This window comes from Streptomyces sp. NPDC057002, from assembly GCF_042673825.1.
Taxonomy (GTDB): domain Bacteria; phylum Actinomycetota; class Actinomycetes; order Streptomycetales; family Streptomycetaceae; genus Streptomyces.
On the sequence record NZ_JBHURZ010000001.1, the window covers coordinates 1,030,248 to 1,141,362 of the forward strand.

Here is a 111,115-nt window from a genome sequence, read left to right on the forward strand (position 1 = left end):
GCGTCTCCCCCTCCTGGAGAGCCTGGACGCAGAGGTCGTACACCGCTCCTTCCACACAGCCCCCGGAGACCGAGCCGATGACCGTGCCGTCGGCGCAGACGGCCATGGCGGCGCCGGGAGGGCGCGGGGCGCTGCCGCCGACGGCGACGACCGTGGCGACGGCGAACTCCCGGCCCTCCTCGATCCACTCGTGCAGGGGCCCGGCCAGGTCAAGCATCGCCGCCCGCCAGCAGGACACGGTCGGGCCGGATCGGCAGGTTCCGGTGACGTACGCCGGTCGCGTGCCACACGGCGTTGGCGACCGCCGCCGCGGCACCCACGATGCCGATCTCGCCGATGCCCTTGATGCCGACCGGATCGTCCGGGTCGGGGTCGTCGACCCAGTCGGCCTCGATGTGCGGCACGTCGGCGTGCGCGGCGACGTGGTAGCCCGCGAGGTCGGCGCCGTAGAGGCCGCCGCTTGCCCGGTCCCGTACGGCCTCCTCGTGCAGGGCCATGGAGATGCCCCAGATCATGCCGCCGACGAACTGGTTGCGGGCGGTGAGCGGGTTGACGATCCGGCCTGCCGCGAAGATGCCCAGCATCCGGCGGACGCGGACCTCGCCGGTGGCCGGGTCGACGGCGACCTCGGCGAACTGCGCCCCGAAGGAGTGCCGCTCCTTCTGGGCGAGGGCGCCGATGGCCTCGGTCGTGTCCGACCGTACGGTGATGCCCTCCGGCGGGATGTCGGCGCCCGGTGCGAGACTCCGGCGCAGTTCGTCGGCGGCGGCCGCGACGGCCCAGGCCCAGGAGCGGGTGCCCATCGAGCCGCCGGCGATCATCGCCGGGCCGAAGTCGCTGTTCGCGATGCGTACCCGGACGCGGTCCGTCGCCACGTCCAGGGCATCGGCGGCGACCAGCGTGAGCGCGGTCCTGGCGCCGGTGCCGATGTCCGCGGCGTTGATCCGCACCGTGAAGGTGCCGTCCGCCTCCGCGGTGACGGCGGCCGTGGAGGGCATGGCTCCGGCGGGGAAGGAAGCGGCGGCGGTGCCCGTGCCGAGCAGCCAGCGCCCGTCGCGGCGCATCCCTGGCCGTGGGTCCCGGTCCGCCCAGCCGAACCGGCGGGCGCCCTCCCGGAAGCAGGCGATCAGGTTGCGGCTGCCGAACGGCAGCCCGGACACCGGGCCCACCTCGGGCTCGTTGCGTACGCGCAGCTCGATCGGGTCGAGGCCGCACCGCTCGGCGAGTTCGTCGAGCGCCGACTCCAGCGCGAACGAGCCCGGAGCCTCGCCCGGTGCGCGCATCCACGTCGGGGTCGGTACATCGAGCCCGACGATCCGGCTGGCCGTGTGGTGGGCGTCGGCGGCGTACATCGACCGGCCCGCCGCGGCGCTCGGCTCGACGAACTCGTGCACGGCCGAGGTGAGGTTCAGGGACCGGTGCTCCAGCGCCCGCAGCCGCCCGTCCGGGTCCGCGCCGAGCCTGACCCGCTGGGCCGTGGGGCTGCGGTACCCGGCGAGCGAGAACATCTGCCGGCGGGTCATGACGACCCGGACCGGGCGCTGCACAACGGTCGCGGCCATCACCGCGCCCACCTGGTGCGCACGCACACCCTTGCTGCCGAAGCCGCCGCCGACGTGCTCGGACCGCACCCGCACGGAGGCCGGGTCGAGCGAGAACAGGTTGGCCAGCTCGCCGGCGACCCAGGTGGTGCCCTGGTTGGAGTCGACGACCTCGAGCCGGCCGCCCTCCCACCGGGCCGTCGCCGCGTGCGGCTCCATCGGGTTGTGGTGTTCCTCCGGAGTGGTGTACTCCGCGTCCAGCACGACGGCGGACGCCGCGAGCTCGGCCTCCAGGTCGCCCTTCTCGACGACGCCCGGCATATGGCCGTCGAGCGCGTACGCCTCGCTCTCCCGCTCGGCGGAGAACGCGACGTCGTGCGGCTCCTGGTCGTAGTCGACCTGGAGGGACTCGGCGGCCTCCCGGGCCTGCTCGGACGTCTCGGCGACGACCAGCGCCACCGGCCAGCCCCGGTGGGCCACCCGGTCGTGCTGGAAGAGGGCGATGCTCGGGTCCGGGGACATGCCCATCAGCCCGACGTAGTCGGTGTCGACGCGCGGGGCGTTCTCGTGATGGAGCACGGCGAGGACACCGGGCATCCCGAGCACGGCCTCGGTGTCCATGGCGCGGATGCGGCCGCGGGCGACGGTGGACAGCACCAGCCAGCCGTGGGCGAGTTCGGCGAACGGGATCTCGCCGGCGTAGCGGGCGGCCCCGGTGACCTTGTCGCGGCCTTCCACGCGGGTGTGCGAGGAACCGACGGAGCCCCTGGTGGCGGTGGTCATCGGGTGGCCTCCTCGGCGAGTTCGCTCAGCACGGCGACGACGAGGTTGCGCATCAGGGTCACCTTGTATCCGTTGTGGGGCAGGGGCCTGGCGGCGGCCAGTTCGAGCTCCGCCGCGGCCGCGAAGGTATCGGCGCCGGCGGGTGCGCCGAGCAGGACGCCCTCGGCCGCGCGGGCCCGCCAGGGGCGGGAGGCGACGGCCCCGAAGGCCAGGCGCACGTCGTGCACGACGCCGTCCCGGACGTCGAGCGCGGCGGCGATCGAGCCGATGGCGAAGGCGTACGAGGCGCGCTCGCGGACCTTGCGGTAGCGGGAGCGCGCCGCGACCGGGGCGGGCGGCAGGGTGACGCCGGTGATCAGCGCGCCCGGCGGCAGGGCGGTCTCCAGATGCGGGGTCTCCCCCACCGGCAGATAGAAGTCGGCGAGCGGCAGCTCCCCCGGCCCGTTGGCCGTCTCGTACGACACGGTCGCGTCGAAGGCGGCCAGGGCCACGCCCATGTCGGAGGGGTGGGTGGCCACGCAGTGGCCGGAGGCGCCGAGGACGGCGTGGTTGTGGTGCTCGCCCTCGATCGCGGGGCAGCCGCTGCCGGGGCTGCGCTTGTTGCAGGGGGCGGTGACGTCGGCGAAGTAGCCGCAGCGGGTGCGCTGGAGCAGATTGCCGCCGACGGTGGCCATGTTGCGCAGCTGCCCGGAGGCTCCGGCCAGCACGGCCTGTGCCAACGCCGGGTAACGGCGCCGGACTTCGGGGTGTGCCGCGAGGTCGCTGTTGGTGACGGTCGCCCCGATGCGCAGTCCGCCGTCCTCGGTGGGCTCGACGCGGTTCAGGGGCAGTTCGCGTACGTCGACGAGGAGGGCGGGCCGTTCGACGCCGGTCTTCATCAGGTCGACCAGGTTGGTGCCGCCGCCCAGGAAGCGGGCTTCCCGGTCGCCGTCGAGCAGCTCCACGGCGCCGGAGACGTCGTAGGCCCGCTGGTAGCCGAACTCCCTCATGCCGCCGCCCCCTTGGACTCGGCGGCCCGGGCCACGGCCTGGACGATCGAGACGTAGGCGCCGCAGCGGCAGAGGTTGCCGCTCATGCGCTCCCGTATCTCCTCCGGCGTCAGAGGTGGTGGTCCCGCCTCGGGCCGTACGTCGTCGGTGGCCGCGCTCGGCCAGCCGGCCGCGTGCTCCTCGATCACCGCGATGGCCGAACAGATCTGTCCCGGCGTGCAGTAGCCGCACTGGTAGCCGTCCAGCTCGAGGAACGCCTGCTGCACGGGGTGCAGTCGGTCGCCCTCGGCCACGCCTTCGATGGTGGTGATCTCGCGCCCTTCGGCCGCCACGGCCAGTTGCAGACAGGAGACGCTCCGGCGGCCGTCGACCAGGACGGTGCACGCACCGCACTGGCCCTGATCACAGCCTTTTTTGGTACCGGTCATGTCGAGTCGTTCGCGCAGGGCGTCGAGCAGCGTGGTGCGGTGGTCGACGGTCAGCGTGTACTTCTCGCCGTTGACGGACAGGGTGAGGTCGCTGGACGTCGATGGGGGCATGGAAGCCTTCTCTCTCAGGTCGCGAGGCCAGGAGGCGGGGGCGCTGCGGGTGGCCGTGCCGGTTCGTGACGGGGCAGGATGCGGGGTGGGTCGGCCGGCGCGCGGCCGTCGCGGGCTGTCCGCGCGGACGGCACACCGATACGATGGAGCAAGCGGACAGTTGTCCGTTACCCCGGAAACGTAACGGACAATTGTCCGCTTAACAAGGGCCGAGTTTCGGCCATGGATCGCGAGGAGGGCGAGTGCGGCAGAAGAAGGACGCTCCCCTGCGCTCGGACGCGCAGCGCAATCGGGAGCGCATCCTGGAAGTGGCACTGGCCGAACTGACGCGTTCGGCGGACGCGCCGCTGAGCTCGATCGCCAAGAAGGCGTGCGTCGGGCAGGGGACCTTCTACCGCCACTTCCCCAGCCGTGAGGCACTCGTCCTGGAGATCTACCGCCACGAGATGCAGCAGGTCGCCGACTCCGCCGAACTGCTGCTCGAGAGCCGGGAGCCGGACCGGGCGCTGCGCGAGTGGATGGACCGGCTCGCGCGGTTCGCCATGGCCAAGGCGGGCCTGGCCGACGCCATCCGCCAGGCCACCAGCGCACCGGGGCAGCCCGCGAAGCCGGGACACACCCCGGTGACGGAGGCGGCCGAACTGCTGCTGCGCGCCGCCGAGCAGGCCGGCACCATCCGCCCGGGGATCACCGCGGACGATCTCTTCCTCACGATCGGCGGCCTCTGGACGATCGACCCCCACACCGACTGGCAACCGCGCGCCACCCGGCTGCTGGACCTCGTCATGGACGCGCTGCGGGTGGGGGCGCCGGGGCGGTGAGCAGGCCTTCGGCCCCTGACGACGGCCGAGGGATGAGCTGAGGGCAGTGCGCGCGGGTGGCACACCCGCAGGCGACCGCCGATGGGCGAGCCGCGGCGGGAAACCCCGGCCTGCGCCCCGACCGACGCTCCCGGCCACAGCCGATGCCCGCGCCGCAGGCGGGGCGCGCGGGCGTTGTCTGCGGGCAATCGCCGTGGAGGCGCCGCAGCGGGTGCGCCGGGGCACAGGCGGCTCCCGGGCCGCGGGCGGGGCATGCGCTGCGGCCGGGGGCCGTCTCAGCGGACGGTGGCCCAGGGGTAGGACGATGCCGCGCTGCGGGCGGCGGGTTCAGGCGACCGCCGTAGGAGCCAGTTCGCGCAGTTCCTGGAGGGCCGCGGCGACCGCCGGGCGGGCGTGGCCGCCGCCTCGGGTGCAGGTCAGGAGCTTGCGGTGGGGGTTTCCTGTGCAGCGGACCCGGGTGATCGGGAGGTGCGGGGTCAGGTGGGCCAGGCGCGGGACGAGGGCGACGCCGAGCCGGTGGGCGACGAGGTGGGCGGCGACGTTCCAGTCCAGGGCGTGGTGGACGACGTCGGGGGTGAATCCCGCCGCGCCGCAGGCGGACAGGACATGCGGGCGGCAGGGGCTCTCCTCCACCGGCGCGATCCATGTCTCGCGTGCCGCCTCGGCGAGGTCGACCCGGGCCCGCCCGGCGAGCCGGTGTCCCTCGGGGACGACCAGGTCGAACGGGTCGTCCAGCAGCGGCCGCTGGTCGAACCGCGTGTCGCTCAGCGGCGGGTTGAGCGGGGTGGCCTCGACGATCGCCAGGTCGGTCTCCCCCTCGAAGAGCAGGTCGAAGCTCTCCGGGACACCCACCTCGGCGATCCGCACGGACAGCCGCGGATGCCGCTCGCCCAGCCGGGCCGCCATCGGGGCCAGCAGCACCGAGATGGCCACGGGGAAACCGGTCACGCGCAGCACCCCGGAGGGCGCTCCGTGATCGGCCCGTAGATCGAGTTCGGCCAGGTCCCAGCGGGCCTGGATGGCGTCGGCGTGCGCCAGCAGGCTCTCGGCTGCCGGAGTGAGGCGCACCCCACGCCCCTGGGGCTCCAGCAGATCGACGTCCAGGTCGCGGGCGAGCTGCCGGATCTGCTGGGAGGCGGCGGACGGAGTGAAGTGCAGGGCCCGGGCGGCCGCGGTGACCGTGCCGTAGTGGGAGACGGCCCTGAGGACGTGCAGCCTGCGCAGGTCAATCATGCAGTCCACGCTTCACAATGGCGTGCACAAAGTCAACCTGGACGTGTACGGAGATCTCGACGCACCCTGGCTGTGTCGCGACGGTCAACCAGCCACGACGTACGAGGAGTCAGTCATGACCAGCACCAACGCCACGGCCTGCCCGCACTGCGGCTGGCCGGACGGGGGCGAGCCGTTCCAGGTGCTGTCGCGGCACACCACCGCGACGGGCCGCACGGAGTGGACGCGCTGCGGGTGCGGCTCGCTGCAGGTCCGGGTCGTCGACGGCTTCGGGACGCGCGTCGTCTCCCGCAGCGGGCCGGCCTCCGGGGCCGCTGCGGCGCGGTCGGGCAGCGCGAGCCGCTGAGCGCTCAGGCCCTGTGCCCCGCCAGCCGCTCACCCAGCGGGCTGCGCCGGTAGAGCACCCGGCGGCCGTCGCGGGCCCGGGTGACCAGGCCCGTCGCGTGCAGGACACGCAGATGCTGGGACACGGCGCCCGGGGTCACTCCCAGGCGCCGGGCCAGTTCCACCGTCGGGAGCGGCTCGGCCAGCAGCCGCAGCAGCGTGGTGCGGGGCGCGCCGAGCAGGGCCGTGAGGGCCGGGGCGTCCGGTTCGGGTTCCGGCTCCCACAGGGTCGCGGCACCCCGGCTCGGGTAGGCGAGCATCGGCGGTTCCACGGCGCTGACCGGGGGCGCCGGCTGATGCGCGAACAGCGAGGGCACCAGGCGCAGGCCCCGCCCCGAGCCGTCCACGTGGTGGCGTCCGCGCATCCGGTCGACGCGCAGGACACCGTCGTCCCAGCGCAGGTTGCGGTGCAGATCGGCGAAGAGCAGCCGGGCGCCGCCGGTGGCCAGCTGCCGTGCCCGGTGGGTGATGTCGGACTCCAGGACGAGCCGCATCCGGGGCCAGGACGGCAGCAGCGCCGACTCCCAGTAGCGGCGCAGGAGGTCGCACAACTCCTCCAGCAGCTCCGCGACCGGCGCGTCACCGGGCGCGGTGACCGCCCGCAGCACGTCGGGCAGGGGCCGGGGCGCATGAGCGGCGAGCAGGTCGCGGCGTACGGCCTCCGGTGGTGTGGCGCGTACGACGGTGAGCTGCTCGTCGAGGGTGGGCGCGAAGGACGTCGGCCTCGGGGTCAGGAAGTCGGGCAGGGCCAGGGTGTCCCCCACCAGGGCGGCCAGCAGCCGGGCGTCGGCCGCGTCGAGCCCCTGGAGCACGGAGGCGCGCCACCGCACGTGCAGCGGATAGAGGGCGGGGGCGCGCAGGGCACGCAGGCTGCCCATCACCTCGCGCAGGGGCGAGATCGCGAAGCGGGTGTCGGCGAGGTCCTCGACGCCGAGCCGGAAGCTGATCATTGAGGCCCCCGCTAAATCCTTTGGCAACCACCCTGCCGTGGCGTGGACTTCGGCCCATGACGGATCACGACCACCGGCAGCGTACAGCGCACCAGGGCGCGAGCCCCCGGCTGATCCTGGTGCTGGCACTGGTCTGCGGCGCGGCCGTGGGCAACGTCTACTTCCCGCAGGCCGTCAGCCCGTTGGTGGCGTCCGGTCTGCGTGTCTCGCCCGACGCGGCCGCCGCCGTCGTCACCGCGACCCAGTTCGGCTACGCGGCCGGGATCTGGCTGCTCCTCCCGCTCGGCGACCGCTTCCCGTACCGCCCGCTGCTGGTCACTCTCCTCACGGTCACCGGGCTGGGGCTGCTCGCCGCGAGCGCCGCGCCGGGGCTGGGGCCGCTGGTGGGGGCCAGTGCCCTGGTGGGTGTGACGACGGTGGTGGCGCCGCTGGCCGGGCCGCTCGCCGCCCAGCTCGTGCCGAAGGAGCGGCTCGGTGTCACCGGCGGCACGCTGCTGAGCGGTTCCCTCGCGGGCATGCTGCTGTCGCGCACCGTCGGCGGTGCCCTCGGCGACTGGCTGGGCTGGCGGGCGCCGTACGTCCTGGCCGCCGTGCTGTCCCTGGCGGTGGCGGCCCTGGCGGCCCGCCTCCTGCCGCGGACGGTCCCGCCCTCCGCCCAGCGCTACCCGGCGCTCCTGGCCGAGCCGCTGCGACTGCTGCGCACGGAAGCCCTGCTGCGCCGCTCCTGCCTCTACCAGGCCCTGGTGTTCGCCGGCTTCTCCGCCGTATGGACGGGGGTGGCCCCGCTGCTCACGGGTCCGGTGTACGGCAGGGGCGCGGGGGCGGTGGGGCTGCTCGCCCTGGTCAACGCGGTGACCATGGTGTGCACGCCGGTCGCGGGCCGCCAGGTCGACCGGCACGGACCGGACGCGGTCAACCGGGTGTGCTTCCTGCTGGTGGGGGTCTCGGCCACGGTGCTGGCGCTGGGCGGTCTCGGTGGGGCGGTGGGCGTGACAGCCCTGGTCGTGGGCACGCTGCTGCTCGACGTCGGCATGCAGTCCGGGATGGTGGCCAACCAGGTGCGGATCCAGACACTGCGGGCCGAGGTGCGCAGCCGGCTCACCACCGCGTACATGACCTGCGCGTATCTTGGTGGCGCCGTCGGCTCGTGGCTGGGCATGCGTGCGTACGGCCGCTTCGGGTGGCCGGGGGTGTGCGTGCTGGTCGCCGCGCTCACCGCGGTCGCCCTCACCCGTCACCTGTGTGCCACCGGACGCCGGAGCGCCACCCGCCGTACGGCGGGCAGGTTCCGCCGCTCGGCGGCGCCCGCGACCGGGAGGGCGGGGACGACCATGGCAGCCCGAGCCGCCGTGACCTCGCGTGAGGAGACGCCATGACCCATGTTCCGCCGCCGTTCGACCCGGAACTCGCCGGAGCCCTGGAGCTGATCAAGGACATGATCAGCCCGGGTCTCACGCTGGACCAGATCCCCGAGGTGCGCCAGGGCCCGGGCATCGAGCTGCTCGCCGAGCTGGACCTGACGATGGGCGGGACGTTCGAGGTGGAGGACCGGCAGGTGCCCGGTCCGCAGGGCGAGCCCGACATCTCGCTGCTGATCTGCCGGCCGGCCGCTCCGGCGACCGCCGGGGCGCGGCCCGTCATCTACCACGTGCACGGCGGCGGCATGGTCATCGGGAACAACCGGGTCGGGGTCGACGTCCCGCTGGCGTGGGCGCAGGCGCTGGACGCGGTCGTGGTGTCCGTGGAGTACCGGCTGGCGCCGGAGCATCCGCATCCGGCGCCGGTCGAGGACGTGTACGCCGGGCTGCTGTGGACGGCCGACCACGCCGCCGAGCTCGGCGCCGACCCCGAGCGGATCGTCATCGCGGGCGCGAGTGCGGGCGGCGGGCTGTGCGCGGCGCTGGCCCTGCTCAGCCGGGACCGCAAGGGGCCGCAGCCCATCGGCCAGGTCCTGATGTGCCCGATGCTCGACGACCGCAACGACACGCCCTCGACGTACCAGATGGCGGGCCTCGGGGTGTGGGACCGCACCGCCAACGAGACCGGCTGGACGGCGCTGCTGGGTTCGCGGCGGGGCGGGCCCGAGGTACCGGCGTACGCGGCGCCGGCCCGTGCGGAGGATCTGACCGGGTTGCCCCCGGCCTTCCTCGACGTGGGCTCGGCGGAGACCTTCCGCGACGAGGTCGTCGCCTATGCCTCGCGCATCTGGCAGGCCGGTGGCGTGGCCGAGCTGCACGTATGGCCGGGCGGCTTCCATGGCTTCGACGGTTTCGCACCCCAGGCGGCGCTGTCCCAGTCGGCCAGGGCGGCGCATGTGAACTGGCTGCGGCGGCTTCTGAACGGGTGAGGGCAGGGCTTCTCGCGTGACCGGGCAGCCGCATGGCGCACCATAGGCCTATGAAAGAGCTGGCCGGACGCCTGACCGCGCTCGACCCGGATGCCGGTGCGGCGGTCCGGGTCATCGCCTACTTCGACCGCCTGGCCGAGTCCAGGGCCGGTGTCGAGGCACTCGTACGCGGCGCCGCCGTCCTCTCCGGCTGCCCGGCCCGCCTGGTGGATCCCGAGCGCCGCGTCCACGTCCGTGTCCAGCCCGACGGCACACGCCAGGACACCGACACCCCAGCGAACCCCACCTGGCCCTCCGCCCGACTGACCCCGAACGGACCGGCGATCCTGTGGCTGGAACGGGGCGGGGCGGAAGGGGACGAGGGTGCCGGGGGCGGGCCCGGCGTGTTCGTCGAGGAGCAGGCCGGGACCACTCCCGGCGTGGCCGTCGCAGAGCGCGCCGGGGCGACGCCCAGCCGAGTCGTCGCGGAGCAGGTCGGGGCCGTACCCGGGGTGATCGTCGCGGAAGCCGCCGGAGTGACACCCGGCAAGGACGAGGCGCAACAGACCGAGGCCGCACCCGGCGCGCCCGCCGCCGAACACCCGGGGGCGACACCCACCCAGACCGCCGCCCGACAGGCCCGGTCCCAACCCGACACCATCGACACGGACCAGGCCGGGAACACCCCCAGCGCGCCCGCCGCCGAACACACCGCGGCCACACCCGGCAAGGGCGTCGCAGAGCGCGCCGGAGCCCAGCCCGGCGTGGTCGTGGCGGGAGCCGCCGTGCCCGGGACCAGTGTTGTCGACGCGGTGATACTCGAGCGCGCCTCCGTTGCCCTGCGGCTCGTACTCGACCGTACTCGGGGTCGGGCCCCGGCCGATGACCCGGCGTTGGTCGAGACCCTTCTCGATGCCACGGCCCCGGAGCAGGCGCGCCTGTACAGCGCCCGGCGGCTCGGCCTGGACCCCACGGCACCGGCGCGGGTCCTCGCCCCGCTGAACGGCCGGCCTCGGGTCGTACCCGCCGGGACGGGGAGCGCGGGCGTCGCCAAGTCCCGCCCGGATCCCCCGGACGCCCGCCTCGGGATCGGGCCCGCCGTGCCCGTGCTCGAACTGCCCCGGTCATGGGCGGCGGCCCGTACCGCCCTGCGGTTCACCGCCGAGGGCACCCCGCAGGACCCCGGACCGCGGGTCGTGCACGCCGATGAGCTGGGCGGGATCGCCCTGCTCGCCGACCTCGTCGTACCGGGCGCCGAGCCGCCGCCCGACGTCCGTGCCCTGGAGGCGGCCGCTGCGACCACACCCTGGTTGCCGGCCACCCTGCACGCGGTCGCGTCCACGGCGAGCCTGCGGGCGGCCGCCGCCGAGATCAACGTCCACCACTCCACGCTCCAGGACCGGCTGACACACGCGGAACACCTGCTCGGCTGGCCGCTGCGCACCCCGCAGGGCCGCCTCCGGCTCCAGCTGGCCCTGGCCATGCGCCACCTGGCCCGCCCATAGCCGACCGGCCGCGCGGGCACCACCCCGTCGTGATACGACCCGTCGTGATCCAGATCGCGCCCATGGCCCGTGCCACGGCCGGTCGCCCGGGAGAGACTGTCCGGGCGCCGTCCGTACGAGGTTCAGGAGCATGAGGCATGAGCGTGCAGCGCTATCCCCTGTCCGGGGTCACGGTGGTCAGTGTGGAGCAGGCCGTGGCCGCGCCCTACGCCACCCGGCAGCTCGCCGACCTCGGCGCCCGTGTGATCAAGGTGGAGCGGCCGGGCGGCGGCGACTTCGCCCGCCGTTATGACACGACCGTGCACGGCCTCTCCAGCTATTTCGTGTGGCTCAACCGCTCCAAGGAGTCCCTCACCCTGGACCTCAAGGACCCACGCGGCCGCGAGATCCTGCACGACCTCCTCGACGGCGCCGACGTGTTCGTGCAGAACCTCGCGCCGGGCGCCGCCGCCCGGCTCGGCCTGGACCCGGCCACCGTCACCGGCCACCGCCCCGGCCTCATCCCCTGCACGATCTCCGGCTACGGCACGACCGGCCCCTGGGCCGACCGCAAGGCCTACGACCTGCTCGTGCAGTGCCAGACCGGGCTGGTGTCCCTGACGGGAACCCCCGAGGGGACCGCCCGGACCGGGATCTCCGTGGCCGACATCGCCGCCGGCATGTACGCCTACAGCGGCGTCCTCACCGCCCTGTACACCCGCGCCACCACCGGCGAGGCCCATCCGGTGGAGGTCTCCCTGTTCGAGGCGCTCGCGGAGTGGATGGGCCAGCCCGCCTACTACACCCGGCACGGCGGCACCCAGCCCCCGCGCCTGGGCACCCGGCACGCCACCATCGCGCCGTACGGGACGTACCCGGCCGCCGACGGCAAGGAGGTGCTGTTCTCCATCCAGAACGAGCGGGAGTGGGCGGCCCTGTGCGGGGAGTTCCTCGGCCGGCCGGAGCTGATCGACGATCCCCGCTTCGCCACCGCCTCCGACCGCGTCGCCCACCGTGAGGAGCTCGACGCCGTCGTCGCAGGCCGCTTCGCCCGCTCCGGCTCCGACGAGATCCTCAAGGACCTGGAGCGCATCGGCATCGCCTGCGCCGGGGTCAACGACGTCGCCGCGTTCCTGGACCACCCGGTGCTGGCCGGCCGCGGCCGCTGGACCGAGGTCGCGGTGCCGGGCGCCACCGTCGAGGCCCTGCTCCCGCCCGCCGACCTCACGGGCCTGCCCGCGCGCATGGACCCCGTACCGGCGGCCGGCGAGCACACCGAGGCGATCCTCACCGAGCTGGGCCGCACCGGCGACGAGGTGGCGGCACTGCGCGCGGACGGCGTCGTCTGACGGCGGGCCGCCCCGGCCCTCGGCGGAGCCCTAGTGGGACCCGGCAGCCCGCCGCGCCTCCTCCGCAGCCGCCTCGGCCTCCTGCTTCTTCGAGGCCCGCAGGCTGGTGATCGTCGTGACGGTGAGGACCAGCACGATGAAGCCCAGCGAGAAGGGGATGCTGATCTCGGGCACATGGACGCCCGACTCGTGCAGGGCGTGCAGCACCAGCTTCACTCCGATGAAGCCGAGGATGATCGACAGCCCGTACGAGAGGTGCACCAGCTTCTTCAGCAGGCCGCCGATGAGGAAGTACAGCTGGCGCAGGCCCATCAGGGCGAAGGCGTTCGCGGTGAACACGATGTACGGGTCCTGGGTGAGGCCGTAGATCGCGGGGATGGAGTCGAGGGCGAACAGCACGTCGGTGGAGCCGATCGCGAGCATCACGACCAGCATCGGGGTCATGATCCGCTTGCCGTTCTCGGTGATGAACAGCTTCGTGCCGTGGTAGCGGTCGGCCACCCCGAAGCGCTGCTCCGCCATCTTCAGCAGCTTGTTCTCCTGGTACTCCTCCTCGTGCTGGTCCTTGCGCGCGTCCTGGACCAGCTTCCAGGCGGTCCAGATCAGGAAGGCGCCGAAGATGTAGAACACCCAGGAGAAGGCGGAGATGATCGCCGCGCCGGCCGCGATGAAGACGGCCCGCAGCACCAGGGCCATCAGCACACCGACCATCAGCACCCGCTGCTGGTACTGCGAGGGCACCGCGAACTTCCCCATGATCAGGACGAACACGAAGAGGTTGTCCACGCTGAGTGACTTCTCGGTGATGTACCCGGCGAAGAACTCACCGGTGGGCCCGCTCCCACCGAAGTACCAGAGCCCCAGCCCGAACAGCACGGCCAGGACGATCCACACCACCGTCCACGTCCCGGCTTCCTTGATCGACACGTCGTGGGGCTTGCGGCCGACGAAGAAGTCGACGGCGACGAGCACGCACAGGGCCGCCACGGTCAGCAGCCATACGGATAGCGAGACGTTCACTGTTGCTCCTGGTGCAGGTGTGGGGATGGGACATCGTTGTCCGCAGTGGCCGATTTCCGCCACACCCGCCAGGTGAACAATTGGTCAAAGCTGCACGTGGAGCGCTTCCAGGACATCCTGGTCCGTCAGCTGGTCGAAGTTCTCGTACCAGAGGCCCACGGCCATGAACGCGGCCGGCTGGTGGAGGCAGATCACCTCGTCGGCCTCGGCCCGCATCAGCTCGGCCGCCTCCGGCGAGCACACCGGCGCGGCCAGCACCAGCCGTGCGGGCTCCTGACGGCGTACGGAGCGCAGGGCGGCGCGGGCCGTGGAACCGGTCGCCAGGCCGTCGTCGACGACGATCACCGTCCGTCCGCGCAGGTCGGGAGCGGGGCGGCCCTGCCGGTACAGCCGCTCGCGGCGGCGCAGTTCCTGGCGCTCCCGCTCGATGACGGGCGCGAGGGCGGCCACGCCGAGGCCCAGGTGGCGCAGGGCGTCCTCGTCGAGGAGCGGCACCTCGTCCCCGGCCATCGCGCCGACTCCGTACTCCTCTTGGAAGGGCGCCCCGATCTTCCGTACGACGAGCACGTCGAGCGGGGCGTCCAGCGCCGCCGCGACCTCGCTCGCCACCGCGACCCCGCCGCGGGGCAGGGCGAGGACGAGCGGACGGGGCAGAGCCCCCTCGTGCTGCCGGGCGCGCAGCTTCTCGGCCAGTTCGCGGCCTGCCTGCCGGCGATCGCGGAACCGCATGACGGTCACCTCTGCTTCCCGCACGGAGAGGGCCCTCGGCCGGCCCGGCCTCCGCGTACCCCCTGCCCGGTGGACAACGCACCGGCGGCCGGGTCCGGCCGGTGTCAGCCCGCCGTGGTGGTCAGCCGTTCGTCACACCACTGCCGGGCCGCCTCGGTGACGCGGTCCAGCGTGCCCGGTTCCTCGAACAGATGGGTGGCGCCGGGCACCACATGGAGGGTGTGCGGGGACTGCAGCCGCCGGGCCGCTTCCTCGTTGAGCCGCAGCACGTGCTGGTCCCGGCCGCCCACGATGAGCAGCACCGGGGCCCGGACGGCGGCCAGTGCGTCGCCCGCCAGGTCGGGCCTGCCGCCGCGCGAGACGACCGCCGTCACCCGGCCGGGCCGTTCGGCGGCGGCGACCAGGGCGGCGCCCGCGCCGGTGCTGGCCCCGAACAGGACGACGGGCAGGCTCCGGGTGCCGTACCACTGCTCCAGCCAGTCGATGGCGCCGACCAGCCGGCGTCCCAGCAGGGAGATGTCGAAGCGGAGTTCGGCGGTGCGCAGGTCCTGCCGTTCCTCCTCCTCGGTGAGCAGGTCGATCAGCAGGGTGCCGAGTCCGGCGGTGCGCAGGCCGGCGGCGACCTCGCGGTTGCGGGGGCTGTGCCGGGAGCTGCCGCTTCCGTGCGCGAACAGCACGACCGCGCGGGCGTCCGGCGGCAGGTTCAGATCACCGGTGAGCGCGGCGCCGCCGGCGGGCACGGTGACCGTCTGGGTGATCATCGGAGGTCTCCTCTTCCCCGGTTCCCTGGTGGTCCTGCCGTCCGCCTACCCACCCCGCGGCAGGCGTCCCGCCTGCGGCATGGCGCGATCTGTGGGATGCGTGTCGTTGACGCCATGACCCGGGCGGGCGGAGCGTGGAAGCGTGACTCCGCGAGTGACTCCACGCCGTATCGTCTTCGTCGTCTTCGACGGCTTCCAGCCGCTCGATCTCACCGGCCCGCACGAGGTGTTCCACAGCGCGGGTGACTACGCCTGCGAGATCGTGGCGTCCCGGCCGGGGCCGGTCAGGTCGGGCAGCGGGCTGCTCGTGCACGCCGCGCACGGTGTGGCGGACCTCGACCCGGCCGGGACGGACACCCTGGTGGTGGTCGGCGGCCAGGGGGTCGACCGGGCCAGGGAGGACGCGGCGCTGGTCTCCTGGATCGAGGCCGCCGCGGCCGGTGCCCGGCGCGTCGCCTCGGTGTGCAGCGGGGTGTTCCTGCTGGCGGCCGCGGGGCTGCTGGACGGGCGGCGGGTCACCACGCACTGGGCCCGGGAGGAGCAGCTGGCCCGGGAGCATCCCGAGGCGCGCGTGGACTGCGACCCGATCTTCGTCCGGGACCGGCGGGTGTGGACCTCGGCCGGGGTGACCTCGGGTATGGATCTGGCGCTCGCCCTGGTGGAGGAGGACCTGGGCCGGGACGTCGCGCACGCGGTGGCCCGCCGGCTGGTGCTGTTCCTGCGCCGCCCGGGCGGCCAGTCGCAGTTCAGCGTGGCGCTCTGGTCGCGGCAGCCTGCGACGGACCCGGTGCGGGCCGCCGTCGGCGCGATCCACGCCGATCCGGGGGCCCGGCACGACATCGCCGCCCTCGCCGCGCATGCCGGGCTGAGCCCGCGTCACCTCCAGCGCCGCTTCACCTCCGAGCTGGGCGTGCCGCCCGCCACGTATGTCGAGGGGGTGCGCGTCGAGGCCGCCCAGCGCGCGCTCACCGAGGGCGACGAACCGGTCGAGGCCATCGCCCGCCGCTGCGGCTTCGCCACGGCGGAGACCCTGCGCCGCACGTTCCACCGCCGGCTCGGCGTCGCGCCGTCGGACTACCGCGCACGGTTCCGCTCCACCACGGGGCCCGCCGCGGCCCACCACGTCCCAGAGGAAGGGGAAACCGTATGACTGCTTACGGACTGCTGGTCTTCGAGGAAGCCGAGGAACTCGACTTCGTGGGGCCCTGGGAGGTCTTCAACGTCTCCGCCCGACTGCGCGACGGCGCCGACACGGCCGTGCTGATCGCCGAGCATCCCGGCCCGGTGCGCTGCAACAAGGGCCTGCGCGTGCTGCCCGACCACACCCTGGACGACCATCCGCCCCTGGACGTGCTGCATGTGCCGGGCGGGCGGGGCGCGCGTGAGGTCCAGCTGCACAACCAGGTGGTGATCGACTGGATCGGGAGGACGGCGGAGCGGGCCGCCTGGGTGCACGGCGTGTGCACCGGCACCTTCCTGCTGCACGCGGCCGGTCCCGCCCGCGGACGCCGGGTGGCCACCCACTGGAGCCAGGAGGACACCCTCGAGGCTCGGGGCCAGGTGACGGTCGTCCGGGACGTCCGCTATGTCGTGGACGGCAACCTGGTCACCAGCCAGGGCGTCTCGGCCGGCATCGACAGCGCGCTGTGGCTCGTGGGCCGGCTGCACGGCCGGGACCACGCGCGGGCCGTGCGCCGCTACATCCAGTACGACCCGGCTCCGCCGTACCTCGCGGACGAGCCTCTCTGACGGCTGCGGCGGCTTGCGCCGCATGGGTGCGCCGGTGTCGGGCAAGCGCAGTTCATGGGCGGTGACACGAGCGACGGCGGGCAGGGACGGCAGCCGGGCGAGTGCGGGCACCGGGCGGTGCCGCACCCGGGTGACGTCCGGATCGAGGCGTGGGCGGCGTGCCGGGAGCACTGTCTGGCGGAGGCCGTGCTGGCGTTGGTGGAGTGCTTCGCGGACGTCTCCGGGGTGCGGGCCACCGCCGTGGACCGGGTGCGGCTGGCCGAGGCCAGCGACGACGATCTGCTGGCCACGCTGCTGGACGAGGTCATCTTCCGGTGGGAGGAGTACGGCCAGGTGCCCGTGGACGTGGAGGCGGACGAGGCCGACGGCGGCCTGGACGTGCGGCTGGCGGTCATCGGGCTCGCGGACGTGGAGATCACCGGGTCGGTCCCGACGGCGGTGGCGTGGGAGGAGCTGCGGATCGGGCCGGATCCGTACGGGTGGTCGTGTGCGGTGAGGGTCGACGCCTGAGAGGCCCGAGCGGTCGTCCTACCGTGGAGGTGTGGGCGGCGGCATCGTGACGCTGTTCCTGTGCGGTGACGTGATGCTCGGGCGCGGCGTGGACCAGATCCTGGCGCATCCCTGCGATCCGGCACTGCGGGAGGCGTACGTCGACGACGCGCGGTCCTACGTCCGGCTGACGGAGTCGGCGCACGGCCCGGTGCCCGCGCCCGTCCCGCCCTCCTGGCCGTGGGGCGAGGCGCTGCGCGTGCTGGACGAGTCCGCGCCGGACGCCCGGATCGTGAACCTGGAGACGTCGGTGACGAGCGGCGACACGTTCGCGCCGGACAAGGAGATCCACTACCGGATGCACCCGGCCAACCTGCCCGCCCTGGCCGTGGCCCGGCCCGACGTGACCGTCCTGGCCAACAACCACGTCCTGGACTTCGGCCGCCCGGGCCTGCTGGAGACGCTGGACGCGTCGGCCCGGGCGGGTCTGCGGACGGCGGGTGCGGGGCGTGCCGCGCACGAGGCGTACGCACCCGCCGTGGTTCCCCTCCCGGGTGGCCGTCGGCTGCGGGTGTTCGCCCTCGGGGCGCGGTCCAGCGGGATCCCGTCCGGCTGGGCGGCGACGGCGGAGGTGCCGGGGGTGGCGTACGTGCCCGCGCTCTCGCCCACCGCGGCCGACGCCGTGGTGCGGCACGTCCGGCGGGCCGGACAGGCCGGTGATCTCACCGTGGTGTCCGTGCACTGGGGTTCGAACTGGGGCTTCCACGTGCCCCGGGAGCAGGTCCGTTTCGCGCGCGCCCTGGTGGACGGCGGTGTCGACGTCGTGCACGGGCACTCCTCGCACCACCCGCGCCCGCTGGAGGTGTACCGGGACCGGCTGATCCTCTACGGCTGCGGCGACTTCGTCGACGACTACGAGGGCATCTCCGGCTACGAGGAGTACCGCGACGACCTGCGGCTCGCGTTCCTCGTCTCGGTCGAGGCGGACAGCGGACGGCTGGCCGGGCTGCGCATGGTGCCGCTGCGGGCGCGGCGGATGCGGCTGGAGCACGCGTCCCGGGCGGACCGTGCCTGGCTGCGGACGACGCTCGACCGGATGAGCCGCGGGGTGCGCGTGACGCTGGAGCCCGACGGATCGCTGGCGCTGGCGAGCGGATGATCCGGTGGCCGCTCAGCCGGCCGGACGATCGGCCCCGCACCGCATGTCCGGGTCCCGCGGGGGTACCCCGGGCCATATGACCGGCATCGAACTCAGCAGTAACGCGTTCAACGACCATTCCTTCATCGCGCGCCGGTACTCGTACGAGGGACCGAACGTATCCCCGCCCCTGGCCTGGAGCGGCGTACCGGACGACGCGGCCGAGCTGCTCCTGCTCTGCGAGGATCCCGACGCCCCCTCGGGCACCTTCGCGCACTGGGTCGTGGTCGGCATCGACCCGCACAGCGACGGCGTCGAGGCCGGGCACTGCCCGCCGGGCGGTACGGAGCTCGTCAACAGCTACGGGCAGGAGGGCTGGGGCGGCCCGCATCCCCCGCCGGGTGACGACGCCCATCACTACTTCTTCCGGCTGTACGCCCTGTCCGAACCGTGCGTCCTGCCCGACGCGCCCGGCGCGGACCGGGTGCACCAGGAGGTCGAGCGGCACCGGCTCGCGGACGGGACGCTGGTGGGGCTGTACCAGCGCTGACCCGCTGAGGCACAACGGTTGGTTGTGGCTCGGGTGACGGACGGTTGTTTGCTCGCCCGGCCCGGTCCTCGCTTGGATGGCTCCCGGTCAACACCGGGTTGTCCGCGGGAACGGGGAGTGTGCGCCGGGTATGGCGGACAGGCGGTCGCTGGGGAGGCGGTTCGGGTGGCTGTGGGGTGCCTACGCGGTCAGCACGGCCGGCACATGGCTCGCGTTCGACTCGTTCGCCCTGATCGCGGTTCTCGTGCTGCACGCCGGGCCGGCGCAGGTGGCGCTGCTGGCCGCGGCGGGACCGGCGGTCGGCGCGGTGGTGTCGGTGCCGCTCGGGCCGTGGGTGGAGGTCCGCCGCAAACGGCCGGTGATGATCGCGACGGACCTGGTCCGGTGCGTGGTCCTGCTGAGCGTCCCCGTGGCGTTCGCGCTGGGCCGGCTGAGCTTCGGTCAGTTGCTGCTGGTGTCGGTGGCCGTCGCGGCGGCCGACATCACCTTCAACGCGGCGGCCGGGGCGTTTCTGAAGGACTTGGTGCCCCGGCGGGACCTGCTCGTCGCGAACGGCCGGTTCGAGGCGACTAACTGGACCGCGAGCATGGTCGGGCCGCCGCTGGGCGGGGCCGCGATCGGACTGTTCGGCCCGGTGACGAGCGTGGTCGCGAACGCGGTGAGCTACCTGCTCTCGGCGCTCGGAATCGGGGCGATCGGCGCCGGCGAGAAACCCCCTGCCCGGTCACTGTCCGCCGAGACCCGGCCCCGGGCGGGCGACCTGCTGGACGGCTGGCGGTACATCCTGGCCGATCCGGTCCTGCGCCCGCTGTTCTTCAACACGATCCTCTTCAACGCCCTGGTCATGGCGGCCTCGCCACCGCTCCTGGTCCTGATGGTCGATCACCTGCGCTTCGCCCCCTGGCAGTACGCCCTCGCCTTCGCGGTGCCCTGCACCGGCGGCCTGCTCGGCTCCCGGCTGGCGCCAAGGCTCGTCGAACGGTTCGGCCGGCACCGGGTCCTGCGCACGGCCGGGGTGCTGCGGGCGGGCTGGTCGCTCGGACTGGCCTTCGTCGGCCCCGGCGCGGCCGGGCTGGCGCTGGTCATGGTGGTCGAGTTCGGGCTGATCACCTGCTGCGCCGTGTTCAACCCGGTGTTCGCCACATACCGCCTCGACCGCACCCCCGCGGGCCGGGTCACCCGCACCCTGTCCGCATGGTCGGCCACCGGCAAGGCCACCCTCGCGGCCGTGACCGCACTCTGGGGCCTGGTGGCATCCCTGACCGGCCCCCGCCCGGCCCTGGCCCTCGCCGGAGCCCTCCTCCTCACCACCCCGCTCTTGCTTCCCCGCCGCGACCACGCAGCGGACATCGACCCCGGGCCGGTTCCTCTGGCAGTTGAGCCGGACCGCAGCTGAACGGCCCGCTCAACTCCGGTCGCCGGTGTCCCGAGCCGGTGTGAAGGTGGCGAACAGACACGCCTCCCCGGGTTCCGGTGGCCGGGTCCAGGACCGGGTGGTGAAGGTGTGCAGCAGGCCCCGGGTGAGTGCGAAGCGCGGGAGCCGTGTGCCGAACTCGACCGCGACGGCCGACAGAGCCAGGCGCTGGGCCTCCTCCCAGGGTCGGACCTCGCCGGTGGTCGCGTCCGTGCCCGGGCCGAAGAACCGGTCGGGGTCCAGAGCGGCCGGTACCGCTCCGCTCCGGTGGATCGTGGTGCCCTGGACGGTGAAGGCGTACTTCTCCTCACCGTCCTCGCCCAGGGACAGGTGGAACAGTCCGCGGGGCTCGCTCCAGACGACCACCGCGCGGGTGCCGCGGGACGCCGCGCCCGCCGGTGAGCGGAACGTCTGCTCATGGAAGTGACCCGGCTCCGCGTCGAAGGCGAAGCTCCAGCCGGATCCGGCTCTCCCGACAGCGGCCAGGGCGCGGTCCTCCCACGGTGCGGCGGACCGGCCGTTCCCGTGTCGGCCCAGCCGCGCCCGCCACAGCTTCATCGGCTGGTTCAGGGCAGCCGTGTCATCGGCGAGCCTGCTGGGCAATTCGGCCGGTTCCAGACCCTCCACGAGCACGAACCGGTACCCGCGTCCGGTCAGGCTCGGCTCCGCCTCCGTCAGCCATGCCAGGCCCGGCGGATCGGCGTCGAATGCCGGCGACGGCGTCGTACCCGTCTCCCCTCCCCTGGGCGTGGCCAACAGCTCCCGTCCTCGGTCGGCAGTGAGCAGCGGACCCAGGAGCGGATCGGCGAGCAGGCCGACCGGTGCGAGATGATCCGGTCCGAGTGGCCGCCAGTTGGGGAGCGCGGCCCGCAGAGTGTGCCACGCGGTATCCGTCTCGCCCCACCGTGCCTGCTCGCGTGCCTCGTCCACGGCTCGGCCGAAGGGCCCTTCGGCGGTGTAGCGGAAGGTGCCCTGCCGCACCCGCTGGAGGATCTCGTCAGCGGTTCCGCGCACGGCCTCGGAAACCGTGCGTAGGTGGAACTCCCACCCCGCGTCGTCGCGCACATGCTGGTCCGCGAGCACGGGCAGTACCTCCGGTGCGTACAGCGGATCGGCCTTGAGCCGGCCGAAGTCGACGAGGTAGGGGTCCCCCAGCGGTTGACGTATCTGGTCGCGCAGCGGCTTGGCGCGCGGTCTGCCGTACTCCTCCGCCTCCGCAAGCGCTGCGCTCGCCTGCTCGTGGTGCCCGCGCAGCGCGTCCAGCCGGGCGTTGTCCACCGCCCTGTCCAGATCCCGTGTCGTGCCGTTGACGAACTCCTCACCCAGGCGGTTCGCCCTCAGCATGTGGAACTGGCGGTGCATCGCCTCCATGAAAGCCCGGAAGGACCTATGACGTTGGGGATACTCGCCGCTCCAGGTGGCGTATTCGTACACAGCCCATTCGCCGTCGTCGCCCACGTCCCCCGGGTCCATCAGGACGTACGTGGCATCGGACTCCACGTCGAGTTGCAGGGCACGCTCCCACATCCCTGCGAGCAGCACCTCCTCCGGCGTGGAGTCCTCGTCCAGCTCCTCCTTGAACCACTCGGCGAAACCGGACACGTCCGCGTGCCGGCGGATGTCCTCGGTGCCGGCGAGCCGCCAGACGAACCCGCCCGCGTGCCGCCACCCGTCGGTCACCTGGAGGAACGCCCGGTAGGACGGCGGCAGTCGAAGGCCCAGCCGCTCCTCCAGGGACGCGATCCGCGCACTCGGCGCCGGAGCGAACCCCAGCCATCCGGCCCGCCGGGCTTCCTCGTCCGGCTCGCCTCGCGAGTCGTCCGGGCGCAACGCGTCCGCCCACTCCTCGCTCCACCGGACGAGGAAGGGCCGCCAGTCGAACATCGCATCCGTCATGACCGCGATGCTGTCAGCCGCCACTGACAACCCCCTCGCCCAAGGGCAGGCTCAGACCGCCCCGGGCACGTCCTCCGTGACGCCGTTCAACGGGGAGGCCGGGTCGGTGCCGTAGGGGCGGGTGATGATTTCCAGGCCGTGGCCCGCGGGGTCGAGGAAGTAGACGCCTCGGCCGCCGTCGTGGCGGTTGATGCGGCGGGGCTGGTTGCCGTGCGGGTCGGCCTGGATGGGGATCCGGGCCTCGATGAGACGGGTGAGGGCCTCGTCGAACTCTTCCTCGGAGACGAGGAACGCGTAGTGCTGCATGGGAATGTCGGCGTCGATGGTGAGAAAGTCCAGCGTGACGCCGTTGGCGGTCGTCACCGGCAGGAACACTCCGGCCGGTGCCCCGACCTCGAGTCCCAGGATCTCCGCGAGAAAACGAGCGGACTTCTCCCGGTCACGGGACAGGACGATGGTGTGATTGAACTCGACTGACACTGGTCAATGCCTCCACGGGCATCTCCGCGGCGCCTCCATGCCTCACCCGGCCGGTGACCGGCACGCGATGCCGCGGCGTGGATCGTAGACAGAGGGAGTGAGGCGCGTCGAGCGGTTTTCGGCCGCATCCGGCAGGGTGGCCGAACGCCCCCCGATTCCGCGAAGTCCCTGCCGTCCCGGGCAACCCTGACAATTGTCAGGGACCATGTCGCCCCGGGTCTCCCTACATTACTGAGCGTCGGCCACGAGCCGCACCGCTGCACATCAGTTCAGGGGGAACTCGACATGTCCACTCGCATCTTCGCCAGGGCCGCGCTCGTCGGCGCCGGGGCGCTCGCGCTGCTCGGCCCGCTCACCGCGGGAACCGCCGCGGCGTCGGCCGCCGGCCAGGAGGGCGTTGTCCGCGTCAAGGCGGCGCCCTACGCGGTCGTGCCGTACGAGAACATCAACGTCCGCTACGGGCCGGGCACTTCCTACGGAAAGATCACCACCAGCCCTGCGGGGCAGCCCCTCGGCGCCTACTGCTGGACCCGTGGCGAGCGCATCACCGACAACGGCTACAGCAACGACGTCTGGGTGAAGCTCCTCGAGGGCTACGTCAGCGCCGTGTACCTCAAGGGCAACGAGTACGGCGACCTGCCGGCCTCGGCGCGCTGCTGACCCACATCATGACCACTCCCGACCACACCATCGTCCTACGGGGGACAGACACATGAAGCGACTGATCAGCCGTACCGCCATGGGCCTCGCCGCGGCCGCGCTCACCGTCGGCGCGCTCGCCAGTACCGCCCAGGCGGCCCCGGCCGCCGCCGCGAACAACGGCGACCCGACCCTCACCGACGTCTACATCTGGGCCACCGACGTCAACCTGCGCCAGCAGCCGACCACCGAATCCCCGCGTCTCGCGGTCCGTTCGAAGTGGTGGGCGGACGCCGTGTGCCAGACGCAGGGCCAGACGGTGCACGACCCGGCCGTGGGCACCAACAACTGGTGGACCGCCGTCATGGAGTTCTCGGGCAGTGACATCGCCTGGGTGAACAACCTGTACATCCGGGGCGGCGAGAAGATCGCCGGAGTCCCGGACTGCTGACGCGCCATCGCTCCACACGCCTGCGGCGGGCCACCGGGAGACCGGTGACCCGCCGCAGGCTCCTGCCGGTCAGCAGTAGCCCATCGGGCCCATGTCCGTGTAGTAGACGTAGTCGACCTTGACCCAGCCGGTGACATTGCCCCGGTGGGCCGTCAGGTAGATCCAGTGGCCGTCGCCGTTCCAGCAGTGCGCGGTGAACGTCTCGCGGAAGTACCCCTGGCCGTGGATCGTGCCGTCCACGGGCCTGCTGCGGATGTTGACGCCGTCACCGAGGAAGTAGCCGCCCCGGGACTGCACCCGCTGCGTGGAGGTGTCCGAAGCGGGCGCCTGCTCCTGGGCGTTGGCGGTGACGGGCGACAGCATCAGGGCCGCGCCCGCCAGGGCGAGACACGCGGCGCGCCGGATGTGTCTGCGCATGACTGACTCCTTCTTGTCGTCCTGTGTGGTGTGGGTGCGGCTCAGAATCAGCCGGTTCAGAACCAGCCGGCTCAGAACCAGCCGGTCGAGGTCAGGTCGTGGCCGTCGCAGGAGAGCAGCGCGCGCGAGACGCGGCCGTTGAGGTTGTTGCCCATCTGCGTGTAGGCGTAGTTGATGCCGGAGTCGACGGTCTCGGAGACCCATCCGTCGACCCGTCCCGCGCCGCTGTTGGAGCGCTGCAGCACGGCCGCGCAGCCGGGCCGGGAACTCTCGATCCGGGCGAAGGAACCGCACTTGTCGGAATAGAAGTACTTCAGGGCCATGCCTTCGGCGTACTTGGTGGCCCCGATCTGCCGGAACGAGCCCGAGCAGAAGGAGGTGGTGGGGTACTGCCCCTCCATCCCGTAGGCCCCGTAGTTGCCGCCCGAGTACGGCGCGGCCTGGGCGGAGGTGGGGAGGAGCGCCATCACCGCGGCGGCGCCCCCGGCGGCCAGCAGTGTCCTGAGCGATCGGCGGCTCATGAGCCCTCTTTCGTTGTGGTTCGGGTGGTCTGGTCGTGACCGTAAGGGCCGTCACCACATCTACGACACCTGACACTTATCAGGGTCGAACCCCCAGGTCGTCTCGTTGCGGGGGCTCCCTGACATACGTCAGGACCGCCCGCACCTCGCCTCCTCCTAATGTGGCGGCGCGGGGGCAGGTCCCCGCCGACACTCGGGCGACCATGAAGGGCAACCATGCGCACACTCCTGCGCGGCGCCGCCGCGCTCGCGACCGTCGTCACGATCGTGTCGCTCCCGGGCGGCGCGACGGCGGTTCCCCGGCCGGCCACGGCCGTCGAGGCCGGCCGCGGGGCCGCGGCCGTCCAGATCCCGGACGGCGTCACCGCCGGGGTCGCGGTCTTCGACCGCCGCACCGGCACCTTCACCGAGCAGGTCAACGAGAGCGCCCGGTTCCGGTCCGCGTCGGTCGTCAAACTGCTGCTGGCCCTGGACTTCCTGTGGGACCGAGGGCCCGACTACACCATCCCCGAGGCCGACCGGGCCCGGCTGGAGCCGATGCTGCGCAGCAGTTGGGACGATGCCGCGGACCACTACTGGTCGAACTACGGCGGCTCGGCGATCATCGACCGGATGTCCGCCCGGCTCGGCCTGCGCGACACCGCGCCACCGCCCGCCGAGTACGAGGGCTACTGGGGCTACACCGCCCTGTCGGCCCGCGACACCGTGACGATCTACCGCTACCTCCTGGACAAGGCGCCCGCGCCCGTCCGTGACTTCGTCATGGACAATCTGCGCCGCTCCACGCGCTGCGCCTCGGACCGTTTCGACCAGCACTTCGGGGTCGCCGGGTCGTTCGAGCGGCCCTGGGCGGTGAAGCAGGGCTGGTCCGGGGCCTACGCGAAGGGGACGTGCGGTCCGTCGGGTACGACCGCCTCGGCGGCGGCCCCGGCTCCCGCCGCGAAGGCCGCCGCGGCCGTGGACCTCACGCGTCCCGCGCTGCACACCACCGGCACGGTGGGCGCGGACGACCGGGCGATCGTGGCCGTGCTGACGCTGCATCCGGTCGGGACGTCGTACGGGAAGGCCTACACCGACCTCGGCCGGCTGACCCGCTCGCTGAACGTGCCGGGCGGGGTGCGGCCCTCCGGGACGTGGTTCGGCACCTGGGGCGAGTTCGTGAACGTCCGCAAGGGTCCGGCCACGGGCGATGCCCGGGTCACCCAGCTCCCGGCCGGGGTCGAGGTGCTGGTGGGCTGTCAGGTCCGGGGCCAGGTGGTCAGCGTGCCGCCCTACACCAACGAGTGGTGGGCCTACTTGCCCCAGTACGGGGGCTACATCTCCAACATCTACGTCAGCTCGCCGGACAACCGGCTGCCGAACGTCCCGGAGTGCGGCTCGGCGCGGCCGTGACGGGAACGGGGGACGAGCGGGGGGCGGGGCCCTGACGGGTCCGGCCCACCGCTCGCGTATGCCGGGGGTCAGCGCTCGTAGGCTTCGAGATAGCGCAGCACCTTGTCCACGTGCGGCCGTACCCGAGGCGGCACGCCGCCCTCCTCGATGACCGTGCGGTCGCTGGTGCGGTAGCCGGCCGCGACCAGCGCGGGAAGGTCCTTCTTCGGCAGCCCGGCCTGTTTGAAGCGCTGGTCCAGCCAGCAGACGTACAGGCTCATCGTGGCGATCGCGTCCGGCGGCGACATGTGGTCCTTGTCGCCGTCACCGTCCCCGTCCACCGCCCAGGCGCGGAACACCGACGGGGTCCACATGGCGATGCCGTACTCCTCGCTCTCCGGGCGGGACGCGTTGGTGTCGAAGCCGCTCTCCGCCTTGATCAGCGCGGCGAGCAGGACGGGCGTGATCTCCTCGTCGGTGCAGCGGTGGGCGGCGCGGGCGATGACGGGGCGCAGCGCCTCGGGTACGTCGGAGTCCGCGGGTATCTCACCCGGCACCGGTCTTCGCGCGTCGGTCGCGGCGGCGGAGACACCGTTGTCACGGTCGTCGTCCCGGGTGCCGACACCTCCGCCGAGCAGGGCCACCCCGGCGACCGCTCCGGCGGTCAGGACGACGACCCCGGCCGCGAGGGCCGGCACCAGGCGTCGCCGGCGGCGGTTCGGAGTGCCGGTGATGTCCTCGACCCGGGCGGCGATGTCGCGCGCGGTGTGCGGGAGACGGGTGGTGTGGTCCGGTGCCAGGCAGTCGGCGATCAGCCGGCGCGTGTCGTCGGCGAGGCCGGCGTCGAGCCGCAGGGGTGCGGTGCCGCGTGCGTAGGTCTGGGCGGCGAGCGAGCGGGCCCGGGCCGTCGCGCCCGCGAAGGGGTGGAGTCCGCCGGTGAGCACCTGGTGGGCGAGGACGCCGTAGGCCCAGATGTCGGCGGTGGGCCGGACGACGGCGCCCTGGGTGCCGGTGCGCTGGGACCACCACTCGGGCGGCAGATGGTCGAGGGTGCCGAGCGGGGGCAGATGGGCGTGGGTGCCGTCGAGTTCGGTGGCCAGCCCGAAGTCGGCCAGCCACACCTGCCCGCCCGGCCCCAGCAGGACGTTGGCGGGTTTGAGGTCGCCGTGCACCCAGCCGGCGTCGTGCATATGGGCCAGTCCGGAGGCGACTCCGCGCAGGACGCGTTCGGCGCCGTCGATCGGCCGGCCGTTCCCGGCGGCGTCCAGTACGTCCTTCAGGCTCGCCTCGGCACGGTCCATCACCAGCGCGATCGCACCGTCCAGGGCGGGCAGTTCCGGGGCCTCGACGGTGCACACGGCGTGGGTCCGGACGAGGTGCGGATGGTCGGCCTCGGCGCTGAAGCGGACCTCGCGTGCCACGAGTTCGCCGAGCGCGGCGCGCTGGCCGGGGCCCAGGGCACCGGTCGGCAGCACCTTCACCGCCACGGGCGTGCCGTCGGCGACCGCACGGGCCTCGTACACGGTCCCCCAGCCGCCGGAGCCGATGACCGCGCCGAGTTCCCAGCCGTCGATCCGGAAGCCTTCGGGGAGGCGGGGGCGAGGCACCTCCAGGTCGTCGTCCCGGAGATCCTGGGGATCCTGGGCGTCGGGTGTCGTCATGCGCCGGCCTCCTGCGGGGCGAGGCGGCCGGCACTGCGGGGCGGCAGCAGGCCGAGGTGCTCTTCGCGCACCAGGCCGAAGCGCAGGGCGACCGAGGCGAGCCGGGTGCGCTTGGCGCCGGTGCGGCCGCCGTCGGCTCCGGCCGTGCTCTCCTCGCCGAGATCCAGGCGCAGTTTGGCGAAGGCGAGGTAGTCGATGTGGTAGTTGACCGCGGAGCGGGTCAGATCCCGGCAGGACTCCAGTGGCCGCAGCCGCTCCACGATCTGCCCGACGCCGGGCAGCGCCGAGTCGGAGGGATCGCGCAGCCGGGGCTCGCACAGGGCCACCAGGACGAGGAAGTACTTGGACGTGGGGTCCAGGGCGAAGGGGTGGACGGTCTGTTCCCCGCCGCCCGGCGAGGACCGCTCGCCGAGGTAGGCGTGCTGGGGTGCGAACACCTTGAAGGCGGCGTTGCCGGACAGGGCCGGGAGCACCACTCGGGAGAACTCGAAGGGCACGGGCGCGCCGAGGCGCCCGGGGGCGACGGTGAGGTACTCGCCGGCTCCCTCCAGGTTCTCCACGACGTACGACACGCTGCGGCTGAAGTTGGACAGCCGCCAGTAGTCCCCGGCCGCCTCGAGCTGCCCGGCGCGGCGGGAGACTCCGGGGTCGGTCAGGCTGATGCGCACCCCGGTGCCGCCGGGCGTGCCGCGCCCGAAGTCGGCGATGTCCCCGGGCCCCAGGTGGATCAGTTCGGGACTGCCCGTCCCGTCCCCGTCCCACTGTGCGGGACCGGGCAACTGCACGATGATCGTTTCCACAACGGATTCCCCCGATGCTGACGCCCCCGATTTGGTCGCGAGGATTGTACGGGCGGATTCCGGTTGCGCAGCACCGGCGGGGCCGTCTCAGCGGGCGGATTCCGGACGTCGCGCGACGAACACGAACTCCTTCCCCGGCCGGTCGGGCGCGTCGCGTACGTCCTCCACCACGAAGCCCTGCGCGACGAGTTCGGTCTCGACCTCCCGCCGCTCACGGAAGCGCAGCGTCGACTCCGAGGTCAGCACCTGTCCGTCCACGGCGAACCGATAGACCTGGCGGAACGTCACCAACGGACCGGACACGTCGAGCAGTTCGACCCAGCACTCGATGATGCCGACACCGGGGACGTCCGTCACGGCATACGTCGCCTCGCGATTCCATGCCTCCCAGGCACGGCGAGCCGGTATCCGCGTCTCGAAGACCAGCCGACCTCCCGGCCGTAGAGCCGCCCGGGCCCCTCGCAGGAACGCGTGCCAGTCCTCGGTGTCGGTGATCGCCTGGGCCGCGTTGCCCGTCATCGTCGCGAGGTCGGCGGTCAGGGGCGGCAGGGTCGTCGCATCGCCGTGGATCCACCGCACCCGCTCGCCGCCCGGCTTGCCGCGGGCCACGTCGAGGGACGCCCCGGCGGGATCGACGCCGACGACCTGGAGACCGCGTGCGGACAGCAGCAGCGCGAACACGCCCGTCCCGCAGCCGATGTCGAGCACCTGACGCGCCCCGAACTGCTGCGCCATGCGCAGATACGGGTCGAGGTCGCCGCGGTCGGGGTCGAGCGGGTCGTAGACCGCGGCGAGCCGCGGATGCCGGAAGCACTCGTCAGCCATGCGCCCGAAGGTACGAAGAGCGGGGCGCGGCGGCCACCGGATTTCGGCGGCCGCCCTCTCGGCACTCAGCCCAGGCAGATGACGAGCAGGCAGAGCTCCTTGGACTTCGAGTCGTCCGAGTTCGAGCCCGAGCCCGAGTCCGAGGGAGAGGTCGGCGTGGGGCTGGCCGCCGGCGGGGGTGTCGTGGGGTCCGCGGGCTGCTGCGTGTCCGCACCGGTGTTGCCCGCGGGCGGCGTCGTCCGGTCGGTGCCCTTCGACGTGGAGGCACCGGCGTTGCCGGTGACCGTGTCGACGGTGCTCGGGACGGTGGTCCGCTGCCGCGGGGTCGTCAGCGGCAGCTCGCGGGGCGTGGCGGCCGCGTCCGTCCGCGGGTCCGCCGGCGTGGTGCGGGGAGCGGCGGTCCGGGGCTGCTCGCGATGCGGGGCCTTGCCGGTCCCGGGCGCCGTGGGCGTGGAACGCGGGGTGTCGCGCTGGGTCGACGTCGGTTCGGTGTAGGTCGGCGCCTCTCCCCCGGCACCGCCCATGGTCGTGTCCTCCGGCGCCGTGGCCGCCTGGACGCCGGGCGTCGAGTCCCCCTTCATGGCGGCGACGGTCAGACCGCCCCCGACGAGCGCGACGGCGGTCGCCATCACGGCCCGGCGCTGGTTCTTCTTCCAGCGGGCCAGCTGACGACGCCGGGCCGCCCGCCCCTGCTGCGGCTGCGGGACCTGGTAGTCGTCGGCCGCGGCGGTGCCGGCGCTCCCGTGGCCATCGGACGGGACCGTGGCCGGGATCTCCTGGCCACCGGTCGGGTCCGTCGCCGGGATCCCATGACCACCGGTCGGGTCCGTCGCCGGGATCCCATGACCACCGGTCGGGTCCGTCGCCGAAGTCTCGCGGACTCCGAACGGCCCGGTGTACGCGAGGGGGAGCTCCCGTGTGCGGGCCCGGTTCTCGTCCCACACGGTCCGGTCGTCCCACACGTTCCCGTCACGCCACGCGGGCGGCGCGGAGGGGTCTATGTCCGGGGCGTAGGCGCCGCACCCCGGGCAGACCAAGGCGCCGTTGAGGTGCCGACGGCACGAGGAGCAGTAGTCCATGTGTGGTCTTCCCGATCTGACTGGTGGAATCGAGCCGTAACGCTAACGAGACTTTGGAAGGGCCGTGTGCAGCCCGTGTGACACCCCTGCGCAGATCCTCTGCACTTCGCGTGCGGCATAAGTGACCCGTGAGTAAAGCCGGAAGCGGCTGGGCACACTCGGGCACCCGCCGCCGGGACTTCCGGCCGGGCCGGCCCCACGGACCGGATTCTCGCTCGCGCTCTCCACATCTCGCCCGAATTTCCCGGGAGTTGGCGCACAACCCTTTGGAACCCCTGCGGGTCACACCATGCAGGAGCAACCACCTCGAAGAGTTGCAAGGGGGAAATATGAGATTCATCCGTTCCGTCCTGGCCGCGTCCGCCGTCGCCGCGCTGTCGGCAGGGACCATGACCGCCCTGGCGTCGCCCGCCTCCGCCGCGCCCAACACCACCCCGCAGAAGGTCTGCGGCAGCGGCTACAAGACCGTGAACTCGGCGGCCGTCGGCACGCTCGGCACGATCTACCTCACGTACAACGCGTCCAACGGACACAACTGCGTCACGACCATCCGCAACAACCCGGGCACCGCCGTGGACATGTCCGCGTATGTCTGGGTCCCCGACACCGAGGAAGGTGACTCGGACGCGGGGCTCTTCAAGTCGTACGCCGGACCGACCTACGTCCGAGGCAAGGGCCTCTGCGTCGACTGGGGCGGCAACATCGCCAACGTGTACGTCCAGGTGGTCGGCTCCAACTGCGGCTCCCTCAAGGAACACCGGACCACGTTCACCCGCTGACCCCCCTCCAGCCGGGTCACCACTCCCCCGCCGCGCGTTCGCGGGGGACCGTGGTGGCCCGGTTCTTCACGTGGGGCTCAGGCCCGTGACGTGAGGATGCTGAGCGCGTTGGCGGCCACGATGGCCGCGATGGCCGCCGGCTCGGTCCAGCCCAGGTTCTGGCCGAGGACGATCCAGCCGACCACGGCGGCCAGCACGGGGTTGACGCTCATGAAGAGCCCGAAGACCCGGGCCGGGACGCGGCGCAGGGTGAGGAGGTCCGCCAGATAGGGCACGGCCGAGGACAGGACACCGGCCACCAGGGCGTAGGCCACGGACCCCGCGGTCGGCGGCTGGTCGACGACGAGGACGATGCCGACCGGCAGGAACATCAGGGCGGAGACTCCCGCCGCGGCGGCCGATCCCTGCACTCCGGGGATGCGCCGGCCGACGGTGCGGTTGAGCAGGATGTACGACGCCCAGCAGCCGGCGGCCAGCAGTCCGAGGCCCATGCCCAGGTAGTCGGTGGAGGGCTGCGGCCGCATCAGGGTGACGACACCTGCCGCGGCGATCAGCGCGCAGCAGGCGTCCACACGGCGGCGCGATGCGGCGAGGGCAATGCTCAGGGGCCGAGGAATTCCAGCGTCACCGCGAGGCCGAGGCCGATGCGGTCGATGGCGCTGTACAGGGACAGGTTCATCGTCCCGAACACCAGGGCCAGCAGCAGGACCGGCCACCACTGCCGCTTGGTGAAGGTACGCAGCCGGGGGCGGCCTACGGCCATCAGGACGATCGCGGCGACGTACTGGCGCACGGCGACGACACCGACCGGTCCGAGGACGGGGAAGGCCAGGGAACCGATCGCGGCGCCGGTCTGATTGGACAGACCGCTGCCGAACATGGTGACCACACCGGCGAGGCGCTTTCCGTCGAGGTCCGGGGCGGAGGACGCCACGACGGTTTCCTGCGCGGGCGCCGGCGTCGGTGCGGAGGCTGCGTGCATGACCCGATCCTGAGACGGCCCGGGGGTTGCGCAAAATGCATCCGCGGGGCCATCTATACGCTGGAGTCATGGATGTGGAGCTGCGGCAGTTGCGCTGTCTCGTCGCGATCGTCGACGAGGGCAGCTTCACCGACGCCGCCATCGCGCTCGGAGTCTCCCAGGCCGCCGTGTCCCGCACGCTGGCCTCCCTCGAACGCGCCCTCGGCGTACGGCTGTTGCGGCGGACCTCCCGCGAGGTGAGTCTGACCGGAACGGGGCTGCGCGTGCTGGGGCATGCCCGGCGGGTGCTCGGTGAGGTGGACGATCTGGTCCAGGAGGCGACCTCGGGTCATGCCTGCCTGCGGGTCGGTTACGCCTGGTCGGCCGTGGGCCGCCACACGCTGGCGTTCCAGCGCCGCTGGGCCGACACGCGCCCGGGGACGGAGCTGCGGCTCGTCCGCGTCAACTCCGCCACCGCCGGGCTCGCGGAGGGGGCGTGCGACCTGGCCGTGGTCCGCAGGCCACTGGACGACCGCCGCTTCGACTCCGCCATCGTGGGCCTGGAAAGGCGCTTGTGCGCGATGGCCTCCGACGACCCCTTGGCACGCCGCCGCTCCGTGCGACTCGCCGACATCGGCGGACGCACGCTGCTGATCGACCGGCGGACCGGCACCACCACGACACAGCTGTGGCCACCGGACTCCCCTCCGGCGACCCGGGCCACCCACGACGTCGACGACTGGCTGACCGCGATCTCACTGGGCCGCTGTGTGGGCATGACCGCCGAGTCGACCGCGCACCAGTACCCGCGCCCCGGCATCGTCTACCGGCCGGTGCGCGACGCCGAGCCGATCGCGGTGCGCCTCGCCTGGTGGCGGGACGAACCGCATCCCGCCGCCCAGGCCGCGCTCGAACTGCTCACGACGCTGTACGGCACGGGCTGACCCGGCCGCACCCGCCGGAGGAGCGTCCCGGTTCCGCCGACGGGCCGTCCGGGTGACTCCGGGGCGCGCTGCCGCGGATGCGGCCGCCCACCCGCGATAGGACGGGGCTGCCTCCCCCGCCACCTCAGGGTGCCGTTTCCGCGGCCGGTTCAGCCGCCGCGCGCCGCACCCGGGAAAGGACCCGCTGGTGTCTGCGCCCCACAGCATCGATCACTCCGTCACCGGATACAGCCTTCAGCACGCCTACTGGATGGCCAAGGCGTCCGACCTGGCCTACAAGGACCGGGCCACCATCGAGCAGCAGGCGCGGCAGTGGGGGTTCGACCGGGTGGTCCATCACGAAACGCGGTTCACGCCGCCGTTTCCGCTGGAGGACACCCAGGCGTACACGATGGCCAGTGACAGGATGATCATCATCGGTTTCCGCGGCACGGAACCGGTGCAGATCCGCGACTGGCTCACGGACGCCGTCACACCGCCCGTACCGGGCCCGGCGGGCACCGGATACATCCACCACGGCTTCGGCGAGGCCCTGGAGTCGATCTTCCCCACGGTCCGGGACGGGCTCGCCGGCCTGCGCGACCGGGAACAGTCGGTCTGGTTCACCGGCCACAGCCTGGGCGGGGCGCTCGCCATGCTGGCCGGCTGCCGGATGTACCTGGAGGAGCCGCAGCTGCGGGCCGACGGCGTCTACACCTTCGGCCAGCCCCGTACCTGCGACCGGCTGCTCGCCAAGGCCTGCAACAAGGGCTTCAAGGACCGGCTCTACCGGTTCGTCAACAACAACGACATCGTCCCGCAGATGCCTCCGGAGCCGGCCTTCACCCACGTCGAGACCCTGCGGTACATCGACTCCCACGGCAAGGTGCACACCACAGTGCCCTTGGTCACCGGGTTCGCCGACCGCGTCGGCGGCATGACCGCCGACGCCTTCGCCCCGGCGAGCGACGGCGTGCGCGACCACTTCATGGACAACTACGTCGTGGCCCTCGAACGCAACCTGGCCTGAACCGTGGGGATACCGGACACCGGCCGCCGGCCCCGCCCTCAGTGCCCCAGCCCGGCGCCTCCGTCCACCGGGACGACGGCGCCGCGCACATACCCGGCACCGGCCAGGAACGCCACCGCGTCGGCGACCTCCTCGGGACGGGCGAGGCGTCCGGCCGGGGTCCGGCGCAGCAGGTCCTCGCGTTGCCGGGCGGTGAGGGCACGGCTCATGTCCGACTCGGTGAGGCCGGGCGCCACCACATTGCAGGTGATGTCCCTGGGGCCGAGTTCATGGGTCAGCGACCGTGCGAATCCGACGAGCCCGGCCTTCGCCGCCGCGTAGTTGGTCTGGCCGGGTGCGCCGTGCAGCGCCGACGTGGAGGAGACCAGCACGATACGGCCGTGACCTTCGCGGAGCATCCCGCGCACGGCTCGCCGGGCGACGCGGAAGGCACCCGTGAGGTTGGTGTCGATGACGGAGGTGAAGTCGGCGTCGCTCATCCGCTCCAGCAGCCGGTCGTTGGCGGCGCCCGCGCCCGCGACCAGGACGGTCACCGGACCGTGGGCTTCCTCGGCCTCCGTGAAGGCCCGGTCCACCTGATGACTGTCCGTCACATCGCACCGTACGGCGAGGAACCCCTCGGAAGCGGGCGGCTCCGCACCTCTGAAGGTCACCGCCACCCGGTCTCCCGCCGCCGCGAAGCGGCGGGCTATGGCCAGCCCGATCCCCCTGTTCCCCCCGGTGACGAAGACCGAACGGGTCGTCGACTGCGCCGGCATGGCTTCCCTCTCCTGTCCTGATCCCGTGTCGTGGCCTCTCACGTGGACTCCACCGGCTCGTCCCGTGCCCCTAGTTCCGGGACTTTCCCCGGTCGCGGTGCTCGTGTCCGCAGCCCCGCGACGGCCACCGCGCATCCGACGAGGGCCAGGGCGGCGACGGCGAGGGTGGCGGCGTACATCGCGTCGAGGAAGGCCCGGTCCGCCGTGGCCGCCAGTTCGGGCAGGCGCAGTGAACCGGCCAGTGAGCGGGCCGCCTCGGCGGAGGCACGGGCCTGCTCCTCGGCGGCCGGGTCCAATCCCTGTGCGGTGCCGGGCAGTTCGGCGTCCGCCATCCGCTCCCGGTACACGCCGGAGAGGATCGAACCGGCCATCGCCACCCCGAGTGTTCCGCCGACCTGCCGGGTGACGCTGTTGACGGCCGAACCGGCGCCCGCGAGATGCGGCGGCACCCCGCTCATCATCGCGGCCGTGACCGGCGTTCCGACCAGGCCCATCCCGAAGCCCTGGATCCACAGCAGCGCGACGATGACCGGGACCGGGGTGCGCCCGTCGAGCCAGGCGTAGGCGACGTAGGTGACCGCCGTGGCCAGGACGCCGGCCGCGACCGTCCACCGGGCCGACAGCAGCCTGCTCAGCGCCGGGGACGCCTGACTGCCCAGGACGATGCCGACCGCGGCGGCGATCATCACGGTGCCGGCCTCGGCGGGGGTGAGCCCGCGGGGCCCCTGGAGATAGAAGGCGGCGTAGAACAGGTGCCCCGCCAGGGCCATGAACGCGATCAGCAGCACCACGCTCCCGGCCGTGAAGCCGGGCTGCCGGAAGAGCCGCAGATCCAGGCTGGGCGCCGGGGACCTGCGCTGACCGGCTACGAAGGCGACGAGCAGGGCGCCGCCCAGGGCCAGCGGGAGGAGGACGCGCGGCCCGTACCAGGCCTGTCCGTCGCCGGCTTCGATGATCCCGTAGACCACGCCGCCGAGGCCGAGCACCGACAGGGCGAGGCCCGGGAGGTCGAGCGGTCTGCGCCGGGGACCCTTCAACTCGGGTACGACGGTGGCGACTCCGGCCAGGCACAGGGCGACAATCGGGACGTTGACCAGGAACACCGATCCCCACCAGAAGTTGCTGAGCAGCGCCCCGCCCGCCACCGGGCCGACGGCCACGCCCAGACCGCTGGAAGAGCTCCAGATCGCGATCGCCCGGGTGCGTTTCGCCTCCGGGGTGCTCTGCACGATCACCGACAGGGTCGCGGGCATCAGCAGCGCGCTGCCCGCGCCCATGAACGCGCGCGCCACGACCAGCCACGCCGGGCTCCCCGCGAACGCACCGGCGGCGGAGGCCGTGCCGAACAGCGCGAGTCCGGCGAGGAGGGTGGCCCGGGGGCCGAACCGGTCGGCCAGCGCGCCGCCCGCGAAGAGACCGCCGGCGAAGACCAGGGTGTAGGCGCTCGCCACCCACTCCAGTTCGGCGGGCGTCGCGCCCAGGCCCTCGTCCGGGTCGGCCAGGGTGGTGACGGCGACGTTGAGGATCGAGGTGTCCAGCCAGATCAGCATCTGGGCGCAGACCACGACCAGGAGGACGGCCCCCGGCCGCGACGGGACGGCCGCCTGCCCGCCGGGCCCGGTCATCGCGTCCCCAGCCCGTCGCGCCAGCTCGGCCGCAGCGGCTTCCAGCCCAGCTGCGTACGCGCCCGGTCGTTGGAGGCGCCCCGCGCCGCGGTGAGCTGATGGGCCGTGAACCAGCCGAGCAGCCGGGGCGCCATCGCCGCCGGAACCGTGCGCGGGGCAGGGGCGCCCAGCGCACGGGCGTAGCGCGGCAGCCACTCGGCGGCCGGGGCCGGTTCGTCGTCCGTGATGTGAAGGACGCCGGTGGCCTCCGACTCGACGGCCGCCACGGCCGCTGCCACGGCGTCCTCCGCATGCAGGAACGAGGTGATCCCCGACCCGCCCTCCGGCAGCGGGAGGTTCCCGGCCAGCACCCGCTGACCCGTCCCGCCGGTAGGGGCGTACGCGGTGCCGGGGCCGTACAGGGTGCCGTACCTGAGGATTAGGCCGCTCAGGCCCGCACCGTTCAGGACCAGCCGTTCCAGCTCGGCGACGGCCCGTACGGTGGCGGCCCAGCCGGGGTCCGGGGCGTCCACGTACAGCGGTGCGTCCTCGTCGAGGACCGGAGCCCCGGCCGGGGCCGCGGCGAAGGCGATGGACTGCGCGACCAGCCGCCGCGCTCCGGCCGCCCGGGCCGCCTCGACCAGGTGGGCGGTGCCCTCGGTGCGCAGCCTCGCGGTCCGCTCGAAGGCGCCCGCGGGATCGTCGCGCAGCAGCCGCAGCGCCGTCATCTGGTGCACGACCACATCGGGCCGGGCGGCCGCGACCGCCGGCAGCAGGGACGCGCGGTCGAGGGCGTCGGCGACCACGGTCTCGTCCGAGTCCGGGGCCCGGGAGGCGTCCCGTACCAGGGCGCTCACATGGTGCCCCCGCGCCCGCAGCGCGCCGACCAGCGGATGTCCGATCAGGCCGGAGGCACCGGCGACAAGTACCCGCACCGCTCAGCCCTCCGTATCCGGGGCGACCCGCATCAGCAGGCGGCACGCCTTGTCGCCGTCGCGCAGACAGCTCTCGGCCCGGTTCTCGGTCAGGGTCACGCCGAGCCCCTCGGACCAGCCCGCGTGGATGTCGGTGCACGGGCACCGGTAGCCCTCCAGCGAACCGGCCATCCGCACCATGGTGATGGCGAAGTTCCGCCGCAGCGTGAGGACGATGCTGTCGTCGCCCTCCACCTCGGTGGAGGCGTTGCGCAGTTCCGGCGGGAACATGCGGTCACCGCACTCGTCGTAGCGGCGGCGCAGTTCCTCCAGGTCCTTGCCGGTGTCACCGCTGTCGGGCAGCGGGCCCGACCGGCGGGCGACGCGCTGCCCGACGTGCACGGCCACCTTGCGCATCGCCTCCGCGTTGATCTCGTTCGCGGCCTCCTGCCCGAAACGCCCGGCCACCCCCTGGTACCAGTGGGCGTCGTGCTGCCACCACAGCCGGTAGGCGTCCACGGTCTGCGCGCGGTGGTTGGTCCCGTCACTCACTCTTGCCCCCTGGCGGCGAGCCGGTCGCGCATCACGCGTTTGAGGACCTTGCCCGTGGCGCCCTTGGGCACCTCGTCGGGTTCCATCCGCAGGGCCCGGGCCACCAGGGGGAACCCGGCGGCCACCAGGACCGCGTTGACCCGCCCGGTCCACGCCTCGCCGTCGCCGGCCGGGGCGCCGTCGTCCGCGAGCTGGAGCAGCGCGTACGCCTCGGCCTCTCCCCCGCCGTCCCAGTCCGCCCGCACGCCCTCGGGGGCCACCCCGACGACCGTGCAGTCGGCCAGTTCGGGCAGCTCCCGCAGGAGCAGTTCCTCGGTCCGGGTGCTGAACAGGATCCCGTCGCGGGTCCGGATCGCGTCGGGCGCCCGGTCGAGATGGTAGAAGTTGCCGTCCTCGTCCTGGTGGGCGAGATCCCCGGTGAGCCAGTAGCCGCCCAGCCGCAGCCGGTTCCAGGTCAGCGAGTCGTTCCAGTAACCGGGCGTGAGCGTCGGCGACTTCAGGCCGAGGCGGCCGATCCGCCCCGGCGGCAGCGGGGTGCCGTCCTCGGCGAGCACGGCGGCCTCGGCGAAGCTGATCGGCTTGCCGACGCAGCGCGAGTAGGCCGAGGTGTCCTTGGTGTGCCGGTTGTGGAAGACGGAGTAGCCCGCCTCGGACGAGCCGAGCCCGTCCACGAAGACGGAGCCCTCGACCCGCGTACGCCGCAGATCGCGCCCGATCCTCTCGTGGCTGCCGTACCGCACCAGCGCCCGGATGTGCGCCTCGTGCGCGGCGTCCCCGGTGTTGAACCACACCTGGACACTGTCCAGTCGGCGATCGGTCAGGTCCTCTGCGGCCATCTCGCCGAAGGTCCCGGCGAAGGCCAGCACCGTGGTCGGCCGGAACTCCTCGATGGCGTCCAGCACATCGCTGCCGCGCCGGCTGGAGAGCAGCTTGATGTCGGTGCGGAGCAGCAGGCAGTACAGCAGGGTCGCCACCATGGCGTTGTGCGCGCCCGGCAGCCCGACCAGGGTGCGCTCCATGTCGGTCCCGGTGGAGTAGCGCAGCCGGTGCACCTGCGCGTACATCAGCGTCCGGTGGGTGTGCGGAACCCCCTTGGGCGTGCCGGTGGTTCCGGACGAGTGCGAGATGAGCACCGGGTCGGTGGGGTCGTGCCGGTACGGGTACGACGACGGCAGGGCCGCGCGGTCCCCGGGCCGGATGCCGGCTGCGGTGACGCAGAACCCGAGCCCCGATCCCGACAGCACCGTCTGGTGCTCCGGGTCCGTGAAGGCGCCCACCGCCCCCTGGCCGCGCACGTACTCCCGGGCGGTCTCCGGAGCCAGGTTGCCGTTGACGAACGAGGGGATCGCGCCTAGGGACGTCAGCGCCAGGAAGTTCACCGCGAACTCGGTGCTGGAGTGGGAGTGCACGGCGACCGGGTCGCGGGGCCGCACTCCCCGGGCGGCGTACCAGCCGGCGTAGGTCTCGACGGCCTCGATCAGCTGCCCGAGTGTCAGCACCCGCGGGCGGCTGCCGTCCGGCGCCTGCCAGCTGCCGTCCGTGCGCAGCACCGGCTCGTCGAGCGAGCGGCCGTACGCCGTCAGGCGCTCCAGGACGTTGCCGGCGCCCAGTTCGGTGTCGGAGCAGATCCGGGCGCGCTCCTGCCTACTGATGAGCATGGGTCTCCGTCCCCTTCCTCGCCTCGGAGTGGGTGGCCGCCAGAGCGAAGAGGCCCCGGATGCTTCCGGGGCAGGCGGCGGTCCCGGCATCGCCGTCGTGTGCCTCCTCCGCCCGGACCGTCACGGGAGCTCCGTCACCGGGACGGGCGAGCAGCAGCGCGGCCGCCCTGCCGGCGTTCGCGGGAAGGCCGGCCAACGGGGGCTCGCCTACGGCCAGTTCCCGGAACACTGCGGCCGCCCGCTCGCCGCCGCCCAGCTCCACGCCCAGCACGAGCACCCGGTCCAGCTCCGGGTCCTCCAGCAGGAGATCCGCCATGGCCAGCAGTTCGGTCAGCGCGTCGTCGAGGGTGGAGAGGCTGAACATCTGCCCGGTGATCCCGAACTCCCGACTCATATGGCCCAGTACGGAGTTGGGGGTGGCCTGCATGAACAGCAGCGGGTTGTGGACCCGGCCGGCGACCATACGGCTGCTGGCCAGGTCCGCGGTGGTGGTGTCGCCCATCAGGCCGGCCAGCGCCACGGCGGTCCGGGACCCCCCGTCCCCGGGCCGTTCCGCCAGGCACCGCCTGGCGACCTCGTACGCCAGCGGGCTGAACGCCGACTCCACGAAGCCGGGCAGCCTCGGCAGCTCGATGTCGTCCGGGCGCCCGATGCCGTGGGTCGCGGTGGCGCTCGCCAGGATGCCGAGGGGTGAGCGGGATACGGGCTTGTCCGTCGTCACGGCCGCTCCAGCACGAGTGCGGTGTTGGCGCCCCCGAAGGCGGCGTTGATGGTGAGGGCCCGGCGTGGGTCGGCCCGGCGCGGCCGGTTCGGCACGCAGTCGAGGTCGCACTCCGGGTCGGGCCGGGTGAACCCGGCGGTCGGCGGCAGCACCCCGTCCGTCAGGGCCAGCATCGTGATGACGAACTCCACGATGCCCGCCGCCTCCAGGAGGTGCCCGGTGGTGCTCTTGGTGGAGCTCACCGGGATCGAATCGGCCCGCTTCCCGAGGGCGGCTCGCAGCCCCCGGGTCTCGGCGCCGTCGTTGTGCCGGGTGCCGGTGCCGTGGGCGTTGACATAGCCGAGGGCCGCCCCGTCCGGGTCGCCGGCCAGGCGCAGCGCCTGCCGTGCGGCCCGGGCCAGGCCGGCTCCCTCCGGGTGCGGCTGGGCGATGTGGTGGGCGTCCGTCGCCGCGCCCCAGCCCGGCACGGATGCCAGCGGCCGGGCACCGCGCCGCCGGGCGTGCTCGGCGGACTCCAGTACGACGGCCGCGACTCCGTCGCCGAGCAGCAGCCCGCTGCGGTCGGCGCTGAACGGGCGCACCATGCCGTCGCGGGACAGTGCCCGGCCGGAGTCGAACTTGCCGAAGGTCTCCTCCTCCACGAGGTATCCGCCCGCGCAGACCGCCACGTCGATCCGGCCGGAGGAGATCAGCCGGCAGGCGTGGATGATCGCGGCGGCTGAGGCGACACAGGCGTTGGTGAAGGTGAGCCGGGGCCCGGTCAGCCCGAGCTGAGCGGCCATCAACTCGGCGAGCCGCGCGGGCACGGCGTCGGCGAACCGCGCAGCGTCCCCGCCGCCCGGCTCGCCAACAGGCCCGCCCTCAGGCACGACGCCCGCGTTCCGGCCCACGCCCTCGCCGGCAGCGCCGCTGGCAACAACGCCCCCGTTCCGCCCCGCGCCCTCACCCTCAGCCCCGCCCCCCGATACGGACGTCGCCGCCTCCGGCCGGTTCCGCCAGTAGCGCGTGACGCTGGTGTGGTCGCCGGCCACCCCGAGCAGGAGCGCCGCCTCCGTGCCCGGGCCGAGGCCGGCCATGTCGAGGGCTTCCGTGCCGCAGCGGGCGAGTGCGTGGCGCAGGGCCCAGTCCTCGACCGCGTCGGGTCCGTCGGGTGCGGCGGCAGCCATGGGCGTGCGGTACGGGCCGGTGTCGAACCGCGTGGTGGGGCGGAACGCGGGGGTCCCCGCGAAGACCCCGCGCCGGAGGGCATCGGCGCCCGTGCCGAACGCGGTACGTATGCCGAAGCCGGTGATCGTCACGTCACCGCTCATCCCGGCCGCTCCCTTCCGCCCGGTCCGTCTGCGCCGCGCGCAGATATCCGGTGAGCCGCCGCAGTGAGGTCAGCCCGGCGATGTCCTCGTCGGTGGGCTCGACGACCAGGCCGTAGCGCTCCTCGACGACGTGGAGCAGCCACACCAGCCCGAGGGAGTCCAGCACCAGTTCGGCGTCCTCGCCGAGGTCGTCGGGCAGTCCGGGGAAGACCTTGCGGTCCGACAGCAACTGCCGGACGGTGTCGGTGGTGATGGGGGACGGCGCCGCTTCCGTGCTCATGCCCGCGCACCCCGTCGGACGACCTCGGCGACGAGTCCGCCGAGGGTCAGGGAGGCCAGCGGCTCGATGTCGGTGTCCGGGATCTCCACGCCGAACCGGGACTCCAGCCGCATCGTGAGCTCGATCAGGCTGAGCGAGTCGACGTCCAGCCCGCCGACGGTCACCGGGCTCTCGTCGGTGATGCCCTCACGGCTGGTCAGGATGTTCATCTCGTCGATGACCGCGCTCAGGACGAACTCGCGGATCTCTTCTTCCAGGGTCGATGTGCTCATGGTCGGAGAACTCCAGTGAGAGGTACCGGTGGGTGAATCGGGGGAAGCGGAGGAATTGGGGGGATCGCGCGGAAGGTGTCCGGGCGGGCGGCCGGGACCGGCCTAGGCGACACCGCCCGCCGCCGCCCGCAACGCCGCCGCCTGGCGCAGCAGCTTCCCGTTGGACGTCCGCGGCAGGGTCTCCAGCAGCCGGATCACCCGCGGCAGCTTGTAGTCGGCCAGCCGCTCCCGGCACCACCGCAGCAGCTCCTCCGCGGACGGCTCCTCGGCACCGGCGGCCACCGCGACATACGCCTCGGTGACGCCCTCGTGGACCAGGACCGCCTGCTCGACCGCCGGGTGCTCGCGGAGCACGTGCTCGACCTCGGTGAGATCCACCTTCAGACCGCCGGTCACGACGAGCGAGTCGGCCCGGCCGTGCACACTGACCGCCCCGGTGTGGTCCACGGTGGCCCGGTCCCGGGTGTGCAGCCAGCCGTCCGCGTACTGCGAACCGCCCGAGTCGAAGAGGTACGGCGACTCGGCGAGCGCCACGTCCAGTTCGCCCCGGTACTGCCGTACCACCACGCCCGGCGCGGCCCGGCCGACCGAGGGCCGCAGCGCGCCGCCGACGTCGATGGCGACGATGCCGGTCTCGGTGGTGCCGTAGGCCTCGCCGACCGGGACGCCGTACCGTTCGGCGAACCGCGCCGCGACCCGCGGGGGCATCAGCTCGCCGCCCGACACCGCGATCCGCAGCTCGGGCAGGGCGGGGGGATCGAGGGCGGACGCGAGGAGTTCGAAGTGCATCGGCACTCCGAACAGGGCGGTGACCCGGTGATCCACCGCGGTCCGCAGGATGTCGCGGGCCGAGACGCGGGGCGCGAACACCACGGAGACACCGGCCGCCAGCGAGTACAGCAGTCCGCCGATCAGACCGAAGCTGTGCGCGGTCGAACTGAGCAGCAGCAGCCGGTCGCCTTCCCCCGGCATGCCGGGGACCGTGGCGAACGCGTCCACTTCGGCGGCGAGCGACCGCACCGTCCTGCCGATGACTTTCGGCCGTCCCGTGGAGCCCGAGCTGAACTGCACCAGCCGGTGCCCGGTGGCGGCCGCCCGGCCGGTTCTGCGGCACTCGGTGGTGACCTCGTACTCGGGCCGGAAACCGAACGCCGCCCGGACGTTGGACCCGGCGCCGACGAGGAACTGCGGCCGGCAGACCGCGCAGAGGGCCTCCACCTCGGCCGGTTTGAGCCGGAAGTCGAGGAGCAGCACCTGGGCACCGAGCCGCCACAGCGCGAGCAGCACCTCCACCTGGGTGAAGCTGGGCGGTGTCCGCAGGCCCACGGTGCTGCCCGGGCCGATGCCGTATCCGGCGAACACGGCGGCCTGTTTGGCCACCCGCTCACGTAACTCCGCGCGGTTGACCGTCTCCTGGCGGTGTATCAGGAACGGCAGGCCGTCGTCCCGGGCGTCGAACAGCCGCTGGACGAGGGAGTCCATCGAGTCGGCCGTGTCCGGTGCGAGTTCGCCCATGGGGCCTCAGACCTCCTTGCAGAACTCGCCGATGGGCAGGCCGACATGGCGCTTGTCCGTGGCCAGGTAGCCGAGCAGTTCGTCACCGGTGCGCAGTTCGGTGACGTTGAGGACCTTCCCGCCCGGTCCGAGCACCCGTACGTGCCAGTCGTCCTGCACGGTCAGGCTGACCAGCCGTCCGTCCTCGGCGTGGGTGCGGATCTCCAGCAGCGGCCGGGACTCCAGCTTGGCCCGGCCGACGACGACCCGCCGGGTCCGGCCGTCGGCACCGACCGCCAGCAGGACGCTGCCGGAGCCCACCTCGCTCAGGTAGTTGGTGCGGTTGTCCGGTCCGAGCGTGTACGAGTGCAGGGCCCCGGCGTTGACCCGGAACGGCCGGGTCGGCATGTACGGCAGCGGATGGGTCTCGCTGCAGCACAGGACGAAGCCGGAGGAGTACGAGCCGACGAGGATGCCCTCGTCCTCGTCGAAGTGGGAGCAGGTGTCCACGCAGACCCGGTCGCCGAGTCCGACGTGCCGGATGCTCTCCACGGTCAGTGTGGACAGCTGCAGCTGGGGTGTCGTGGCCTCGAGCAGCCGTGCCAGCGCGAACACCTCGTCGGCGCTGCGGGGCGTGAACAGGATGCCGTCCGAGCCGCGTTCGAGGACGTCGAAGACGATCGCCGCCTCCTCCAGACCGTCGACGGCGGTCACCAGCTTGCCGTCGGCGGACTCGGCCGCGGCGAGCACGATCTCCAGCGGGATCTTGGTCGGATCGGCGAAGTGGATGACGGTGTACGGCAGTTTCATGGCACCCGCGCACGACAGCTGGAGCGTGCGGTCGTCCCGTACGTCGATGATGCCGGCGGCGGGTGTGCCACCGGCGGCGCGGTTGCCGGCCGCGAGGGCGTCCAGCTCGTCCTCGGTGCCGAACCTCCGCAGCAGGACGTCGATCCCGGTACCGGCCGGGGAGCTTGTGGACCTGGACGGGGACCCGGCGTCGGCCGCGTCCTTCGCCTCCTTGGCGCCGGTGCCCTTGCCCTCCTTGTCACCGGGCTTCTTCGCGGCGGCCGGGGCCCGGCCCTCGGGTGCCAGCACCCGGGTGACGGTCGGGGGCAGCGTCGCGAGCAGCTCGGCATCGGCGGCCACCACCCCGGCCATCCGGGCGTGGACGGCCGCGTCGACCACCGCCTGGAGCTGCCGGCCGGGGACTTCCCGCAGATCGATCCATGCGAACCTCATGCGACTCCTGCCACGAACGTCGAGGGAGTGGTCATGCCCATGTCATGCGAGGTGCCCATGTCGCCGTGCACGACCGCGGAGAGACGGGACACCAGGGAGGCGGGTGAGGGGGCCGAGAAGATCCGGCGGCCGATGGCCAGTCCCCGGCAGCCGGTGGCCATCACGGCGGTGCCGTACTCGACGAGGTCGGAGCCGTCCGGCGGGCCTCCCGCCGCGAGGACGGGGATGGGACTGGCCGCCACCACCTCCGCCATCCGCTCGACCGGCAGGGCGACGGAGGTCTTCACCATGTCCGCGCCCAGGTCCGCGGCGACGTTGGCCAGATGTGCCAGGAGGACGGGATCGCGCGGGTCCTCGATCCGGGGGCCGCGAGGATAGACCATCGCGATCAGCGGCATGCCCCACGCGTCGCAGGAGCGGGCCACCGCCCCCAGGTCGGAGAGCTGCCGCGCTTCGGTGTCCGAGCCGATGTTCACATGGACGCTGACCGCGTCCGCGCCGAGTCGCAGCGCCTCTTCGACATCGGCGACCAGCACCTTGGCGTCGACGTCGGCGGAGCAGGCCGTACTGGCGCTCAGATGCACCACCAGCGCGCAGTTCTTGAGGATGTCCGGCGCGAAGGAGCGGGCGCGTCCCTTGTGGACGATGATCCCGTCGGCCCCGCCGTCCACCAGCGCCCGCAGCAGATCGTCCCACTGGCCGGCGGGGACGATCGGGCCGTCCGAAACGCTGTGATCGAGGGGAACGAGCAGATGCCGACCGTCACCCGCCAGCGAAAGTCTTCTCAAGCGTAATAACTTGCCGGTTTTCAGCATGGGTAATACGCCTCCCCAGCCGGTGGCCACATAAAGTCCGAAAAACGATGGTCGTAGAACTTTCAAGTTGCGCCGTTGCGAGCATTTCTCGTGCGGCGGGCGGTTGGCAAGGTGTGATCACCGGTCAATTTTTATGCGTGCGCCAGAATTAATATTGACAGCAATGTGACAGGTGCAGCGGGATTGACGACCGCATAGGGTGCTGTTCGTTGCACTCTATGCGCGTTGGTGCGGTCTGACCCCGCCCATGGCCGCATCGGACGCTTTGTTGCGGATGCCACGTGTAAACGGTCGGCTATTCTTCCGCCGACCCTGCGGTCGCGTTCGATAATTCGGACGACCGGATTTCCCTGACGCTCCCTCGGACGCTTCCTTGTCGAATTCGAATTTCCGGGCCTAGGGTGACTGCCCATGCCCGAATCACCGTCCAAGACCGGTCCGGAGACAGTCGCCGCCGGAGCCGCCGCCCGGACCGAGGCCCCGCGGGTCGCCGTCGCGAGCCTGGTCGGCACCACGATCGAGTACTACGACTTCGCCGTGTACGGCACGGCCTCCGCGCTCGTCCTCGGCCCCGCCTTCTTCCCGTCCGGCAACCCCACCGTCTCCTCACTCGCCGCGTTCCTCACCTTCGCCGCGGCCTTCCTGTCCAGACCCCTCGGCGTCGTCCTGTTCGGGACGATCGGCGACCGGCTGGGCCGCAGACAGGCACTGGTCGCCTCCCTCTTACTGATGGGCGTGGCCACGGTAGGCGTCGGACTGCTGCCCACGTACGAGACCGCCGGACTCCTCGCTCCCGTCCTGCTGGTGACACTCCGTCTGCTCCAGGGCCTCAGCATGGGCGGCGAGTGGGGCGGGGCGGTACTGCTCGCCGCGGAGCACGCACCGCCCGGCCGCCGCGCCCTGTACGCGTCCGTCCCGCAGGCCGGCCCCTCGCTCGGCTTCCTGCTGTCCAGCGCCGTCATCCTGCCCACGCTCGAGTTCGCCGGCCGGGACGGCTTCGCCGACTGGGCCTGGCGCATCCCGTTCCTGCTCAGCACCGTGCTCGTCGTGATCGGCCTGTGGGTGCGTTCGACGGTCTCCGAGTCACCCGTGTTCCGCGACGCGGCTCATCGCACCGCACGGACCCCGGCCCCGGCGGCGCCGGGGTCCCGCTTTCCGCTGGCCACGCTGCTCAAGCGGTATCCCGGCCGGCTGCTGCTCGGCACCGGCGCGGCGATCGGCGGTTCGGCCGTCTACTACTTGACGATCGTCTACAGCCTGTCGTACGGCCCGAAGGAACTGGGCATCCCCCAGAACACGATGCTGACCGCCGCGAGCGTCGGCGCCGCGGCCGGCATCGCCATCACCCTCCCGGTCGCCAGGCTGTCCGACCGGATCGGCCGCCGCCCGGTGATGCTGACCGGAGCCGTCGGCTGCGTGCTGTGGGCCGTGCCCATGTACGCGTCCCTGAGTTCGCGCGACGCCTGGCTGATCACCGGTGCCTACACGGTCGGCCTCATGCTGCTCGCGCTCATGTTCTCCCCGGTGGCCGCGTTCCTCCCCGAGCTGTTCCCCGCCCGGCTGCGCTACAGCGGAGCCTCCGCGGCCTTCATCCTCGCCAACACCCTCGGCGGCGGCTTCGCCCCGCTGGTCGCCACCTGGCTGAACAGCCGCTGGGACTCCCCGCTCGTCCTGGGCTTCTACACCGGCGGCCTCTGCCTGCTGAGCCTGCTGTGTCTGCTGGCCCTCCCGGAGACCCGCGACCACGAGTTCGACACCTGACGGTTCATGCCTGGACGGTGGGGCGAACGTTGATCTCGCCGATCTCGACGGGTCCGCCATGGAGTCGGCGAGATCGGTGCGGACGTAGCCCGGCGCTTGGCGGCGCCTGCGTCGGAAATGCCCCATTGGCGGTTGTTAGACAGGAACCCGGTCGGCGAGCTGCCGGTCATGGTGTACATGCACGGTGGAGGCTGGATCCTCGGCAACGCCGAAACCGACGACCGCCTCGTGCGCGCACTCGCCGGAAGCCCGCTACCCGACCGCGATCGAGGGCGATGGAGTGGTTCTGGGACGCCTACACCACCGACCCGGCACAGCGCACCGCGATCACGGCGTCACCGCGCAGCTCACCGGACTGCCGCCCGCCTACGTGTGCGTCGACGAGGCCGATGCGCTGCGCGACGAGGGGGAGGCGTACGCCACCAAGCTCCGCGGCTCAGCGGACGTCCCCGTGACAACCGTGCGCCCCGGGGTCGTTCTCGCGGAGACGAACAGCAGCGGCGCACGGTCGTCGTCGCGGTAACCGACGGATGTGACGAAGCCGGCCTCTTCCACGGTCTGCGGTGACCCGCAGGGGGTACCCCGTGCCCGGCAATCGTCGTGGAACGGGAACGGGAGAGAAGATGACCGAAGCCGCTGCTGGAGCACCGCGTCCACAGGCGGCATCCCCGGGGCGGCCGGCCCGGGTGCGGCAGTGGTTCGGGCGGGCGGGTTCGGACGGGCACGAGCGGCACACCCTGGCCCTCATCGGCAAGAGCACCCTCGCGGCGGCCGTCTCCTGGGTGATCGCCCGCGATGTCATGGCCGCGCAGTCGCCGGCGTTCGCGCCGTTCTCCGCGGTACTGATCATGCAGGTCACCGTCTACCAGTCGCTGGTGCAGGCCCTGCGCTACGTCGGTGCGGTCGCCGTGGGCGTGGGACTGCAGGGAGTACTGGGCCTGCTGGCCGGCCCTCACCTGCTCACGTTCGCGCTGATGACGCTGGCGGCCCTGGCCATCGGACGGTGGCGGCCCCTCGGTTCCCAGGGCTCCCAGGTCGCCACCGCGGCGTTCTTCGCCTTCTCCACCTACGTCGCCGCCACCAGCGACGCACAGCGCTGGTCCCAGCTCGGGCAGATCATCGTGCTCGTGCTCATCGGCTGCGGCATCGGCGTCGTGGTGAACACGCTGGTGCTGCCTCCCCTGCGCTACCGCAGCGCCGAGTACGGCGTCCACACCCTCGCCCATTCGCTCTGCGACCTGATCGGCGACATGTACCCGGCACTGCGCGAAGGGAAGCCGGACGAAGAACGCACCCGGCACTGGCGCCGGCGCGCCTCCCACCTGGCACCGATCGTGCGGCAGGCCCAGTCGTCGGTCCACACAGCCTGGGAGAGCACGTTCTACAACCCCCGGCGTCTGTGGCGCCGTCATCGCCACCGCACGTCCTTCGACGGATACCAGGCCGTCGTAGACGCCCTTGAACGCGTCTCCGACCAAGTGGCCTCGATGACCCGCAGCCTCGACCAGTGGAACGATGCCCACGCCGACCGGGAGGGCATCGGCTTCGCCCGCTCCTACGGCGAGTTCCTGGCCTCCCTCGCCCGCATCGCGGAGTTGCTCGGCCAGGTGGACGAGGACCGTCTGCGAGACCAGGCCCACCAGTTGTGCGAGGCCGCCGCGGAGGCTCAGCGGTGCCGCGACCGGCTGGAGGACGACGCGCGGGCCGGCTCCCTCCCGCTCAGCGACCCCGCCCAGCCGTACGGCATCCTCATGGCCGAAGCCACCCGGCTGACGGACGAGTTCCAGCACACCTGCGATGTGCTCAAGCACGGTGTCGACACAGCCCACGCCACATCCACCGCCGCCGCGGCGGGATGCGAGCAGGGCTGAGGCCTCGGCGTCCTTCGCACCGGCCAAGACCGGGCCGTCCTGCGCGAGTTGTGTGCCTGGGCTGCGTCGCGGAGTCCTGCGAGACGAGGGGCCCGCACCCATCCGGGCGAGGAGGTGTCCGCAGGAGAGTGTTTCTTCCGCCTCGTCGGGCAAGACGGACGCAGCCTCGGGAAGATCCACATATTGGTCGCGAAAGCGATGTTTGTGGCAGCCGAGGAAGGTCACCTGGCCTGAACGGGACCGACAGGCTCCGGGCGCGGGCAGCGTGCCTGGTTCGCCGCTGCTCCGCACGACGAAAGGCAGATTCATGACGGAGACCTCACCTGTCACCACGACCGATTCCGGCGCCCCGGTCGAGAGCGACGAGCATTCGCTCACCGTGGGACCTGCCGGTCCGATCCTGCTGCAGGACGCCTATCTCATCGAGCAGATGGCGCAGTTCAACCGGGAGCGGATCCCCGAGCGCCAGCCCCACGCCAAAGGAAGCGGCGCCTTCGGCCACTTCGAGGTGACCCACGATGTCAGCGCATACACCAAGGCGGCCGTCTTCCAGCCGGGCACCCGCACCGACCTGGTCACACGCTTCTCGACCGTCGCGGGCGAGCGCGGCAGCCCGGACACCTGGCGCGACCCGCGCGGCTTCGCGGTGAAGTTCTACACCAGCGAAGGCAACTACGACATGGTCGGCAACAACACGCCGGTGTTCTTCGTGAAGGACCCGATGAAGTTCCAGCACTTCATCCGCTCCCAGAAGCGGCGCGCCGACAACAACCTGCGCGACCACGACATGCAGTGGGACTTCTGGACGCTCTCCCCCGAGTCCGCCCACCAGGTCACCTGGCTGATGGGCGACCGCGGCATCCCGCGGACCTGGCGCCACATGAACGGCTACACCTCCCACACCTACATGTGGATCAACGCCGCCGGCGAGCGTTTCTGGGTGAAGTACCACTTCAAGACCGACCAGGGCATGGAGTTCTTCACCCAGCACGAGGCCGACCAGATGGCGGCCGCCGACACGGACTACCACACGCGTGATCTGTTCGAGCACATCCGCGACGGCGACTTTCCCAGCTGGACCCTGTACGTGCAGGTGATGCCGTACGAGGAGGCCGCGGGCTACCGCTTCAACCCCTTCGACCTCACCAAGGTGTGGCCGCACGGCGACTACCCGCTGATCCCGGTCGGCCGTATGACGCTCGACCGCAACCCGACCGACAACCACGCGGAGATCGAGCAGGCGGCCTTCCAGCCCAACAATCTCGTCCCCGGCATCGGCCCCAGCCCGGACCGCATGCTGCTGGCCCGGCTGTTCTCCTACGCGGACGCGCACCGCCACCGGATCGGCGGCAACTACCAGCAGCTTCCGGTGAACGCCCCCGTCGTCGACGTCCACACCTACTCCAAGGACGGGGCGATGGCGTACCGCAACACCACCGACCCGGTGTACGCCCCCAACTCCAAGGGCGGCCCCGCGGCCAACTCCGCGCGCTACGCCCCGCCGAGCTGGGAGGCCGACGGCGCCATCACCCGTGCGGCCTACGTCAGTCATCCCGAGGACGACGACTGGGGTCAGCCCGGCACGATGGTGCGCGAGGTCCTGAACGACGCCGAGCGCGACCGGCTGGTCGACAACGTCGTCGGCCATCTCCTCAACGGCGTCTCGGAACCCGTCCTCAAACGGGCCTTCGAGTACTGGTCGAACATCGACCGGACCATCGGCGAACGCATCGCCCAGGGCGTGCGCGACAAGGCGGACGAGAAGGATCCGAAGGCCGCCGAGCAGGGCAATCCCGCACGGCGCGACATGCAGCACAAGGCCTGACGGATCGGGTCCCCGTGGTGGGCTTCCGCGTCCCGGCGCCGCCGGCGCGGAAGCCCACGAGCAGACGTCTGCCTCGCACCGCGCCTGTCCCACCATCCGCAACGCGGCACCCGGCCGGTCGCCGGGCCCGTGGCCGTATGCCGTTCTGACCGCGCATCGATTCACAGAATGAATCAAAATGGACGAAAGGACGCCAATACCGCGGAGGCGTGGCGATGCGCGGCAACGCCGAGAACGACGAGGGCTCCGTCGAGGAGTACGACGACGAGCTCGAGGCTTACGACGACGAGGCAGCCGATGAGAGCCCCGATGTCTTCCTCGACGTTCCGATCCTGAAGGTCGACGAGATCGACCTGGACGTCGAGGACCTGCGGGCGCATGTCTCGCTGCAGGCCGAGGTGCTGGATCTGCTCAAACTGAATGTGGGCGCCGACATCGCGCTCGGCCGGGTGCACCTGGGCATCTCGGGTGTCGAGGCCCAGGCCCAGCTCAAGGTGCGTCTCCACCACGTCGCGAAGATCATCGACCGGGTGCTCACCACGATCGACCAGAACCCGGAGATCCTGCACGAGCTGGCGCGTGGAATCGGGTCCGCCGTGCGGGATGTCGGCGGCGGAGCCGGTCAGGCCGTCGGAGAGGTGGGTACCGGCGCCGGAAGAGCCGTCCAGGAGGTCGGCCAGGGCGCGGGGACCGCCGTCCGGGACGTGGGGCAGGGTGCCGGAGCCGCCGTACAGGACGTCGGCCAGGGCGTCGGATCCGTGGCTCAGGATGTCGGTCAGGGGGCTGGGAAGGCTGTCGAAGGCGTGGGCGCCGGTGCCGGGCGCGCGGTGGAGGACGTCGGCCAGGAGACGAGCCGGACCGTCGGAAAGGCCGGCGAGGTGGTGGACGGCGCCGCCGGGAGCGTGGCCGAACAGGCCTCGGGCGCCACGGATGCGGCAGGCGGCACGGCACGGGAAGGCGCGAAGGGAGAGCGGGGGCGAGCCGGCCGGAGCGAAGGCGGCACCCGCACGCGCCGGGTGCGCGGAGAGGACGGGAAGCTGCCGCCGAGGACCAGTCGCCGCCGTACCGCCAAGGAGCCCGAGGAGCCGCCCTGAACGCGAGGCCCGGAAGCCGGGAGCCCGGTGGGGGACATCTCGTTCCGGTCGGCGGTCCACGCCGAACGGCTCCGCTTCACCCAGGAACCCCGGACAGCCGTGCGCTTCCCCGGCACCGGGGAACGGGAGTCGACGAGCCACAGCGACCGCACCCACCTACCGGACCCGGTCGTCCCCGGTCAGGAGTACCAGGACGTCACCGTCGCCTACCGCCTAGCGACCCGGCTCACCGGGGAGCCGGCCCGCCGGCCACCCTGCTGACCGGCCGGTCCGTCGTCGAGCGCAACGCTTCGCGCAGGAGCGCTACGGCCGGGGGGATCTCCATGTCGCTGATGTTGCCGTACCCGAGGACGAGGGCGGGTTCGGCCGACCGATGCGCGCGATAGTCGTCGAGGTCCGCAAGGCGCAGTCCGGCGGCGGTCGCGGCCCGGACCGTCCCCGGGGTGTCGGCGCCGTCCGGTAGGTGGAGCAGGATGTGCAGCCCGGCGGCGGTGCCGGCGACCCGGCCCTCCGGTACCTGGCTGCCGAGCGTCCGGACCAGCAGGTCCCGGCGGGAGCGGAACCGCCGCCGCGACGCGCGCAGGTGGGCGTCGTACCACCCGCGGTCGATGAAGGTGGCGAGGGCGAGTTGGTCCAGGACCGGTGGCGCGGCGGCGACGAGGTTCGCCGCCCGGAGCGCCGGTGCCGTCGCGGCAGGAGCGACCAGCCAGCCCAGGCCGAGTGCCGGCGACAGGGTCTTGCTGACCGAGCCGAGGAGGAAGACCCGGCTCGGATCCATCCCCTGCATGACCGCGACGGGGTGGTGGTCGTAGCGGAACTCGGCGTCGTAGTCGTCCTCGATGACGAAGCCGTCCACCTCGCGGGCCCAGCGCACCAGACGGGCCCTGCGCGCCGGGGAGAGCACCGTGCCGGTGGGAAACTGGTGTGCCGCGCCGACGACGACCGCCCGGGCCGGCGTACGGGCCAGGTCGTCGACGCGGAGGCCGTCGTGGTCCACCCGCACCGGGTGCACGCGCAGGCCGGCGCTGGTCGCGGCGTCCCGCAGCCGCCCCCAGCCCGGGTCTTCCACGGCCAGATCGGCGATCCCCTCGGCACGCAGCGCTCGGCATGTGCGCACCAGACCGTCGGTGACACCGGCGCACACGGACACGCACTCGGCGTTCGTGTCCGCGCCGCGGGAGCGCCGAAGGTACTGCGCGACGGTGGTGCGCAGCACCGTGTGTCCGTCGGGGTCGGGCAGGCCGAGGTCATAGTGGACGGCCGAGCCGGTGACCGTTCGCACGGCGTCCGCCCAGCGGCGGCGCGGAAACGCCCGCAGGTCGGCCAGGCCGGGCGCGAGGTCGTACCGGATCGGTGTCCGCGCTGGAGGGCGCGGCACCCGAGAGCGCGGCGGCGAGGTGTCCGGTGACCACGAGACCCGCGTGGCCGAGCCCACCCGGGCGGAGAGGTAGCCCTCCGCGATGAGCTGCCCGTACGCCTCCGTCACGACCCAGCGGGAGCAGCCGAGTTCTTCGGCGAGCGCTCGGCTGGGTGGCACGGCGGCGCCTTCCGCCAGCCGGCCGTTGCGGATGGAGGTGCGCAGCGCGTGCGCCAGACGATCGTGCAGGCGCCGCGCGCCGCGCTCCGTCGGACTGGTGTCCAGCAGCGTCGCCCACGCGAGATTGGTCTGGGAAGCGGCCACAAGATTGGAGCGTACCGCCGATCCGAATCCGCCTACCGTGATGCGCATGATTGAAAACCTGGCTCTTGGCGCCATGCTGTTCGGCACGGTTCAGGACGAGCGCGGCTCGTACGAGCTCCTTGATCGTTTCGTGGACGCCGGAGGCGTCTGGATCGACACCGCCAACTGCTATTCGTTCTGGGAGGACCCGACCGGCTTCGGGGGACAGAGCGAGACATTGCTCGGGCGCTGGCTGGCGAGCCGCCCCGGCGTTCGCGACCGCGTCAGGATCAGCACCAAGGTGGGCTGCGAGCCGACCGAGGCGGGCCGGTTCCCGGAGACCGCCGAAGGTCTCTCGGCCGGGGCCGTCAAGAGCGGGATCGAGGGCAGCCTCCGACGACTCGGTACGGACCACGTCGAGCTGTACTGGGCCCACAAGCCGGATCCGGTCGCGCCACTGGAAGAGACGGTCGCCGCGTTCGACGAGCTGGTGTCCGCGGGCACGGTCGGACGTCTCGGCTGCTCCAACTACCCTGCCTGGCAGATCGAGCGGGCCCGTCAGATCGCGCACGCCAACGGCCTCGCCGGCTTCACCGCGGTGCAGCAGCACCACACATACCTGCAGCCGCGCCCCGCCACGCAACCTACCGTGGTGCACCGGTTCGGCGCGGTCACCGACGAAGTGCTCCATTACCTCGAGCACCACCCGGACATGGTCCTGTGGGCCTACACGCCGCTGCTGAGCGGCCGTTACACCCGCGCGGACAAGCCGCTGCCGACGGAGTACGACCACCCCGGCACCGCCCGCCGCCTCGCCGTACTCGACGAGATCGCCACCGAGACCGGCACGAACCGCAACCGGGTGGTGCTGGCGTGGCTGACCGGAGGGAACCCGGCTGCCACACCGATCGTCGGCGTCAGCACGGTCGAACAGCTGGACGAGGCGGTCGCGGGGGCGTCACTGGAATTGACCGCCGACCAGCGCGAACGCCTGGACTCCGCGGTGTGATCTGCGAGAGGAGACCCGTCCGAGGCGAGCGTGAGCCACCGCCTGCCGCCGGCCTTCTGCCTGCCCTCGGGGACAGCGAAAGACCTTGTCGGCGAAGACCACGAACGCCTCTGTCGAGGTGTTGTAGTTGATGTACCAGCCACCCGACGGTTCCAGGCAGGCGGCAAGCCGCGTGGCCAGTGGTTCCGCGTCGGCCTCATCGGCCGCGAACTCCACCGACGTCCACCGCCCCGGTTGATCAGCCGCGGCGCTGGACACCTCCACTCGGGAAATCTTGGTCACCCGCAGCGGGACGCCGTGAGTTCCACCCCGACCCGCAAGCTCTCCCCGATCAGCACGCCCTCAAGCACGTCACACTCCTTCACCTCGACGCAGCGGCGAGGCTACAGACTCCAAGTTCGTACACGCGGCGAGGTCGGGTGGAAGTATGGGGCATGTCGGTCTGGCCGGCGTGACGCTATCGACGGGGATGAGTGGCATGGGCGAGCGCACTGGATCTTTGAGTGAGGCGATCGGCGGGACGGAGGTCCTTCGCCGGATGAGCAACACCTTCTACGACCGGGTCCTGGCCGACCCGCTGCTGGCGCCGGTCTTCGCCGGTTTCACCCGCACGCACATCGAGCATGTGGCCATCTGGCTGGACGAGGTCTTCGGCGGACCGGAGACGTTCACCCGGGAACTGGGCGGCCATCAGGCCCTGCTCCGCTCCCACCTCGGACTGGCCATCACCGAGGAACAGCGCCTGCGGTGGATGGAGCTGATGGCGGAGGCCGTCGACAAGGAACTCCCCGACGACGACCTGCTGCGGCAGCAGGTGATGGCGTACTTCGACTGGGGCACGAAGATCGCCCGGGCCGTCTCGGCCGACCCCGAGGACACCGACCTGGGCGACCCCGGCCCCACTCCCCGCTGGGGCTGGAAGGGACTGTCCTGAGCTGATCGCGTACGGCGAGCCTTGCCGTTGGTCGGGATGCGAGGTGGTTCCCCCCGTTGGATGGTGGAGTCATGAACCAGCACCATCCCCAGCAGTCACATCGGGTCATCGAGATCGATACCCGGCTCGTCAGGGCAGGTGCCGTGCTCACCGCGGCCGGTGCAATGGTGGCGGGGGTCGGCATGGCCATCGGGGCCTACGCCGTGTTCACGGCAGGCCGGCGCATGATCCGCGACATGGACGTGCCCCCGACCCAGCAGGCGGCCGCGAAGTGGCAGCAGGCCAAGGAGGCGTCCCGGGCGGGTTTGCAGGCGTGGCAGTCCGCGTCCGACGCGCAGAACGGGTCGCTCGCCCGGCCCGGTGCCCAGAACTAGGGCGGACGAACTGTCCCGCCGGGAACCTTTTGACTCGCTCCTTCGCTTTCATGATTGACAGTCACATGGAGTAGAAGGTTGTCCCACGTGGCAAGTCGACTCTGCCAGTCGTTGCGGACCACGCGTACGGGATCTTGACCACGAGCAGCCCATTCGGCACGTCGCTCGCCACCGCGCACCGCCGTTTCACGGTATGGACCGAGCCCGGCCCGTGACGTCGGCTGCACCGGGCGGTGCTGGACCCTGCACAGCTCGACCACCCAGCCACTGGGCCAGCTGGGCCCGGCGCATGTGCCACCCGAGGGCACATGGGGTCGCGGACGAGCGGGCGACTTGCCACGGGACTTACCAGACAACGGGGTTCTGAAGTGTCACGGCGTGGAGCTCAGGAGGGGGGGTGCGACAAGGAGGATCGAGCTGTGCCGGGTGCCCGGAACATGACGCACCCGATGGAGATGGCCCCGCCCCCGCCCGCCGACCAGCCCACCTCTGAGGCGGAAATTCGTCTACCCGGAAATGCGCATCCAGGGGAAAGTTTCTTCCCCCCATTGTAAGTAGACATCATCTCGGCTTCGGCGAATCATGGCGTCAGGACCGCAGAACAAGGCAGTAGGCATTGCGGGAAAAATCGGATGGCGCCCTTTAGTAAATCACAGAACATTCTTTCCGTTAAACCGATCCACCGCCCCAAGGAGTGACCTGTGTCCAAAACTCCCGACCTCGCCCTCATCCGCCGCGTGTACGAATCCCGAATGGCGCCGGAAGTCACCAGTGAGGTCATGGCCCCGGACCTTGTCTGGGACATCACCCCCGGCTTCCCGAACAGCGGCGTTTACCACGGCTGGGACGACGTGGCGAAGAAGTTCTTCGGCACGCCGATGCCGAACATCGCGTCCTTCGGCGCGTTTCCCGAGGAGTTCCACGCGGACGACGAGGGCCACGTCTTCGTCTACGGGCACTACCACGCCGAGACGACGACCGGGAACGCGGCCGACATCCGGTTCATCCACCTGTGGACCATCCGCGACGGGAAGGCCGTGAGCATGCGGCAGGCCGCCGACAGCCACATCCTGCAGGAAGCCCTCAAGGGCTGAGACCCGCACCGGGAGATCAACAACCATGGCGAAGATCCTCTTCGTGATCACTGCGTCCGACCACTGGACGCTGGCCGACGGAACCCGGCAGCCGGCCGGATTCTGGGCCGAGGAAGCCCTCGGCCCGTACCAGGTCTTCAAGGACGCGGGGTACGAGATCGCGGCGGCGACACCCGGCGGTGTGCCGCCCACGGCCGACGCACTCAGCCTCAGCCCCGAGTTCAACGGCGGCGAGGAAGGCGCGCGGCGCATGCGCACCGCGCTGCGGGAGGCGACCGAGCTGGCGCAGCCGCAGCGCATCGAGGACGTGAACATCGACGACTACGCGGCCGTCTTCTACCCCGGTGGCTGGGGCCCGATGGAGGACCTGCCCGACGACGCCGAGTCCGGCAGGCTGCTCACCGAGTGGCTGGCCTCGGGCAAGCCGGTGTCCCTGGTGTGCCACGGCCCCGCGGCACTGCTGGCCACCATCGGTGCCGACGGGACGTCCCCGTTCGCCGGCTACCGTCTGACCGGCCTCTCCAACGCGGAGGAGAAGCAGAACGGTCTCGCGGACCGTGCGAAGTGGCTGCTCCAGGATCGCCTGGTCGACGAACTGGGAGCGGACTACCGCGAGGCCGACGCCTTCACCCCGCACGTCGAGATGGACCGGACCCTGTACACGGGCCAGAACCCGGTCTCGGCGGTTCCCCTGGCCCATGAGCTGGTCAAGGCGATGAGCTGACGTCTCGGCGGTGCGCTTCGCCCGTGGTCCGGGTGCGCGCTGGTGCCCCGGGCCACGGGCTCTCTTCCGGGACCAGCAACAGCCCCGGGGACGTCTGCCCCCTGCTGGCCGAACAGGCGGGGGAGAGATCTTTCCCCCTCACGAGATGGGGCGTTTGTGCCAGGCTGGAGGTCATGAAGCGCAACCCGCACCTGAACGAGCTGGGTGAGTTCCTCAAGGCCCGCCGGGCCGAGCTCAATCCCTCCGAGGTCGGCCTCCGCGGCGGGCAACGTCGGCGCGTGCGCGGTCTGCGCCGCGAGGAGGTGGCTCTCCTCGCCGCGATCAGCACCGAGTACTACGCCCGGATCGAGCAGGGCCGTCTCCAGGCGTCCGCTCCCCTGCTGAGCGAGCTCGCCCAGGTGCTCCGCCTGAACGAGGACCAGCGGACCTACCTCTTCGAACTCGCGGCGAAGGAGACGGTGCGCCCGTCCACGTCACGCGATCGCCAGCAGGTGGACACCCAGCTGCAGCGCATGTTGGACGATCTCACCGCCACTCCGGCTTTCGTCATCGGCCGGCGGACCGACATCCTGGGCTGGAACCAGCTCGCCGCGGCGCTGTGGACCGACTTTGCGCGTTACCCGGTGCGGGAGCGGGTCTTCGTCCGGCTGCTGTTCACCGAACCCTGGATGCGGGAGCTCTACACGGACTGGGAAGAGGTCACCCGGCTGGCCATCGCGCAGCTGCGCATGGAGAGCGCGCGCTACCCCGGCGACCGGGCTCTCACCGCCCTGGTCGACGAGCTCTCCGCTCGCGACACCCAGTTCCGGCAGTGGTGGACCGAACACGACGTCGCGGCACGGGGCAAAGGCACCAAGAAGCTTCGCCACCCGGCGGTGGGCGAGCTGACACTCGACTGGGACACCCTCACGTGTGCCACGGACCCCGAGCAGCACATCATCGTGTGGACGGCCGCACCCGATTCCCCCACGTACGACGGACTGCGCCTCCTGGCCTCCTGGGGAGCGGACCAGAAGCGAACGGCGTCCGACGCCGTCGGATGAGCTGTTCCCCAGGAAGCATCGCGGTCTGAGTCCAGGGGGGCGGGCTGGCTCGTCACCGCCACCCAGATCGGTTACACCGGGCGCCGGGGGCATCTTGCTGGGCGTGACGACCGTCTCCGGGCAGCTTCTCGCTCCGATGGCCGGTGACCTGCCCGACGACGACCAGGGTGGCGCGCGTTCGTCGTGTCGCACGAGGCGCGCAGCAGGCTCGACACCGCCTTCGTCACCAGCAACGGTCGGATCGGACGCTGCCACAGTGCTGTGGACGTTCGGGCGCCGGGGCCTTCTCGTCGTGCCGGGTTCCGGATGGACGTGCCTCAGCCGACGCGGCCCGCACAGGGGGAAAGATCCCTCCCTCCTACGCACGCATCCCAGCCAAGAGCTCTCCCCTTTTCCCGCCGCGCGCGAGGCGGGAATGTCGGACACCTCAACGACCGCACGTCGAGCAACGAGGTATTCGAATGAAGGCTGTAGGTTTCACGGAATTCGGCGGGCCCGAGGTACTGCGGATCCTGGAGCTGCCCGTACCCGAGGCCGGTCCGGGCGAGGTGCGGATCCGGGTGCACGCCGCCACCGTCAACACGGTCGACACCCTGCAACGCGGCGGGCCCTCGGGGTCGCCGGACGCCCAGCCGCCCTTCGTGCCCGGCATGGAGGCCGCAGGGGTCGTGGACCAGATCAACCCGGGTACGGTCACCGATCTCAAGGTCGACGACCGCGTGACGGCGATCGTGCTGCCGGGCGGCTCGCACGGCGCCTACGCCGAACAGATCGTGGTGCCGGCGGAGTCGGTCGTGCGCGCACCTCGGGGCGCCACCCACGCCCAGGCCGCGTCCCTGCCGATGAACGGCCTGACCGCCCGCCTGGCCCTGGACACCCTCGGTCTGAAGCCCGGGCGGACCGTCGCGATCACCGGGGCCGCCGGTGCGGTCGGCGGCTACGCCGTCCAGCTGGCCAAGGCGGACGGGCTGCGGGTGGTGGCCGACGCCTCGGAGCAGGACGAGGCACTGGTCAAGGAACTCGGTGCCGACGTCGTACTCCGTCGCGGTGCCGAGTACCCGGACCGGGTACGAGCGGAGGTTCCCGAGGGCGTTGACGGAGTCGTCGACGGCGCGTCTCTCGCCGGCCTCACCGCTCGCGCGGTCCGCGGCGGCGGCCGGGTTGTCACGCTGCGCGGCTTCGACGGCCCCGGCGAGCGGAACATCGCCTTCGAACCCGTCGTCGTGTTCCGGTACGCCCGGGAGCGTGCCAAGCTCGACCGGCTCCGGCAGCAGGTGGAGGAGGGCTTGATCACCCTCCGGGTCGCGAAGACGTTCCCGGCGGAGCAGGCCGCCGAGGCGCACCGGCTCCTCGGCGCGGGCGGCGTCCGAGGCCGCCTGATCCTGACGTTCTGAAAGGGAGACACCGCCGACGACCTCGGTTCGGTCAAGCTGTCGCATCCCGCTGGTACGAGGCGGCGGTCCACGACGCGAGGAATCGCAGTCCGTCATGGGACGGGGTCCCCGGCTCGGCGGTCCACAGCACCAGTTGCTGTGCGGGGTCGGCCGTGCAGGTCAGGCTGTCCCAGTCGAGAGTGAGGTCGCCGGCGACGGGGTGGTGAAGCCTTTTGGTACCCACCCCCGGGCAGGCGATCTGGCGGCCCGCCCACCACTTCCGGAAGTCGGCGTCCGCCACCGACAACTCGCCGATGAGCACGGTCAAGTCGGGGTCGCCGGGGCACTTGGCGGCCTCCATGCGCAGGTGGGCCACGCAACCCCGGGCGATCGTCCTCCAGTCGAGGTGGAGCTCCCGGAAGCCGGGGTCGGTGAAGAGCAGCCGGGTGTAGTTGCGCTTCTTCTCCGGCAGCTGACCGAAGTCGGTGAACAGAGCGACCGCCAGAGGATTCCAGGCCAGGATGTCCGTCCGCCGCCCCAGGACGAGTGCGGGAGCCGTCGGCAGCTCGTCCAGGAGACGCCTGAGCTGGGGCTGGACCTTCTGCGCCGGTCTGCGGCGCGGCGCGCGCCCGTCTCTCGCGACCAGCTCGAACAGGTGGTCGCGCTGGTCATCGTCGAGGTGCAGGACGCGAACGAGCGTGGCGAGCACCGATGCGGGCACGGGAACGCGCCCTTGTTCCCACCGCGTGTAGCAGTCCGTGCTGATCCCCGCGAGCAGGGCGACCTCCTCCCGGCGCAGTCCCGGCACACGCCGGGACCCCCCGGAATCGGGCAGGCCCACGGTGCGCGGGCTGAGTTGTGCGCGACGTTCCTTGAGGAATTCCCCCAATTCCGACGAATGTGCTTCGCTGGACATGGCAGCCAGTGTCGCAGCCCTCAGCCGGAAAATGAGGGGGAGAGTTTCCACCCAGGGTCCGGGCGAGCTCGGTTGTCCCCTCGCGGGCTCGTTCTCGACGAGCAGGGCGGCCTTGTCCCGGCGCAGCCAGTCACGCATCGGCCGGCCTCCACAGGGGGTACGGATTGTTCCCTGGATAAGCCTTTCCCAGGATGGAATTCTCCCCTTTGCGGGCTCACAAGAGGGTGGCAGGCTCGCTGACGCGGCCCGCGATCGGGTACAACGCCGACGAGTCCGGCTGACATTCCCGCGGGCCCGGCCAGACTCTCTACATCGTCGAGGGCATCGCGCTGCCCGTACCCGCGACTGACGACCACGGCGATCACAACAGACCTGACAGGACCTGAGGCAGCATCATGCGAGCAACCATGATTCACGGACCCGGTGACATCCGGGTGGAGAACGTCCCCGAGCCGATGATCACGGCGCCGAGCGACGCGGTCATACGTACCGTCGCCACCTGCGTGTGCGGCTCCGACCTGTGGAGCTACCGGGGCATCAATCCGGTCACCGGGCCGCAGCCGATCGGCCACGAGTATGTGGGCATCGTCGAGGAGGTCGGCAGCGACGTGTCGACCGTGAGGCCCGGCCAGTTCGTCATCGGCTCCTTCATCGCCTCCGACAACACCTGTCCGATCTGCAGGGCCGGCTACCACACCTCCTGTCTGCACCGGGACTTCCCCAACGGCTGCCAGGCCGAGTACATCCGCGTCCCCCTCGCCGACGGCACACTGGTCGCCCCTTCGGAGCAGCCGGTCGAGGAGCTGATCCCGAGCCTGCTGACGCTGTCCGACGTCATGGGCACCGGCTGGTACGCCGCCAAGGCGGCCGAGGTCAGGCCCGGTTCGACGGCCGTGGTGGTCGGTGACGGCGCGGTGGGCCTGTGCGGAGTCATCGCCGAGAAGGAGCTGGGCGCCGAACGCGTCATCGCCATGAGCCGGCACGCCTCCCGGCAGCAGCTGGCCCTGGAGTTCGGCGCGACCGACATCGTCACCGAGCGTGGTGAGGAAGGCGTCGCCCGTGTCAAGGAGCTGACGAACGGCATCGGCGCCGACTCCGTCCTCGAGTGCGTCGGTACCCAGCAGTCCATGCACCAGGCGATGCAGTCCACCCGGCCCGGCGGCAACGTCGGATTCGTAGGCATGCCGCACGACGTGCGGATCGACGGCCAGGAGCTCTTCTTCTCCCACATCGGTCTGCGCGGTGGCCCCGCCCCCGTACGCGCCTGTCTTCCCGACCTGATCGACCGCGTCGTCAGCGGCCGTATCAACCCGGGCAAGGTCTTCGACCTCAGCCTGCCTCTCGACGACGCAGCCGACGGTTACAAGGCCATGGACGAGCGCCGCGCCATCAAGGCACTGCTGCGTCCCTGACCCGAGGCCCGGAGCCCTCCGACCAGCATGACGAGCGTCCTGCGCTGCCGCCAGATCACCAGACCGAGGAGATGGGAGAAACACCGATGACGACATGGACGAGCGACGAACTCAACCGCATCGCCATGGCTGACGAGTTGGAGATGGCGCCCCTCCGCCGGGACGGCACCCTGCGGGGACCGGTGCCGATCTGGGTCGTCCGCGACGGTGACGACCTGTACGTCCGCTCCTTCCGGGGCACGGACGGCGGCTGGTGGCGCACGGCCCGCGCGAGCCTACGGGGGCACATCCGCTCCGGCGGGGTCGACAAGGACGTCACCTTCGTCGAGGTTCCGGACTGGGAGATCAACGAACGCATCGACTCCGCGTACCGCGCCAAGTACGGCCGCTTCGGCGGGGCGTACGTCAATCCCATGGTGGCGGCGCGCCCGACGACGCTGAAGCTGGTGCCCAGTTGAGCACGGCGTTCCCGGTGGAGACCGCTCGACTCCCGTCGGCGGCCCGCCCGGCACTGGAGCAAGCGCCGTGATCGGACTCGAACTCGTCGTTCTCCTGGGCGTGGCCGTACTGGCCGGGCAGGCCGTTGCGCAACGCCTCGGCGTCGCTCCGCCCGTCGTGCTGCTCGTCGTGGGAGCTCTTGTCGGGCTGGTCCCGGCCGTGCGCCAGACCCAACTTCCGCCGGAAGTGGTACTGCTGCTCTTCCTTCCCGTGTTGCTGTACTGGGAGAGCCTCACCACGTCCACGCGCGAGATCCTCAGCAACCTGCGCGGCATCGTCCTGCTCAGCACGGTCCTGGTGATCCTCACCGCGGGAGCCGTGGCGGTGGCCGGGCACGCGCTGGGACTGCCGTGGGGACCGGCGTGGGCACTGGGCGCGGCCGTGGCTCCCACCGACGCGACGGCTGTGGGCGTCCTGGCCCGCGCTCTGCCGCGCCGCCAGGTCACCGTGCTGCGGGCCGAGAGCCTCGTCAACGACGGCACCGCGCTGGTCATCTTCGGCTTGGCGGTCGGTCTCACCGTCGGCGGGGAACACCTCACCCTTCCGCACGTCGGCGCGCTGTTCCTCCTGGCCTACGGCGGCGGCGCAGCGGTCGGTGTGGTGGTCGCCTGGGTCAACATGAACCTGCGGCGCCGTCTGGACGATCCCCTGCTGGGCAATCTCGTCATGATCCTGGCGCCGTTCACGGCCTATCTGCTCGCCGAGCTGATCCACGCCTCGGGTGTCCTCGCGGTCGTCGTGAGCGGACTCATCATGGCCCAGGTGGCTCCGAGCCTCATCCGCGCCGAGCACCGTCGGCAGGCGTTGGCCTTCTGGCCGCTGGCCACGTTCATCATCAACAGCGCACTGTTCGTCCTGGTCGGAGTGGAACTCCAGTACGCCCTGCGCCACTTGAGCCGGTCCGACCTTCAGGACGCCCTGATCGCGATCGGAGTGGTCAGTGTGGTGTTGGTCGTGGTCCGGTTCGTCTTCCTGTTCTCCTCCGCCTACCTGATCCGCGCCATCGACCGACGTCCCGAGCAGCGGCTGCGCAGAATGAGCCACCGGGCCCGCGTCGTCAGCGGGTTCGCCGGTTTCCGGGGCGCGGTGTCACTCGCCGTGGCGCTCTCCGTACCGGAGACCCTCGACTCCGGTGCGCCCTTCCCCGACCGTGCCTTCATCGTCTTCGTCACCTCCGGCGTCATCGTCGTCACGCTCGTCGGACAGGGATTGCTGCTGCCGGGCGTAGTGCGCTGGGCCCGGCTGCCGCGCGACACCTCCGTCGACGAGGAGCACGTCCTCGCCGAGACCACGGCGACCGAGGAAGCCGTCGAGGCACTGCCGCGACTGGCCGCCGGACTGGGCACCGACGCGAAGGTCACGGAATGGCTGCGCCAGGAGTACCAGGCTCATCCGGCGACCGTGAGGGCCAGGAGCGCGGGCACCGACGACGATCCCGCCCTGCTCCACAACCGCCACTACACCGACCTCCGTCTCGCCCTCATCGCCCACAAACGCGCAACCGTCGTCCGCCTGCGCGACGAACGACAGATCGACGACACCGTGCTGCGTCGGCTCCAGGCGGCCCTGGACTACGAAGAGGTGCGGCTGGCGGGACGCGAGGAAGTGGAGTGAGCGTCCGGCCCCCGGCCGCGGCGGATACGGCGCACCAAGGGATTCCTGTCATGTCCTCCGGCACCACGAGCGCGATCCGGCACTCGCGGTGTCAGGCCCGTGGCTGCCCGAAGCCTGCGTAGCCACTCTTCCGTCCAGGCCCTGAGTCCAGGCGCACGGCGTCACCCAGCATCACGAATTCCTTCTGGCGCCGGCTCGATCGTGGACGCCAGGTAACGCAAGGCGTCTGATGTCGGGCTGCCGGGCTCGGCGGTCCATACGACGAGTTGCTGACGGGGATCCTCGGCGCACATGAAGGTGGAGCGCTCCAGGGCCAGGTCACCGACCACGGGATGACGCAGCAGCCTGGTGCCGCCGGCCCGCGCAGCGACATCATGCGAGGTCCACCACAGCCGGAACTGCGGATCCAGCGCGGAAAGCTCGTCGACAAGCACCGTCAGGCGAGGGTCGCGGGGATTGCGCCTGCTGTCCATGCGCAGGTGGGACACAGCCAGGCGGGCCATGGCCTCCCAGTCGCGGTACAGCACGCGGATGGCGGGCTCGGTGAACACCAGGCGCACGTAGTTGCGCTCTTCCTCCGGGACACGTCCGAAGTCCATCACCAGAGCCGCGGCCATGGCGTTCCACGCCAGGAGATCCGTGTTGTGCCCGATGACGAACCCCGCGGTCAGGGTGAGGTCGTCGAGCAGGTGCCGCATCTGCGGCTGGACCTCCTGTCGAGCACTCCGGCCGACCGTGGGCGGGGCGGTCTTCCCCGCCAGGGTCAGGATGTACTCGCGCTGGTCGCCATCGAGGCGGAGCACTTGCGCGAGCACATCCAGGACGGCCTCCGACGCCTGGACACGGCCCTGCTCGAGCCGGGTGTAGTAGTCGGTGCTGATCGCCGCCAGTCGGGCGACTTCCTCACGGCGTAGACCAGGGACTCGCCGGGGCGCAGTGCTGTCGGGCAACCCGGCCGCGCCGGGGCTCAGCTGTGCCCGGCGCGCCTTGAGGAAGGCCCCCAGTTCCTCCAGGCTCGGCTCGCGTCGCACATCCACAGCTTCGCACGTTGCCGCAATCCCGTGCAGCAAACACCCAGGGCATGAGCAGGATGCCGCGCCGCCCGGACGATCGTCGCCCCGGCCGCGGCGTCGGTAGCGGCTCGCCGCGGGCTTGAGAGCTGTCAGCGGGCCGGTGGCCGGTCGGCGGCGCTCATGCCGGTTGCGTTCCGAGGCGTGTAATGCTCTTCGAGCGCGGCGACTTCTTCGTCGGTCAAGGTGATGTCGAGGGCCGCGGCGGCGTCCGCCAGATGCCGCGGTTTGGAAGCCCCGACGATCGGAGCGCTGACGACCGGATTCGCCAAGATCCACGCGAGCGCGATCGTGGCCATGGACACCCCGCGGTCCTGGGCTACCGACTGCACTGCCCGGACGATCTTCCGATTCGACTCTTCCTCGGTGAACAGACGCCCGTATGCGGGGTCGGTTCCGGACCGAGTGGTCTTCTCACCCCATGGCCGGGTGAGCCGGCCGCGCGCCAGCGGGCTCCAGGGAACACTCCCGACTCCCTGGTCGGTGAGCAGGCCGAACATCTCCCGCTCCTCCTCACGCATGAGGAGGTTGTACTGGTCCTGCATGGACACGAACCGGGTCCATCCGTTCAGGTCGGCGGTGTACTGCAGCTTGGCGAACTCCCACGCCAGCATCGACGATGCGCCGATGTAGCGCACCTTGCCCGCCTTCACCACGTCGTGCAGGGCCTCCATCGTCTCCTCGGCGGGCGTCTCGTAGTCGAGGCGGTGTATCTGGTAGAGATCCACGTAGTCGGTGCCGAGCCGAGTCAGCGACGCATCGATCTGCTCCATGATCGCCTTACGCGAGGTCCCGGAGCCGCCCGGGCCGGGGTGCATCGGGTAGAAGACCTTGGTGGCAAGCACGATGTCCTCGCGGCGCGAGTACTTCTTGATCGCGCGCCCGACGAACTCCTCCGAGCTGCCGAGGCTGTAGGCGTTGGCAGTGTCCCAGAACGTGATGCCCAGTTCGACAGCCTGCCGGAACACCGGCTCCGATTCATCTTCGCCGAGTGCCCATTCACTGAAACCGCTCGAGGTGTCCCCGAAAGTCATACAGCCGAGCGCGAGCCGGCTGACAACGAGTCCAGAGCTTCCAAGGCGTGTGTATTCCATACGTACTCCATGCGAAGGAATGTGCCGACCCGCCGGCGGATCACATCCGTGAGGCCGCAGGCCTCGTGGCGTGGCAATTCCGTCACTATTTATTCAGGCAACCGGGCCGGTGTCTGCAGCGTATTTGAACGGTCGCACGTGCGACCAACCGTCTACAGGGGAGAGAACCATCCCGGGAAAAATCCTTCCCCCCTTCGGAGTTCGAGAGCGGGGGTACGGTAATCGAAGGCTCGGCGCCGGAAGAACAGAAATACACCAGTGCCCCCACGAGGAGGAAGAATGCACACGCGAACGCTCGGGCGCGATCTCCGGGTCTCCGCCGTCGGACTCGGCGCCATGGGCATGTCCCAGAGCTACGGCCCGAACCCCGGTGACCGGAGCGACATGATCGCCGTGCTCCGTGGAGCCGTCGACCTGGGGGTCACGTTCTTCGACACGGCGGAGGTGTACGGCCCCTACGTCAACGAGGAACTCGTCGGAGAGGCCCTCTCTCCGGTGCGCGACCAAGTGGTCATTGCCACCAAGTTCGGATTCCGCATCGAGGACGGTGCGGCCGTCGGACTGAACAGCCGGCCCGAGCAGATCCGCTCCGTCGCGACGGCCTCCCTCAAGCGGCTCGGGGTCGAGACGCTCGACCTCTTCTACCAGCATCGCGTTGACCCCGAGGTGCCGATCGAAGACGTCGCCGGCACGGTGGGCGAGCTCGTGCAGGAGGGCAAGGTCCGTTGCTTCGGGCTCTCGGAGGCCGGTGCGGAGACCATCCGCCGTGCTCACTCAGTCCACCCGGTGACGGCAGTGCAGAGCGAGTACTCGCTGTGGACCCGGGATCCTGAGCCTGAGGTCCTGCCGACGTGCGCGGCGCTCGGGATCGGGTTCGTGCCCTTCAGCCCTCTCGGCAAGGGGTTCCTGACCGGGGCAGTGGACGCGTCGACGCCGTTCGCGGCCGAGGACGTCCGCACGACCATTCCACGGTTCACGGCCGAGAACCGGGCGGCGAACCAGGCGCTCGTCGAGCACCTCGCCACCCTCGCGCGGGCGAAGGACGCCACCCCCGGGCAGGTGGCCCTCGCCTGGCTTCTCGCCCAGCATCCGTCGATCGTGCCGATCCCCGGAACTCGGCGCGTCACCCGCATCGAGGAGAACGTCGGCGCCGCTCGACTCGCGCTCTCCGCCGACGAGCTGGCGGACCTCGACGAACTCGCCGGTCGGGTCGGGGTCCGGGGAGACCGCTACAACGAGCACCACATGTCACTGGTCGACAAGTAGCGGACCTGCCCCTCGGTGGCGACGCAGAACGGCGCCGGGCTGCAAATGCGCCTCGCCTGGACCCCCTGTCGGTCCGTGCCTCGCGAAGCCTCCCGATTTCCCGGGTCAGGGGGCGCAGGTCAGGCCCAAGACGCCACCGGCACGAATGAACTGTCCTGCCGGAACAGGTCCGTTCCGTTCGAGCGTTCCACGCGGAGCTGGTAGGCGTAGTGGCGCAGGTAGTGCCCCGGGTAGTTGTACGACTCGAAGCGGACGGAGCCCGACGCGGTGCCGGTCCGGAGGACGAACGTGGCGTCCTTGGCGAACGTGCTCGTGCCGTCGTTCGGGTCGAAGCGGGCGCGGAAGTCCCAGTGGCGCAGGTGGTTGCCGGCCGCGTCGCGGAAGGAGTAGCCGTTCGCGTCGGCGAGGCCCGGGACGACCGTGAAGGTGGCGGCCTGCTTCTCGGCGGTGGTGCTGGAGCCGCTGACCACCGGCAGGTTGAGAAGCGCGGACTGCTGCTGCCAGTAGCGGGTCGAGTAGTTGGCGGAGCGGAAGGAGCGGGTGGTGTTCCTCGCCAGGCTCGGGCCGCCCGAGACCGTCTCCTTGACCACCGTGAAGTGCCGTGCGGTGCCGGAGATCGCGGGGAGTGCGGCCGGTGCCGACCAGGTGGCGAAGGTGTCGTGGCTGTCGCTGTAGTAGTAGTTCCCGTCGCCGTAGCCGTCGAAGAAGATGCGCCAGCCGCCGTTGTCCAGCTGGACCAGCGCGGGACCCTCGCGGTAGCTGCCCCAGCCCGCCCAGTCGCCGGTCCTGCGGATCGTGTACGGGCCGGTGAGGCTGGAGGCGGTGGCGTACTCGATGTACTTCGTCGTCTCGTTCTTCGGAAAGGCGTGGTACGTCGAGCCGATCCTCACGATGAACGTGTCGATGTGGTTGGCGCCGATGCCGGAGAGCGCGACCGGTGAACTCCACGCCGTGAGGGCGGAGTTCGTGGCCCTCAGCCGGTACGGCGTGAAGATCCACTCGTCGTTCGTGGTGGAGCAGGACACGATGACGTTGACGCTGCCGTCGCTGTCGACGAACCATTCGGGCGCCCAGGCGCGGGAGAGGTTCGCGACGGGGACGGTGTGGTCGTACAGGAACGTCCAGTTGACACGGTCGGAGCTGCGGGCGAAGCCGATGGTGGTGCTGGTGTCCTGCCAGGTGTGCGTCGTGTAGGTGACGTAGAAGAAGCCGTCGGTGTGTCTGAGGACGCTCGCGTCGCGGATCCGGCCCGCCGGGGGCCTGTACGCGGAGGAGCGCAGCAGCCGGAAGTCGGTGGCGTCGTCCGACTGGTAGACGTTGACCGTGCCGTCGTCGCTGTTGAGGAACGGCACGATCGTGTAGCGGGTGGCCGAGCCGTTCGGGGGTGCGGCGGCCAGGGCGCTGCCGAGCAGTCCGGGGGTCTCGCCGAGCAGCAGCGCCGAGGCGGGCAGGGCGGCCAGGGTGCGCAGCAGGGTACGGCGGGACGGGGTGGCGGGACGGGGAGTCATCTGCGGCTCACTCTCGACTCAGAGGGTCGAAATACCGAACAAGGTTCGGGAAGTCGGTCAGAAGGTAGAGCTGAGGCAGAAGTGCGTCAATGGTTCTGTACGAGAGCCGCAGAACGCAGAAGGGATCGGTGAACATCCACTTCCGTCGCCGCCGTTCCCTCACCGGCCACCGGACGTTACCGTTCAGTAGACCACCCGCTTCCGGAGGTGTCCGCATGACGCTCGACCGAGCCGCAGGCCTGGCGGAGACCGCCCGTGCGCTGGCCGCCGGGGAGGTGACGTCCCGCGCCCTGGTGGAGCACACGCTGGCGCGGATCGAGGCCACGCAGGGCAGCCTCAACGCCTTCCGGATCGTCCGGGCCGAGGCGGCGCTCGCCGAGGCCGAAGCGGCTGACCGGGAACTGGCCACGGGCGTGCGCAAGCCCCTGCTCGGCGTCCCCGTGGCGGTGAAGGACGACATGGACGTGGCCGGCGAGCCGACCGCCTTCGGCTGTTGCGGGGAGTTCCCGCCGGTCACCGAGGACGGCGAGGCGGTACGGCGGCTGCGCGCGGCCGGGGCCGTGATCGTCGGCAAGACCAACACCTGCGAGTTCGGGCAGTGGCCCTTCACCGAGGGGCCCGCCTTCGGCGCGACCCGCAACCCGTGGAGCACGGAGCACACGCCCGGCGGATCGTCCGGCGGATCGGCCGCCGCGGTCGCCGCCGGGCTGGTACCCGCGGCGCTCGGCTCGGACGGTGCCGGCTCGGTGCGGATCCCGGCCGCGTGGACCCATCTGATCGGCATCAAACCGCAGCGCGGCCGGGTCTCCACCTGGCCGCGCGGCGAGTCCTTCCAGGGCATCACCGTCAATGGCACCCTGGCCCGTACGGTCGCGGACGCGGCCCTGCTGCTGGACGCGGCGAGCGGCAACCACGCCCTGGACCCGCACCGGCCCCCGGCCGTCGACGCCTCGGCGGCCGTCGGCCGCGATCCCGGGCGGCTGCGGATCGCGCTCTCCCTCAAGCCGCCGTTCACGGCGGTGCCCGCCCGGCTGCGCCCGGAGGTCCGGACCCGGATCGTCGAACTCGCCGAGCGGCTGGCCGCGTTGGGGCACACGGTCGAGGAGGCGGACCCGCCGTACGGGCAGATCGGGCTGACCTTCGTGCCGCGCGCGACGGCCGGGATCGCCGAGCGGGTGGGCGAGGCGCCCTTCCCGGCGCTGCTGGACCGGCGCACCCGGGACGCGGCCCGGCTGGGCCGGCTGCTGGGCGGCGCCCCGCTGCGGGCGGCCCGGCGGGCGGAGGCCGTCCTGCACCGCCGTATCGGAGGGTTCTTCACCTCGTACGACGTCGTCCTCGCGCCCACGACCGCCGCTCCCCCGCCCCGCATCGGCGCCCTGCTCGAACTCAGCGGTTTCGCCACCGACCGCGCGATGATCGCCGCATGTCCGTACGCCTGGCCGTGGAACGTGCTGGGCTGGCCGGGGGTCAATGTGCCCGCCGGGTTCACGGCGGACGGCCTGCCCGTCGGGGCGCAGTTGCTGGGGCCGGCCGACAGCGAGCCGCTGCTGGTGCAGGTGGCGGCGCAACTGGAGGCGGAGCTGCGCTGGTACGAGAAGTGGCCGTCGCCGCCGGTCACGGCGCATTCCGCTGCCGTCTGAGCGACCGTACGCTGTCTGTCATGGCGGACGCGTCGATGATCGGGCTCATGGGGCGGGTCACCGGGACGATCGGGCCCGGGCTGGTCGGCGAGGTGATCGTCCGGGTGCGCGGCGGCGCGGAGCACTTCCTCGCCCACCCCGCCTCCGCGGCGGACCGCATCGAGCCGGGCACGGTCGTGACGGTGGTCGAGTACCTGCCCCCGAGGACCGTCTATGTCACAGCGGCGTACGACAGTTGAGCCCGCTGCGACGCAGGTGAGAGCCGTACGCGTCAAGCTTTGGACAAGGATGCGCGGGCGTCTGTACCCGGGCTCCGCGCAGGAGCACACTCCCCTTCGTTCGGTGCCGAGAGGGCACCATCCAAAGGGGGCGAATGCCGATGGTCATCGGCGTCGTGGCAGGGGCGGCGGTTGCCGCCGTGCTCGTTGTGATCGGTCTGTTCAAGCTCATGTGGCGGGTCGCCGAACCCAACGAGGCACTGATCATCTCGGGTTCCAAGCACCGCACCGAGGGCATCGAGGAGGGCATGGGATTCCGCATCGTCACCGGGCGCGGCACGCTCGTGATGCCCGGTGTGCAGGCGGTGCGCAAGCTCTCGCTCGACCTGAACGAGACCGAACTCCAGGTGGACTGCGTGACCCACCAGGGCATTCCGCTCAAGGTGCGGGGCGTGGTCATCTTCAAGGTGGGCGACGACTTCGTGTCGATCGCCAACGCGGCCCGCCGCTTCCTCGACCAGCAGAAGCTGATGTCGGAGCGGGTGCACAACGTCTTCGCGGGTCATCTGCGGTCCATCGTGGGCGGGCTGACGGTCGAGGACATGATCAGAGACCGGGAGAAGCTCACCGGCCAGACGCGGGCCGCGTGCGGCACCGAGATGGAGAAGCTGGGCCTGATCGTGGACTCGCTGCAGATCCATGAGATCGAGGACCCGACCGGATACATCCGGAACCTGGCCATGCCGCACGCGGCGGCCGTGCAGCGGGACGCCAGGATCGCGCAGGCGGAGGCGAACCGGCTGGCCACGGAGGCCGAGCAGCAGTCGTTCGCCCGGATGGCGGAAGCCACCCGGGACAGCGAGATCCTCCAGGCCGGCTATCAGGCCGAGCGTGACAAGGCCGCCGCCAAGGCCCGGCAGGCCGGGCCGCTCGCCGAGGCCGGGGCCAGGCAGGAGGTCGTCGTCCAGGAGACGCGGGTGGCCGAGCTGGAGGCGCACCGGCGCGAACAGCAGCTCCAGGCCGATGTCCGCAAGCCCGCCGACGCGGCGGCCTACGAGACGCGCACCCTGGCCGAGGCGGAGCGCGACGCTCGCATCTCGGGGGCCGAGGCCCAGGCGAAGGAGACGGAGCTGGCGGCCGCCGCCGAGGCGACCCGGGTCAAGACGGCCGCGGGTGCCGAGGCCGAGGCGACCAAGGCACGGGGAGAGGCGGCCGCGCAGGCCACCCGGGCGACCGGTGAGGCCGAGGCGGCGGCCGCGCAGGCCAGGGGGCTGGCCGCGGCCGAGGCCGCCAAGGCGAAGGGTCTCGCGGAGGCCGACGCCATCAAGGCCCGAGCCGCCGCCCTCGCCGAGAACCAGGAGGCCGTCGTCGCCCAGCAACTCGCCGAGAACTGGCCGGAGATCGTCAAGGCCGGAGCGTCGGCCTTCGGCAATGTCGACAACATGGTGGTCCTCAACGGCGCCGACGGCATGGCGGACATGTTCGCCAAGGCGCTCACCATGGGCGGCACGGGTCTGGGCCTGGCCCGCCAGCTGCTCGCGTCGATGAACCAGAACGGGTCGGCGCCGAAGGAGACCTCGCAGCTCAACGGCCTGGCCCAGAAGGTGCCGATGGACGACAAGTGACCCGTCGGGCGGTGTCACGGGGGCAGCCCTTAGGGTGCCCCCGTGACCGCGTTTACCGACGAGAACGTCCCGGGCCGCCAGGGCCCCTCCGCCACCGTCCAGGCCGACCCGGGCAAGGTGGGCCGGGTCCGCACCGAGTACTCCCCCGCATACGACGGCGATCCCGACCCCGGCGAGATCGTCTGGACCTGGGTGCCCTACGAGGAGAACGACGGGCGCGGCAAGGACCGCCCGGTGCTCGTGGTCGCCCGCGAGCCTTCGGGGACTTTCCTCGCCGTGCAGTTGTCCAGCAAGCGGCATGACGGCGACCGGGAGTGGGTGCCGATCGGCAGCGGGCCGTGGGACCGCTCCGGCCGGGAGTCGTGGGTCGACGTGGACCGGGTCCTGCGCCTGCACGAGGACGGCATGCGCCGGGAGGCCTGCGCGCTGGACCGTATGCGGTTCAACCTGGTCAGACGCCGGCTGCAGGAACGCTACGGCTGGACCTGAAAGGTCTTCTCGAAGGCGCCCAGCACCGCGCGGTCCCGGGTCCGGTCCAGGATTCCGAACGCCACGTGCTCGAAGGTCTCCGCGAAGCGTCCGCCGGGCTCCAGCAGCGCCCGGAACGCCCCCGCCACCTGGGCCGGATCGTTGCGGAACACCCCGCAGCCCCAGGCACCCAGTACGAGCCTGCGGTAGCCGTTCGCGGCGGCCGTCTCCAGGACCCGTTCGGCCCGTGCTGCCAGGGCCCGCGGCAGCTCGGGGGCCCGTTCGGGTGCCGTGCGCAGCACCACGCCCGCGTTGGGTGCGGGCGAGGTCAGGAAACCGGCGGTGTACGGCTCGTCCAGCAGCGCGCCCCGGTCGTCACGGAAGACGGGCACGGCGGGTGAGTGGATGACACGGTCCGTGTAGAACGGGTCGCGGTGGGCCCGGTGGTGGTCGTAGTACGCGCGGGCCTGGAGCAGGCAGGTGTACAGCGCGGAGGCCCGGCACAGTGCCTCCTCCTGGGCCTGGGCGCCGTTCAGGTAGCCGCCGCCGGGATTGCGGGCCGAGGCGAAGGTCAGCACGGCCACGTCCCCGCCGAGCCGGCGGGCGGCCTCCAGGCTGCTCTCGCCCGTGACCTCGATCGACGTCCGCGTCACCCGAACGGAGGGCACCGGCACCGGTTCCGGCCCGTACAGACGCGTGCCCTCGCGCGCCGCCCGCAGTTCCCCGGCGATGGACACCTCGCGACCGTTCGGCGCCCGGTAGGCCCCTGACGCCACGATCTGCTCCGTCTCCCGCGCGATACCGCGCAGGCGCGCGCTCACGGCGCCACCCCCGTGCGCGCCGTGACCGCGCGCCCCGCGGTCTTCCTTGTCGTGCTCACGCAGGCATCGTGAGTGATGACGGATCCGCGGCGCAACGGAGTTTCCGTCGTCGGAGAACGCCGGGGAAAGCCCCGGGAAACGTCCGGCCGGCACCGACAAACGGCCCGGAACACCCCGTTTCGCCCCCTTGTGCCGAGCGGCGTGAAGGTCTTGGCTGGGACGAGTGATCCCGGCCCGGGCCGCCAAGAGCCCGGACCGATGGCATGGTGGAATCTCAGGAGGATCCCGACATGTCCGATTCGGTAAGTGGCTGTACCGAGCCACACACCGCCCTGTCCGCCGCAGACGTCGAGGCCCTGGTCCGCGGCATCTGCTTCAAAACCGGCCCGCCACGCCGCCTCGGGGTCGAGGTGGAATGGCTCGTCCACGAGCTGCGCGCACCGCAGCTCCCCGTCACACCCGAACGACTCGAAGCGGCCTACGCCGCAGTGCGGAACCTGCCTCTGAGGTCGGCGCTCACCGTGGAGCCCGGCGGCCAGCTGGAGCTGAGCTCGCCCCCCGCCGACTCCCTGACGGAGTGCATCGCCACCGTCTCCGCCGACCTCGACGCCGTACGCACGGTTCTGCGCGAGGACGACCTCGCGCTCGTCGGCCTCGGCCACGATCCCTGGCACGAACCCCGCCGGTTCCTGCGCGAACCGCGCTACGACGCCATGGAGCGCTGCCTGGACCGCACGGGCCCCTCCGGCCGGGCCATGATGTGCACCTCCGCCTCCGTGCAGGTGTGCCTCGACGCCGGCCACGAGGAGCCCGGGCCCCTGGGCCTGGTGCGGCGCTGGTGGCTGGCCCATCATCTGGGCCCGGTCCTGGTGGCCGCGTTCGCCAGCTCCCCGCTCGCCGGCCACCGGCCGACCGGCTGGATGTCCTCCCGGCAGTTGCTGTGGACACGGATCGGCGCCGGCCGGGCGGGCGGACCGCCGCTGGACTCCGACCCCCGCGGTGCCTGGGCCCGGCACGTGCTGGACTCCCCCGTGATGTGCGTACGGCAGGACGGCGGGCCCTGGGACGTCCCCGAGGGGCTCACCTTCCGGGAGTGGATCGAGACGGGGGTGCCGAGACCGCCCACGCGGGAGGACCTCGACTACCACGTCACGACGCTGTTCCCGCCGGTCAGGCCACGCGGCCACCTGGAACTGCGCATGATCGACGCGCAGCCCGGGGACGACGGCTGGATCGTGCCGCTGGCCGTGACGGCGGCGCTGTTCGACGACCCGGAGGCCGCCGAGACCGCCTACCGGGCCGTGAAGCCGCTGGCCGAGCGGACGCTGGGGCTGCCCGCGCCGCACAACCCGCTGTGGCTCGACGCGGCCCGCAGCGGGCTGGCCGACGCCGAACTGCGCGAGGTGGCCGTCACATGCTTCACGACCGCGCTGGACGCCCTGCCCCGGCTCGGCGCCGCGCCCGAGGTCATGGAAGCCGTCTCGGCCCATCTGGACCGCTATGTCGTCCGGGGCCGCTGCCCCGCCGACGACCTGCTCGACCGACAGCGCGGCACGGACGGCCGCGCACACGGGAAGGACATCCGCTCATGACCGACACCGATCCCGTCGTCGACGCCGATGCCGTCGACCCCGAGATTCTCCGCGAGCGCGCCGTCGCCTCGCTGGTCGTCGCCCGCGACCGCACCACCCTGCTGACGAGCTGTGTCGAGGAGCCCGACCTGACCGCGCAGCACTCACCGCTGATGTCGCCGCTGGTGTGGGACCTGGCGCACATCGGCAACCAGGAGGAGCAGTGGCTGCTGCGGGCCGTCGCCGGGCAGGAGGCGATACGGCCCGAGATAGACGGCCTCTACGACGCCTTCGAGCACCCGCGGGCCGAACGGCCGAAGCTGCCCCTGCTGTCGCCCGGGGAGGCGCGCACCTACGCGGCCGACGTCCGCGGCCGAGCGCTGGACGTGCTGGAGCGGGCAGCCTTCCACGGGACGCGGCTGACGGAGGCCGGGTTCGCCTTCGGGATGATCGCGCAGCACGAACAGCAGCACGACGAGACCATGCTGATCACGCATCAGCTGCGCAGGGGCCCGCAGGCCCTGACCGCGCCCGACCCGGAGCCGGCGCCGCTGCTCACCGGCCCGTCCGAAGTCCTGGTCCCGGGCGGCCCGTTCACGATGGGCACCTCCGGCGAGCCGTGGGCGCTGGACAACGAGCGTCCCGCACACCGGCGCGAGGTCGCGCCGTTCCACATCGACACCACGCCGGTGACGAACGGCGCGTACCAGGCGTTCATCGAGGACGGCGGCTACGACGACCCGCGCTGGTGGACCACGGACGGCTGGGCCCACATCCGCCGGAACTCCATCGCGCACCCGCTGTACTGGCGGCGGGACGGCAGGCAGTGGCTGCGCCGGCGCTTCGGCCTCACCGAGGTCGTACCGCGCGACGAGCCGGTGCTGCACGTGTGCTGGTACGAGGCCGACGCCTACGCCCGCTGGGCCGGACGCCGGCTGCCCACCGAGGCCGAGTGGGAGAAGGCGGCCCGCCACGACCCGGCCGGTGACCGTTCCATGCGCTACCCGTGGGGGGACGCGGACCCGGGCCCCGAGCACGCCAACCTCGGCCAGCGGCACCTGCGTCCGGCACCGGCCGGGAGCTATCCGGCCGGCGAGTCCCCGCTCGGCGTACGGCAGTTGATCGGCGACGTGTGGGAGTGGACGTCGAGCGACTTCCTGCCGTACCCGGGGTTCAAGGCGTTCCCGTACAAGGAGTACTCGGAGGTCTTCTTCGGGCCCGACTACAAGGTGCTGCGCGGCGGTGCGTTCGCCGTGGACGCGGTGGCCTGCCGGGGCACGTTCCGCAACTGGGACCATCCGATCCGGCGGCAGATCTTCTCCGGCTTCCGCACGGCCCGCTCGGAGGATCTCTGATGTGCCGTCATGTGGCGTACGTGGGGCCGGAGGAGCCGCTCGGGCAGTTCCTGGTGTCGCCCCCGCACGGCCTGTACCGGCAGTCGTGGGCGCCCCGGAAGCAGCGGTACGGGACGGTCAACGCCGACGGTTTCGGAGTCGGCTGGTACGCCGAGGGCGACCCGGTACCGGCCCGGTACCGCCGGGCCGGGCCGATCTGGGCGGACCTGTCCTTCGCCGATCTCGCCCGGGTCGTACGGACCCAGGCGCTGCTCGCGGCCGTGCGGGACGCGACCCTGTCAGGCGCGGACGCGGAGGCCGCGGCGGCGCCGTTCGCCGCGGGGACCTGGCTGTTCAGCCACAACGGCGCGGTCAAGGGCTGGCCGGGTTCGCTCGCGCCGGTGTCCCGGAGCCTGCCACCGGAGGACCTGCTGTCGCTGGAGGCCCGCAACGACTCGGCGCTCGTGTGGGCGCTGGTGCTGGCCCGGCTGCGCGGCGGTGACGAGGAGGGCCAGGCGATGGCCGACACGGTCCTGGAGGTCGCCGCCGCGGCGCCCGGTTCACGGCTCAACCTCCTCCTGACCAACGGCGACACCATCACCGCGACCGCCTGGGGCGACACCCTGTGGTACCTCACCCGGCCCGGCGGCGGCACGGTCGTGGCCTCCGAGCCCTACGACGACGATCCGCACTGGCAGGAGGTCCCCGACCGCACCCTCCTCGCGGCGAGCCGCACCGACGTGCTGCTCACACCGCTGAAGGAGCCGGCCGACCCCCTCGTCCCCACACCGCCTAAGGAGCCCCGTACGTGAGCCCGTTCCGCATCACCCGCACCCTGCCCGAGGACGCCACGGGCGCCGCGCTGCGCGCCGACGTCCACCGGGGACTGACCGGCACCCCCAAGACGCTGCCGCCGAAGTGGTTCTACGACGCCCAGGGCAGCGACCTGTTCGAGAAGATCACCGAACTGCCCGAGTACTACCCCACGCGCGCCGAGCGGGAGATCCTGCTCGGGCGCTCCGGCGACATCGCCGAGGCGACCCGGGCCCGCACCCTGGTCGAACTCGGGTCCGGCTCCTCCGAGAAGACGCGGCACCTGCTGGACGCCCTCACGGAACTGCACACCTACGTCCCCGTGGACGTCAGCGGGAGCGCCCTCACCCAGGCCGGGCAGGCGCTCGCCGCCGAGCGGCCGGGGATCGACGTGCACGCGCTGATCGCCGACTTCACCGCGGAACTGACGCTGCCGGACACGCCGGGGCCCCGGCTGGTGGCGTTCCTGGGCGGCACGATCGGCAATCTGCTGCCCGCCGAGCGCGCCGCGTTCCTGGCGTCCGTGCGGGGCATGCTCGCCCCGGGCGACGCCCTGCTGATGGGCACGGACCTGGTCAAGGACGAGGAGGTGCTGGTCCGGGCGTACGACGACGCGGCCGGGGTGACGGCCGCGTTCAACAAGAACGTGCTCACCGTGATCAACCGTGAGCTCGGCGCCGACTTCGAGCCCGCCGCCTTCGACCACGTGGCCGTATGGGACGCCGAGCACGAGTGGATCGAGATGCGGCTGCGGTCCCGTACGGCGCAGACCGTGAAGGTGCCGGCCCTCGACCTCGCCGTCGACTTCGCGGCGGGCGAGGAGCTGCGCACCGAGGTGTCGGCGAAGTTCCGGCAGGAGGGTGTGCGCACCGAGCTGTCGGCGGCGGGGCTGGAGCCGGCCCACTGGTGGACGGACGATGCGGGCCGGTTCGCGCTGTCGCTGAGCGTGGCGCGCTGACATCGGCGAGCCTTTGGAGGGCGGCGGAGCGGGAGACGACGTCTCGCGCTTCGCCGCCGGGTGGGGCACGGTGGAGTGACGCATGACACCCGTCACTGGAACAGGAGCAGCGGCATGTCGAACCACACCTACCGGGTCACGGAGATCGTCGGGACCTCGCCCGACGGCGTCGACGAGGCCATCCGCAACGGCATCGGCCGAGCCTCGCAGACGCTGCGCAACCTGGACTGGTTCGAGGTGACCCAGGTGCGCGGCCAGCTCGAGAACGGGCAGATCGCGCACTGGCAGGTGGGGCTCAAGGTGGGCTTCCGGCTGGAGGAGGGCGAGTAGGCCGCTGTCGCCTGAACGGCGGACTCAGTCCGGCAGCGGTGCCGAAGTGGAACGCCCCGGCCGCCTGCCCTCCGGCGGGTAGTCGCAGTCGATGCTCGCCACCTCCCGGTCGCCGTCCTCGGAGTCGACCACGGCCACGCCGGTGCAGGCGCGGCCGTGTTCGTCGGTCCAGGTGACGATCTCGCTCCGGTCGGGCTTCGCACAGCCCGTGAGCAGCACGACGCCGAGGAGCGCGGCTCCCGCGAGCGCGCCCTTGTGGCTTCCCTTCATGGCAACCCCCGTTTGTATCCGCTGTGTCATTGACACACGGGGAGTGCCCGGCGGAGGTGAACACTCCGCCAACGCGTGCTCTCAGGTCCTGCCTTCCCGCTCCTGAGCCGCCTTCAGTTCGGCGGAACGAGCGGCCCAGTCGGCCCGGACGACGGTGAAGCCCGCGCGCCGGGCGTCCTCGCAGACGAGTTCGTCGTCGTCCACGAGGACGCTGACCTCGCGCGTGCGGGCGAGCCGCCGCAGGATCTCCAGCTTGGTGAGCCGGGCGGGCCTGCGGTCGGCGTTCGGCCGCATGTACACGCGCCCTTCGGGCAGATCCTGGGCGGCCAGCCAGTCGAGCGTGTCGCGCCGGCAGCGCTCGGGCCGGCCGGTGAGGTAGACGATCTCGCACTCCCGAGCGCTCTCCTGGACCAGCTCGATGCCTTCCGGGAGCGGCGGGTCCTGCGGCGCCGCCGCGAAGAAGCCGTCCCAGTCCCGCGGCCTGCGTTCCAGGAACCGCTGCCGGTGCGCGGTGTCGGCGAGGGTGTTGTCCAGGTCGAACACGGCCAGCGGGGCCTTGCTTCGGTCGTCTTTCACGCTGCCCACCCTAGGACTGCGACGGCTTCCCGTCGCCCGGCAACCTTCACCTCCCGGGCGGCCACTGCTCTGCGACAGCACGCAGGCAGAGACGGGAGGCCGTATGCGCAACACGAGGATCTGGTCGGCGGCGGTGACGGGGGCGGCGCTGGCCATGGCGCTGGGTGGTCCGGCGGGGCCGGCGGCCGCCGCGGGCACGACCCTGGTCGTGGCGCCGGACGGGGACGACTCCGCCCCCGGCACGCTCACCCGGCCGCTGAAGACCATCCAGCGGGCAGTGGACCTGGCGAAGCCCGGCGACACCATCAGCGTGCGCGGCGGGACGTACGCCCTCACGGACAACGTCACCGTCACCACCTCGGGGACCGCGTCCCAGCCCATCACCCTCGCCGCCCACCCGGGCGAGCGTGTGGTCGTCGACGGCGAGAGACTGCCCGCGAGCCACACCCCGGTCGGCGGCAGCATCCCCCGTGCCCAGCGCGGGGCGATCCATATGGAGGCGTCGCACTGGCGGATCTCGGATCTGGAGATCGTCAACGGCCCGTACGGGATCTACTGCGACGGCTGCAACGGCAACGTCTTCTCACGCCTGAGCACGCACGACAACTACGAGTCCGGCTTCCAGCTCCAGGGCGCCTCCAGCGGCAACCAGATCCTGAACCTGGACAGTTACGGCAACCGCGACCCGCGCAAGAACGGGGAGAGCGCCGACGGCCTGGCCGTCAAGGAGGGCAGCGGCACGGGCAATGTGGTGCGCGGCGCCCGGCTGTGGAACAACGTCGACGACGGCTTCGACGCCTGGGAGTTCGCCTCCCCGGTGACGATCGAGAACACGGTGGCGTACGGCAACGGGTTCAACCGCTGGAACTTCCCCGACTTCGCGGGCGACGGCAACGGCTTCAAGCTCGGCGGCGGCAGCCCGGCCCCGGCGGTGGCCCCCACCGTACGCGGCAGCGTGGCCTTCAAGAACGCGAAACACGGCTTCACCGACAACGGCAACCCCGGCTCCCTCGCCCTGAGCCGCAACTCCACCTACGGCAACGCCGGTACGGGATTCGACGCCGACGTCTCGGGCGGGACCGCCCGGCTCACCGGCAACCTGTCCGTCGCGGACCAGCGTGCGGCGGCCGTCGGGGCGAAGACGGTCGCCGACGGCAACTCCTGGAACCTCGGCGGCACATGGAACGCCTCCTCGATGCTGAGCACCGACCCGGCTCCGCTCACCGGTCCCCGGGCGGCGGACGGTTCGCTGCCGAAGGCGCCGGCGTTCCTCGTCCCACGGAACGGCACCGCCGTCGGCGCCCGTTTCTGATCCGGCTCATTTGAGACAGCCTGGCCGGATAAATGGTCCGGACTATTCGCCGGAAACTCCTTCACGCAGGCCGTCGCAGTACCGTCACCCCTTCACCGGGGACGTGAACGAGCCATGACCACAAGTCAATTGACCATCACAGTTGATGGCTCAAGCACGGCACTGACATACTCCGCATTCAGCCTCGCCACCACCCGTGGCCGGGGCTGGTCGGGGATCTCCACACAGAACCCCGAGGCCGTCCGCGTGATTCCGAACCGCGAGTTTCTCGGTTTCACGAGCCCCCCACAGAGCCCGCACCCCCTCACCATGTCCGGCGCCCCTCCACCCTGCTCGAAAGCCGGGCGCGCCACTTGCCCGACGGGGTCGAGTGCGGGGCACGAAGCAGCGAAGAAGGTGCGCCTGTGCCCGAATTCCCACCGCGGCGGGAAGACACTCCCACATTTCCGCTTCCGCACATCGAACACACACCGCCGTCTCGTATATCCGACCATCCCGAATTTCACTCACTGCGTCGCGCGCAGCGGCGGTTCGGCGCCCGGGCGACGATCCTGTCCGTCGGCGGATTCCTGCTGTATGTGCTGCTGTCGAGTTTTGTTCCCGCGGTGATGAACCAGCCGCTCTTCGGCCACCTCACGATCGGACTCACCCTCGGTCTCGGGCAGTTCGTCATCATGGGTGTGACCGCCTGGTGCTATGTCCGGCACATGCGTGACCGGGTCGATCCGCTCGCCCGCGGCCTCAGGTCCCGTCAGTACGAGAACGACAACCGCCGCGCCCGTTCGGCCACGGCGCCCCGCGGCGCCGGGCAGCCCCTCCAGCACGGCACGAGGGGGTTCCGCACGTGGTGACGACCGCCGCCGCCATCGACGACAGCAGCCTGCAGCTGACGTTCGTCCTGTTCCTGACCGTCGTCGTGATCACCCTGTTCACGGCACTGCTGACGGCCCCTCAGCGCGACGAGATCAGCGAGTTCTACCTCGGCAACCGGACCATGTCGCCGTTGCGCAACGGCCTGGCCATGTGCGGCGACTACCTGTCCGCCGCCACCCTGCTGGGCAGCACCGGACTGGTCGCCCTGACCGGGTACGACGGACTGATGTACCTCGGCGGCACCACCGTCGCCTGGATGATGGTGCTGCTGCTGATCGCCGAACCCCTGCACCGCACGGGCAAGTTCACGCTGGGCGACACGGTGGCGCTGCGCCTGCCCCGGCAGCAGCGGCCGGTGCGGGTCGCGCTCGCGGTCTGCATCCTGGCCATCGCGACGCTCTACCTGGTGGCCCAGCTCGTCGGCAGCGTGGCGCTGTTGACGCAGTTCACCGGAGCGCCGAGCGCCACCACCCGCACCCTGTGCGTGGCCGTGATCGGAACGTTCGTGATCCTGTACGCCTCCCTCGGCGGCATGCCCGGCGCCACGGTCATCCAGATCATCAAGGCCGTGATGCTGGTGGTGGGCGTGCTGTTCACCGCAGGCTGGGTGCTGTACCACTTCGACTGGAACCCCAACGCCCTGCTGGAGAGGGCGTCCGAACGCAGCGGTTCCGGCCTGAGCTTCCTCGAACCCGGGCTGCGCTACGGCGGGACCGTCAGCAACAAGCTGGACTTCTTCAGCCTCGAACTGGCCATCGTCCTCGGCCTCGCCGCGCTCCCGCATGTTCTGATGCGGCTGCTCGCCCCACGCAAGAGCGGCGTACTGCGCTCCTCCCTCCTCTGGGCCGTCGGCCTGGTCGGCGCGGTCTGTTTCGGGGCCGGCATCCTCGGCCTCGGCGCCACCGCGCTCCTCGGCCGGGACACCATCGAGAACACGGACCGCACCGGCAACGCCTCCGTTCTGCTGCTCGCCCACGAGCTGGGCGGCAGTGTGCTCACCGCGCTGCTGACCTGTCTGGCCTATCTGACCCTGCTCGCCGTGGCGGTGGGCCTCACCCTGGCCGCGGCCTCGTCCCTCGCGCACGACCTGTACAGCGAGGTGATCCGCAAGGGCCAGGCCAGCGAGACGGAGGAACTGACCGTGGCCCGGCTGTCCGGAGCGGTCATCGGCATCCTCGGCATCCTGCTGGCCCTCGTCGCTTGGGGGGCGAACACCGCGACGCTCGCCTTCCTCGCCTTCGCCATCGCGGCGTCCGCGATCCTGCCGACGATCATCTACACCCTCTTCTGGCGGCGCTTCACGGCGAAGGGGGCGCTGCTCAGTCTCTACGGCGGTCTGGCCTGCTCCGTCGTGCTCGCCGTGTTCTCCCCCGTCGTCTCCTCCGCCCCGGCCTCCTTCTACCCCGACGTCGACTTCGCCTGGTTCCCGCTCCAGAACCCGGGCATCGTCTCCATCCCCGCGGGCTTCCTGCTGGGCTGGCTCGGCACGGTGCTGGACAAGGGCCCGGCCGAGGAGAGCAGCGTGCACGAGGAGTTCGAGGTGCGGATGCTGGTGGGCGCCGACGACTGACTCGCCCCCTGGGGGCATCGGTGGTCGGGCACCGGGGACGCACATTGTTAATGGGATCCATTTTCATGTAGCGTCCTCGATGCCCGACCACGAGGAGGAGTCCCATGGCTGTCCCGAAGCGGAAGATGTCCCGCAGCAACACCCGCCACCGCCGCGCCCAGTGGAAGGCGGCCACCCCGACACTGGTCCCGGTCACCGTCGACGGGGTCCGCCACCTCGTACCGCAGAACCTGGTCAAGGCTTACGAGCGAGGCCTGCTGCGTCCGTAGAAGTGCGCGCGGACCCGGCGCAGCCATGCCTCGACCTGCGCCTCGTCGGGTTCGTCCGGCAGTGCCGTGGGGCCGGCGTCGAAGGCGGCCTCGTAGTGTCTGAGCAGGGGCAGCGCGGCCGACGGGTCGGCGGCGACGCGCTCCCCTAAGGCGTGGTACTCCTCCGGGTTCTCGACGCGGATCGTCAACCGCCCGGTGGTGTACAGCTCCAGGCCCTGCCCGCACAGCCGCTTGAGATGCCGAGCGTGCTTCGCGGTGCGCCTGCGGGAGTCCCCCGAGAACGAGCCGTCGCCGCGCGCCTCGAGCCGCCGGAACTGCTGGGTGGCGTAGCCGAGGTAGGCGTCCCGGACGCGCTTGGCGCACAGGAATGCCGTACGGATGCCGATGAGCTCGTCGCCGAGCGGGGTCCGCACCTCGTACAGCCCGTCCGGGAGCCAGACCAGCTCCATCGCGGTCGGATTGCCGCCCAGTGCGAGCCGGCACCATTTGGCGGCCTCGTGCAGCGTGCTGTCCGGCGCCGTGCTGACGTGGGACTCCTTGGGCCGGCGCAGACCGTGCAGCTCTGCGGTGGGCGCCGCGAACATGCCGAGGCGGTCGATGTCGGAACCCTCGCGGGCGAGTCCGTACGCGGTCGATCCGACGATGCCGGAGAGCAGGACGTTGGGGACGGTCACAGTCGGCCGCCTTTCACTACGGGATACCGGGCCATTCTCCTGACCTGCCAGGACACGGTCACCCGGTTTTCCGGCGGTGGTCCCCGCCCCGGGCCGGCGGAATACCGGCGGCCCCGTGCGGCGTAGAACCTCGTATGGAACCAGTACGCCTGTCCGTCCTCGACCGCTCCCGCACCCGCGAGGGCCACACCCACCCCGAGGCGCTGCGGGACACCGTGCGGCTGGCGGGGGAGCTGGAGCGGCTCGGGTACCACCGGGTCTGGGTGTCGGAGCATCACGGCGTTCCCGGGGTCGCCGGTTCCGCGCCGACCGTGCTGGCCGCCGCCGTCGCCGCCGGGACCCGGACGATCCGGGTGGGCACCGGCGGGGTGATGCTGCCCAATCACCGGCCGCTGGTCGTGGCCGAGCAGTTCGGGGTGCTGGAGTCGCTGTTCCCCGGGCGGATCGACATGGGACTGGGCCGGTCCGTCGGCTTCACGGACGGGGTGCGCAGGGCCCTGGGCCGCGACAAGGACGACGCCGAGGACTTCGAGGACCAGCTGCGGGAGCTGCTCGGCTGGTTCCGGGGCACCTCCCCCACCGGGGTCCATGCCCGCCCCGCCGAGGGGCTGACCGTGCCGCCGTTCGTCCTGGCCATGGGCGAGGGCGCCGGCATCGCCGCCCGCGCGGGCCTGCCCATGGTCATCGGTGATCTCCGGAACCGGGAGAAGATGCGGCGCGGCATCGACCACTACCGCGACCACTTCCGCCCCTCCGCCTGGGCGCCGGAGCCGTACGTCGTCATCTCGGGCACGATCGCCGTGGCCGCCACCCCCGAGGAGGCCCGGCGGCTGCTGGTCCCGGAGGCCTGGGCGATGGCGTACTCCCGTACCCACGGCACCTTCCCTCCCCTGCCGCCCGCCGAGCGCGTCGAGGCGCTCACCATGACAGGCAAGGTGCGCGGCTTCTACGAGGCAGGCCTCGCAGGTCATGTCGTCGGCACCGAGGAGCAGGTGGCCGCTGAGCTGGAGACGCTGCTCAAGGAGACGGGCGCCCAGGAGGTCCTGGTCACCACCAGCACGTACGACCGCGAGGCCCTGCTGGACTCCTACCGGCGGCTGGCCGCGATCGCCTCCGGTTAGAGTCCTGCCCATGCACGACCCCCACACCTCCCACGACCCTTACGTCCGCGTCCGCGGCGCCCGCGAGCACAATCTCCAGGGCATCGACGTCGACATCCCCCGGGACGTGCTGGCCGTGTTCACCGGCGTGTCCGGCTCGGGCAAGTCGTCACTGGCGTTCGGCACGATCTACGCGGAGGCTCAGCGGCGCTACTTCGAGTCGGTCGCGCCGTACGCGCGCCGGCTGATCCACCAGGTCGGCGCGCCGAAGGTCGGAGAGATCACCGGCCTGCCCCCGGCGGTCTCGCTCCAGCAGCGCCGCGCGGCCCCCACCTCGCGCTCCTCCGTCGGCACCGTCACCAACCTCTCCAACTCCCTGCGCATGCTGTTCTCCCGGGCCGGCACCTACCCGCCCGGCGCCGAGCGTCTCGACTCCGACGCGTTCTCGCCCAACACGGCGGCCGGGGCCTGCCCGGAGTGCCACGGGCTCGGGCAGGTGCACCGTACGAGCGAGGAGTCGCTGGTTCCCGACCCGTCGCTGTCGATCCGCGAGGGCGCGATCGCCGCGTGGCCGGGCGCCTGGCAGGGCAAGAACCTGCGGGACATCCTGGACGCGCTCGGCCACGACGTGGACCGGCCGTGGCGGGAGCTGCCCGCCGCGGCCCGGGAGTGGATCCTGTTCACGGACGAGCAGCCGGTGGTCACCGTGCATCCGGTGCGGGACGCGGACCGCATCCAGCGGCCGTACCAGGGCACGTACATGAGCGCCCGGCGGTACGTGATGAAGACCTTCTCGGACTCCAAGAGCCCGACCCTGCGGACGAAGGCCGAACGGTTCCTGACCAGTGCGCCCTGCTCGGCCTGCGGTGGCAGCCGGCTGCGTCCCGAGGCGATGGCGGTGACGTTCGGCGGCCGGACCATCGCGGAGCTGGCGGCGCTGCCGCTGGTGGAGCTGGACGCCGGTCTCGACGGGACATCGGAGACCGCCCGGGTCCTCACCGGCGACCTCACCTCCCGGATCGCACCGGTCGTCGAACTGGGCCTCGGCTACCTCAGCCTCGACCGGCCCACCCCCACCCTCTCCGCCGGCGAACTGCAGCGCCTGCGCCTCGCCACCCAGCTGCGCTCCGGCCTGTTCGGCGTCGTCTACGTCCTCGACGAGCCGTCGGCCGGACTGCACCCGGCGGACACCGAGGCACTGCTCACGGTGCTGGAGCGGCTGAAGACGGCCGGGAACTCGGTGTTCGTGGTGGAGCACCACCTCGACGTCGTACGCGGCGCCGACTGGCTGGTGGACGTGGGCCCCGACGCGGGCGAGCACGGCGGGCGGGTGCTGCACAGCGGCCCGGTGGCGGAGCTGGCCGCCGTCGAGGAATCGGCGACCGCCCGCTACCTGTTCGACCGCTCCCCCGCCCCGGCCCGGGAGGTCCGGGAACCGAGCGGGTGGCTGAGGACCGGCCCGGTCACCCGGCACAACCTGCGCGGCGTGACCGCCGAGTTCCCGCTCGGCGTGTTCACCGCGGTCACGGGGGTGTCCGGCTCGGGCAAGTCCACGCTCATCGGCGAGATCACCGAGGACAGGGCGGACACTGCGGGGGTGGGCCGGCTGGTCTCGGTCGACCAGAAGCCGATCGGGCGCACTCCGCGTTCGAACCTCGCGACCTACACCGGACTCTTCGACGTGGTGCGCAAGGTGTTCGCGGCGACGGACGGCGCCCTCGAACGGGGCTTCGGCGTCGGCCGGTTCTCCTTCAACGTGGCGGGCGGGCGCTGTGAGACCTGCCAGGGCGAGGGGTTCGTCAGCGTGGAGCTGCTGTTCCTGCCGAGCACGTACGCGCCCTGCCCGGACTGCGGCGGGGCCCGGTACAACCCCGGCACATTGGAAGTGACGTACCGGGGACGGAACATCGCGCAGGTGCTGGACCTGACGGTGGAGAGCGCGGCGGGGTTCTTCGCGGACACCCCGGCCGTGGCCCGCAGCCTCAACACCCTGCTGGACGTGGGCCTCGGCTATCTGCGCCTCGGCCAGCCCGCGACCGAACTGTCCGGCGGCGAGGCGCAGCGCATCAAGCTGGCGAGCGAGCTGCAGCGCGGCCGACGGGGCCACACGCTCTACCTCCTCGACGAGCCGACCACCGGTCTCCACCCGGCCGACGTGGACGTCCTGATGCGGCAGTTGCACAGTCTCGTCGACGCCGGGCACACCGTGATCGTCGTCGAGCACGACATGTCCGTCGTCGCGCGCGCGGACTGGGTGATCGACCTCGGCCCGGGCGGCGGCGACGCGGGCGGCCGGATCGTGGCGGCGGGGCCGCCCGCGGAGGTGGCACGGGCGGAGCCGGGCGCCACGGCACGGTATCTGGGCCGGGCGCTCGGCGGGGGCCCGTCGTAGACGGCCGGCGGGACCGGTCGTGGCCGGTCAGCGGGCGGCGAGCAGACCGGCGACGAGGTCCCGGGGCAGGCCGTGGGTGTCGTGGAGGTAGCCGTAGTCCTCTTCGCTGAGCGGTCCCTGGTATTCGGGCCGGGACAGCAGACGCCTGCCCCGTTCGAGGAGCCTGCCGAACCGCTGTTCCTCGTCGAGGAGGACCTCCCGGACGAGGTCCCGGCCGATGGACTGGCGGAAGTGGTCGAGGGTGTGCTCGATCGGCTCCGGGGGCAGGTCGGCGAGGGTGCGGGAGGAGTCGCCGCGCCCGAGCGTGGTGAGGAGACGGCGGATCAGCCGGCGCAGGACGTAGCCGCGGCCGGTGTTCGAGGGCCGTACGCCGTCGCCGAGCACGACGATGCCGGCGCGCAGGTGGTCGCTGACCAGGCGGGTCGACGGCCCGTCCAGGCCCCACAGCGAGGGCACGGTCCGCATCCACGGTTCGAAGACGTCCGTGTCGTAGACCGACCGGTGCCCCTGCAGTACGGCGACGAGGCGTTCAAGGCCCATGCCCGTGTCGACGCCGGGCTGTCGCAGGGGGACGAGAGTGCCGTCGCTGTGGCGCTCGTAGCGCATGTGGACGTGGTTCCAGAGTTCCGTCCAGCGTGGGTCGGTGCCGGGAGTGCCCTGGGGCGGAGTGCCGGGCTCGCCGGTCCAGACGAAGATCTCCGAGTCGGGGCCGCACGGGCCGGCCGGGCCGTTGGACCACCAGTTCTCGTCCCCGGCCCGTTCCACCGGCAGCCCCAAGTCCTCCCAGACGCGCAGTGATTCGGTGTCGGGGCCGAGCTGTTCGGATCCGCCGAAGACCGTGACGTGCAGCCGCTCGTGCGGGATGCCGAATCCGTCACGCAGCAGTTCGTATCCCCAGCGGAGCGACTGGGCGTGGTCGTAGTCGCCCAGTGACCAGGAGCCGAGCATCTCGAACACCGTCAGGTGCGTGGTGTCGCCGATCTCGTCCAGGTCGGTGGTGCGCAGGCAGCGCTGGAGGTTGACCAGCCGCCGCCCCTGCGGATGCGGGCGGCCGAGCAGATACGGCGTGAGGGGCTGCATGCCGGCCGTGGTGAAGAGCACCGGGTCCGAGGGCGGGGGCAGCAGTGTGCTGCCGGTGACGAGCCGGTGCCCGCGCTCATGGAAGAAGTCGTTGAACGTCCGTACGGTCCGGTCCGTGTCCATGGCGGTCTCCTTGAGGTCGGGGGACCGGAACGAACCGCGCCGGGAAAGCCGGAGAGTACGGGGCTACGGGAGTCCTGGCGGTCCGTCTCCGGCCGCCGGGAAGGGGTGACGAGGTCAGGCGTCGGCAGCCGTTGAGCTGGTCGCTCGCGCGGCTGCGGCGTCGGTGCGCTTGATGACCTCCATGGCTGCGACGGTAACAGCGGGCGCGGGAACCGTCGCCGGATTTTTCGTGCCGCCGTACGGCCGGGTCAGCAGCGCGGCGTGTGTCCAGGCCGGCTGTGCGGGCGGCGCCGGCTGGGCGGCCCGGGCGAGCGAGCGCCGGTCGGGGTGGGCACCCGGGGGTATGACGGCCTGTACGTCCACCTCGGCCACCAGTCCGCGTGCCGACACCACACGCCAGACCGAGGCCGGCAGCGTGTCGTCGCCGACGAAGGCGGGCGCGGTGCTCGTGGACCCGCCGGCGATCCGGTACTGAAGGTGCACGGGCTGGACCGCGGCCCCCGCGTCCAGGGCGGCCTGGAAGACGGCCCGGCGGAAGACCCCCTGGGAGCGGCCGCACCAGGTGCTGCCCTCGGGGAAGACGCCGACGGCCCGGCCCTCGCGCAGCACCTCGGCGATGCGGGCGACGGTGCCGGGCAGGGCCCGCAGCCGGTCCCGGTCGATGAACAGGACACCGCCGCGCGCGGCCAGCGGCCCGGCGACGGGCCAGTGCCGCACCTCGGTCTTGGCCAGCATCCGGGCGGGACGTACGGCGGCCAGCAGCGGGATGTCCAGCCAGGAGATGTGGTTGGCGACCAGCAGCAGTCCGCCGGTGGGGGCGGCGGCGCCGGTGATGCGGACCTGGACCCCTGCGGCCCGCACGATCCACCGGCACCACCGCCGGACCAGGGACGCCGGTATCCGTGCACCGACCGGAGTCAGCACGATCCCGGCGAGGACGAGCAGGACAACCGCTGTGAGCCGCAGCACGGCCCAGGGCACGGCCCTCGCCACCGGCTCGACACAGGCCCGGGGCGTACAGGGCGCGAGGGGCAGCCAGGCGCTCATCAGGCCGGTACGAGGGAGAGGAAGTGGCGCAGGTAGCGCGAGTTGACCCGGCTCATCGGCAGCAGCACCAACAGGTCGGCGACGCCGAAGTCCGGGTCGTGGGCCGGCTCGCCGCACACCCAGGCGCCGAGACGCAGGTAGCCGCGGAGCAGGGCGGGCAGTTCGACGCGGGCGGCGGGCGCGGGGCCCGGGATCCACGGCAGCAGCGGCCGGACGCGGTACTCCTGCGGCGACAGGTGCTTGTCTCGCACCCGGTCCCAGGTGGCGGAGGCGAGGGCGCCGCCGTCGGCCAGCGGGATGGAGCAGCACCCGGCGAGCCACTCGTGGCCGCGGTCGACCATGTAGCGGGCGATACCGGCCCAGATGAGGCTGATGACCGCGCCGTCACGGTGGTCGGGGTGCACACAGGAGCGGCCGACCTCGACGAGTTCCGGCCGGATCCCGCCGAGGGAGGTCAGATCGAACTCGCTCTCGGAGTACAGTCGCCCGGCGACCGCCGCGCGCTCCGGCGGCAGCAGCCGGTAGGTGCCGACGACCTGGCCGGTCGTCTCCTCGCGGACGAGCAGGTGGTCGCAGTAGGCGTCGAACGAGTCGACGTCGAGGCCCGGCTGCGGGCCGGTCAGCAGGGCGCCCAGCTCCCCTGCGAAGACGTCGTGCCGCAGCCGCTGCGCGGCACGCACGTCCTCCTCGTTCCGGGCGAGGGCGACGGTGTAGCGGGTGGGGGCCGTGGGCTGCGCGGGGCGGTCGACGGTCAGTACGCCGGTCATGGCTCTCTCCTGGTCACGGGCCGGAGGCGGCGAGCGGTGCCGCCGCCCACTGTTGTGCCCATGCCGCCTGTCCTGCGCGTGACGAGTGCCCGGAGTGCGGGTGTGCGCCTGTTGAACTACTGCTTGGCGGCCCTCCGCGTGGCCCGCAGCCACTCCTTGTTCATGCTGGTGATGGACATGAGGGGAATTCCCTTGGGACAGGCGGTGGCGCACTCCCCGGCGAGGGTGCAGCCGCCGAAGCCCTCCTCGTCCATCTGCTCCACCATGTCCAGCACCCGTGTCTCCCGCTCGGGCGCACCCTGCGGCAGCACATTGAGATGGTTGACCTTGGCGGAGGTGAACAGCATGGCCGCACCGTTGGGACAAGCCGCCACACACGCACCGCACCCGATGCACTCCGCGTGCTCGAAGGCGAGGTCGGCGTCCGGCTTCGGCACCGGCGTGGCATGGGCTTCCGGAGCAGCGCCCGTCGGCGCGGTGATGTAGCCACCGGCCTGGATGATCCGGTCGAAGGCGGACCGGTCCACGACCAGATCCTTGATGACCGGGAAGGCGGACGCCCGCCACGGCTCGATGTCGATCGTGTCGCCGTCCTCGAAGGACCGCATGTGCAACTGGCAGGTCGTGGTGCGTTCCGGCCCGTGCGCGTCCCCGTTGATCACGAGGGAACAGGCACCGCAGATGCCCTCACGGCAGTCGTGGTCGAAGGCCACGGGGTCCTCACCCCGCAGGATGAGCTCCTCGTTGAGCGTGTCGAGCATCTCCAGGAAGGACATGTCGGGCGAGATGTCGTCCACCTGGTACGTGGACATCGTGCCGTCGGCGTCGGCGTTCCGCTGCCGCCAGACGCGCAGGGTGAGCTTCATGCGTAGCTCCGCTGAGTGGGGTGGACGTACTCGAAGGCCAGGTTTTCCCTGTGCAGGGCCGGAGCCTCGCCGGTGCCGGTGAACTCCCAGGCGGCCGCGTACCCGAACTCCTCGTCCTTGCGGGCGGCCTCGCCGTCGGGCGTCTGGGACTCCTCGCGGAAGTGGCCGCCGCAGGACTCGGCGCGGTGCAGCGCGTCGAGGCACATCAGCTCGGCCAGCTCCAGGTAGTCGACGACGCGGTTGGCCTTCTCCAGCGACTGGTTGAACTCCTCGCCGGTGCCCGGCACCTTGATCCGCCGCCAGAACTCCTCACGGATCTGCGGGATGCGCTCAAGGGCCTTGCGCAGGCCGGAATCGGTGCGGGCCATGCCGCAGAACTCCCACATCAGCTCGCCGACCTCGCGGTGGAAGGAGTCGGGCGTGCGGTCGCCGTCGACGGCGAGAAGCAGGCTGATCCGGTCCTGGGTCTCGGCCAGCACCTCCTGGACGACGGGGTGTTCGTCGGTGACCGGGTCGTGGTGCGGGTTGCGGGCCAGGTAGTCGTTGATGGTCGCCGGGAGCACGAAGTAGCCGTCGGCCAGGCCCTGCATCAGCGCGGAGGCGCCGAGCCGGTTGGCGCCGTGGTCGGAGAAGTTGGCCTCGCCGATCGCGAACAGCCCGGGGACGGTGGTCTGGAGGTCGTAGTCGACCCACAGGCCGCCCATCGTGTAGTGCACGGCGGGGTAGATCCGCATCGGTACCCGGTACGGATCCTCGTCGGTGATCCGCTGGTACATGTCGAAGAGGTTGCCGTACTTGGCCTCGACGGCCTTGCGGCCCATCCGCGCGATCGCGTCGGCGAAGTCCAGGTACACGCCCTGGCCTCCGGGGCCGACGCCCCTGCCCTCGTCACACACGTTCTTCGCGGCACGGGAGGCGATGTCACGCGGCACGAGATTGCCGAAGGACGGATAGATGCGCTCCAGGTAGTAGTCGCGCTCTTCCTCGGGGATCTCGTTCGGGGGCCGCTGGTCCCCCTTCGCCTTCGGCACCCAGATGCGCCCGTCGTTGCGCAGCGACTCGCTCATCAGCGTCAGCTTGGACTGGTGGTCGCCGGTGCGCGGGATGCAGGTGGGGTGGATCTGGGTGAAGCAGGGGTTGGCGAAGTAGGCGCCGCGCCGGTGGGCCCGCCAGATGGCGGTGGCGTTGGAGTTCATGGCGTTGGTCGACAGGTAGAAGACGTTGCCGTAGCCGCCGCTGGCGAGGACGACGGCGTCCGCGAAGTAGGTGTCGACGCGGCCGGAGATGAGGTCCCTGGCCACGATCCCGCGCGCCTTGCCGTCGATGACGATCAGGTCGAGCATCTCGGTACGCGGGTGCATCTCGATGTTCCCGGCGGCGATCTGCCGGCTCAGGGCCTGGTAGGCGCCGAGGAGGAGCTGCTGGCCGGTCTGGCCGCGGGCGTAGAACGTGCGGGAGACCTGCACTCCGCCGAACGACCGGGTGTCGAGCAGTCCGCCGTACTCACGGGCGAACGGCACGCCCTGGGCCACACACTGGTCGATGATCTCGACGGAGATCTGGGCGAGCCGGTGGACGTTGGACTCGCGGGCCCGGAAGTCGCCGCCCTTGACGGTGTCGTAGAACAGCCGGTGGATGGAGTCGCCGTCGTTGCGGTAGTTCTTCGCGGCGTTGATGCCGCCCTGCGCGGCGATGGAGTGGGCGCGGCGCGGGGAGTCCTGGTAGCAGAACTGGACGACGTGGTAGCCCTGTTCGGCGAGGGTGGCGCCCGCGGAGCCGCCGGCCAGGCCCGTCCCGACCACGATCACCGTGTGCTTGCGCCGGTTGGCGGGGTTGACCAGCTTGGCCTCGAAGCGGCGCTTGTCCCAGCGCTCGCCCACGGGCCCGGCGGGGGCTTTGGTGTCGACGACCGGTTCGCCGGTCGTGTATTCGGCGTAGGGAGACATGTCAGCTCACCAATCCGGTCATGACGCCCACGGGTACGGCGATGAAGCCGGCGGTGAGCAGCAGCGCGAGGATGTCGGCAGTGGCCTTCAGGGCGCGGTCGCGGCTGCGGCTGCCGACGCCGAGGGTCTGGGCGGCGCTCCAGAAGCCGTGGCGGATGTGCAGGCCGAGCGCGAGCATGGCGACGATGTAGATGACGTTGCCGTACCAGGTGGAGAAGGTGTCCACGACGTTCTGGTACGGACGGCCCTCCTGGAAGCCGCCGGAATGCACGGTGCCGGTCGTCAGGTCCAGGACGTGCCAGACGATGAACAGTCCGAGGATGATGCCGCCCCAGCGCATGGTGCGCGTGGCGTAGGAGGCCCGCGGCTTCTTGTGCACGTACTTGCTGGGCCGTGCCCTGATGTCACGGCGGCTGAGCTGGTACGCCGAGGTGGCGTGCGCGACGACGGCGACGACCAGCACGATCCGGACGAGCCAGAGCGTCCACTCGTAGTGCATGAACGGCTCGCCGACGACCCGCAGCCAGTGCCCGTAGTCGTTGAACTCGCCTGCCCCGAAGAAGATCTTCAGGTTTCCGATCATGTGGACGACCAGGTACAGCAGCATGATCAGCCCGCTGACCGCCATCACGGTCTTCTTGCCGAGGGTGGAGTCCCACACGGTGCGTGCCAGGGACGGCCGTCGGTCCGTCCGCGTTGCCAGAGCCATGGCCAGAACGCTACGGACCCGCGACCGATCGGTCCAAGACATGGTCCAGCTTGATTCCATAGGCCGGGGCTATCGTACGAGTATGCAGTTCCAGCAGCTCCAGTACTTCGTGGCCGTCGCCGAGACCCGGCACTTCACCCGGGCCGCCGATCTGGTCCATGTCGCGCAGCCGTCGTTGTCGCAGCAGATCAAGGCGCTGGAGCGGGAACTGGGCGCGGACCTGTTCCGGCGGGCACGCGGCAACATCACGCTCACGGACGCCGGGGAGGCGCTGCTGCCCCTGGCCCGGCGGATCCTGGCCGACGCGGACACGGCGCGCCAGGAGGTGCAGGAGCTGGCGCAGCTGCGGCGGGGGCGGGTGCGGCTGGGGGCGACGCCGAGCGTGTGCACGGGTCTGCTGCCGGATGTGCTGCGCGCGTTCCATGATCGCTACCCGGGGATCCGGCTGCTGATCGAGGAGGGCGGCTCCCATGATCTGGTGCGGGAACTGGCCCGGGGCGCGCTGGATCTGGCGCTGGTCGTGCTGCCGCTGCCGACGCCGTCGCCGGCGCTGACCACGGTGGAGCTGCTGCGGGAGGATCTTGTGGTGGTCTCCTCACCCGATGAGGCGAGGCCGGGCCGGGGCTCGCGCACCGTGCGTATCGCCGATCTGGAGGGTGAGCGGCTTGTGATGTTCCGGCACGGCTATGACCTGCGGGAGCTGACCGTGGCGGCGTGCCGGGCCGAGGGGTTCGAGCCGGACTTCGCGGTGGAGGGTGGGGAGATGGATGCGGTGCTGGGGTTTGTGCGGGCGGGTCTCGGCGTAGCCGTCGTACCCCGCATGGTGGCGGCGAGGTCGGGTCGTGGTTTGCGGGTGACGCCGCTTGCCAGACCCGGCCTTCACCGCACGATTGCGCTCGCGCACCGGAGTGATGTGGCTCCGCCTCGGGCTGCTCGGGAGTTGCAGCGGATGTTGCTTGAGCGGTGAGATGCCCTGATTGAAAGCGCCGTTGAGGGTGAGCGCCGTTCTGGAGCGCGGGTTGTCTGTGGCTGGTCGCGCAGTTCCCCGCGCCCCTTGGGGCGTTACCCCCCCTAGCCCGTAGCGTCGACCAGGGCCAGTTCGTGCAGGCGCTCCGGGGGGCCCGGTCTTGCGTAGTACCAGCCTTGTGCCGTGTCGCAGCCCAGTATCCGCAACTGCTCAGCCTGCACCCCGGTCTCGACCCCCTCCACCGTCACCGCCAGGTCCAGGCTGTGGGCCAGGGAGACGATTCCCTCGACGATCTTGAGGTCGACGGGGTCGGCCGGGAACTGCTGCATGCTCTGGGTGAAGGAGCGGTCCAGTTTCAGGATGCTGACCGGCAGCCGGCGCAGGTTGGCGAGGTTGGAGTAGCCCGTGCCGAAGTCGTCCAGGGCGATGTCGACACCCATCTCCGCGAGCCGGCGCAACGGCTTCAGCAGGTCGTCGTCCGCGCCGATCAGCGCCGACTCGGTGACCTCCAGGCAGAGCGCGTTCGGTTCGATGCCGGTGCGTTCCAGGATGTCGACGGTGTCCTGCACCAGACCGGGGTGGGTCAGCTGGCAGGGCGAGAGGTTGACGTTGATCCGCAGCGGGCCCACGGCCTCCGCGCCGCCGTGCAGTTCCCGCCACTCGCGGGCCTGGCGTACGGACTGTTCCAGGACCCAGCGGCCCAGCGGCACGATCAGCCCGGTGTGCTCGGCGAGCGGGATGAAGCGGTCCGGGCCGAGCACGCCGTGCTGCGGGTGCAGCCAGCGCACCAGGGCCTCGGCGCCCCGGACGCTGCCGTCGCCGAGGTGGACCAGCGGCTGGTACTCGATGAAGAACTCGCCCCGCTCCAGCGCGGTCGGCAGGGCCGTGGTCAGTCCGTGCCGGGTGATGGCGCGGGCGTCGGCCTCCGGGTCGGCGAGTTCGAAGCGGTTGCCGCCCGCCGACTTGGCCCGGTACATGGTGATGTCGGCGCTGCGCAGCACCTCCGCCGGGCTGCGCTCCCCTGCCGGGCCCTCGACGATGCCGATGCTGCCGCGCACGGTCAGCTCCCGGCCGTCCACGCTGATCGGCGCGAGCAGCGCGTTCATGATGCGGCCGGCGAGCTCGTCGACCTCGCGCTGGGTGTCGGGGCCGGTGGTCAGTGCCACGAACTCGTCGCCGCCGAGCCGGGCGACCATCTCGCCGGGCGCGGTGGCGCAGGACTGCAGCCGGTCGGCGACCTCCACCAGCAGCCGGTCGCCGGCCGCGTGGCCCAGGCTGTCGTTGACGGTCTTGAAACCGTCGAGGTCGAGGTAGCACAGCCCGAACCGCTGGCCTTCCCCGGCGCCCAGTGCCTTCTCCAGGCGCTCGAAGAAGAAGGTGCGGTTCGGCAGGCCGGTCAGCGCGTCGTGCGTGGCCTCGTAGCGCAGCCGCAGATTGAGCAGCCGCCGCTCGGTGGTGTCCTCCATGAGGGCGAGCTGATACTGCGGTTCACCGTCGGCGTCGCGCAGCAGGGAGACCGTCAGATTGGTCCACAGGACCGTTCCGTCAGGGCGGTAGAACGCCTTCTCCAGGTGGTAGTGCTCACGCTCGCCGCGGACGAGCTCGTCGTAGAGCCGCCAGGTCTGCGGCGCGTCGTCGGGGTGGGTCCACTCCATGACGTTGCGGCTGCGCAACGCCTGCTCGGAGATCCCGAACATGCGCAGCAGCGCGCCGTTTACCTGGAGGATGTTGCCTTCGAGGTCGGCCATGCCGATGCCTATGGCCGCGCCCTCGAACACCGCCCGGAACCGGGCCTCGCTCGCGTGCAGGGCCTGCGCCACCACGCCCTGCGCCTGGAGGGCCGCCTCGGCGATGGCCTCCTGCTCGGCCAGCGTCCGCTCACGCAGCGCCCGGGCGAAGCCGGCGGACATCGCGTGCTGGAGTCGCGCGCAGCGCGCCCGCAGGTCCTCCTGGTCGCCGTCGCCGCCGCAGTACAGGACCAGGTAGGCGTCCACGCAGTCCAGCGTGTGGCTGAGTGCCTCGGGGTCGGTGCAGTGCGCGTCCACGAGGGCGGCGCCCACGGCCTTGCCCTCGTCGGAGTCGAAGGCCCGGGCCACCAGCGCCTCGCTCAGCCGACGGGCCAGCGGCAGCAGTTGCTCCTCGAACTCCGGGCGGGTCGACGACGTCGAGGTCACCGGGTAGACCGCCCGGCTCCAGATCGTCGCGAATCTGCGCAGTCTGTCCTCCGGCCCGTCCGGTTCCGCGATCACGCCGTACGCCCCACGCCCGCGAAACCGGAGAACGCATACGGATCCTCGTCCTCCGGTGCGGTGTCGGGCCGCCAGCGTGGCATCGCCACCAGTCCGGGTTCCACCATGTCGTACCCCTCGAAGAACCGCGCGATCTCCTCGCGCGAGCGCATGATCAGCGGGTTGCGGATCTCCTCGTACACGTCCACCGCGCCCCCGGCCCGCTCCGGCGGCAGCGGGATCCCCTCGTAGGAGGCATGGGTGAGCACGAGCAGGCTGCCGGGCGCCAGCGCGTCCCGCAGCTCTGCCACCGCCCCGTACGGGTCGTCCTCGTCTTCCACGAAGTGAAGTATGGCAACGAGGAGCAGGGCCACTGGCCGATTCAGGTCGATCAGCCGCTCCACCTCGGTGCTGCCCAGGATGTCCTGGGGCTTGCGGAGATCCGCGGCGACGACGCCCGCGCCGTCGTTGCCCTCCAGGACCGCCTGGCTGTGCGCCACGGCCACCGGGTCGTGGTCGACGTACACCACGCGCGCGCCCGGACTGGCGGCCTGGGCCACCTCGTGCGCGTTGCCGAAGGTGGGGATGCCGGAGCCGATGTCCAGGAACTGGGTGATGCCCTCGTCAGCCGCGTAGCGCACGGCGCGGCGCATGAACGCCCGGTTCGCCTGCATGATCTTGGGGAGTCCCGGCAGGAACTCCATGGCCCTGCGGGCCGCTTCCCGGTCGACCTCGAAGTTGTGCGATCCGCCCAGATAGAAGTCGTACATCCGGGAAACGGAGGGCACCGAGATGTCGATGCTCCGTGGGGCCCAGGCGGGACGCTCCATCTATCTCTCCAAGGCGTAGGCGATCCGGTGTTCGAGCAGAGGCTACTGATCGCCCGCCAATGGAGCGACCCGAAACGGAAATTGACCATCCGTTCCCGGTCACTGCCTGCGGCACGTGCCGAATTGATACCCGCCCGCATGCCATTCGAACATATGACGAACAGTGTTCGAGGCATTCCGGAGAGTTCCGGTTCGGAAGGGGAAGAGTGTTGAGAATTCGATGAGTTCAGGTGAAGCACGGCAAAACGGTCCGCCCCTCCGTGGGGCACGGAGGGGCGGACCGGGTCAACGCGGCCGGGTGGACGAGCTGATCAACCCTGGGGAGGTTTCTCTACTTCTCCGACGCGCCGACCAGCTTTCCGTCGGGGCGTACGGCGAACCAAGTACCGCCCACGCCCTGGCCGTTGGTGTCGCCCGGAGCCTTGTCGCCGGCGAAGGTGTAGATCGGCGAGCAGTTGATCGTCTGCTGCTTGCCCTTGCCGTCGGTCCGGTCGAAGATCATGTAGCCCTTCTCCTGGATGCCCTTGGTGTCGGCGAAGTCGACGGGCTCCACGAGCGGCCACTTCTTCAGGCACTCGCCGCTGCAGTTCGAGACCGGCTTGGGCCAGGCCTCGTCCTTCTTGAACCGGTAGACGGTCATGCCGTTCTTGTCGACGACGATCTCGCCGAGCTTGGGGTCCTCACGGGTGGAAAGGCCGGCCTGTGCCTCGGCCCCGCCGCCGGCGGCGCCCGCACCGCCTTCCTGCGCCTTCTTGCCGTCGGGGGCGAGCGCGTACCACTTGCCGCCCACGCCCTGGCCCTTGACGTCACCGGCGTTGACGTCCTTGGCGTAGCGGTAGGCCGGCCAGCCGCCGACGGTCAGCTGCTTGGTGCCGTCGGCCCGGGTGACCGAGCCGAGCAGCGCCTTGTCGATGCCCTCGCCGGCCTCGGCGTCGTCCGCGGGGACCGGCGGCCAGGTCTTGGCGCAGTCGCCGTCACAGTTCGACTTGGGCGGCTGCTCGGTGTCCTGGTCGAACCGGTACAGGGTGAGGCCGAGGCTGTCGGTCACCACCTTGCCGATCTCATCGGCGGTGGAGACGGACAGCTTGCCCGCGGGGTTGGACGGGCTGGAAGCGCTCGGCGCGGCAGCCGGGCTGCTCGCGGTGCCGCCCGCACCGGCGGTCCCGGCGCCGGCGCCGATGCTTCCGTAGTCCCCGGGCGCCGCCGTGGCACCCACGTTCTGGCTGGCCGCCGGTGGGCTGTCCTGACCGCACGCCGTCGTCAGCGCCAGGACCGCCGCGGCGCTCGCCACGAGTGAGGCGCTCCGCCAGGAGGTCTTCATCGTCAACTCCCCATAATCGCAAGGGTGTTGCAGCGCCCTGCTGCGCCGCCGCACGGCCATGAATACGCACGGGGGCGGCGATTGTGTTCAACGACCGGCCAAATTTCTTTCCGGAACCTGTGAGGAGCGCCGTCCGCCCTCGTACGCACGTGCGTGCCGGGCTCCCCGCGGGGGACCGCAGATCAAACCCACGGCACCCGGATATCCCTCTTTCGGGGCAATCCCCTTGCGCTCCGGCACGTCCCGGCGGAACAAGGCTCATGATCTTCGTCGTGTATGGACCCTTCTCGATCCAACCCGCCGTCGCCGTACGGGCCTTGGCGGTGGCGGCGCTGACGTGGGCGCTCGTCGGCGCACCGGGTTCAGTGGCGGTGGCCACCGCCTGCGCGTACGCCTCGACGGGGCCGGACGGCACGAAGGCGGTGGCGTACGCCGGGAGCAAGACCTGGCCGACCAAGCCGCCGTGCCCGACACCCACACCGACGCCCACGCCCACGCCCACACCGACTCCGACACCCCCGCCGCCGAAGCCGACGCCGACGCCGAGCCCGTCTCCGGACCCGACGCCACCGCCTCCGAAGCCGACGCCCACGGCCAGGCCCGAGCCGCCGCCTCCACCGCCTCCGCCCGCACCACGCCCGGTGGTGCCCCCGCCCTCGCCGACCCTCAGGCCCGTGCCACCGCCGCCCCCTCCCCCGGCTCCGGCACCGAAACCGTCGGCCACACCCACCCCGCGTCCGTCCGCCTCGCCCGTGCACTACCCGCGGTACCGCACCGCGCCGCGGCCACGGCGGACGAGCCGCGCGATGTCGCCGCTCACCTTCGTCCTGCTCGTCACGGTGCCCGCGGTGGTCGCCGTCGCCGCGCTGCGCGCGCGCTGATCCCTGAAGCCCTGGAGGTACCTCTTGCCGGAATGGCTTGTTCTCACCCTCGCGATGCTGGCCGCCTGCGCCGTGGTGGTCATCATCACCCTCGTACGCCACCGCACGGCGTCCGACGACGAGGACCCCAGCGAGACCCCGGACGTCATCGAGTACATGACGATGTGGATCGGCGTGGTGTACGCCATCGTCCTGGGTCTGGCGATCGCCGGTGTCTGGGAGGGGCGCAGCGCCGCCCAGGACCACGTCCAGGCCGAGGCCACCGCGCTGCACGAGATCTCGGAGCGGGTCCGGGTCTACCCGGCCGACGCGCGCGACCGGATCCGGGACGACATCGATGCCTATGTGGGATACGTCGTCACCACCGAGTGGGACACCATGGCCGACGAGGGCCGGGTCACCGAGCGCGGCCACCGGCTCTTCGAGCGCGTCCGCCAGGACGTCACCGACTACGAGCCGAAGACGGACTTCCAGGCCCAGGCCTACCAGCCGCTCCTCGACCAGGTGACCGCGGCCAACCAGGCCCGGATCGCCCGGGCGGAGTCGACCGGGGAGACCATGCCGGGCGTGGTGTGGTTCGGGCTGATCGCCGGAGCCGTCGTCACCATCGGGATGATCTTCGCCCTGCAGATCCGCAGAACGACACGTGAAATGGTCCTCGCCGGGCTGTTCTCGGCGCTGATCGCCTTCCTGCTGTTCCTGATCTGGGACTTCGACTCGCCGTACAGCAGGGGCGTGACCGCGTCGGCGGACCCGTTCCTCAATCTCTTCCCGGGTGCCGGCGACTGACGGCGCCCGCACCACGGATCCGGGCCGGGGGGCGCGCGACACTCCGTCGGCGTCCCCCGGCCGCGGTACCGGAGTTCCCCCGGGCGGCCCACACACATGCCCCATTCGCGCTACTGCGATCGCGCCACGGCGCGCCCCTTCCTAGCGTTTCGGGCATCGAGGTGCATGTCTGACGTGAGCGGAACAGGTCCGCGGCTGCTCCTCGGGGACCCGGAGGTCACCATGCGCGCGATACGCGTCGCTTCGGCCGTACTGCTGGGCGCCGGCGCCCTCGCCTCCTGCATGCCGACCGCCTACGCGGTGGTCCGGACCGATTTCGGCTTCAGCGTCGAGCCCTCCACCGTAGCGGCGGGCGAGCGGGTCACCCTGCGGGTGGTCCGCAACGCGGCGTGCCGGGGAGAGGCGGTGGTCTCCTCACGGGTCTTCGACCTGGTCGCCATCCCGCCCCGGGAGTCGTCGGCGCGGGCCGTGGTCGACTGGGACGCCAAGCCCGGCGCCGTGTACGACGTGGAGTTCATCTGCGACGAGTCGAGCGGCACCGCGCGCCTGACCATCGCGGGCGGCCGTCCGACACACCACCCCACGCACCAGCCGACGCACCACTCCCCGCACCACCCGGCGGACCACCACCGTCACCCGTCGAAGGGCGCGCACGCCGGAGAGGGCGGCACCCTCGCGGGCTTCGACCTCAAGGAGATCGGCCTCGGCGCCGCGCTCATCGCCGGCGCGCTGGGGACGACCTACCACCTCGCACGCCGCCGCACCGACGAGGAAACCGGCTGACCGGCCCGGCGCGGCCACCGCCGGTGGGTCCTGACTTCGCCCCGGGTCCGCAAGGGAACCGGGGCGAAGACCGTTCAGGTGCGATGCGACTCACCGAACGAGCCGGAAGCGAGGCGTCAGACGCGCCGCTCGGCCCGGCGGCGCATCCAGAACACGCCGCCGCCGACGGCCGCCGCCGTCACGAGGCCGCCGCCGATGGCCACGTCGGTCGGCGTCGCGCCGGTGGTGCTGCTGCCACCGATACCGCCGCGGACACCGCCGATGACGCTGAAGGCCTGCGGCTTGGTCAGGGTCCTGCCGTCGCACTTGACCGTGATGTCGTACGGACCCGGGCGGGCGTTGTTCCTGATGGTGGCGGTGCCCCTCGCCGTGTCGCTGGCGCCGGGGATGCGCGAGAGCGTCGCCGGCATCGTGAACGCATCAGAGGTCGCCGTGCCGCCCCGGCGGCAGCCGTCGACCGTGATGGTCAGCTGACCGCCGCGGGCGATCACGCTGGGCAGGGCGACGATGTTGCTCGGTCTGTCCCACGCGACGGCCGCGGGGGCGGAGAGCCCGAGGGCAGCGACCGCCGCACCGGCGACCGCCAGAGCACGAGTGTTACGCATGTGAACCTCCGCGGAAGGCGCCCCGGGACCCGTCCCCGGTCGATCGGCGAGAAAGCGCCTCCCAGAAAGACAGTCAGTTGCTCTTCCCGGACCCGCATTTCGGGAATGGTCCGTCCTGGTGAGAGCGGATACCGCGGGAAATCCACGCAATCGGATATCGCCGCAGGTCACGGACCGTCAGAAATTTCCTCGCGACGGCAACTCGGATGGCGCACCTGAAATACCCGGGCCACCGAACGCGGGCCCGGGCCACCCGTTCGCCCCCGTCCCGTCGCCGGTTCCGTGCGCGGCACTTAGCGTTCTGATATGCGCGAAAGACACGGCGACGGCCGCGTCGAGAGGGGATGGCGAATGTCTGCGTCCGAGCTGGCCCAGGCCGAAGAGGAGGCGCGGCCGAAGAAGCGCGCCCCGTGGGGCGTGATAGCGCTGGTTCTGCTGACCGGCCTCGCCCTCATCCGGAATGGTTCGGGGGAATTCGACGAGGGTCCGCCGCAGCCGGCGACGGCGGCTGCGACGGACAGCCGGGTGCCCGGCGCCACCTTCGCCGGGACCGTACAGCCCCTGCCCTATTCCCTCCCGGACCGGGTCAGGATCCCGGCGATCCAGGTCGACACGCCGATCATTCCCGTGGGCCTGGACGCGGACGGCTGGGTCGGCGCGCCCCCGCCGGAGGACCCGAACCTGGCGGGCTGGTTCACCGGGGCCGTCACCCCCGGCGAGAAGGGCACCGCGGTCGTCGTCGGCCATGTCGACAACCAGCTGGGCCCCGCCGTGTTCTACGCACTCGGCGCCCTGAAGAAGGGAAACCGCGTCGAGGTCGCCCGACAGGACGGAAAGACCGTCGTGTTCGAGATCTACGGCGTCGAGGTGTTCGAGAAGGACAACTTCCCGGGCGACCGTGTGTACGCGTCCAAGGGCGCGGCGGAACTGCGGGTCATCACCTGCGGCGGCGGTTTCTCCCAGCAGAACGGCTACGCGGGCAACGTCGTGGCCTTCGCCCGTGCGGTCGAGGTGCGCTGAGCGTTCCCTTCCGGGCGGGCGAAAGCCTGACGGCTCCCTTCACGCGTAATGCCGGCGGGGGACGGAGACGTTGTAGCCGGCGTCCAGCAGTTGGGGCAGATAGCGCCGCAGGGCCCGCACGCTCTGCGAGCGGTCGCCCCCGGCGTCGTGCGAGAGCACCACGACGCCGGGGGCGGCGCCGTTCTCCACCCTGCGGACGATGGACCGGGTGCCGGGGGTGGTCCAGTCGAGGGTGTCGATCGTCCAGGCGAGGGGTTCCATGCCGAGTTCGGCGCCGAGCCGGAACGCGGTGCGGTTCCAGGCGCCGTAGGGGGCGCGGAACCACTCGGGGCGCTCCCCGTAGCCGTCCTCGATGACGTCGCAGGTGCGTTCCATCTCGGAGCGGATCTCCCGGCGGGTGAGGCGGGTGAGCAGCGGGTGGGACCAGGTGTGGTTCCCGACGACGTGGCCCTCCTCGGCCATCCGCGCCAGCAGTTCCCTGTTGTCGGCGACCATGCCGCCGCACACGAAGAACATCGCGCGCACGTCGTACTTGGCGAGGGTGTCCAGGACGGCCGGGGTGTAGCGGGGGTCGGGGCCGTCGTCGAAGGTCAGCACCATGTGGCGGCCGCGTCCGGAGAAGCGCAGCAGCGGTGCGCGCCGTACCAGGGTCCGGCGGGGCGCGGCATGCGGCGGGCCGTATCCGGTCAGGGGCTGGAGCCGGTACGCGGAGGAGCTGAGCGGGCGGCGGACCTGGGGCCCGGCGGCCGGGACGGTCCCGGCGGGGCCGCCCCCGGTGACCCCCGCGAACACACCGGCCGTGGCGGCGACGCCCACGAAGCCGGAGCCGGCGAGCAACACCCGGCGACGGGTGAGCAACTGATCCTTCTTCATGAATCATGAGTCGCCCGGCGGAAGACCGGCGCACCTGAGCAACACCGGTGCGGCGGCGCGGTTTCACCCGGACGGCCTACGCAGACGGGTCAGCGGCGGCGCACCAGGGGGAACGGCAGGGTCTCCCGGATCGTCAGTCCGGTGAGGAACATGACCAGCCGGTCGACGCCGATGCCGAGGCCGCCGGTGGGCGGCATGGCGTACTCGAGGGCGTCGAGGAAGTCCTCGTCGAGTTCCATCGCCTCGGGGTCGCCGCCGGCGGCGAGCAGCGACTGGGCGGTGAGGCGGCGGCGCTGCTCGACGGGGTCGGTCAGCTCCGAGTAGGCGGTGCCCAGCTCGGTGCCGAAGGCGACGAGGTCCCAGCGTTCGGCGAGGCGCGGGTCGGTGCGATGCTGCCGGGTGAGCGGGGAGACGTCGGTCGGGAAGTCCTTGTAGAAGGTGGGCAGCTGGGTCCGCTCCTCCACGAGCCGTTCGTACATCTCCAGGACGACGTCGCCGGGGCCGTCGTCGGCGGTGTACGGCACGCCCGCGCGGTCGCACAGCCGGAGCAGCTCGGGCAGGCCGGTGCCGGCGTGGATCTCCTCGCCGAGGGCCTCGCTGATGGCGCCGTGGACGGTCTTGACGGGCCACTGCCCGGAGATGTCGTACTCCTTGCCGTCCTTGTGGGCCACGGGGGTGCCGAAGGCGGCGGTCGCGGCGCCCTGGACGAGTTCGCGGACGAGGTCGAGCATCACGTCGTAGTCGGCGAAGGCCTGGTAGGCCTCCAGCATCGTGAACTCGGGGTTGTGCTTGTGGGAGACGCCCTCGTTGCGGAAGGTGCGGCCGAGTTCGAAGACCTTCTCCATTCCGCCGACGCACAGCCGCTTCAGGTACAGCTCGGGGGCGATGCGCAGGTAGAGGTCGAGGTCGTAGGCGTTGATGTGGGTGGTGAAGGGGCGGGCGTTGGCGCCGCCGTGGATCTGCTGGAGCATCGGCGTCTCGACCTCGAGGTAGCCGCGTTCCAGCAGGCCCTGGCGCAGGGCCTGGACGGCGGTGGAGCGGGCGCGGATCACCTCGCGGGCGTCGGGGCCGGCGACCAGGTCGAGATAGCGGCGGCGGACCTTGGCCTCCGGGTCGGCGAGGCCCCGGCGTTTGTCGGGCAGGGGGCGCAGGCATTTGCCGGTGAGCTGCCAGGAGGTGAGGAACACGGTCGGCTCGCCCCGGTCGCTGACGCCCGCCCGGCCGGTGGCGGTGATGTGGTCGCCGATGTCGGTGTCGGCGGTGAAGCGGTCGAGGGCGTCGCCTGAGCGGTCGCGGGTGAGGGCGAGTTGGTGGTCGCCCGACCAGTCGCGCAGCACGACGAAGACGATGCCGCCGAAGTCGCGGACCAGCATGATCCGGCCGGCGACGGTGACCTCCTCGCCCTTCGCGACCTCGGCGAGGGTGTGGGTGCGGGCCGGGAGGCCCACCGGGTACGGGTCGGTGCCTGCGGCGCGCAGCCGGTCGAGCTTGCGGTGCCGGACCCGGACCTGGTCGGACAGGCCGGAGAGGGGGTCGGCGGGCCCGGTCCCGTCCCCTCCGGCGAGGCCGAGCGCCGCCAAGGACGGCAGCCCCTCCGTGGTGACGGGCCGCTGTCCGCCCTTCGGGTGCCCTCTTCCCCACAGCTTGCGCATCGACGGTACGGAGACGAAGCCCTCGGCGATGCCGGAGGCGAGACCGACCTTGGCGAGGGAGGCGGCCTCCGCGTAGCAGAGGAAGCGGGGGTACCACTCGGGGCGGTACTTGGCGTTGGACCGGTACAGGGCCTCCAGCTGCCACCACTTGGAGAAGAACAGCAGCAGACGGCGCCAGAGGCGCAGGACCGGTCCGGCGCCGATGCGGGCGCCCTCCTCGAACACGGAGCGGAACACGGCGAAGTTCAGCGAGACCTTGTGCACGCCGAGTTTCGGGGCGGCGTGGCACAGTTCGGCGACCATGAACTCCATGACGCCGTTGGGGGCGGTGCGGTCACGGCGCATCAGGTCCAGGGAGGCGCCGTCCTTGCCCCAGGGCACGAAGGACTGGATCGCGAGGAGCCGGCCGTCCTTGTCGTGGGCCTCGACGAGGAGGCAGTCGCCGTCGGCCGGGTCGCCGAGCCGGTCCAGGGCCATGGAGAAGCCCCGTTCGGTCTCGGTGTCGCGCCAGGCGTCGGCCCGTTCGACGATCTGCCGCATCTCCTCCTCGCTCAGGGTGGAGTGGCGGCGGACGCGGCAGCCGGCGCCGGTGCGGCGGACCCGGTTGACAGCCTGACGGGTGACGCGCATGTCGCGGCCGTCGAGGTCGAAGTCGAGGACGTTCAGGATCGCCTCGTCGCCGAGCTGGAGCGCGCCGAGTCCGGCGCGCACGAACGCCCTGGCGCCCTCTTCGGAGGCGCCCATCACGGCCGGTATCCAGGCGTAGCGGCGGGCCACGTCCTGCCAGGCGGCGATCGCGTGCGGCCAGGCCTCCCGGTCGCCGACCGGGTCGCCGCTGGCCAGGCACACCCCGGCCTCGACTCGATAGGTGACGGCGGCCTTGCCGCTGGGTGAGAAGACGACGGCCTTGTCGCGGCGGGTGGCGAAGTAGCCGAGGGAGTCCTGGTCGCCGTAGCGGCCGAGGAGGGCGCGGATGCGGGCCTCCTCGTCGTCGTGCAGGGCGGCTTCCAGGCGCTGGGAGCGGAAGAGGGTGGCGGCGGCGTTCAGCAGGGCGAGCGCGCCGAACAGCCCGAGCAGGAAGTACAGGGCGTGCGGCGGGCGGCCGTCGAAGCTGCCCGCGGGCACCAGGCCGCCCAGGACCCGGTTCGCGGCCCAGGCCAGGCGCTGGTTGCCGGGCAGTGTCCCGGGGAAGGCCGCCACCAGGGCCCAGCCGGCCAGGATCGCCACGACCAGCCCGGCCACCAGGACGGCGAGGGCGCGGCGTACGGCGGCGCGGCGCGAGGCGGCGTAGAACTCCCCGCGGGCGACGATGAGCAGGGCGAGGGCGAGGCCGCACACCACGAAGGACGGGACGGACTCGGCGAACTGGCCGACTGCCATGCCGAGGATGTCGGACAGGACCAGCAGGCCCAGGTAGACGACGACCAGCCACCAGGCGATCTTCTTGCGGGCGCCGGTCGCGGCGGCCAGCAGGAACAGGAAGACCGCGTAGGCGAGGTTGGCGCTGACGGGGACGAGCAACAGGTCCAGGAAGCGGACGAGCGGGCGCAGTCCGGTGCGCAGCGGCGGGATGAGCGCCAGCAGGGCGCAGAGCAGGCCGAGGACGCCGAAGAAGACCGCGAAGCCCTCGGGTACCCGGCCCAGGAGGCCGTGGGCCCGGCCGCGGGGCGGCCGTATCGGACCTCCGGTGTCCTTCTCGGCCGTCCCGGTGTCCGCGATGGCACTCATGCCTTCGACTCTAGGAACACCCGCCTCTTCTCGCCCGTCGAGCACTCCCGGCCGGCGGCCGGACCAGGGGGCTCCGATAGCCTCGCGGCGTGACGGAACAGCACGCCCATCAGTTCGAGCGGGGCACGGACGGGCCGAAGGTGATCGTGGTCGGAGTGGACGGCTCCGACTCCTCCCTGCGGGCCGCGGCCTACGCCGGTGGCCTGGCCCGGCGGCAGCACGCGCTGCTCGCCGTGGTGTACGTGCAGCCGGTGCTGGCGGCGGGGGCGGCGCTGGGGGCGCCGGTGGCCGGGACGACCGACGAGATCGCCGAGGGCCTGGTCGCGCAGATCCGGGACGCGGCCGAGCGGCTCAAGGGGATATTCGAGGTCCGCTGGGAGTTCCACACGTTCCCCGGCGATCCGTACAACGGCCTGGTGAAGGCGGCCGACGAACTCAAGGCGGACGCCGTGGTCGTGGGCGCGTCCGAGCAGGCGGGCCACCGGATCGTCGGGTCGGTGGCAGTACGGCTGGTGAAGGCCGGGCGGTGGCCGGTGACCGTGGTGCCGTAACGGGGACCTAGGTCCCCGGTCGGTAGGCACGAGGCTGCCCGGAATCGAAGATGCTGCCGTGACCTCCTACGCCTTCGACGTCGACGCCTTCCTGGGCCGGCCCCTCACCGCGCGCCTCGCCACCAACGGGCCGACGGTCCGCCCCGTCTGGTTCCTCTGGGAGGAGGGCGCGTTCTGGGTCCTGACCGGTCCCTGGGCCCGCCTGTTCGACCGGGTGCGGGCCGATCCCCGGGTCGCGCTGGTGGTGGACGAGTGCGACCCGGCGACCGGTCTGGTCCGGCAGGTGATCGCCCGGGGCCGGGCGGAACTCGTGCCCTTCGACGTCGAGCGGGGGCGGCGCAAGCTCGTCCGCTATCTGGGCGCGGACGAGGAACGGTGGGACGAGCGGTTCGTGCACTACCTCCACGACGATCCGGCGCGGCGCGGGACGGTGTGGCTGCGGCTGGGGCCCGCGTCCCTCGTCGCGCACGACCTGAGTTACGCCGTGGCCCCCTGAGGCGGCCACGGGCGCACGGCCGGGCGGTGTTCCCGGGCTACTCCCCCATCACCAGTCCGTCCCCGGCCGCGCCCCTGCCGAGGACGACGTCCCGGATGCGGTCGCGGACCGCCTGTCCGTCGGCGCCCTGGGCGATGGCACGGTTGAGGTTCACGACGCGGCCGGCGTCGACGTCGAACAGCTGCGGGACGAACTCGGCCTTCGTCACCTCCCAGCGGCCGCCCGGCCGTGCGGGCGGGGCGAAGGTGAAGCGGCCGAGGGTGGACTGGTTGCCGCGCGGGTCCTTGGCGCCCTGGTGGTTGGTCATCTCGCCGGCGATCTGGTCGCCCATGCCGTAGATCACCCAGGTGCCGTTGACCTTCTCGTAGGCCTGAGGGACGTGCGCGTGGGTGCCGAGGATCAGGTCGATCTCGGGGCGTGAGCCGCTGCGCGCGGCGGTGAGGTTCCGGGACAGGGACAGCTGCTGGGCGTTGGGCGCGTCCTGCCACTCCGTGCCCCAGTGCAGGGAGAGGACCACCACGTCGGCGCCCGCCCGGCGTGCGGCCCGGGCGTCCGCGAGGATCGTGCCCTCGTCGATGAGGTTCACGGCCCAGGGCTGTCCGGCCGGGAGCGGGATGCCGTTGGTGTCGTAGGTGTAGGCGAGATGGGCGATCTTCGCCGAGCCCGCCTGGAGGACGGTCACCGCGCGCGCCTCCTCCTCGGCGCGTGCAGAGCCGGCATGCCGTACGCCCGCGCGGTCGAGGGCGTCGAGGGTGCGCCGGATGCCGTCGGCGCCGTCGTCCAGGGTGTGGTTGGAGGCGGTGGAGCAGCCGTCGTAGCCGGTGACGGCGAGGGCCTGGGCCACCTCGGGCGGGGACTTGAAGGTGGGGTAGCCGGTGTAGGCGCCGTTCTCGCCGTAGACGGTCTCCATGTGGCACAGGGCCACGTCGGCGCGGGAGACGACGGAGCGGATCCCCGCGAGCATCGGCCGGAAGTCGTAGCCGGTGCCGCCGGCGTCGAAGCGGGCCCGGTCGATGATGGAGCTGTGCGGGAGGACGTCGCCGGAGGCGACCAGTGTGAAGCCGCGGGGCTCGGCGGAGGACGGTGCCGGGCGTCCCGGGCCGCGCGGTTCATGGCTGCCGCGGGCCTGGCAGGCCGCGCCCGCGGCGAGGACGACGGTCAGGGCCAGGGCCACCTGTCGACTGCGAGCGATCATCC

106 protein-coding genes and 3 pseudogenes (1 of these 109 running past the window's edge) are annotated in these 111,115 nt (G+C 71.8%); 57 read left to right on the top strand and 52 right to left on the bottom strand.

What is annotated here, in order from left to right:
• The 4 genes in view from ACFT32_RS04655 to ACFT32_RS04670 are tightly spaced (each overlapping or abutting the next) and all read right to left on the bottom strand, a layout consistent with a single transcriptional unit that may run on beyond the window.
• On the bottom strand, positions 1-217 hold the start of the coding sequence (locus ACFT32_RS04655; RefSeq protein ID WP_382485806.1) for an XdhC family protein. Its footprint begins 908 nt before the window's first position; 217 of the gene's 1,125 nt are visible here — the first part of the coding sequence; its start codon is at positions 215-217; its stop codon lies beyond the left edge, outside the window.
• Positions 210-2,324 carry a xanthine dehydrogenase family protein molybdopterin-binding subunit gene (locus tag ACFT32_RS04660; protein ID WP_382485808.1) on the bottom strand — a complete coding sequence of 705 codons (2,115 nt, stop codon included), beginning with the start codon at positions 2,322-2,324 and terminating at the stop codon, positions 210-212. The genes ACFT32_RS04655 and ACFT32_RS04660 overlap by 8 nt, the downstream gene beginning before the upstream one ends.
• Positions 2,321-3,313, bottom strand: coding sequence for an FAD binding domain-containing protein (locus tag ACFT32_RS04665; protein ID WP_382485810.1), 993 nt, complete (start codon positions 3,311-3,313; stop codon positions 2,321-2,323). The genes ACFT32_RS04660 and ACFT32_RS04665 overlap by 4 nt, the downstream gene beginning before the upstream one ends.
• Positions 3,310-3,852: a (2Fe-2S)-binding protein gene (locus tag ACFT32_RS04670; protein ID WP_382485812.1), complete on the bottom strand. Its 543-nt coding sequence runs from the start codon at positions 3,850-3,852 to the stop codon at positions 3,310-3,312. The genes ACFT32_RS04665 and ACFT32_RS04670 overlap by 4 nt, the downstream gene beginning before the upstream one ends.
• 242 nt (positions 3,853-4,094) lie before the next feature.
• Here ACFT32_RS04670 and ACFT32_RS04675 point away from each other — a divergent pair, with 242 nt between their 5' ends.
• A complete protein-coding gene (locus ACFT32_RS04675; protein ID WP_382485814.1) occupies positions 4,095-4,673 on the top strand; it encodes a TetR/AcrR family transcriptional regulator in 579 nt (192 codons plus the stop codon).
• 327 nt (positions 4,674-5,000) lie between these two features.
• Here ACFT32_RS04675 and ACFT32_RS04680 read toward each other — a convergent pair whose 3' ends face one another.
• Positions 5,001-5,906, bottom strand: a complete 906-nt coding sequence (locus tag ACFT32_RS04680; protein ID WP_382485815.1) for a LysR family transcriptional regulator — start codon at positions 5,904-5,906, stop codon at positions 5,001-5,003.
• A gap of 115 nt (positions 5,907-6,021) precedes the next feature.
• On the opposite strand from ACFT32_RS04680, the gene ACFT32_RS04685 reads away from it, so the two are divergent.
• Positions 6,022-6,252 (top strand): hypothetical protein, encoded by a 231-nt coding sequence (locus ACFT32_RS04685; RefSeq protein ID WP_382485817.1) that lies wholly within the window; start codon positions 6,022-6,024, stop codon positions 6,250-6,252.
• A gap of 4 nt (positions 6,253-6,256) precedes the next feature.
• Here ACFT32_RS04685 and ACFT32_RS04690 read toward each other — a convergent pair whose 3' ends face one another.
• Positions 6,257-7,240: an ArsR/SmtB family transcription factor gene (locus ACFT32_RS04690; protein WP_382485818.1), complete on the bottom strand. Its 984-nt coding sequence runs from the start codon at positions 7,238-7,240 to the stop codon at positions 6,257-6,259.
• A gap of 56 nt (positions 7,241-7,296) precedes the next feature.
• Between ACFT32_RS04690 and ACFT32_RS04695 the strand changes: the two genes are divergently transcribed.
• The 4 genes and pseudogenes from ACFT32_RS04695 to ACFT32_RS04710 all read left to right on the top strand — a co-directional run bounded on the left by ACFT32_RS04695 (position 7,297) and on the right by ACFT32_RS04710 (position 12,399).
• Positions 7,297-8,616 carry an MFS transporter gene (locus tag ACFT32_RS04695; RefSeq protein ID WP_382485820.1) on the top strand — a complete coding sequence of 440 codons (1,320 nt, stop codon included), beginning with the start codon at positions 7,297-7,299 and terminating at the stop codon, positions 8,614-8,616.
• Positions 8,613-9,587 (top strand): alpha/beta hydrolase, encoded by a 975-nt coding sequence (locus ACFT32_RS04700; RefSeq protein ID WP_382485822.1) that lies wholly within the window; start codon positions 8,613-8,615, stop codon positions 9,585-9,587. Before ACFT32_RS04695 ends, ACFT32_RS04700 begins: the two co-directional genes overlap by 4 nt.
• A 605-nt stretch (positions 9,588-10,192) precedes the next feature.
• Positions 10,193-11,071 (top strand): annotated as a pseudogene (locus tag ACFT32_RS04705) (helix-turn-helix domain-containing protein); the annotation flags it as partial.
• A gap of 137 nt (positions 11,072-11,208) precedes the next feature.
• Positions 11,209-12,399 carry a CaiB/BaiF CoA transferase family protein gene (locus ACFT32_RS04710; protein WP_382485824.1) on the top strand — a complete coding sequence of 397 codons (1,191 nt, stop codon included), beginning with the start codon at positions 11,209-11,211 and terminating at the stop codon, positions 12,397-12,399.
• A gap of 30 nt (positions 12,400-12,429) precedes the next feature.
• Here ACFT32_RS04710 and ACFT32_RS04715 read toward each other — a convergent pair whose 3' ends face one another.
• The 3 genes from ACFT32_RS04715 to ACFT32_RS04725 all read right to left on the bottom strand — a co-directional run bounded on the left by ACFT32_RS04715 (position 12,430) and on the right by ACFT32_RS04725 (position 14,909).
• Positions 12,430-13,419: a TerC family protein gene (locus tag ACFT32_RS04715; protein ID WP_382485826.1), complete on the bottom strand. Its 990-nt coding sequence runs from the start codon at positions 13,417-13,419 to the stop codon at positions 12,430-12,432.
• Between the two features lie 84 nt (positions 13,420-13,503).
• Entirely contained in the window at positions 13,504-14,148 is a 645-nt protein-coding gene (locus tag ACFT32_RS04720; RefSeq protein ID WP_382485828.1) for a phosphoribosyltransferase, read from the bottom strand.
• A gap of 104 nt (positions 14,149-14,252) precedes the next feature.
• The gene (locus ACFT32_RS04725) at positions 14,253-14,909 is read right to left on the bottom strand and encodes a dienelactone hydrolase family protein (RefSeq protein ID WP_382485830.1); all 657 of its coding nucleotides are present in this window, start codon (positions 14,907-14,909) and stop codon (positions 14,253-14,255) included.
• 154 nt (positions 14,910-15,063) lie between these two features.
• Here ACFT32_RS04725 and ACFT32_RS04730 point away from each other — a divergent pair, with 154 nt between their 5' ends.
• The 6 genes from ACFT32_RS04730 to ACFT32_RS04755 all read left to right on the top strand — a co-directional run bounded on the left by ACFT32_RS04730 (position 15,064) and on the right by ACFT32_RS04755 (position 20,231).
• Complete coding sequence (locus tag ACFT32_RS04730) at positions 15,064-16,059, top strand: GlxA family transcriptional regulator (protein WP_382487035.1); 996 nt, start codon at positions 15,064-15,066, stop codon at positions 16,057-16,059.
• Complete coding sequence (locus ACFT32_RS04735) at positions 16,056-16,658, top strand: DJ-1/PfpI family protein (protein WP_382485832.1); 603 nt, start codon at positions 16,056-16,058, stop codon at positions 16,656-16,658. The genes ACFT32_RS04730 and ACFT32_RS04735 overlap by 4 nt, the downstream gene beginning before the upstream one ends.
• Before the next feature lie 54 nt (positions 16,659-16,712).
• Entirely contained in the window at positions 16,713-17,168 is a 456-nt protein-coding gene (locus ACFT32_RS04740; RefSeq protein WP_382485834.1) for an archease, read from the top strand.
• 31 nt (positions 17,169-17,199) lie between these two features.
• Positions 17,200-18,306 (top strand): CapA family protein, encoded by a 1,107-nt coding sequence (locus ACFT32_RS04745; RefSeq protein ID WP_382485836.1) that lies wholly within the window; start codon positions 17,200-17,202, stop codon positions 18,304-18,306.
• Positions 18,307-18,382: 76 nt separating this feature from the next.
• Positions 18,383-18,835, top strand: a complete 453-nt coding sequence (locus ACFT32_RS04750; protein ID WP_382485838.1) for a YbhB/YbcL family Raf kinase inhibitor-like protein — start codon at positions 18,383-18,385, stop codon at positions 18,833-18,835.
• 130 nt (positions 18,836-18,965) lie between these two features.
• The gene (locus ACFT32_RS04755) at positions 18,966-20,231 is read left to right on the top strand and encodes an MFS transporter (protein ID WP_382485840.1); all 1,266 of its coding nucleotides are present in this window, start codon (positions 18,966-18,968) and stop codon (positions 20,229-20,231) included.
• Between the two features lie 9 nt (positions 20,232-20,240).
• On the opposite strand, the gene ACFT32_RS04760 is transcribed toward ACFT32_RS04755, so the two are convergent.
• Both ACFT32_RS04760 and ACFT32_RS04765 read right to left on the bottom strand, forming a co-directional pair.
• A complete protein-coding gene (locus ACFT32_RS04760) occupies positions 20,241-22,145 on the bottom strand; it encodes an SMI1/KNR4 family protein (RefSeq protein ID WP_382485842.1) in 1,905 nt (634 codons plus the stop codon).
• Between the two features lie 51 nt (positions 22,146-22,196).
• On the bottom strand, positions 22,197-22,625 hold the full coding sequence (locus tag ACFT32_RS04765; RefSeq protein ID WP_382485844.1) for a VOC family protein: 429 nt from the start codon (positions 22,623-22,625) through the stop codon (positions 22,197-22,199).
• A gap of 285 nt (positions 22,626-22,910) precedes the next feature.
• On the opposite strand from ACFT32_RS04765, the gene ACFT32_RS04770 reads away from it, so the two are divergent.
• Both ACFT32_RS04770 and ACFT32_RS04775 read left to right on the top strand, forming a co-directional pair.
• Entirely contained in the window at positions 22,911-23,285 is a 375-nt protein-coding gene (locus ACFT32_RS04770; RefSeq protein ID WP_382485846.1) for an SH3 domain-containing protein, read from the top strand.
• 52 nt (positions 23,286-23,337) lie between these two features.
• Entirely contained in the window at positions 23,338-23,715 is a 378-nt protein-coding gene (locus ACFT32_RS04775; RefSeq protein ID WP_382485848.1) for a peptidase M23, read from the top strand.
• A gap of 69 nt (positions 23,716-23,784) precedes the next feature.
• Here the strand turns inward: ACFT32_RS04775 and ACFT32_RS04780 are convergent, their stop codons facing one another.
• Positions 23,785-24,132, bottom strand: coding sequence for a hypothetical protein (locus tag ACFT32_RS04780; RefSeq protein ID WP_382485850.1), 348 nt, complete (start codon positions 24,130-24,132; stop codon positions 23,785-23,787).
• A gap of 71 nt (positions 24,133-24,203) precedes the next feature.
• Positions 24,204-24,653: a hypothetical protein gene (locus ACFT32_RS04785; protein WP_382485852.1), complete on the bottom strand. Its 450-nt coding sequence runs from the start codon at positions 24,651-24,653 to the stop codon at positions 24,204-24,206.
• Between the two features lie 216 nt (positions 24,654-24,869).
• Between ACFT32_RS04785 and ACFT32_RS04790 the strand changes: the two genes are divergently transcribed.
• Entirely contained in the window at positions 24,870-26,045 is a 1,176-nt protein-coding gene (locus tag ACFT32_RS04790) for a hypothetical protein (protein ID WP_382485853.1), read from the top strand.
• A 68-nt stretch (positions 26,046-26,113) separates the two neighbouring features.
• Here the strand turns inward: ACFT32_RS04790 and ACFT32_RS04795 are convergent, their stop codons facing one another.
• The 4 genes from ACFT32_RS04795 to ACFT32_RS04810 form a co-directional block, all read right to left on the bottom strand.
• Positions 26,114-27,685: a protein kinase gene (locus tag ACFT32_RS04795; RefSeq protein ID WP_382485855.1), complete on the bottom strand. Its 1,572-nt coding sequence runs from the start codon at positions 27,683-27,685 to the stop codon at positions 26,114-26,116.
• The gene (locus ACFT32_RS04800) at positions 27,682-28,485 is read right to left on the bottom strand and encodes a serine/threonine protein kinase (RefSeq protein ID WP_382485857.1); all 804 of its coding nucleotides are present in this window, start codon (positions 28,483-28,485) and stop codon (positions 27,682-27,684) included. The genes ACFT32_RS04795 and ACFT32_RS04800 overlap by 4 nt, the downstream gene beginning before the upstream one ends.
• Positions 28,486-28,572: 87 nt before the next feature.
• Positions 28,573-29,310, bottom strand: coding sequence for a class I SAM-dependent methyltransferase (locus ACFT32_RS04805; protein ID WP_382485859.1), 738 nt, complete (start codon positions 29,308-29,310; stop codon positions 28,573-28,575).
• Between the two features lie 65 nt (positions 29,311-29,375).
• Entirely contained in the window at positions 29,376-30,389 is a 1,014-nt protein-coding gene (locus tag ACFT32_RS04810) for a hypothetical protein (RefSeq protein ID WP_382485861.1), read from the bottom strand.
• Positions 30,390-30,718: 329 nt separating this feature from the next.
• Here ACFT32_RS04810 and ACFT32_RS04815 point away from each other — a divergent pair, with 329 nt between their 5' ends.
• Positions 30,719-31,168, top strand: a complete 450-nt coding sequence (locus ACFT32_RS04815; protein WP_382485863.1) for a spore-associated protein — start codon at positions 30,719-30,721, stop codon at positions 31,166-31,168.
• A gap of 77 nt (positions 31,169-31,245) precedes the next feature.
• Here ACFT32_RS04815 and ACFT32_RS04820 read toward each other — a convergent pair.
• Positions 31,246-32,150 (bottom strand): annotated as a pseudogene (locus tag ACFT32_RS04820) (DMT family transporter).
• A 68-nt stretch (positions 32,151-32,218) separates the two neighbouring features.
• Here ACFT32_RS04820 and ACFT32_RS04825 point away from each other — a divergent pair.
• Positions 32,219-33,073 carry a LysR family transcriptional regulator gene (locus tag ACFT32_RS04825; protein ID WP_382485865.1) on the top strand — a complete coding sequence of 285 codons (855 nt, stop codon included), beginning with the start codon at positions 32,219-32,221 and terminating at the stop codon, positions 33,071-33,073.
• A gap of 187 nt (positions 33,074-33,260) precedes the next feature.
• Positions 33,261-34,082 (top strand): lipase family protein, encoded by an 822-nt coding sequence (locus ACFT32_RS04830; RefSeq protein ID WP_382485867.1) that lies wholly within the window; start codon positions 33,261-33,263, stop codon positions 34,080-34,082.
• Between the two features lie 38 nt (positions 34,083-34,120).
• On the opposite strand, the gene ACFT32_RS04835 is transcribed toward ACFT32_RS04830, so the two are convergent.
• The 12 genes from ACFT32_RS04835 to ACFT32_RS04890 form a co-directional block, all read right to left on the bottom strand.
• Positions 34,121-34,840: an SDR family oxidoreductase gene (locus tag ACFT32_RS04835; protein WP_382485869.1), complete on the bottom strand. Its 720-nt coding sequence runs from the start codon at positions 34,838-34,840 to the stop codon at positions 34,121-34,123.
• A gap of 38 nt (positions 34,841-34,878) precedes the next feature.
• Positions 34,879-36,465: an MFS transporter gene (locus ACFT32_RS04840; protein ID WP_382485871.1), complete on the bottom strand. Its 1,587-nt coding sequence runs from the start codon at positions 36,463-36,465 to the stop codon at positions 34,879-34,881.
• On the bottom strand, positions 36,462-37,379 hold the full coding sequence (locus ACFT32_RS04845; RefSeq protein WP_382485872.1) for an NAD-dependent epimerase/dehydratase family protein: 918 nt from the start codon (positions 37,377-37,379) through the stop codon (positions 36,462-36,464). The genes ACFT32_RS04840 and ACFT32_RS04845 overlap by 4 nt, the downstream gene beginning before the upstream one ends.
• A gap of 3 nt (positions 37,380-37,382) precedes the next feature.
• On the bottom strand, positions 37,383-37,910 hold the full coding sequence (locus ACFT32_RS04850; protein ID WP_382485874.1) for a hypothetical protein: 528 nt from the start codon (positions 37,908-37,910) through the stop codon (positions 37,383-37,385).
• The gene (locus ACFT32_RS04855) at positions 37,907-39,568 is read right to left on the bottom strand and encodes a class I adenylate-forming enzyme family protein (RefSeq protein ID WP_382485876.1); all 1,662 of its coding nucleotides are present in this window, start codon (positions 39,566-39,568) and stop codon (positions 37,907-37,909) included. Before ACFT32_RS04855 ends, ACFT32_RS04850 begins: the two co-directional genes overlap by 4 nt.
• A complete protein-coding gene (locus ACFT32_RS04860) occupies positions 39,555-40,289 on the bottom strand; it encodes a hypothetical protein (RefSeq protein ID WP_382485878.1) in 735 nt (244 codons plus the stop codon). Before ACFT32_RS04860 ends, ACFT32_RS04855 begins: the two co-directional genes overlap by 14 nt.
• Positions 40,286-41,599 (bottom strand): beta-ketoacyl-[acyl-carrier-protein] synthase family protein, encoded by a 1,314-nt coding sequence (locus tag ACFT32_RS04865; protein WP_382485880.1) that lies wholly within the window; start codon positions 41,597-41,599, stop codon positions 40,286-40,288. The genes ACFT32_RS04860 and ACFT32_RS04865 overlap by 4 nt, the downstream gene beginning before the upstream one ends.
• Positions 41,589-41,879: an acyl carrier protein gene (locus ACFT32_RS04870; RefSeq protein ID WP_382485882.1), complete on the bottom strand. Its 291-nt coding sequence runs from the start codon at positions 41,877-41,879 to the stop codon at positions 41,589-41,591. The genes ACFT32_RS04865 and ACFT32_RS04870 overlap by 11 nt, the downstream gene beginning before the upstream one ends.
• Positions 41,876-42,151 carry an acyl carrier protein gene (locus tag ACFT32_RS04875; RefSeq protein ID WP_382485884.1) on the bottom strand — a complete coding sequence of 92 codons (276 nt, stop codon included), beginning with the start codon at positions 42,149-42,151 and terminating at the stop codon, positions 41,876-41,878. Before ACFT32_RS04875 ends, ACFT32_RS04870 begins: the two co-directional genes overlap by 4 nt.
• Before the next feature lie 102 nt (positions 42,152-42,253).
• Positions 42,254-43,666 carry a class I adenylate-forming enzyme family protein gene (locus tag ACFT32_RS04880; RefSeq protein ID WP_382485886.1) on the bottom strand — a complete coding sequence of 471 codons (1,413 nt, stop codon included), beginning with the start codon at positions 43,664-43,666 and terminating at the stop codon, positions 42,254-42,256.
• A gap of 6 nt (positions 43,667-43,672) precedes the next feature.
• Positions 43,673-44,887 carry a 3-dehydroquinate synthase II family protein gene (locus ACFT32_RS04885; RefSeq protein ID WP_382485888.1) on the bottom strand — a complete coding sequence of 405 codons (1,215 nt, stop codon included), beginning with the start codon at positions 44,885-44,887 and terminating at the stop codon, positions 43,673-43,675.
• Positions 44,884-45,702 carry a 2-amino-3,7-dideoxy-D-threo-hept-6-ulosonate synthase gene (locus ACFT32_RS04890; RefSeq protein WP_382485890.1) on the bottom strand — a complete coding sequence of 273 codons (819 nt, stop codon included), beginning with the start codon at positions 45,700-45,702 and terminating at the stop codon, positions 44,884-44,886. The genes ACFT32_RS04885 and ACFT32_RS04890 overlap by 4 nt, the downstream gene beginning before the upstream one ends.
• Positions 45,703-46,113: 411 nt before the next feature.
• Here ACFT32_RS04890 and ACFT32_RS04895 point away from each other — a divergent pair, with 411 nt between their 5' ends.
• The 6 genes and pseudogenes from ACFT32_RS04895 (at position 46,114) to ACFT32_RS04920 (ending at position 52,514) form a co-directional block, all read left to right on the top strand.
• Positions 46,114-47,463 (top strand): MFS transporter, encoded by a 1,350-nt coding sequence (locus ACFT32_RS04895; protein WP_382485892.1) that lies wholly within the window; start codon positions 46,114-46,116, stop codon positions 47,461-47,463.
• 263 nt (positions 47,464-47,726) lie between these two features.
• Positions 47,727-47,929, top strand: a pseudogene (locus ACFT32_RS04900) (alpha/beta hydrolase fold domain-containing protein); the annotation flags it as partial.
• 157 nt (positions 47,930-48,086) lie between these two features.
• Positions 48,087-49,334: an aromatic acid exporter family protein gene (locus ACFT32_RS04905; RefSeq protein ID WP_382485894.1), complete on the top strand. Its 1,248-nt coding sequence runs from the start codon at positions 48,087-48,089 to the stop codon at positions 49,332-49,334.
• 307 nt (positions 49,335-49,641) lie between these two features.
• Positions 49,642-51,159 (top strand): catalase, encoded by a 1,518-nt coding sequence (locus tag ACFT32_RS04910; RefSeq protein WP_382485896.1) that lies wholly within the window; start codon positions 49,642-49,644, stop codon positions 51,157-51,159.
• 215 nt (positions 51,160-51,374) lie between these two features.
• Positions 51,375-52,253, top strand: coding sequence for a hypothetical protein (locus tag ACFT32_RS04915; RefSeq protein ID WP_382485898.1), 879 nt, complete (start codon positions 51,375-51,377; stop codon positions 52,251-52,253).
• A 27-nt stretch (positions 52,254-52,280) separates the two neighbouring features.
• Positions 52,281-52,514, top strand: a complete 234-nt coding sequence (locus ACFT32_RS04920; protein WP_382485899.1) for a hypothetical protein — start codon at positions 52,281-52,283, stop codon at positions 52,512-52,514.
• Here the strand turns inward: ACFT32_RS04920 and ACFT32_RS04925 are convergent.
• A complete protein-coding gene (locus tag ACFT32_RS04925; RefSeq protein WP_382485901.1) occupies positions 52,480-53,934 on the bottom strand; it encodes a PLP-dependent aminotransferase family protein in 1,455 nt (484 codons plus the stop codon). The two genes, ACFT32_RS04920 and ACFT32_RS04925, sit on opposite strands and share 35 nt — an antisense overlap.
• 46 nt (positions 53,935-53,980) lie before the next feature.
• Between ACFT32_RS04925 and ACFT32_RS04930 the strand changes: the two genes are divergently transcribed.
• From ACFT32_RS04930 to ACFT32_RS04960, 7 genes are all read left to right on the top strand, one after another.
• The gene (locus tag ACFT32_RS04930; protein ID WP_382485903.1) at positions 53,981-54,922 is read left to right on the top strand and encodes an aldo/keto reductase; all 942 of its coding nucleotides are present in this window, start codon (positions 53,981-53,983) and stop codon (positions 54,920-54,922) included.
• Between the two features lie 478 nt (positions 54,923-55,400).
• Entirely contained in the window at positions 55,401-55,856 is a 456-nt protein-coding gene (locus tag ACFT32_RS04935; protein WP_382485905.1) for a group II truncated hemoglobin, read from the top strand.
• 71 nt (positions 55,857-55,927) lie between these two features.
• On the top strand, positions 55,928-56,230 hold the full coding sequence (locus ACFT32_RS04940) for a hypothetical protein (RefSeq protein ID WP_382485907.1): 303 nt from the start codon (positions 55,928-55,930) through the stop codon (positions 56,228-56,230).
• Between the two features lie 701 nt (positions 56,231-56,931).
• The gene (locus ACFT32_RS04945; RefSeq protein WP_382485909.1) at positions 56,932-57,324 is read left to right on the top strand and encodes a nuclear transport factor 2 family protein; all 393 of its coding nucleotides are present in this window, start codon (positions 56,932-56,934) and stop codon (positions 57,322-57,324) included.
• Between the two features lie 25 nt (positions 57,325-57,349).
• Positions 57,350-58,048 carry a type 1 glutamine amidotransferase domain-containing protein gene (locus tag ACFT32_RS04950; RefSeq protein ID WP_382485911.1) on the top strand — a complete coding sequence of 233 codons (699 nt, stop codon included), beginning with the start codon at positions 57,350-57,352 and terminating at the stop codon, positions 58,046-58,048.
• A 173-nt stretch (positions 58,049-58,221) separates the two neighbouring features.
• A complete protein-coding gene (locus ACFT32_RS04955) occupies positions 58,222-59,091 on the top strand; it encodes a helix-turn-helix domain-containing protein (RefSeq protein ID WP_382485913.1) in 870 nt (289 codons plus the stop codon).
• 461 nt (positions 59,092-59,552) lie between these two features.
• The gene (locus ACFT32_RS04960) at positions 59,553-60,485 is read left to right on the top strand and encodes an NADP-dependent oxidoreductase (RefSeq protein ID WP_382485914.1); all 933 of its coding nucleotides are present in this window, start codon (positions 59,553-59,555) and stop codon (positions 60,483-60,485) included.
• Positions 60,486-60,516: 31 nt separating this feature from the next.
• Here ACFT32_RS04960 and ACFT32_RS04965 read toward each other — a convergent pair whose 3' ends face one another.
• Entirely contained in the window at positions 60,517-61,380 is an 864-nt protein-coding gene (locus tag ACFT32_RS04965) for a helix-turn-helix transcriptional regulator (protein ID WP_382485916.1), read from the bottom strand.
• A gap of 395 nt (positions 61,381-61,775) precedes the next feature.
• On the opposite strand from ACFT32_RS04965, the gene ACFT32_RS04970 reads away from it, so the two are divergent.
• The 3 genes from ACFT32_RS04970 to ACFT32_RS04980 all read left to right on the top strand — a co-directional run bounded on the left by ACFT32_RS04970 (position 61,776) and on the right by ACFT32_RS04980 (position 64,904).
• Complete coding sequence (locus tag ACFT32_RS04970) at positions 61,776-62,792, top strand: zinc-dependent alcohol dehydrogenase family protein (protein WP_382485918.1); 1,017 nt, start codon at positions 61,776-61,778, stop codon at positions 62,790-62,792.
• Positions 62,793-62,878: 86 nt separating this feature from the next.
• Entirely contained in the window at positions 62,879-63,250 is a 372-nt protein-coding gene (locus ACFT32_RS04975; protein ID WP_382485920.1) for a DUF2255 family protein, read from the top strand.
• A 67-nt stretch (positions 63,251-63,317) separates the two neighbouring features.
• A complete protein-coding gene (locus tag ACFT32_RS04980) occupies positions 63,318-64,904 on the top strand; it encodes a Na+/H+ antiporter (RefSeq protein ID WP_382485922.1) in 1,587 nt (528 codons plus the stop codon).
• 161 nt (positions 64,905-65,065) lie between these two features.
• Here the strand turns inward: ACFT32_RS04980 and ACFT32_RS04985 are convergent, their stop codons facing one another.
• Both ACFT32_RS04985 and ACFT32_RS04990 read right to left on the bottom strand, forming a co-directional pair.
• Positions 65,066-65,971, bottom strand: coding sequence for a helix-turn-helix domain-containing protein (locus tag ACFT32_RS04985; protein WP_382487037.1), 906 nt, complete (start codon positions 65,969-65,971; stop codon positions 65,066-65,068).
• A 95-nt stretch (positions 65,972-66,066) separates the two neighbouring features.
• Positions 66,067-67,068 (bottom strand): aldo/keto reductase, encoded by a 1,002-nt coding sequence (locus ACFT32_RS04990; RefSeq protein ID WP_382485923.1) that lies wholly within the window; start codon positions 67,066-67,068, stop codon positions 66,067-66,069.
• Positions 67,069-67,347: 279 nt separating this feature from the next.
• Here ACFT32_RS04990 and ACFT32_RS04995 point away from each other — a divergent pair, with 279 nt between their 5' ends.
• The gene (locus ACFT32_RS04995; protein WP_382485925.1) at positions 67,348-68,334 is read left to right on the top strand and encodes an aldo/keto reductase; all 987 of its coding nucleotides are present in this window, start codon (positions 67,348-67,350) and stop codon (positions 68,332-68,334) included.
• A 119-nt stretch (positions 68,335-68,453) separates the two neighbouring features.
• On the opposite strand, the gene ACFT32_RS05000 is transcribed toward ACFT32_RS04995, so the two are convergent.
• Entirely contained in the window at positions 68,454-69,842 is a 1,389-nt protein-coding gene (locus ACFT32_RS05000; protein WP_382485927.1) for a glycoside hydrolase family 43 protein, read from the bottom strand.
• A 215-nt stretch (positions 69,843-70,057) separates the two neighbouring features.
• Between ACFT32_RS05000 and ACFT32_RS05005 the strand changes: the two genes are divergently transcribed.
• The 4 genes from ACFT32_RS05005 (at position 70,058) to ACFT32_RS05020 (ending at position 73,814) form a co-directional block, all read left to right on the top strand.
• On the top strand, positions 70,058-71,482 hold the full coding sequence (locus tag ACFT32_RS05005; RefSeq protein ID WP_382485929.1) for an amidase: 1,425 nt from the start codon (positions 70,058-70,060) through the stop codon (positions 71,480-71,482).
• Between the two features lie 20 nt (positions 71,483-71,502).
• Positions 71,503-71,721, top strand: coding sequence for a hypothetical protein (locus tag ACFT32_RS05010; RefSeq protein WP_382485931.1), 219 nt, complete (start codon positions 71,503-71,505; stop codon positions 71,719-71,721).
• A gap of 134 nt (positions 71,722-71,855) precedes the next feature.
• Positions 71,856-73,325 (top strand): SPFH domain-containing protein, encoded by a 1,470-nt coding sequence (locus ACFT32_RS05015; protein ID WP_382485933.1) that lies wholly within the window; start codon positions 71,856-71,858, stop codon positions 73,323-73,325.
• Positions 73,326-73,367: 42 nt separating this feature from the next.
• Positions 73,368-73,814 carry a type II toxin-antitoxin system PemK/MazF family toxin gene (locus tag ACFT32_RS05020; protein WP_382485935.1) on the top strand — a complete coding sequence of 149 codons (447 nt, stop codon included), beginning with the start codon at positions 73,368-73,370 and terminating at the stop codon, positions 73,812-73,814.
• Here ACFT32_RS05020 and ACFT32_RS05025 read toward each other — a convergent pair.
• Positions 73,799-74,614: a TIGR02452 family protein gene (locus ACFT32_RS05025; protein ID WP_382485937.1), complete on the bottom strand. Its 816-nt coding sequence runs from the start codon at positions 74,612-74,614 to the stop codon at positions 73,799-73,801. The two genes, ACFT32_RS05020 and ACFT32_RS05025, sit on opposite strands and share 16 nt — an antisense overlap.
• A 290-nt stretch (positions 74,615-74,904) precedes the next feature.
• On the opposite strand from ACFT32_RS05025, the gene egtA reads away from it, so the two are divergent.
• The 5 genes from egtA to ACFT32_RS05050 all read left to right on the top strand — a co-directional run bounded on the left by egtA (position 74,905) and on the right by ACFT32_RS05050 (position 79,620).
• A complete protein-coding gene (gene egtA / locus ACFT32_RS05030) occupies positions 74,905-76,206 on the top strand; it encodes an ergothioneine biosynthesis glutamate--cysteine ligase EgtA (protein ID WP_382485939.1) in 1,302 nt (433 codons plus the stop codon).
• On the top strand, positions 76,203-77,540 hold the full coding sequence (egtB, locus tag ACFT32_RS05035; protein WP_382485941.1) for an ergothioneine biosynthesis protein EgtB: 1,338 nt from the start codon (positions 76,203-76,205) through the stop codon (positions 77,538-77,540). Before egtA ends, egtB begins: the two co-directional genes overlap by 4 nt.
• A complete protein-coding gene (gene egtC / locus ACFT32_RS05040; protein WP_382485943.1) occupies positions 77,540-78,331 on the top strand; it encodes an ergothioneine biosynthesis protein EgtC in 792 nt (263 codons plus the stop codon). Before egtB ends, egtC begins: the two co-directional genes overlap by 1 nt.
• Entirely contained in the window at positions 78,328-79,290 is a 963-nt protein-coding gene (gene egtD / locus ACFT32_RS05045) for an L-histidine N(alpha)-methyltransferase (protein WP_382485945.1), read from the top strand. Before egtC ends, egtD begins: the two co-directional genes overlap by 4 nt.
• Before the next feature lie 114 nt (positions 79,291-79,404).
• A complete protein-coding gene (locus tag ACFT32_RS05050; RefSeq protein ID WP_382485947.1) occupies positions 79,405-79,620 on the top strand; it encodes a dodecin in 216 nt (71 codons plus the stop codon).
• Positions 79,621-79,644: 24 nt separating this feature from the next.
• Here ACFT32_RS05050 and ACFT32_RS05055 read toward each other — a convergent pair whose 3' ends face one another.
• On the bottom strand, positions 79,645-79,890 hold the full coding sequence (locus tag ACFT32_RS05055; RefSeq protein ID WP_382485949.1) for a hypothetical protein: 246 nt from the start codon (positions 79,888-79,890) through the stop codon (positions 79,645-79,647).
• 81 nt (positions 79,891-79,971) lie between these two features.
• Complete coding sequence (locus tag ACFT32_RS05060) at positions 79,972-80,466, bottom strand: hypothetical protein (protein ID WP_382485950.1); 495 nt, start codon at positions 80,464-80,466, stop codon at positions 79,972-79,974.
• A 103-nt stretch (positions 80,467-80,569) separates the two neighbouring features.
• Between ACFT32_RS05060 and ACFT32_RS05065 the strand changes: the two genes are divergently transcribed.
• The 4 genes from ACFT32_RS05065 (at position 80,570) to rpmF (ending at position 84,490) form a co-directional block, all read left to right on the top strand.
• Entirely contained in the window at positions 80,570-81,778 is a 1,209-nt protein-coding gene (locus ACFT32_RS05065) for a right-handed parallel beta-helix repeat-containing protein (RefSeq protein WP_382485952.1), read from the top strand.
• 404 nt (positions 81,779-82,182) lie between these two features.
• The gene (locus tag ACFT32_RS05070; RefSeq protein WP_382485954.1) at positions 82,183-82,629 is read left to right on the top strand and encodes a DUF485 domain-containing protein; all 447 of its coding nucleotides are present in this window, start codon (positions 82,183-82,185) and stop codon (positions 82,627-82,629) included.
• On the top strand, positions 82,626-84,221 hold the full coding sequence (locus tag ACFT32_RS05075; protein WP_382487039.1) for a cation acetate symporter: 1,596 nt from the start codon (positions 82,626-82,628) through the stop codon (positions 84,219-84,221). Before ACFT32_RS05070 ends, ACFT32_RS05075 begins: the two co-directional genes overlap by 4 nt.
• 104 nt (positions 84,222-84,325) lie before the next feature.
• A complete protein-coding gene (gene rpmF / locus ACFT32_RS05080; protein WP_382485956.1) occupies positions 84,326-84,490 on the top strand; it encodes a 50S ribosomal protein L32 in 165 nt (54 codons plus the stop codon).
• Here the strand turns inward: rpmF and ACFT32_RS05085 are convergent.
• Positions 84,463-85,164 carry a DNA polymerase beta superfamily protein gene (locus tag ACFT32_RS05085; RefSeq protein WP_382485958.1) on the bottom strand — a complete coding sequence of 234 codons (702 nt, stop codon included), beginning with the start codon at positions 85,162-85,164 and terminating at the stop codon, positions 84,463-84,465. The two genes, rpmF and ACFT32_RS05085, sit on opposite strands and share 28 nt — an antisense overlap.
• A 134-nt stretch (positions 85,165-85,298) precedes the next feature.
• Between ACFT32_RS05085 and ACFT32_RS05090 the strand changes: the two genes are divergently transcribed.
• Both ACFT32_RS05090 and ACFT32_RS05095 read left to right on the top strand, forming a co-directional pair.
• The gene (locus ACFT32_RS05090; RefSeq protein ID WP_382485960.1) at positions 85,299-86,285 is read left to right on the top strand and encodes an LLM class flavin-dependent oxidoreductase; all 987 of its coding nucleotides are present in this window, start codon (positions 85,299-85,301) and stop codon (positions 86,283-86,285) included.
• A 10-nt stretch (positions 86,286-86,295) separates the two neighbouring features.
• Positions 86,296-88,656, top strand: a complete 2,361-nt coding sequence (locus ACFT32_RS05095; RefSeq protein WP_382485962.1) for an ATP-binding cassette domain-containing protein — start codon at positions 86,296-86,298, stop codon at positions 88,654-88,656.
• A gap of 27 nt (positions 88,657-88,683) precedes the next feature.
• Here the strand turns inward: ACFT32_RS05095 and ACFT32_RS05100 are convergent, their stop codons facing one another.
• The 6 genes from ACFT32_RS05100 to ACFT32_RS05125 all read right to left on the bottom strand — a co-directional run bounded on the left by ACFT32_RS05100 (position 88,684) and on the right by ACFT32_RS05125 (position 95,158).
• Positions 88,684-89,859, bottom strand: a complete 1,176-nt coding sequence (locus ACFT32_RS05100) for an alanine--tRNA ligase-related protein (protein ID WP_382485964.1) — start codon at positions 89,857-89,859, stop codon at positions 88,684-88,686.
• Between the two features lie 114 nt (positions 89,860-89,973).
• Positions 89,974-90,906 carry a lysophospholipid acyltransferase family protein gene (locus tag ACFT32_RS05105; protein ID WP_382485966.1) on the bottom strand — a complete coding sequence of 311 codons (933 nt, stop codon included), beginning with the start codon at positions 90,904-90,906 and terminating at the stop codon, positions 89,974-89,976.
• Complete coding sequence (locus tag ACFT32_RS05110; RefSeq protein WP_382485968.1) at positions 90,906-91,673, bottom strand: GNAT family N-acetyltransferase; 768 nt, start codon at positions 91,671-91,673, stop codon at positions 90,906-90,908. The genes ACFT32_RS05105 and ACFT32_RS05110 overlap by 1 nt, the downstream gene beginning before the upstream one ends.
• Positions 91,674-91,789: 116 nt before the next feature.
• Positions 91,790-92,539, bottom strand: coding sequence for a succinate dehydrogenase/fumarate reductase iron-sulfur subunit (locus ACFT32_RS05115; RefSeq protein ID WP_382485970.1), 750 nt, complete (start codon positions 92,537-92,539; stop codon positions 91,790-91,792).
• Positions 92,536-94,485 carry a fumarate reductase/succinate dehydrogenase flavoprotein subunit gene (locus ACFT32_RS05120; protein ID WP_382485972.1) on the bottom strand — a complete coding sequence of 650 codons (1,950 nt, stop codon included), beginning with the start codon at positions 94,483-94,485 and terminating at the stop codon, positions 92,536-92,538. The genes ACFT32_RS05115 and ACFT32_RS05120 overlap by 4 nt, the downstream gene beginning before the upstream one ends.
• Before the next feature lies 1 nt (position 94,486).
• On the bottom strand, positions 94,487-95,158 hold the full coding sequence (locus ACFT32_RS05125) for a succinate dehydrogenase (protein WP_382487041.1): 672 nt from the start codon (positions 95,156-95,158) through the stop codon (positions 94,487-94,489).
• 118 nt (positions 95,159-95,276) lie between these two features.
• On the opposite strand from ACFT32_RS05125, the gene ACFT32_RS05130 reads away from it, so the two are divergent.
• Entirely contained in the window at positions 95,277-96,161 is an 885-nt protein-coding gene (locus ACFT32_RS05130) for a LysR family transcriptional regulator (RefSeq protein ID WP_382485973.1), read from the top strand.
• A 104-nt stretch (positions 96,162-96,265) separates the two neighbouring features.
• Here the strand turns inward: ACFT32_RS05130 and ACFT32_RS05135 are convergent, their stop codons facing one another.
• From ACFT32_RS05135 to ACFT32_RS05145, 3 genes are all read right to left on the bottom strand, one after another.
• Positions 96,266-98,410: a putative bifunctional diguanylate cyclase/phosphodiesterase gene (locus ACFT32_RS05135; protein ID WP_382485975.1), complete on the bottom strand. Its 2,145-nt coding sequence runs from the start codon at positions 98,408-98,410 to the stop codon at positions 96,266-96,268.
• Positions 98,407-99,219, bottom strand: a complete 813-nt coding sequence (locus ACFT32_RS05140; RefSeq protein ID WP_382485976.1) for an SAM-dependent methyltransferase — start codon at positions 99,217-99,219, stop codon at positions 98,407-98,409. The genes ACFT32_RS05135 and ACFT32_RS05140 overlap by 4 nt, the downstream gene beginning before the upstream one ends.
• Positions 99,220-99,550: 331 nt before the next feature.
• Positions 99,551-100,540: an SCO0930 family lipoprotein gene (locus ACFT32_RS05145; RefSeq protein WP_382485978.1), complete on the bottom strand. Its 990-nt coding sequence runs from the start codon at positions 100,538-100,540 to the stop codon at positions 99,551-99,553.
• Positions 100,541-100,812: 272 nt separating this feature from the next.
• Here ACFT32_RS05145 and ACFT32_RS05150 point away from each other — a divergent pair, with 272 nt between their 5' ends.
• The 3 genes from ACFT32_RS05150 (at position 100,813) to ACFT32_RS05160 (ending at position 102,993) form a co-directional block, all read left to right on the top strand.
• The gene (locus ACFT32_RS05150) at positions 100,813-101,421 is read left to right on the top strand and encodes a hypothetical protein (protein ID WP_382485980.1); all 609 of its coding nucleotides are present in this window, start codon (positions 100,813-100,815) and stop codon (positions 101,419-101,421) included.
• Between the two features lie 54 nt (positions 101,422-101,475).
• Positions 101,476-102,210 carry a hypothetical protein gene (locus ACFT32_RS05155; RefSeq protein WP_382487043.1) on the top strand — a complete coding sequence of 245 codons (735 nt, stop codon included), beginning with the start codon at positions 101,476-101,478 and terminating at the stop codon, positions 102,208-102,210.
• 222 nt (positions 102,211-102,432) lie between these two features.
• Positions 102,433-102,993 (top strand): hypothetical protein, encoded by a 561-nt coding sequence (locus ACFT32_RS05160; protein WP_382487045.1) that lies wholly within the window; start codon positions 102,433-102,435, stop codon positions 102,991-102,993.
• A 116-nt stretch (positions 102,994-103,109) separates the two neighbouring features.
• Here the strand turns inward: ACFT32_RS05160 and ACFT32_RS05165 are convergent, their stop codons facing one another.
• Positions 103,110-103,598 (bottom strand): hypothetical protein, encoded by a 489-nt coding sequence (locus ACFT32_RS05165; RefSeq protein WP_382485982.1) that lies wholly within the window; start codon positions 103,596-103,598, stop codon positions 103,110-103,112.
• Positions 103,599-103,949: 351 nt separating this feature from the next.
• On the opposite strand from ACFT32_RS05165, the gene ACFT32_RS05170 reads away from it, so the two are divergent.
• A complete protein-coding gene (locus ACFT32_RS05170) occupies positions 103,950-104,618 on the top strand; it encodes a class F sortase (protein WP_382485984.1) in 669 nt (222 codons plus the stop codon).
• Between the two features lie 39 nt (positions 104,619-104,657).
• Here the strand turns inward: ACFT32_RS05170 and ACFT32_RS05175 are convergent, their stop codons facing one another.
• Positions 104,658-105,491 carry a polysaccharide deacetylase family protein gene (locus tag ACFT32_RS05175; RefSeq protein WP_382485986.1) on the bottom strand — a complete coding sequence of 278 codons (834 nt, stop codon included), beginning with the start codon at positions 105,489-105,491 and terminating at the stop codon, positions 104,658-104,660.
• 89 nt (positions 105,492-105,580) lie between these two features.
• Positions 105,581-108,871 carry a bifunctional lysylphosphatidylglycerol synthetase/lysine--tRNA ligase LysX gene (gene lysX / locus ACFT32_RS05180; RefSeq protein WP_382485988.1) on the bottom strand — a complete coding sequence of 1,097 codons (3,291 nt, stop codon included), beginning with the start codon at positions 108,869-108,871 and terminating at the stop codon, positions 105,581-105,583.
• 89 nt (positions 108,872-108,960) lie between these two features.
• Between lysX and ACFT32_RS05185 the strand changes: the two genes are divergently transcribed.
• The gene (locus ACFT32_RS05185; RefSeq protein ID WP_382485990.1) at positions 108,961-109,422 is read left to right on the top strand and encodes a universal stress protein; all 462 of its coding nucleotides are present in this window, start codon (positions 108,961-108,963) and stop codon (positions 109,420-109,422) included.
• A 58-nt stretch (positions 109,423-109,480) separates the two neighbouring features.
• Complete coding sequence (locus tag ACFT32_RS05190) at positions 109,481-109,918, top strand: pyridoxamine 5'-phosphate oxidase family protein (RefSeq protein ID WP_382485992.1); 438 nt, start codon at positions 109,481-109,483, stop codon at positions 109,916-109,918.
• Between the two features lie 37 nt (positions 109,919-109,955).
• Here the strand turns inward: ACFT32_RS05190 and ACFT32_RS05195 are convergent, their stop codons facing one another.
• Positions 109,956-111,113: a CapA family protein gene (locus ACFT32_RS05195; protein WP_382485994.1), complete on the bottom strand. Its 1,158-nt coding sequence runs from the start codon at positions 111,111-111,113 to the stop codon at positions 109,956-109,958.
• Positions 111,114-111,115: the final 2 nt, after the last annotated feature.

Bases quoted from the DNA above. Each gene is read 5' to 3' on its own strand.
- ACFT32_RS04660 (WP_382485808.1), bottom strand. From the start codon at position 2,324: ATGACCACCGCCACCAGGGGCTCCGTCGGTTCCTCGCACACCCGCGTG.
- ACFT32_RS04665 (WP_382485810.1), bottom strand. From the start codon at position 3,313: ATGAGGGAGTTCGGCTACCAGCGGGCCTACGACGTCTCCGGCGCCGTG.
- ACFT32_RS04670 (WP_382485812.1), bottom strand. From the start codon at position 3,852: ATGCCCCCATCGACGTCCAGCGACCTCACCCTGTCCGTCAACGGCGAG.
- ACFT32_RS04680 (WP_382485815.1), bottom strand. From the start codon at position 5,906: ATGATTGACCTGCGCAGGCTGCACGTCCTCAGGGCCGTCTCCCACTAC.
- ACFT32_RS04685 (WP_382485817.1), top strand. From the start codon at position 6,022: ATGACCAGCACCAACGCCACGGCCTGCCCGCACTGCGGCTGGCCGGAC.
- ACFT32_RS04690 (WP_382485818.1), bottom strand. From the start codon at position 7,240: ATGATCAGCTTCCGGCTCGGCGTCGAGGACCTCGCCGACACCCGCTTC.
- ACFT32_RS04695 (WP_382485820.1), top strand. From the start codon at position 7,297: ATGACGGATCACGACCACCGGCAGCGTACAGCGCACCAGGGCGCGAGC.
- ACFT32_RS04700 (WP_382485822.1), top strand. From the start codon at position 8,613: ATGACCCATGTTCCGCCGCCGTTCGACCCGGAACTCGCCGGAGCCCTG.
- ACFT32_RS04710 (WP_382485824.1), top strand. From the start codon at position 11,209: ATGAGCGTGCAGCGCTATCCCCTGTCCGGGGTCACGGTGGTCAGTGTG.
- ACFT32_RS04720 (WP_382485828.1), bottom strand. From the start codon at position 14,148: ATGCGGTTCCGCGATCGCCGGCAGGCAGGCCGCGAACTGGCCGAGAAG.
- ACFT32_RS04725 (WP_382485830.1), bottom strand. From the start codon at position 14,909: ATGATCACCCAGACGGTCACCGTGCCCGCCGGCGGCGCCGCGCTCACC.
- ACFT32_RS04735 (WP_382485832.1), top strand. From the start codon at position 16,056: ATGACTGCTTACGGACTGCTGGTCTTCGAGGAAGCCGAGGAACTCGAC.
- ACFT32_RS04740 (WP_382485834.1), top strand. From the start codon at position 16,713: ATGGGCGGTGACACGAGCGACGGCGGGCAGGGACGGCAGCCGGGCGAG.
- ACFT32_RS04750 (WP_382485838.1), top strand. From the start codon at position 18,383: ATGACCGGCATCGAACTCAGCAGTAACGCGTTCAACGACCATTCCTTC.
- ACFT32_RS04755 (WP_382485840.1), top strand. From the start codon at position 18,966: ATGGCGGACAGGCGGTCGCTGGGGAGGCGGTTCGGGTGGCTGTGGGGT.
- ACFT32_RS04760 (WP_382485842.1), bottom strand. From the start codon at position 22,145: ATGACGGATGCGATGTTCGACTGGCGGCCCTTCCTCGTCCGGTGGAGC.
- ACFT32_RS04770 (WP_382485846.1), top strand. From the start codon at position 22,911: ATGTCCACTCGCATCTTCGCCAGGGCCGCGCTCGTCGGCGCCGGGGCG.
- ACFT32_RS04775 (WP_382485848.1), top strand. From the start codon at position 23,338: ATGAAGCGACTGATCAGCCGTACCGCCATGGGCCTCGCCGCGGCCGCG.
- ACFT32_RS04780 (WP_382485850.1), bottom strand. From the start codon at position 24,132: ATGCGCAGACACATCCGGCGCGCCGCGTGTCTCGCCCTGGCGGGCGCG.
- ACFT32_RS04785 (WP_382485852.1), bottom strand. From the start codon at position 24,653: ATGAGCCGCCGATCGCTCAGGACACTGCTGGCCGCCGGGGGCGCCGCC.
- ACFT32_RS04790 (WP_382485853.1), top strand. From the start codon at position 24,870: ATGCGCACACTCCTGCGCGGCGCCGCCGCGCTCGCGACCGTCGTCACG.
- ACFT32_RS04795 (WP_382485855.1), bottom strand. From the start codon at position 27,685: ATGACGACACCCGACGCCCAGGATCCCCAGGATCTCCGGGACGACGAC.
- ACFT32_RS04805 (WP_382485859.1), bottom strand. From the start codon at position 29,310: ATGGCTGACGAGTGCTTCCGGCATCCGCGGCTCGCCGCGGTCTACGAC.
- ACFT32_RS04810 (WP_382485861.1), bottom strand. From the start codon at position 30,389: ATGGACTACTGCTCCTCGTGCCGTCGGCACCTCAACGGCGCCTTGGTC.
- ACFT32_RS04815 (WP_382485863.1), top strand. From the start codon at position 30,719: ATGAGATTCATCCGTTCCGTCCTGGCCGCGTCCGCCGTCGCCGCGCTG.
- ACFT32_RS04825 (WP_382485865.1), top strand. From the start codon at position 32,219: ATGGATGTGGAGCTGCGGCAGTTGCGCTGTCTCGTCGCGATCGTCGAC.
- ACFT32_RS04835 (WP_382485869.1), bottom strand. From the start codon at position 34,840: ATGCCGGCGCAGTCGACGACCCGTTCGGTCTTCGTCACCGGGGGGAAC.
- ACFT32_RS04840 (WP_382485871.1), bottom strand. From the start codon at position 36,465: ATGACCGGGCCCGGCGGGCAGGCGGCCGTCCCGTCGCGGCCGGGGGCC.
- ACFT32_RS04855 (WP_382485876.1), bottom strand. From the start codon at position 39,568: ATGCTCATCAGTAGGCAGGAGCGCGCCCGGATCTGCTCCGACACCGAA.
- ACFT32_RS04865 (WP_382485880.1), bottom strand. From the start codon at position 41,599: ATGAGCGGTGACGTGACGATCACCGGCTTCGGCATACGTACCGCGTTC.
- ACFT32_RS04870 (WP_382485882.1), bottom strand. From the start codon at position 41,879: ATGAGCACGGAAGCGGCGCCGTCCCCCATCACCACCGACACCGTCCGG.
- ACFT32_RS04875 (WP_382485884.1), bottom strand. From the start codon at position 42,151: ATGAGCACATCGACCCTGGAAGAAGAGATCCGCGAGTTCGTCCTGAGC.
- ACFT32_RS04880 (WP_382485886.1), bottom strand. From the start codon at position 43,666: ATGGGCGAACTCGCACCGGACACGGCCGACTCGATGGACTCCCTCGTC.
- ACFT32_RS04885 (WP_382485888.1), bottom strand. From the start codon at position 44,887: ATGAGGTTCGCATGGATCGATCTGCGGGAAGTCCCCGGCCGGCAGCTC.
- ACFT32_RS04890 (WP_382485890.1), bottom strand. From the start codon at position 45,702: ATGCTGAAAACCGGCAAGTTATTACGCTTGAGAAGACTTTCGCTGGCG.
- ACFT32_RS04895 (WP_382485892.1), top strand. From the start codon at position 46,114: ATGCCCGAATCACCGTCCAAGACCGGTCCGGAGACAGTCGCCGCCGGA.
- ACFT32_RS04905 (WP_382485894.1), top strand. From the start codon at position 48,087: ATGACCGAAGCCGCTGCTGGAGCACCGCGTCCACAGGCGGCATCCCCG.
- ACFT32_RS04910 (WP_382485896.1), top strand. From the start codon at position 49,642: ATGACGGAGACCTCACCTGTCACCACGACCGATTCCGGCGCCCCGGTC.
- ACFT32_RS04915 (WP_382485898.1), top strand. From the start codon at position 51,375: ATGCGCGGCAACGCCGAGAACGACGAGGGCTCCGTCGAGGAGTACGAC.
- ACFT32_RS04930 (WP_382485903.1), top strand. From the start codon at position 53,981: ATGATTGAAAACCTGGCTCTTGGCGCCATGCTGTTCGGCACGGTTCAG.
- ACFT32_RS04935 (WP_382485905.1), top strand. From the start codon at position 55,401: ATGGGCGAGCGCACTGGATCTTTGAGTGAGGCGATCGGCGGGACGGAG.
- ACFT32_RS04940 (WP_382485907.1), top strand. From the start codon at position 55,928: ATGAACCAGCACCATCCCCAGCAGTCACATCGGGTCATCGAGATCGAT.
- ACFT32_RS04950 (WP_382485911.1), top strand. From the start codon at position 57,350: ATGGCGAAGATCCTCTTCGTGATCACTGCGTCCGACCACTGGACGCTG.
- ACFT32_RS04955 (WP_382485913.1), top strand. From the start codon at position 58,222: ATGAAGCGCAACCCGCACCTGAACGAGCTGGGTGAGTTCCTCAAGGCC.
- ACFT32_RS04960 (WP_382485914.1), top strand. From the start codon at position 59,553: ATGAAGGCTGTAGGTTTCACGGAATTCGGCGGGCCCGAGGTACTGCGG.
- ACFT32_RS04965 (WP_382485916.1), bottom strand. From the start codon at position 61,380: ATGTCCAGCGAAGCACATTCGTCGGAATTGGGGGAATTCCTCAAGGAA.
- ACFT32_RS04970 (WP_382485918.1), top strand. From the start codon at position 61,776: ATGCGAGCAACCATGATTCACGGACCCGGTGACATCCGGGTGGAGAAC.
- ACFT32_RS04975 (WP_382485920.1), top strand. From the start codon at position 62,879: ATGACGACATGGACGAGCGACGAACTCAACCGCATCGCCATGGCTGAC.
- ACFT32_RS04990 (WP_382485923.1), bottom strand. From the start codon at position 67,068: ATGGAATACACACGCCTTGGAAGCTCTGGACTCGTTGTCAGCCGGCTC.
- ACFT32_RS04995 (WP_382485925.1), top strand. From the start codon at position 67,348: ATGCACACGCGAACGCTCGGGCGCGATCTCCGGGTCTCCGCCGTCGGA.
- ACFT32_RS05000 (WP_382485927.1), bottom strand. From the start codon at position 69,842: ATGACTCCCCGTCCCGCCACCCCGTCCCGCCGTACCCTGCTGCGCACC.
- ACFT32_RS05005 (WP_382485929.1), top strand. From the start codon at position 70,058: ATGACGCTCGACCGAGCCGCAGGCCTGGCGGAGACCGCCCGTGCGCTG.
- ACFT32_RS05010 (WP_382485931.1), top strand. From the start codon at position 71,503: ATGGCGGACGCGTCGATGATCGGGCTCATGGGGCGGGTCACCGGGACG.
- ACFT32_RS05015 (WP_382485933.1), top strand. From the start codon at position 71,856: ATGCCGATGGTCATCGGCGTCGTGGCAGGGGCGGCGGTTGCCGCCGTG.
- egtA (WP_382485939.1), top strand. From the start codon at position 74,905: ATGTCCGATTCGGTAAGTGGCTGTACCGAGCCACACACCGCCCTGTCC.
- egtB (WP_382485941.1), top strand. From the start codon at position 76,203: ATGACCGACACCGATCCCGTCGTCGACGCCGATGCCGTCGACCCCGAG.
- egtC (WP_382485943.1), top strand. From the start codon at position 77,540: ATGTGCCGTCATGTGGCGTACGTGGGGCCGGAGGAGCCGCTCGGGCAG.
- ACFT32_RS05050 (WP_382485947.1), top strand. From the start codon at position 79,405: ATGTCGAACCACACCTACCGGGTCACGGAGATCGTCGGGACCTCGCCC.
- ACFT32_RS05055 (WP_382485949.1), bottom strand. From the start codon at position 79,890: ATGAAGGGAAGCCACAAGGGCGCGCTCGCGGGAGCCGCGCTCCTCGGC.
- ACFT32_RS05065 (WP_382485952.1), top strand. From the start codon at position 80,570: ATGCGCAACACGAGGATCTGGTCGGCGGCGGTGACGGGGGCGGCGCTG.
- rpmF (WP_382485956.1), top strand. From the start codon at position 84,326: ATGGCTGTCCCGAAGCGGAAGATGTCCCGCAGCAACACCCGCCACCGC.
- ACFT32_RS05090 (WP_382485960.1), top strand. From the start codon at position 85,299: ATGGAACCAGTACGCCTGTCCGTCCTCGACCGCTCCCGCACCCGCGAG.
- ACFT32_RS05095 (WP_382485962.1), top strand. From the start codon at position 86,296: ATGCACGACCCCCACACCTCCCACGACCCTTACGTCCGCGTCCGCGGC.
- ACFT32_RS05100 (WP_382485964.1), bottom strand. From the start codon at position 89,859: ATGGACACGGACCGGACCGTACGGACGTTCAACGACTTCTTCCATGAG.
- ACFT32_RS05105 (WP_382485966.1), bottom strand. From the start codon at position 90,906: ATGAGCGCCTGGCTGCCCCTCGCGCCCTGTACGCCCCGGGCCTGTGTC.
- ACFT32_RS05110 (WP_382485968.1), bottom strand. From the start codon at position 91,673: ATGACCGGCGTACTGACCGTCGACCGCCCCGCGCAGCCCACGGCCCCC.
- ACFT32_RS05115 (WP_382485970.1), bottom strand. From the start codon at position 92,539: ATGAAGCTCACCCTGCGCGTCTGGCGGCAGCGGAACGCCGACGCCGAC.
- ACFT32_RS05120 (WP_382485972.1), bottom strand. From the start codon at position 94,485: ATGTCTCCCTACGCCGAATACACGACCGGCGAACCGGTCGTCGACACC.
- ACFT32_RS05130 (WP_382485973.1), top strand. From the start codon at position 95,277: ATGCAGTTCCAGCAGCTCCAGTACTTCGTGGCCGTCGCCGAGACCCGG.
- ACFT32_RS05140 (WP_382485976.1), bottom strand. From the start codon at position 99,219: ATGGAGCGTCCCGCCTGGGCCCCACGGAGCATCGACATCTCGGTGCCC.
- ACFT32_RS05145 (WP_382485978.1), bottom strand. From the start codon at position 100,540: ATGAAGACCTCCTGGCGGAGCGCCTCACTCGTGGCGAGCGCCGCGGCG.
- ACFT32_RS05155 (WP_382487043.1), top strand. From the start codon at position 101,476: ATGCTGGCCGCCTGCGCCGTGGTGGTCATCATCACCCTCGTACGCCAC.
- ACFT32_RS05160 (WP_382487045.1), top strand. From the start codon at position 102,433: ATGCGCGCGATACGCGTCGCTTCGGCCGTACTGCTGGGCGCCGGCGCC.
- ACFT32_RS05165 (WP_382485982.1), bottom strand. From the start codon at position 103,598: ATGCGTAACACTCGTGCTCTGGCGGTCGCCGGTGCGGCGGTCGCTGCC.
- ACFT32_RS05170 (WP_382485984.1), top strand. From the start codon at position 103,950: ATGTCTGCGTCCGAGCTGGCCCAGGCCGAAGAGGAGGCGCGGCCGAAG.
- ACFT32_RS05175 (WP_382485986.1), bottom strand. From the start codon at position 105,491: ATGAAGAAGGATCAGTTGCTCACCCGTCGCCGGGTGTTGCTCGCCGGC.
- lysX (WP_382485988.1), bottom strand. From the start codon at position 108,871: ATGAGTGCCATCGCGGACACCGGGACGGCCGAGAAGGACACCGGAGGT.
- ACFT32_RS05195 (WP_382485994.1), bottom strand. From the start codon at position 111,113: ATGATCGCTCGCAGTCGACAGGTGGCCCTGGCCCTGACCGTCGTCCTC.